Source organism: Ruegeria sp. CDSA241 (genome assembly GCF_059611265.1).
Genome location: NZ_JBXWPF010000006.1, coordinates 56398 through 171153 on the forward strand (window position 1 = coordinate 56398; position 114756 = coordinate 171153).

Here is a 114756-nt window from a genome sequence, read left to right on the forward strand (position 1 = left end):
TTGCTAGCGCAAATTCGAACCCACCCCCAACTCGCAAGTTGAGGGATTTTTGCTCCGCGTCGCATAGAGAACAGACACGCGTTTAGCGACGTTTCTACAAGATGAGATGTCCTCGGCTGATTCCATACCTCAATCTACGGATCGCATTCTTGCAGGAGTTGCACTGATGCTTGGATTTTGCCTCACCGCTCCTTTGCTGGACGTAGCTGCAAAACTCGCGTCGGCTAGCGTACCAGTTGGGCAGATTACGGCTGCTCGCTTTGTAGTGCAGTGCGTGTTGATGGCCCCGTTCGTCTGGATAATGGGGCTGTCGTTGCATGTAGCGCGAGGCAAATTGATCGCACTCGCATTCCGCTCATTACTTTTGCTGTTCGCAACTTTTTGCTTCATTGCTGCCATCCGTGTGATGCCACTCGCCGATGCGTTGGCAATCGTGTTTGTGGCCCCGTTCATTGTCTTGTTGGTTGGTAAGTTTTACCTTGGTGAAGACGTAGGTCCGCGTCGTGTCGGGGCAGCTCTTGTCGGGTTTGTTGGGGTAATGTTCGTCATCCAGCCCAGTTTCGCGGCCTTCGGCGCGGTTGCAATAATTCCGCTTGGTACGGCAGTTGCTTTCGCTTTCTACATTCTTGTGACGCGAGGATTGTCACGTCGGATGCATCCCGTGGCTCTGCAATTCCACACTGGCCTGATTGCCAGCCTGTTTTCCATTCCAATCTTAATATTTGCGCAAGGCTCTGGTCCGGAGCTGTTCGATCCTGTTTGGCCGACAGACATCGCTTTGTTGTGGCTTTTGGGAGCTGGTTTTTTTGCAACGGTGAGCCACATGATGATGACCTATGCGCTTTCGTTCGCGCCTTCAGCCACATTGGCACCTTTGCAGTACTTTGAGCTGCCAGTTGCGACCCTGTTCGGCTATCTTGTCTTCAATGACTTCCCGAACACGCTTAGCCTACTTGGTATTGCAATCATCATCAGTGCAGGGCTGTACATGATTCATCGCGAAAGAGTCGTAGCCAGACAATTGGTCACAGAACGTGCGGCACCTCCAATCTAAAACTACTCTCGCTCTCGGCCAAATTTCAGACATTTGAGCAAAGCAGAATTTCGGATGACCGCTTCCGCCGAGTTAGCCCCGTACATTGAACAACATCGGGCGGCTACGGCCCTTCGCAAACCAGCGGGAAGGCACCGATTTCCGGAATTGTGAGCGTGCCTACAGTGACGGATTCGTCTCCTTCGACAGCGGTTATCAATCGAACAGAGGCAACGATCCGACTGTATTCGGGATCGGCGAAGTCGATTACAGTACGCATATCGACATCGGCCCCCTGTGCCACGATGATTGGTATCGCACCATCGACTTCAGTAAGGCTCCAGTGTTTGCCGTCTGCGTGAATGGTCGCGCTTACGACTGCGAGACCAGGGACAGTTCCCAATCCGACATCAAATACAGCGCCTGATCCATCAGGGGCCTCGCAATACAGCCCAACAGTTGCGAATGCCGAGGTTGCCGAGTGGAGCGCTAAGAGCGCCAGTGCAGTAGTTCTGATCATGAACTTTCCTTTTCGTTCGCAATCCGGTCAAAATATATCTTTGGTTCAAAGTTCTCAATAAGCGCGCCTGAACGCGGGTCAAAGAAGCAGAAACACCAGCACCCTCAGACCACAACGTTGCCCCAAATTAATGGCACCGCACGGCTGGAACTTGGCTGGTTCCAGTGAGATTCTGCGCGTTGACAATGTTGCGACCTGTGTTGCCGTTTGGCCGCTAATCAGTTGCTAGGCCCGACTGATAGAAATCAAAATAGACCCGGACTCTCTGCATTTGATGAGAATCGCGCGCCGGACAAGAGCGGGGAATGCCCCATCACGAAAATCAGCGTCGTAATTTCCTTTAGAACGGCGTGGGGCATAATGAAGCTGCAGGCGTTGTCTTGTGTGTTCCGCTGCATTAGCGTCCGGAATCATGGTCATCCGACGAAACACATTTGCGCTATTGACGAGTCTTCTGGTCATTCTGGCCGGATTTGGTGGCGAGTCTCATGCCTGCGTCGGGCTTCACTGCGGGGACCATATGCAATCGGCGGGACACTCCGCCGCGGTGAAAAGCATCCCTGACATCTCGGCCCAAAGCAGCCATCACGACACGGATAATGCCGGAACCGGAGAGTGTAACCCTTCGCTTTGCCAAGCCGTCGTACTGATCTCGCAGAACAGCCAAGTCGTGTGGAACCAATATCAGCTTGACCGAGAGTTCCAGATTGTATCCCAATCCAAGTTGACTGAACCAGATAGCCCCTACAGACCCCCTGACCTTTGAAGCTGCCAAAATCCGCGCGCGCCTAAGTGACCGGCCCTTGCGGCTGTTTGCGATGTGCCGCAGCACTTCCAGCTTCTACAAAGTCAGGTTCAACCCATGAAGAAAAGTCACGTGTTAATCGGCGCTTGCGTCGTCTCGGCTGTTGCCGCTTTCATAGTTTTTCGTTCAGACCCAATCGAAGAAGCCAGCCCCCAGGCGACAGTTTCAAGAGACGGCCTAGTCGCAATTCAGATGCCGCCTATTGAGGGCAATGCAGCAATCGGCCAGCGGGTCTTTGATGCCTCCTGTGCCACTTGCCACGGTGTCAATGCGGTCGGAATTGACGGCGCAGGACCGCCACTGATCCACAAGATTTACGAACCTAGTCACCACGCTGATGAAGCGTTTCAGAGGGCGGTTTCACAGGGTGTAAGAAGTCACCATTGGCAGTTTGGAGACATGCCACCCGTCGACGGCTTGACGCGAGGTGACGTCGCTATGGTGATCGCCTACATTCGCGATATCCAGCGCGCCAACGGAATAAATTGAGGATAGCCCCATGAAGAAGATTGTAACGCTTATACTCTTGGCCGCGCTCCCCAATTTTGCGCTGGCGCATTCCAAGGCCACAGAAACAACACCTGCAGATGGAACCACAGTAACGATTGTGCCCGCTGAAATTGGCCTCAATTTCTCGAAAGACATCCGGTTGACCCGGATAGAGATGGCACATGAAGAACACGGGGCAGTACGACTGGATCTAGGCGACCAGGCAAGATTTGCTCAGAAGTTCAAAATTCCACTGCCAGGCAATGGCGCGGGCACCTATGTCATCGAGTGGCGCGGTTTAGGTGAGGATGGTCATGCTATGCAGGGCGCGTTTACCTTTACTGTGGAATGAGCATGCCAGACATCTGGGAAATTGCTGCAATCCTCGCAAAGCTAGCACTCTATATCGGCTTTGCGGGGGCCACTGGCCTTGTGGTCGTTAAGTGTCTCTATTCCAGCTTGGTCATACCGATAAGCCTGGCGATGAAACGCCAATCCATGGCCTTGGCGTGGCTTGCTCTCATCGCGACGGCACTGGGATTCATGCTTAGTGGTGCCCTCTTGACGGGCGGAGCGGATGGGCTGGTCGACCCCGAAATGCTTGGATTACTCTGGCAGACTTCCGTAGGCGATGTATTTGTTCTTCGAGTGATAGGCGCAGCAATGATCCTTGTCGGATTGTCTGTTCCGCGCTTTGGTTTAGGGATCGCACTTGTGGGTGGCACGATGGCTCTGTGGTCCTTTGCACAGATCGGGCACCTATCGGATCTAGAGAATTTTGGTACCCAACTCTTGTTACTAGCACACCTGCTCTGTGTAGCCTTCTGGGTAGGCATATTCAGCCCGCTGCGGAGTATGGCTCTTCAACCTGAGCAAATTGCAGACGCTGCTGCACTTGGGCATAGGTTTGGCCAAGCTGCGGCACTGATGGTACCCGCATTGATCGTCGCAGGTTTCTGGATGGCTTGGTTGCTTGTTGGTGATCTCCGAGCGCTCATCTCCACTGGTTATGGGCAGGCCCTGTTGCTCAAAGTACTATTTGTAGGGCTGCTATTGATCCTAGCCGCCGCGAACAAGCTTCGATTTGTTCCGGCAATGCTAGACGGAGATACCAAGGCGGCGCAGCACCTCGCCCGTTCCATCGACGTTGAGGCGCTGATCGTTCTGGCGGTGCTGACAACTACGGCGACACTAACAACCGTTCTGACGCTTCCGAATTGAGGTGGGTGGAGATGACCAGGCACTTATTTATATTGGTCCTATGCAGCGTTTATTCCAGCGTTGCCGCGGATCATACGTTTACAGACAGAGACGTGGCGAATGGACAGAGGCTCTACGTAGATCAATGCGCCGCGTGCCACGGCGTTAACCTGGAAGGCCAACCCAACTGGCAAACACCGGGTGAAGACGGTGTGATGCCTGCGCCACCACATGACGTGACCGGGCACACATGGCACCATGATAGCCTGCTTTTGTTTGACTACACCAAATTCGGCGGTGCAAAGACACTGGCCGCACGCGGCGTCAAGAATTTCAACAGTGGCATGCCGGGTTTCGAAGGCACTTTGACTGATGACGGCATATGGGATGTTCTGGCTTATATCCGTTCCACATGGCCGAAAGATATTCAGCAGGCACAAGCCAGTCGCAACCTCGCACACGACTAGAGGCAGGCCAACACGAATGTCAGAGACATCATCTGTGTGGGATGCCTGAACGTTGGCAAATCGCAATGTTCAGGAGGAACTATTTTCCGGAGCTCGAAATCCCAAAAGCCTTTCGATATTTGGGAATGAAAATATCTTTCCCCTTTATCTTGCGTGTGATCCAGTCACCCACTGTCACAAAAAGCCAGCTGCTGCCGATGACCGGCCCAAGGGGCACCAGAATGGGTGCTTTTTTCCAGGGCGCGTAGGGTTTCTGACTTTCAACGGGTGCGCCCTCGATTACTTTCTTAAGCGTTTTGATCAGCCACGGATTCTGCCGTGCCGTTGCTACGATTGTCATTCCGTCGCCAATGTCGGCAATGTCACCGCCGACGAAGACATTCGGATAGCTTGACGGTCGCAACCATTTGTCGGTTTTGACCCTACCCAATGCATCAGCCGACACGCCCGGAAGGCTTTGAACCAAAGACGATTGGGGTTTCGATCCAACCACCGGAAATATAAGATCTGCCGCAATCACTCTACCGTCGGTCAAGCTCACGGATCCTTCGTAGGGCCGATCCAAATGGCGTAAATCCTGCGCCCTCTGGCCGAGAATGACAGTGACGCCCAGCCGTTCCAACTTACCTTTGAGCTGCGCGCCTAGCTTGGCCGGGTACTTGGGAAACAAGATATCATCCGACGAAACCAGGGTGATGGATTTACCCGGATGTGCCGAGGCGGTTTCGCCCGCAAGCTCTGTCCCGACAGCGCCTGCCCCTACGATCACAACTGAATTCGCTTTGGCCAATAGCGCGCTGACGTCTTTGCTCGCTTGCTGAAAATCCGCAATGCTGTCACCCGACGGCTTGAACGGCGCTGCATAGGATGATCCGGTGGCGATCAGGATATAGTCCGCCGGAAAGACAGCTCCAGATTCCAAAGTGACCTCGGTTTCAGAGACCGAAACGGCGCGCCCGCGCACGACCTTACCCGATTGAAGCAGATTGTCGTATGGCAGGATGAGCTGGTCCAGCAAGGCGGGTTCAACCAGCGCGCGGATCGCTGCAGGCGGATGCACGAACGCTTCGCGTTGCTCAATCAGGGTGACGTCCGCGCAAGCGTCCAGTTCCCGGGCAACTTCAAACCCGACATAGCCCCCGCCAATGATCACAATTTTCTTCTTCGCCATAGGGTCCCCCCGTTGCGGCATAACGTTCTGACCACTATCTAAAATTGCACGTTCACACGAACAAGTACGGTCATATAGGATACTGCCTTGAAACATGATGAGTTAGAGGATCATTGTCAGATCGAAGCATTGATCTCAGCGATCTCAGGTCGATGGAAGCTGTTGATCATCTACTGGCTTTCGCAGGGGGACTGCCGGTTCAACCAGCTTCAGCGAAACCTCGGACGCATCACGCATCGAACGTTGACGCGCCAGCTGACCGAGTTGCAGACGACGGGCTTTGTCTCTCGCAAAGACTTCAAGACCATACCGCCGCATGTCGAATACAGCCTCACACCTCTGGGTCAAAGCCTGCTTCCACTGCTGTATGAGATGCATCAATGGGCGGCGCAGAATGCGGACAAGTTACCGGAACCGAAAGATCTTTCGAAACAACTAGGGCGATGACCTAGCCCATTGAACAGGGGCCAGGCATCTGAAGGGGCAAGACCAAGATCTATGTCAAAGCCCGACCAATATCTCTGGCAACCATGTCGCCACTTCGGGGATCAGGATGATAACCAAAAGAACCAGCATTTGCGCCCCTACAAAGGGCAACACGCCGCGATACATCTGCCCATAGCTCATGTCACGCGGAGCGATTGAGCGAAGATAGAAAATCGACGGTGCCATTGGCGGTGTCAGATACGAAGTCTGAATCACCACTAGAACCATCATGGCAAACCAGATCGGATCGATTCCGGCGGATTTCACGATCGGGGCAAAGATCGGAATGAAAATCAGAACGATCGACACCCAGTCCAGTACAAAGCCCGCGAAAAAGACCACCAACAAAAAGAATGCGATGATACCGGCATTGCCATACCCGATCCCGGCAACGGTATCGCGCACCAGCTGTCCGCCTCCGGTGACCGCAAAGATGCTGGTGAACATCGTGCCTCCGGCCACGATCAACATGATCATAGCGGTGATGCGCAGGGTCACATTCAGTGCCTCGGACATCAGTTTCAGGTTTAGTTCCCGAAACATCAAAGCCAGCAGGATCGTACCGGCGGCCCCGACTGCGGCAGCTTCGGTAGCCGAGGCGACACCGGCCAGAAGCGAGCCCAGCACCAGGACAATCAATGCCAGCGGGGGCAACAATGCCGTCAACGTCACCTTCATCTTACGGCCGGTTGGCATCGCGCGCTCTGCCTGTGGCAACGGAGGAGCGTCAGCAGGTCGGACCATGCTGCGCACCAAGATATAGAGCACGAAGAACACCACCATCAGCAGGCCGGGCAGGATAGATGCGGCAAACAGGTTGCCAATCGACAGCTGCGCAATCGACGCATAGACGACCACAATGACCGAGGGTGGAATTATTGTCCCCAGTGAGCCCCCTGCACAGATTGTTCCCGCGATGAGGTCATTACGATAACCCGCTTTGGTCATGGCTGGGATGGCCATCAACCCCACAACTATCTCGACCGCACCTACAACGCCGGATGCGGCGGCGAAAACCGCGCACATTGCAATCGTCGACAGCGCCAATCCACCGGGCAAGCCGCCCAGCCACAACTGCAGTGCAAAGAACAGACGTTTCGCGATCCCCGAACGCTCAAGTATCGCCCCCATGAAAATGAACAGAGGGATTGCTGCCAGTACGAAATTCGAAGCCGTATGAAGCAGCGGACCATAAAGCTGCAAAAAGATCAGCTCGCCGAACATCATGTAGCCAAAGGCGACGGAGATGATGATGAGCGAAAAGGCCACCGGCACTCCGGCAAAGACCAGCACAAAAAGGGCTGCAAACATCAGTAATGGTGTCATTGGTTTTCTTCCATGCCGTCCAGTTCGCCCGGTGCCTCACCAGGGTTCTTGCGCCCCGAAAGCAACTTGATCGCCTCAGCCAGGAATTGCAGCGCCAAGGCCGCCAGACCAACGGCGATGACCGTGTAAAACGGCCAGACAACCGGCGCCCAGGGGCTGACACTTTCGACCTCTCCGGTGATCAGTGCTTTCCCGGCTTTTTTGCTTGCAACCCAGGCAAAAATGGTCGTGATCGGTGTCATGACCAACAGAAAGACAGCACCGTTCAACAGCTGCTGCGCCCGCATTGGCATACGCTGCGACAGAAAGTCGATCCTGACATGCACGTCACAGCGCAGGGCATAAGCCGCCCCAAGCAGAAAAACCGAACCGTTCAGCATGTACGAGATATCAAACGCCCAAAGCGTCGGCGCACCAAACGCATAGCGAGCAACAACCTCGTACAGCATTGCCACGATCAGGGCAAAAATTACGCATCGACCCAGCAGGGCCAGCGCCCCAGCAATCGCGTCGATGACTCTGAGAATAGTGGTCATGTATGTCCCCGGAAACGGATGACCGGCACGAATATCCAGTCATCCAACCAATGTCAGGGCAGAGCTTATTCGGCGCTGTCGCGAACCAAATAACCCGAATTCTCGGCCCAGTTCGCTTGATAGGTGAGGTAGCTGTCCAGAACCTCTTGCATCCGGGCGCTTCCGTCTTCGGCTTTTTTGGCAGCCTGGCTACGGGCCCAATCGCGCCCGGCGGCGCGGATCTTTTCGGATTCCGCTGGTACCATGTTGATGATTTCAACTTTGGTGTCGCGGAAGGCAGCCATGGCTTGAATGTCCGCGTGACCGAAATGTGTGAAGCTTTCGTATGTTGTCAGCTTGGCCGCTGCGGTAACCTGAAGCTTGATATCCCCGGGCAGAGCATCCCAGGTTTCCTGTTTGACGAAGACTTCCCACAGAAAGGACGGCTGATGCACGCCGGGCATGATCATATAGGGCGCAACCTCGTGGAAACCTTCAGAGATATTGCCTCCTGGTGTCGACCATTCGACCGCGTCCACACCCTTACGCTGCAGCAAAGTGTAGATTTCATTTCCCGGGACAACCGTCGGAACGCCGCCAAAGCTTTCCTGTAGAACAGCGGCCCATGCGCCCGAGGTCCGGTATTTGACGCCCTTCAGATCGTTGGTTGTTTCGATCTTGACGTTCGAATGCGCCATAACTTCGGACGTACCGACCCCAACGACCAGCGTGTGCAGACCCATTTCTTCGCGGCGGAAATCCTGCAGCATCTGCTCACCGCCGCCTTCATAGATCCAGTGCAGGGTCGCCTCGCCGGACATTCCACCGGGGAAGCTGGCGAAAACGGCATTGGTCGGGTCCTGGTTTACCAGATAAGACGGCGTGGAATGTCCGGCTTCGACGATGCCGTCCTGAACTACTTCATACGCCTTGAAGGCCGGGGCCAGAACGCCCGCGCCAAAAGGTTGGACATGCATGCGCCCCGCGGTCAGTGTGTCCACATTAGCCGCAAATCGTTCCATGAAGTTCTGGTAAAAGAATGAACCTTCACCAATCGCTGCGGTCATCTTCCATTCAATTTCTGCGGCGCTTGCGGGCATTGCAAGCGTGGTTGTTACCGCCAGGGCGGCAAAGTTCGAGAAGAGTTTCATCTTGTCCTCCTGTTATGGGCCAAAGCCCGATTTTGCACGTCGAATGACGCGGAATTTCCGGTGATCTGCTTCTATGGCAGAGTGTTGCGGATGATACGGAACAGCCGATCTGGGTGTCCCTGCCCGGCCCCGTTCACCGGGGCCAAAGCCTTTGATATGGCCGAAGGAATTTCTTGCCTCAGCCCTGTGGTTCACCGCTTATTGCGTCGAGCCTTCCAGATCTTCGGGGCTGAGTGCGGCGGGCATGTTCTGATATGCTACGGGTCGCAGCCAACGGCGGATGGCCATTGTGCCGACGCTTGTCGCGCCGAAATTCGTGCTGGCAGGATAAGGCCCCCCGTGGACCATGGACCCCACCACCTCGACCCCGGTTGGGAAGCCGTTGAACAGCAACCGCCCGGCCTTGCGCTCCAGAATCGGGAAGAGTTGCTGCGCCAGCGCAGTGTCGCTGTCATCCATCTGGATCGTGGCCGTAAGTTGCCCGTCCAGCTGGGCTGACAAGGCAACCATCTCTTTTTCCGAGCCCACGCGCACAATCAGCGATGCGGGCCCAAACACTTCTTCGCTGAGGCTGGGATCAGCCAGAAACGCTTCGGCATCGGTTTCGAATAGCGCCGGTTCAGCTGAACGGCCTGAAGTGGAACCTTGATGGATCGTGCGCACGGCGGGATGTTCGGCCAAATGCGATTGGCCGGATCGAAATGCCTCGGCAATCCCATCGGTCAGCATGGTCTGTGACGGCACTGTACTCAGGGCACTCGCAGCAGCATCGATAAATTGGTCAGCATCATCGCCTGTGATCATCACGGCAACACCCGGATTGGTGCAAAACTGCCCTGCCCCCATGGTCATTGACCCCGCCCAGGCTTTGCCGATCTCTTCACCTCTGGCGGCCATAGCGTTTGGAAGAACAAACATCGGATTGACCGAGCCCAATTCACCAAAGAACGGGATCGGGTCTGGGCGCGTTGTGCAGAGGTCAAACAGCGCCCTGCCTCCGGCCAGCCCACCGGTAAAGCCCACGGCACGGATTGCTGGATGCATTACCAATGCTTCTCCGATGCTGCGGTCCCCACCTTGCACCAATGAGAATACGCCGTCGGGCATACCGGTCGCCTTGGCCGCCGCTTGAATGGCATCAGCGACGATTTCGCCGGTGCCTGGATGGGCGGGGTGGCCTTTGACCACGACCGGGCAACCTGCGGCCAGTGCCGATGCGGTGTCACCTCCGGCAACCGAAAATGCCAAGGGGAAGTTCGAAGCGCCAAAAACAGCCACCGGGCCAACCGGGCGCTGCATCATCTTGATGTCAGGACGTGGGGCGGGTTGGCGATCCGGCATCGCCAGATCATGGCGGCGCTCTAGATACGCACCATCCTGGACGAATTCGGCAAACATGCGCAACTGACCAACCGTGCGTCCCCGCTCGCCTTGAAGACGCATCTCAGGCAGACCGGTTTCTGCACTGCCAATGCTGGTGATGGCCTCGGCACGGGCCTCGATCTCATCCGCGATAGCATTCAGGAACTTGGCCCGATCCGCTCGGCTGCGATTGGCGTAATCTCCAAAGGCGGCCTCGGCCAGGGTACAGGCCTGATCAACCAACTCAGGCGTACCCGCAGCAAAGTTGCTCCCCTCACCCGAGACGGGGCTGGAGGCAAAGCTTTCATCAGCTCCAACCCACTGACCGCCAATCAAGTGCTGACCGCGAAAAACATATCCATTATTCAACGACATACCCAATCCTCACGCTGCATTTTGCGCCGAAGAATCGGCCTGACTAGTCCAGTTCTCGTACCAGGTACGGAACAGTCTGAACTGTTGTTCAACATAGCCGCGCTGGCTGTCAGTAAGGGCATCTGTTTCGTTGAAATGATGCGTGTATTCGGGATGACCCGTCATAACCATCAAGTGTTTGTAGTAGAGCACAAGATCGGTGCCTTCGTCGAACGACGACAAAACGCCCAAAGCCGCCTCAAGCTCCAACGCTCGAGCACGCGCGTTGGCATCGCCCTTGGCCGCCGCCTGACACAAATCCACCAGATGCAGAATCTCATCGGGCAGCACATTCCCGATCCCAGTGATGGCGCCGGTTGCGCCACAATTCACGATCCCCTGGAACACCGCGGTATCCACGCCGACCATCAGGGAAACATTGTCATCACCGCTGGTGATGTTTTCGGACGCATAGCGCAGATCTTCGGCGCCGCCGAATTCCTTGTAACCGATCAGGTTCGGGTGGTCCTTGCGCAGATCAAAGAACAGGTCCGCACGGGTGGTAAATCCGTAATAAGGGCTGTTGTAGATCACTGCGGGAAGATCCGGTGCCGCGGCCAGAATGCCTTTGAAGTGGTGCCGCTGCGCAGTCATGGACGCGCCGCGTGACAGTACACGCGGAATGACCATCAAACCGCTGGCGCCCACTTTCTGCGCGTGTGCGGCATGCTGGACTGCCATGGCCGAATTGATCGCGCCTGTTCCCACGATCACCGGGATACCAGCCCCGACCAACGCCTCGACGCCCTGCATACGCTGTGCATCGGTCAAAAGGGGCCAATCACCCATCGAGCCACAATAGACAACCGCGGACATGCCCGTCTCGATCAGCTCATGACCTTTACGCACAAGCGCCTCAAAGTCAGGACTGCGATCCGAGCGACAGGGCGTCATCAGGGCCGGGATACATCCGGAAAAGACATTCGGGTTCACGATTTGGGTCTCCGTAATTTTTTTCCCGGGCCGGTGGATTGCCCCACCGGGTTAGGGATTCGCGTAATCTTGCCGTCAGTCTACTTTAAATATTTTATTTGTCGACAAATTTTCGACAATAAGAAATAAGGCCCTAAAATATGTGAAAAACAACTGGTTTTTGGCTGGGATTAACACTCGACTTAGCACCGGTACGTGTGGCAAAATTGATGTGCGAACGCAGATGGACCGCGATCCAGCGGCTAGGGAATGCTCTGACATGGAAAAACGAAAGCCGGTCGAAGCCGGCCGCAAACGTGGATCAGGCGTTCAGTTCGTCTATGAAACCCTGCGGGACGAAATCATCGACCTCGCCCTTGCGCCCGGCAGCGCCATAGACGAGGCCAAGCTGAGCGAGCGGTTCTCGATGTCGCGCACCCCGATCCGTGAAGCCCTTGTCAGGCTGACGTCGGAAGGGCTCGTGGCGACACTGCCGAACCGCGCGAGCATAGTGGCGCCCATAGACTTTTTGAATCTTCACACATTCTTTGATGCGATGACCCTGATGTATCGCGTTACAACCCGGCTGGCCGCCGAATACCGAAAGGACCAGGATCTGTGCGACATTCGCATGCGGCAGCAGGAATTTTCGGATGCAGCTGCCAAAAATGACGTTCTGACCATGATCGCAAAAAATGCAGAGCTTCATAATGCAATCGCCAAAGCAGGGCGCAACCCATATTACGAAAGCCTGACGCGCAGATTGCTGAACGAAGGGCAACGGATCATGCGGCCCTATTATTCGTCCTTTGGGGATCGGTTGCCGGATCGGTATTCCCTGGAGCATGACGACATAATCGCAGCTATAGCGGCGCAGGACATCACCGAGGCCGACCGATTGGCGAGCGCCCATGCGGAACAAATCGTCCAGAACATCCGCGACATGATCTCGGCGGATCGGCGTCACTCAATCAAACTCTGATTCTGTTTCGCTAGATATTAAGCCGTTGGAAAAATTGAGGGGTTTGAAGGTTTATATCCAGATCTTCCCAAAAAAATTTACCCATGCTAAAAAAAATTTTGATATTTCCTCTGCGATCCGGTTGAATGCGCGGCAACCCACGATTCCGGGAGACAGGGAATGAACGCAGCAAACGCGCGCGACAAATCAAAGCCGAAGGGCACGCCGACCGAACTGGGGCAGGCAATTCGCAGGCGGCGCAAGGCGATGGGCCTGACTTTGGACAAGGTCGCACAGACCTCTGATCTGACAACGGGCTTTCTGTCTCAGGTCGAGCGCGGCCTGAGCTCACCCTCGCTGACCTCGCTGATGGCGATTGCCGCGGCACTTCAAACCAGCATCGAAAAGCTGCTCAGCGTACCCGAGGTGTTCAGCGAATATGTGGCAAAGGACAACCGCCAGACATATTCCTTGGGTATGCGGGGCAGGTTTTATGAGAAGCTGGGCCCTGGTTTTACCGGTGCATTGTTCAACCCACAGATCGTTCATCGCCCCCCGGGGCACGTTTCCGAAAAGATGCGGCATGAGGGCGAGGCGTTTTGCTATTTGATCTCGGGACGGCTTGAATATCACCTTGGTGACAAGGTTTTCATTATGTCGCCAGGTGACGTCGTTCACCACGACACATCTACCCGTCATTTCTCAGTCGTATTGGGGGACGTAGAAGCCGTAGAGCTTTGGGTAACAACCTCTCCGATCAATGATTCCGGCTTTGTGGCAAGTTAAATTGACCAACCGAACAGAGGTCAGCCTAAATACATTTGGCCAATTTTCACCCACCACTAAAAAAAGCTTTAGTATTGTTAAGAATCGGATATGGTCGCCCCGAGCATGAATTCATTCTGCGGGAGGACTGATTATGAAATTGAAGACGGTTTTGGGACTAACCGTTGCCGCTACCCTGGCCATGCCTGCTTTGGCACAGGAAAGAGGCGGCACACTCAACTTTGCACGCTATGACGGGTCGCGCCTGATTGATCCGATCTATGCGGATCGCAACCCTGATATCTGGATGGTCGGCAGCCTGTTCGACACCCTGCTGCGGAGCAGTGCCGACGGCAATTCCGTCGAACCCGGCCTTGCTGAGACCTATACAGTCTCTGACGATGGTAAAACGGTTTCGCTGACCCTGCGCGAGGGGATCAAATTCGCAAACGGTTCGCCCATGTCAGGTGACGACGTAGTCTTTTCCCTCGACCGAGCGCGCAATCCCGACCTGAGCCCCTGGGCTGGCTTGCTGGGTTCGATCGACGCGGTTACCGCAGATGGAAACGCGATCACGGTTGCCCTTGGCAGCCCGGATCCAACCATCCTGTCCATGCTGGCCACATTCAACACGGCAATCGTGTCCAAAGCGGCCTTTGAGGCCGCAGAAGGTGCAACAGATCAGGAAAAATCCGCTGCGATATTTGCCGCCACAGCCGCCGGAGTAGGCTCTGGCCCCTTCTATCTGTGTGGCTTTGAACAAGGTGCATCGATGGATTTCTGCGCCAATGAAAACTATTGGCGCATGGGCGCAGACGGCAAAGCTCTGCCGTATCTGGATGCCGTACATTTTGAGATCATCCCGGATGACGCTACCCGCATTCTGAGTTTGCAGGCCGGAGAAGTTGATGCCGCAGAATTCATCCCGTTCAGCCGTGTGGCCGAGCTGGAGCAGGATTCAAACATCAACATGAACCTCTATCCGTCCACGCGGATCATCTATTCGCCAATCAATACGCGCGATAACCGAGCCGATGGTTCTGCCAACCCACTGGCCGACGCCCGCGTCCGGCAGGCGCTGAACTATGGCACCAACAAAGAAGCGTTGATCGGGCTGGTACTGCATGGCGCGGGTCAACCGATGAGCTCGCCGTTGATGGCCAAGGCTACCCAATATGCCGCCGACATGACCCCGCTCTATGGCTATGACGTGGACAAGGCCAAGGCATTGTTGGCCGAGGCCGGGTTTGCCGATGGAACCGAAATCACCTTTACCACGCTGGCAGGTTCTGCGGACGATGCAACCATCTTTGCGGCGCTTCAGCAGATGTGGGCTCCTCTGGGCGTCGATCTTGTGGTCGAGCAAGTGGACGGCGCAACACGCGGCGCTAAGAACCGATCAGGTGAGTTTGACATTCACACCTATGGCTGGGTCAACGATGTAAATGATCCCAGTCAGGTGGTGGGCTGGCTGGGCCACACACCCACGGCCAAGGCAGTAGGAACCGGCTGGGAAAACGCCGAGTTTAACACCCTGTTCGACGAAGCCGCCGGTGAAATGGACGCCGAGGCGCGCAAAGCGAAATTCGCCCGAATGCAAGAGCTCTATGCCGAAGCAGCCCCCCTGCTGTTCATGTATGAGACCCCCTTTGCCGTTGCAGTTGGCTCGGCTGTCGAAGGCTATGTCCAGACCCCTCTGGGCAACAATATCTTCGATCAAGCAACCGTCAGCCGCTAAGGTAAGACCCCTGGTCCCGCCGCTTTCAGGCGGCGGGACAAATTTGCGGAGCTCGCTTTGTCCAGCCTGTCCTATATCTTCAAACGACTCCTGATGATGATCCCGACCTTTTTTCTGGTCATGATCATTATTTTTCTTCTTGTTCGATTGCTACCGGGAGACCCTGCCATTGCGATGGCCGGTGATCGTGCCTCGGACGCCGACATCCAGGCCATCCGTGAACGGCTTGGGTTGACCGAACCTATGCTGGTGCAATTCTGGCTGTTCCTTACCAATACCGTGCAGGGCGATCTGGGTCGGTCTATCCTGATGCGCTCGGATGTGATCAATGTGATTTCTGACCGTCTTCCTATCACTGTCTTCCTGACCGTGTATTCGGTGGTTTTGTCGCTGCTGATTGCCGGTCCGCTGGCCTTTGTTGCTGCGCTCAATCGGGGCCGCTGGCCTGATGCGGTGATCCGCACCGTTTTTCAGATCGGGCTGTCGATGCCGGTGTTCTATATTGGCCTCGTTCTGTTGACCTTTCTGGCAGCACAGCTGCGCCTGTTTCCGGTCGGAGGATATGGCGACACCTTTACCGAGCGGCTCTATCACCTGTTCCTGCCTTCAGTGACCGTAGCGCTTTACACCTCGGCCATCATCATGCGGAACCTGCGCAGCGCGATTATCGAGGTTCTGGACGCCGAATATGTTCAGTTCGCGCGTGCCAAAGGCCTGCCGCCTCGTTTGGTTCTGGGTCGCCACGTCCTGCGCAATGCGCTGATTTCCACGGTAACCCTGCTGGGCCTGTCCATCGGCAATCTGATGAGCGGGACATTGGTCACCGAAACCGTATTCGCCGTGCCCGGAATGGGGCGCCTGATGCTCGAGGCTATCTTTGCCCGCGACTACCCCCTGATTCAAGGGCTGACCCTGACATTTGCTGTTCTGGTTTCCGTGGTTTTCCTGATGACCGACCTGTTTCAGAGTCGCCTTGACCCAAGGATGCGCCTGCAATGAGTGACGCGACCTTCAACAGCACCTCGCAGCGCCCCACCTTCATGCAGCGGGCCTTGCGCAAGCCTGGGTTTGTGGCCGGGTGCATCATCATCGGGTTTTCGGTGCTGCTTGCCCTGTTTCCCGGCGTATTCGCGCCCTATGACCCAAGCGCAATCGACTATCAGGCCCTGCGCCAACCACCATCATGGGCACATCCGTTCGGCACAGATCTGTTAGGGCGCGACAGCCTATCCCGCGTCATCTGGGCCTATCAGGTCAACATGCAGATGGCAATTTTCGGGACTGTATTCGCGTTGGTCACCGGTATAACGGTTGGCGCGCTGGTCGGGTATTATCGCGGCATCGCGGACATGATCTTTGGCCGCATCGTTGACGCTGTAATAACCTTTCCTTTCCTGGTTCTTGTCATTGCCGTGGTTGCGGTTCTAGGGCCGGGCCTGATCAACATGTATATCGCGATTTCAGTTGTTTACTGGGTCTATTATGCGCGCCTGATGCGGGCCGAGGTAATCGCTCAAATGGGGAATGACTATGCCTCGGCCGGGGTGGTGATGGGATTTTCCGACAGCCGCATCATCTTCCGCCACCTGCTGCCAAACGCGATAACACCGGTTATTGTCTATTGGATGACTGACATGGCGCTGGTGATCTTGCTGGGGTCATCCCTTGGCTATCTGGGGTTGGGGGCGCAACCACCGCAGGCCGAATGGGGCGTGCTGATCGCCGAAGGGCGCAACTTTATCTCGACCGCCTGGTGGCTGAGCCTGATGCCCGGCATCGCCATCGTTCTGACCGGCCTTGGCTTTTCGCTTTTGGGCGATGGGCTTGCCGATCTGCTGAGACCGCGAGGATAGCGATGCAGGACCAAACGAAACTTCTAGAAGTAACCGGGCTATGCACAACCTTTCACAAGAACGGTCGCGCGCTGCCTGCGCTGCGCGATGTCAGTTTCGGCGTGAACCGGGGTGAAGTTTTGGGGCTGGTCGGCGAAAGCGGGTCGGGCAAGAGCGTCACGTTGCGCTCGATCATGGGGCTGGCGCGCCGCTATGGCGACGTGACCGGCCAGGTGCGCTGGAATGGAAGTGATCTGATATCCATGTCAGACAGGGCTCTTCGTCGGTTTCAGGGTCGCGAAATCGCGATGATTTTTCAGGAACCGATGACCTCGCTGAATCCACTGCTGACAGTCGGACTGCAACTGGAAGAGACCCTGCGCGCCCATACCGACCTGCCCCGCGCCGCGCGCTTGGATCGGGCAATCGAAATGCTGGACCTTGTCGGCATCCCCTCGGCAGCGCAACGCTTGAAGGATTATCCTCACCAATTTTCCGGCGGAATGCGCCAGCGGGTCATGATCGCAATAGCGCTTGCCGCAGAACCCAAACTGTTGCTGGCGGATGAACCCACCACAGCACTGGACGTGACCATACAGGCGCAGATCCTCGATCTGATCCTGCGACTGGCGCAGGATATGGATATGGGGGTTGTGCTGGTCACCCATGATCTTGGCGTGGTTGCCCAGACTTGCGACAACGTGGCCGTTATGTATGCGGGGCGGATCGTCGAACAAGGGCCGGTCCGCGATGTGCTGCGGGCACCGCATCACCCCTACACTGTGGGTCTGATGCGGTCTGTGCCCGAAAACATCGCTCCTCGCACGCCGCTATATTCTATTCCCGGAGTGCCGCCAGCACTGGATGCCCTGCCTGCTGGATGCGCGTTTGCACTGCGCTGTGCCGCCTGCATAGACGCCTGCACGCAAGAGCGCCCAGCGATGACCCTGATCACCGATCATAGACAGGTCGCCTGTTTCAACCCGATAACCAAAACCCAAGGGAACGCCGCATGACCGCCCTGATGCAAATCCGTGACCTGCATCTGCGGTTCCCAATGGGCCGTAGCATCGGCGATGTCATTTCGCGGCGTCCTGGTCGCGAAGTACGGGCGCTGAATGGTGTCAGCCTAGATCTGACCCGGGGCGAAACTCTGGGCGTCGTCGGAGAGTCCGGGTGTGGAAAGTCCACACTAGCCCGGTGTATCGTGCGCCTTCATAAGCCCAGCGACGGTTCAATCCACTTTGAAGGTCAGGACATATTCGACGGCGAAATCAAAGCTGACCGCACCTATAACCGCCGGGTTCAGATGATGTTCCAGGACCCCTATTCATCGCTCAATCCCCGGATGACGACAGGGCAAATTCTGGCCGAAGCCCTGAGCGTTCACAACATGCGCCCAGAAGCAGAAATTCCCGACCGTGTGGCCGAGTTGCTTGATCTGGTCCGCCTTCCGAAGGACGCGCAAGACAAGCTGCCGCACGAATTCTCCGGAGGTCAGCGTCAGCGGATCGCCATTGCGCGCGCATTGGCGGTCGAACCCGAAGTTCTGATTGCGGACGAACTGGTCTCGGCACTAGATGTTTCGGTTCAGGCGCAGGTGGTAAACCTGTTGCTGGACCTGCAGCGGGAACTTGATCTGACAATCCTGTTTGTGGCCCATGACCTGCGGCTTGTCCGTCATGTTTCAAACCGGGTCGCGGTAATCTACCTTGGGCGGATCGTTGAAATCGGCGACAGCGAAACCTTGTTTTCCGCCCCCTCCCACCCTTACAGCCAAGCTCTGCTTTCAGCCGCCCCTTCGCTGGACCCCGACAACCGCGGTGCCGTCAAGCGGCTTGAGGGAGAGCTGCCTTCACCACTGAACATGCCCTCAGGGTGTCCGTTCCATGTCCGGTGCCCTCACGCCAGCAACATATGCGAAACCAAAGTGCCTGCCCTGATGCCTTTTGAAAATCGTGGCGAGGTCGCCTGTCACCATGTTGAAGAGATAAATGCCGATGCTTGATGCCCCCGGAACCGACCGATCCGCGATTGTTTCGGCCTTGCGCGCAGAGCTTAAAGCACAAGGTCTGGATGCCTTTATCGTGCCCCGCTACGACGCACATCAGGGCGAATATGTTGCCCCTCATGATGAACGCCTCGCCTTTGTAACTGGCTTCAGCGGCTCGGCAGGCATGGCCATCGTCACACCCGAAACTGTCGCTTTATTTGTCGATGGCCGCTATGTGGTGCAGGCTGCAAACCAGTGTGCCGAGGCTGTTTTCTCGCACCATCATCTGTTTAACGAGCCGCCCGAATACTGGCTGGCCGCCGTTGCACAGAAAGGATGGAAAATCGGCTTTGACTCGATGCACCTACCGCCGGTCTGGTTTGACCGATTTGAGCACGGGCTGGAAGGCAGCGGTGCCGCGATGGTAGCGACGGCTTCAAATCCGGTCGATGCAGTCTGGACCGACCAACCCGCTGCCCCCCAAGGACAGATCGAGCCATTTCCACTTCAGTTTTCGGGCCGGGCGGCGGGTGATAAGATCTCGGATCTGGCCACTGAGCTAACACGCCGAGAGGCCGGCTTGCTGGTGGAAACTCAGCCCGACAACATCGCCTGGCTGCTTAATGTGCGTGGCTCAGACGTGGCTTTCAACCCTGTTCCCAACTCTTTCCTTCTGTTGCAAAGCTCGGGCCAGGTTCACTGGTTCGTGTCTGACCAAAAACTGGATGCCGATGTCACTGACCACATGCCGGAAAATGTTTCGGTTCAGGCGCCGGATGGTTTTCTGTCTACACTCAGTGATCTCACAGCGCCCGGCCAGGCTGTGATTTTCGACCCCGATTTTTCGCCGACGGCGGTCAAACAAGTGCTGGAGCGTACCGGAGCAAAGGGCGTGCCGGTCAACGGATTGTTAAGCAAAACCAAAGCCCGCAAGAATACAACGGAACTGGAAGGGTTGCGCGCTTGCCATATCCGGGACGGGATCGCCTGGACCGAATTCTGCGCCTGGCTGGCGGCTCAGGTACAGAAACAGGCTGAACCGGTGACCGAGCGTGAAGCAGAACAGCGGGTATTGGCCTTCCGCCGCGCTCAGGATGGGTTCATCCACGAAAGCTTCAACACAATCTCGGCCGCCGATGGCAATGCCGCGATGTGCCATTACGCTACCGAGGCCGACAATACCGTTCCGATCCAACCGCGGGGCACATACCTGCTGGATTCCGGGGGGCAGTACGACACCGGCACAACGGATGCCACGCGCAGCTTTTCGTTCGGGCCTCAGCGGCCTGATGGATATGACCGGGCCTATACCGCAGTGTTCAAGGCCTTTCACGCTCTGGCCACGCTGCGCTTTCCTGCAGGCACACAGGGCCATCACATTGATGCAATCTGTCGCCGCCCGCTGTGGGATCTGGGATTGGATTATGACCACGGTACGGGTCATGGAATTGGCCACCGCTTGTCTGTCCATGAACATCCGCAGCGCATTGGCAAACCTTACAACCCGGTCGACCTGATGCCTGGCATGGTTATGTCGATCGAGCCGGGATATTACGAGGCCGGCAGGTTCGGCATTCGCATCGAAAACCTGTTCGAAATTGTCGAGGCAGATGACGGATTTCTGGAGTTCTCGAACATGACCTGGATCCCGATCCAGACGGATATGTTGATGCCAGATATGCTGAATCAGTTAGAAATTGACTGGATCAATGACTATCATGCCAAGGTTCTCAGACAGGTCGGGCCGCATCTTTCGCCTCTGGCCCTTAGATGGGCCCAGACGGCCTGTGCAACGCTGACCAAATAAACCAGAGTTTTGCCATCAGACCACCGTTCGAGGCGTCTTTCCTGCAAATACCGGCTGGACCCGGGCACCCTGATATTCGCAGGCGTTATCCAACCAGGCCAGAAACAGACGCGTGTTTCCAACAATGTGAGGGACAAAGCCGAAATCCGGTCGATTACCGGCCAGCTTTTGAACCAAAGAACCCGTTTGCAACACGAAGATCGCGCCCCCTACCACAACGGCGGCGCTGATTGTGGGCGAGGCTGCGATCTCATGGCTTTGGGTTCCGGCCACCCAAAGAGCAAATGCCAGACGCGTCATCGCCACCGTATCCGTGACGCGGCGCAAGCCAGGAAGGAAATAGGTGGATAGAGCCGTCGCGCATACAATGACAGCCATATAGATCAGGCCGATAACAACCGGGACGGGTAATCCGAAACGCGTTGCCTCTATATGTGAGTAAAGAGTGAAACCTGAGGCAAAAGCCAGAGCCGCAATCAGCGACAACCGCCGTCTTTCGAGACTTAGATGCCTTGTGACTCTTTTCACTGCGTCGACCCTCATGTTTTGTTGAGGATCTGTTTGAGATATGAATTTGTGATTGATCTGACGAAATAGCGGCGGAAGTTTGTTTTTGTCTCCCCTCACCATTCAATCGGTCGCCCAAATGACTTGGTTACGCCCTGCACGTTGGCCTTTTCACTCTGGTACGAGCGCAAAATCCAGCCCGGTTTAGGCCGCTGCAACCCGCTTCGGCGGCCCTGTGATTTCAGAAAAGAGGTTTGGCAGAATTCTCACCTCCTATGGTGAAAATCGCTCAAATTCATTCCGCTGGGCCCGTTTCAATGTCGCTTGCCTTCAGGATAAATGTGCTGTCGCTTCAATTTCCAACAAGGCCTCGTCTTCGACCAAACCCGCCACGATGATCATTGACATCGCAGGAAAATGCCTGCCGAAAACCTCACGATAGGCGGCCCCAACTTCGGCTTGCAGAGACAGATATTCGCGTTTGTCTGTTACGAACCAGGTCAGGCGGGTCACATCGCGGGCCGAGCCACCAGCGGCCTCGACAATATCAACGATATTCTGCAGCGCCTGTTTCATCTGTCCGATGAACCCGCCGCTGACAAATTTCTTGTTCGCGTCCCATCCTATTTGCCCGCCGATATGTAACGTTCCATCTTTGGTCAAAACGCCATTGGCATATCCTTTGGCAGGCAACCAGCCATCGGGGTGAATTGTCTTGTGGCTCATAGCGCGTCGTCCCTGAATGCCTCGAGTTTTTTACGGATGTCTGCGGGCCAGGCCGTTGGACCGCCCTTTGAATCTACATGAACAAGCGTTGCTACGCATGTCAGTCGCTCCTCTTGCGCACAACTGGCCACGACCGAGTATTCGGCTGAACTGCGTCCGATCTTTGTGATCTTCATCCGGAATATCAAATGGTCACCGTGACGGCTGGGCGCTGAAAATCGGGTTTGTATCTGTGCGGTAGGCACTGCGCCAACAGGATGAATCTCTTCAAACGGTTTGCATAGCACCTGATCGAAATAGGTCTCAACGCAATCATTGATCATCTCGAAATAGCGCGGGAAAAAGACAATCCCCGCCGGGTCGCAATGTTTGAACAGAACCTTTTGGTGGAATTCAAAAGTCATCAGACCCCCACATATTTTTCTGTGATGTCATGACTGAGATCCACCATCGCGCCAGACCAGACTGTTTTACCGCGCTCAAGAATGACCGCGCGATCAGACACCAGCGCCAACTCTTTCAGAGACTTGTCGATCAACAGGATCGAAACATTGGTTTCCTGTTTCAGGCGATGCAAGACCGACCAGATTTCCTGTCGCACGATCGGAGCCAGCCCTTCGGTTGCTTCATCGAGGATCAAGAGCTGCGGATTTGTCATCAGGGCGCGCCCAATAGCCAGCATCTGCTGTTCGCCGCCAGATAGTGAGGCTGCCCTTTGGCCCTGACGTTCCTCTAGCCGTGGGAACAGTTCAGCCACCTTCTGCAATGTCCACTCGCCGGGTCTGGCAGCGGCGATCAGATTCTCGCGCACCGTCAGGTCGGCAAAGCACCGGCGCCCCTCGGGTACCAGCCCGACACCAAGACGCGCGACCTTATAGCTGGGCAAAGCGTGCAGATTCTGATTGTTCAGCGACAGGGTGCCCTCGGACCGGATCATCCGGCAAATGGCTTTGACAGTCGTGGTCTTGCCCATCCCATTGCGCCCCATAAGGGCTGTAACCTCGCCCTGCGCCAGAGAAAGATCGACACCAAATAAAGCCTGACTGACGCCATATGTCGCGGTCAGGTTTTCTACCCGCAACAAAGTCATGCCTCATCCCCCAGATAGGCATCGCGCACCTCACGGCTTGCGCGGATTTCATCTGCCGTCCCGGTTGCAATCACCTTGCCATAGACCAATACGCTGATCCGATCAGCCAGCGCAAAAACGGCGTCCATATCATGTTCAACAAGCAAGATGGGCGCCTCTTCCCGCAGACCGTCAAGAAACCCGGTCAACCGTTTGGACCCTCCAGCGCCAAGCCCGGCCATCGGTTCATCCATAACAAAGACCCGAGGTGACAAAGTCAAAGCCACGGCGACTTCAAGCTGGCGGCGTTGACCATGGCTGAGATTTGCGCAACGCGTTTCGCGTTCATCGCCCAGGCCCACCCTTTCCAGCGCAGCCTCGGCCCTTTCGAGCAGCTCTGGCCGTTTCAAGGCAGGTTTCCAGAACCGCCATACGAGGTTTTCCGCCCCCATGGCGCTCAACACGACATTTTCCAGAACCGTATCTTCCATGCACAGTTCCGATATCTGGAACGTCCGCCCCATCCCTGCCCTTGCCCGCTTTTGCGTGCCAAGGTCCGACACATCCTGTCCGCACAGCAAAACACGCCCCGAATCCGGTTGCAAACCTCCGCAAATCTGCTGGATCAACGTGGATTTTCCCGCTCCATTCGGACCAATGATGGCGTGGATCTCTCCTGGCCTGAGATCAATCGAGACGTTATCCGTAGCCTTTAACGCACCAAAGCTTTTGTTCAGACTCTCGGTGGCAAGGACGGGATCAGACATGTGCCCCCTCTTTCCCGGTTAGCAGCCCAATCAGGCCACCGCGACCAAACAGAACGATGCACAGCAGAATAATACCCAAATATACATGCCAGAAATCGGTTAGTTCACCCAGAAAATGCTCGAGCGCGACAAACACGCAAGCCCCAATTACCGGACCCATCAGGCGTCCGACACCTCCGATGATTATCAGCACAATCAATTCGCCCGAAAGCTGCCAACTGAACATAGACGGCGAAACGAACCGGTTGAGATCGGCAAACAGCGCCCCGGCCAGACCAGTGACAGCGCCGGACAGAACAAAGGCCAGAAGTTTCAGACGCATGGGGTTCAATCCCACGGTCTCGACCCGCGCCGTAGATTGCCGCGTCGCATTAAGAGCCAGCCCGAATGGCGCGGCTTGCATGCGCGCAAACAGGAACAGGACGAGACATAGCAGCGCGAAACAGATGCCGTAAAACTGGATCGGATCCAATGTGTTGAGGCCGGGAAAACCGTTGCGAACATAGATGGATAATCCGTCTTCGCCCCCGTATTGCGCCCAAGAAATCGCGAAGTAGTAAAACATCTGTCCGAAGGCCAGCGTAATCATGATGAAATAAACGCCTGACGTTCTTAGGGACAGAAGGCCGACGAAAAAGGCAGCAATGCCCGAAGTAAGCATCGCAACTATCCAGATCACGGGCATGGATTTACTGCCTTCGATAGAAATCAAGCCCAGATCCAGTGCAGTGTAGGTCTGCGCGTGATAGGTCAGAATGCCCATCGCATAGCCGCCGATCCCGAAGAAAACAGCATGGCCAAAGCTGACCAACCCCCCAATTCCCAGGATGACATTCAGACCAACCGCTGCAAGCGCCAAGATCACCGCCCGCGTCACAAGCGTGATTGTGAAGGGCTGGTCCGCGGCCAGCGCCCAAAGGGGCAGCGCCAGCAGGCCGGCGATCATCAGGCCATTGATGTATCTTTCATTCATTCTCATGCGCGGGCTCCGAACAGACCTGTTGGGCGCCAGATCAGGACCAGTCCCATCAGGACATAGATTCCCATTGATGCCAGAGCCGAGCCGCTTTTCTGAGCGGCTCCCGGTTCCATGAACAGTTTGAACAGCTCGGGCAGGAAAACCCCGCCCAGCGTGTCGGTTAGCCCAACCAACAGCGCCCCGATGAACGCCCCCCGAACCGAGCCTATGCCACCGATTACGATAACCACGAAGGCCAGGATCAGAACAGGTTCACCCATGCCCACCTGTACCGACTGAATTGCCCCAACCAAAGCACCGGCAAGCCCCGCCAGCCCCGCCCCTAGTGCAAAGACCAACGTGTAAAGTTTCGAGATGTCGACGCCCAGTGCGGCAATCATTTCCCGGTCGTTCTTACCGGCCCGTATCTGCACACCCAAACGCGTGCGTTCGATCAGGGCCCACAAACCTACAGCAACAGCAAGACCAATCCCGATCAGGGTTAGGCGATAGAGGGGATATTCAATCCCGCCCTGCAGCGTGATCGGACCCGAAAGTGCAGCTGGAATATCCAGGAACAATGGGAAAGACCCAAAGACCCACCTTGTCCCTTCGGAAAAGATCAGGATCAGTGCAAAGGTGGCCAGAACCTGATCCAAATGTGGTGCCTGATAAAGCCGCCGGATAACGAGCATTTCTACGATCACCCCTGCCAGTGCGGCCGCAGCCAGAGCAGCAATCAAAGCAAGCAGAAATGACCCGGTCGCCCCTGCAACTGCTGCAGCGGCAAATGCACCCACCATGTACAAAGAGCCATGGGCCAGGTTGATCAGGCCCATCACCCCGAAGATCAGCGTCAGGCCAGCAGCCATCAAAAACAACATGACGCCGAACTGCAGCCCGTTCAGGATCTGCTCGATAATCAGGATCGAGGACATGGAAACTCCGGTGATCTGCCCGCCCACTTTTAGGGGCAGGCAGAAATTCAGTTACATTTTGCACTCGGCCGCGTAGGCATCAGAGTGGTTTTCAAGAGCTACGCCAAGGATCTTATTGGTAAATACATCACCTTCTTTGATCACTTCGCGCGCATAGATGGTCTGAACCGGATGATGGTTCGGGCCAAAGCTGAAATCCCCTCGTGTGCTGTTGAAATCCGCCGCCCTCAGCGCTTCGCGGAAGGCATCCACATCTGACGGGTCAGCCTTGTTAAGCGCGGCAAGCAACAGGTTGGCGGTATCGAATCCCTGACTGGCGTAAAGCGAGGGAAGACGTCCGTATTTTGCCTGAAAGCTTTCAACAAAGGCAGCGTTGGTCGGGTTGTCGATATCCTTGTTCCACTGCGAAGTGTTCACCACGCCCAGCGCCGCATCGCCTACCGCCTGCAGAATGCCCTGATCAAAGCTGAAGGCTGGGCCAACAACTGGAAGATCGATCCCGCTGTCGGCATATTGCTTCAGAAACGAAATCCCCATCCCGCCGGGCAGGAAGAAAAATACGCTATCCGCATCGCTTGCGCGGATTTGCGCGATTTCAGCTGCATAATCAGTCTGGCCAAGCTCGGTATAGATCTCACCGGCCAGATCACCTTCGAAAAAGCGTTTATAGCCAGTCAGCGCGTCGACGCCCGCCGGGTAATTCGGAGCAAGTATGAAGCTGCTCTTGTAACCCGCACCATTGGCGTATGCGCCCGCGGCCTCGTGCAGGTTGTCGTTCTGCCAGGCGACGTTGAAATAGTTCTGGTGACAGCCCTTCCCCGCCAGAGGTGACGGGCCCGCATTGGGTGACAGATAGAAAACGTCCTGGTTCACGGCGGCTGGCACAACCGCCATCGCCAGGTTTGACCAGATGATACCGGTCATCACATCTACACGTTCGGATTGGATCATCTTGTCTGACAGCTGTACCGCGATATCCGGTTTGCGCTGGTCGTCTTCGATCACCACCTCGATATCATCCCGCCCCGATTGAGTAATCGCAAGCATGAACCCATCCCGTACGTCGATGCCCAAACCGGCCCCGCCGCCTGAAAGCGTTGTGATCATCCCCACCTTAACTTCCGCTGTAACACCCGTCGCGCACAGCGCGGTGATCGCTGCAGCCGCCAATAGTCTCTTCATCGTCTTCTCCCTTCGTTGGCCCTATGAACGCGATTTATGTCATTATTCTCAACGTTCGGTCTATGCCTTTGGCAATTCGGTCTTTTTCTTACATTCTTTCTGTCCGCTATATTCTAGATACATTGATCATGATTTCAGGCGGAAACGCTGGATTTTTCCGGTCGCGGTTTTGGGCAAACCATCGCAGAACCGGATCGAGCGCGGGTATTTATACGGGGCAATCATAGATTTCACATGAGCCTGAAGGGCTTCGCGCATAGCGTCATCAGCCGTACCTGAAGCCAGAACAACATGTGCTTGGACAATATGACCCCTCTCAGCATCTGGGACGCCGATCACCGCGCATTCCGCAACTGCCTCATGCGCCAGAAGTGCGGCTTCGACTTCGGGTCCGGCGATGTTGTATCCGGCCGAGATAATCATGTCGTCATTGCGCGCAGAAAAATGAAAATACCCCTCCGCGTCCCGATAAAAGCTGTCACCAGTGATATTCCATCCATCTGTTACATAACCCGCCTGCCGCTTATCATTCAGATACCGGCACCCTGTCGGACCACGTACAGCCAGGCGTCCGATATCCCCAACTGCAGCTTCGGTACCGTCTGGGTTTAACACTTTGGCCTCATATCCGGTAACCGGCCTGCCGGTACTGGCCGGGCGGTGATCGTCAAACCGGTTTGAAATAAAGATGTGCAACATCTCGGTCGCGCCGATCCCGTCGAGCATTGGTTTGCCTGTCTTGGAAATCCACTCGTCATAGATTGGCTGCGGTAAGGTCTCGCCCGCCGACACGGCCGCACGCAGACTAGACAGATCAACACCGTCATCCATCGCCTGCAGCATGACCCGATAGGCGGTTGGCGCAGTGAAACAGACAGTCGCTTTGTATTTTTCGATTATCTCGATCATGCCCGCAGGCGAGGCTTGTTCTAACAGGGTTGCAGTCGCGCCGAACCGCAACGGAAACACCGCCAAACCACCCAACCCGAATGTGAAGGCCAAAGGTGGAGAACCAACAAAAACGTCCTCTGGAACGACCTGCAACACCTCACGCGCATAGCTGTCGGCAATGATCAGAATATCTCTGTGAAAATGCATGGTGGCCTTGGGTTCACCTGTCGAGCCGGAGGTGAAACCCAACAAGGCCACGTCGTCGCGCCCGGTTTTAACGCAATCGAACTGTACCGGCTTTTCAAGTGCAAGACGATCAAGCTCGGCATCGTGGTTTGAAGTTCCGTCGAACCCGACGACCCGCTGCAGGAACCGGCTATCACTGGCGCAGGACTGCATTTCGTCGATCAGCCGGGTATCACATAATGCAAACTGGATTTCCGCCTTATCGACAGTTTTCGTCAGTTCTGCAGCGCGCAACATCGGCATAGTATTGACGACGACCGCACCCACCTTGGTTGCGGCAAGCCAGCACGCAACCATTGCCGGATTGTTAGCCGATCGGATCAGCACCCGGTTTCCCGGCTCGACCCCCAAGTCATCGACCAATACATGTGCCAGCCTGTTGGTCCAGTCGCTGAGCTCTTTATATGTTCGTTGCCGACCATTGCCGATCAAAGCGGTATGATCACCAAAGCCCTTGGCAACCATGGCATCGGTCAGCTCACATGCTGCATTCACATGATCGGAATATGCAAAACCCGCCAACAGGAAGTCGGGCCACTGATCCTGGGGGGGCAGGTTATCGCGGCTGAACGTGTCGGTATGTGCAGACGGTCCAAGCATCACCTTCCCTCCATGTGCTCGGCCATCGTCTGACGTGCAATGATTACTTTTTGAACGTCCGAGGCGCCCTCGTAGATGCGCAAGGCACGGATTTCTCGGTACAGAGATTCAACCGCCATCCCAGAACGCACCCCATCGCCACCAAACAACTGAACCGCCTTGTCGATAATCAACTGCGCCTGATCGGTAGCAAACAGCTTGGCCATCGCCGCCTCACGTGTAATGCGCGCCGCTCCGCTGTCCTTGGCCCACGCTGCCCGATAGATCAAAAGCGCCGAAGCATCGACATCTAATGCCATCTCGGCGATGTGCCCCTGCACCATCTGCAAATCAAACAACGGGGCGCCTTGCACCTGCCGTTCTGATACCCGTGTCAGCGCCTCATCCAGCGCGCGTCGTGCAAATCCCAGCGCAGCGGCGGCCACCGTCGGGCGGAACAGGTCCAGCACAGACATTGCAATACGAAATCCTGCGCCAGCTTGACCGATCATCGCGCTAGCCGGCACACGCACATCATTGAAACGCAAAGTCGCCAATGGGTGTGGCGCGATTGTGTCCAGGCGCCCGACTACTTCGAAACCCTTCAGATCAGGAGTGATGATAAAAGCTGATAACCCTTTGGCCCCGGGTGCCTCGCCAGTACGGGCGAACAGGGTGTAGACATCTGCGATACCCCCGTTCGATATCCATGTCTTTTCACCATTCAGGACAAAGTCGTTGCCATCACGGATAGCCGTCATTGTCGAATTTGCCACATCCGACCCCGATTGAGGTTCAGTCAATGCAAAGGCCGCGATAGCCTGACCAGAGCGCGTTTGCGGCAGCCAATGCGCCTTTTGGCCTTTTGAGCCGAACAACGAGATCGCTCCGGTTCCAAGCCCCTGCATTGCAAAGGCGAAATCGGCCAACCCATCATGGCGGGCAAGTGTTTCACGGCTGAGGCACAGCGTCCTGACATCCAAATGGCCGCTTTCGTCCGAAGTAGGCTGCAGCAGCCCGGCGTCGCCCAGCTGGCGGACCAGATCGCGACAAGCCTGGTCCGGGTCGCCATGGTCAATAGCTAGTCCCCGAGCGACGTCTTGCACCCGATCCGCCCAGCCCCGGTGATGAGGGTCAAAGAATGGCCACGAAAGAAAGCTCTGATCTGCCATCAATCGCCCTCGAATACTGGTTTGTCTTTTGCAACAAAGGCCTTGTAGGCGCGTTCAAAATCTCCGGTTTGCATACAGATCGCCTGGGCCTGCGCCTCTGCTTCGATTGCCTGTTCGATCGACATAGACCACTCCTGCGCCAGCATGGTCTTGGTCATCATATGCGCAAAATTGGGGCCTGCCACGATACGGTCAGCCAGAGATTGCGCGGTAGCGTCAAGCTCGGATGGATCAACCACCGCATTGTAGAACCCCCAGGAAAGCCCCTCATCAGCGGTCATGCTGCGTCCGGTATAGAGCAGTTCGGCCGTACGCCCCTGCCCGATGATACGAGGCAGGATGGCGCAGGCCCCCATATCGCACCCTGCCAGCCCCACCCGCGTGAACAGGAATGCACATTTGGCCTGCGGGGTGGCGATACGCAAATCCGCAGCCATAGCGATGATGGCCCCGGCCCCCACGCAAATACCGTCCACCGCAGCAATCACCGGCTTGCCACAATTCACAATCGCCTTGACGAGATCTCCGGTCATTCGCGTGAAGAGCAACAGGTCCTTCATCTTCATGCGCGTTAGCGGACCGATGATATCGTGCACATCGCCGCCCGAGCTGAAATTGCCACCATTTGAGGCGAACACCACTGCATCTACCTCTTCTGAATAGACCAGATCCCTGAACCAATCACGTAGTTCGGCATAGCTGTCGAAGGTCAAAGGGTTCTTACGCTCTGGTCGGTTCAGTGCAATCGTTGCAACTCGGTTCCGGATTTCGCAGCGAAAATGTTTGACGTCACTGGCCATCGATTTCCTCCGAAATAGTGAGTTCGGTTGTCAGAGTGCGGGCGTCCTCGGCGGAAAACTGGCCAAGCATATCGGATATCCACGCCTCATGCGCCGCGGCCTGACGTGCGAATTCCTCGCATCCTTTTTGTGTCATGCGTACGCGATGGGCACGACGATCCCCAGGCACAGGTACGCGCACTAGCAGGCCGTCATCAGCCAGCCGATCCACGATTCCGGTCACATTCCCGTTCGAAACGCGCAGCGCACCCGAGATTTCGCTCATCTTCAGCCCATCTTCGAACCGCGACAGGGCTGCCATCACGTCAAAACGCGGTAGTGTCGTGTCAAACTCTACCCTGAGGTTCTCTCTTAGTGCTGCCTCGATGCCACGCGTGGTCTTGAGCAGCCGCAGCCATAACCGCAACCTCTCTTTGGATGGATCTTCCAATGGTGCTTGAAGCGGGTTTGGGTTCATATCTCGCCTCCGGACAGGCTAAGCGCGTGGCCGTTGACTGAATTTGCCGCATCCGAGCACAACCACCTCACGGCACCTGCTACGTCTTCGACCTGGATGAAACGACCCTGTGGGTTTATCTTTTTCAGGCTTTTCACCGCATTTTCCGCGCTCATTCCCGTCTTCTCGACGATGTTCGCAATCGAGCGATCCAGCATCGGCGTTTCCACAAACCCCGGGCAAACCGCATTGACGGTGATGCCTGTCGCCGCAAGTTCGCCCGCCAGAGACCGCGTCAGCCCGACCACCGCATGTTTTGTCGCACAATAGCCGGAAACATAAGGATAGCCCTTCAATCCGGCGGTGGACGCGATGGCAATCAGACGGCCCGTTCCAGCGGCTTGCATGTCAGGCAAAACCGCCTGCCATAAATTGAAAACACCCACCAGATTCACATCCGTCAGGGTCCGCAGATCATCGGCTGTCATCCGATGAAACGGAAGCGAATGGGCCGCGCCGGCATTCGCAATCGCTATTGAAATCGGGCCGCGTTCTGCCCGTGCTGTTTCAATAGCAGCTAGGACCTGCTTGTCATCGGTCACATCACAAAGGACATACGGCAAGGCTTGCTGCTGCAGCTTGGCCTCTGTACGGCCCAAAATGGTAACGGCTGCTCCGCCATTCGCGAAATCTTGGGCTATAGCCGCACCAACGCCGGTGCCGCCGCCGGTTATGACGACATGTTTCATACTTCACCCGCCGTTTCCGCCTTGCGATCTGCCAGGCGCCAAGCCTGATCCCGCCCGGCTTCATAGGGGCGGGGCCAAGTTTCCTGCCGATCCCCCAACGCCGTAGCCGCGTGCAAGGTCCAGTACGGATCGTCCAGATGAGGCCGGGCAAGGCACACCAGATCTGCACGACCGGCCATGAGAATCGAATTTACGTGATCGGCTTCATAGATGTTCCCCACCGCCATAGTACTGATGCCGCATTCGTTTCTAATGCGGTCCGCGAAAGGGGTCTGGAACATACGGCCGTAAACCGGGTTAGCATCGGTCGAAGTCTGCCCGGCGGAAACGTCCACGATATCTGCACCCGCCGCATCGAACATCGCCGCTATATCCACAGCTTGTTGCGGCGTCACGCCAGTAGGTCCGACCCAGTCATTGGCAGAAATGCGCACCGCCATCGGCTTATCTTTGGGCCAGGTCGTCCGCATAGCTGAAAAAACTTCAAGCGGATAACGCATACGGTTTTCAAGACTGCCCCCATACATGTCGTCGCGCGTGTTCGACAAAGGAGAGATAAAGGACGAGATGAGGTAGCCATGCGCCGCATGCAGCTCGATCATGTCAAACCCAGCACGATCTGCCATCCGGGCTGCTGTCACAAATTGGGACGTGACCCTATCCATATCTGCACGATCCATCGCGCTGGGCACAGCGTTACCGTCGGACCAAGGGATGGCCGAAGCTGATATCAAAGGCCAGTTTCCTTCCTTCAGCGGCTGGTCCATTCCTTCCCACCCGATGCAGGTTGAACCTTTGCGGCCCGAATGGCCGATTTGACAGCATATTTTGGCGTCGGTTTCCGCATGGACAAATTCGGTGAGTCGAGCCCATGCGGCCTCGTGTTCGGGCTCATAAAGCCCCGGGCATCCTGGGGTGATCCGGCCTTCGGCGCTGACACAGGTCATTTCGGTGTATACCAGCCCGGCGCCACCTTTGGCCCTTTCACCGTAATGGATCAGGTGCCAGTCAACCGGGCACCCATGAACCGCCTTGTACTGTGCCATGGGTGACACTACGATCCGGTTCTTCAACTGCATCCCCCGCAGGCGAAATGGCGCAAACATCGGGGGCCGGGCCATACCATCAACAGCGCCCCCAGACTGCTGCATGAACCAGGCCTCGGCATGCCCCAGCCAGTTGGCATCGCGTTGGCGCAGGTTCTCGTGGCTGATCCGCTGAGACCGTGTCAGCATCGCGTAATTCAACTGAACCGAATCCTGATCGAGGTAACGTTCGACATTCTCGAACCATTCGACCGAGTTCCGCGCTGCCGATTGCAGGCGCAACACTTCAAGACGACGCTCGTCCTCATACCGCGCGAAAGCCGCTTCAGGCGTATCTTCTTTATGGACGAAGTCAGCCAGCGCTATAGCGCTTTCCAGTGCCAGCTTTGTTCCCGAGCCAATGGAAAAATGTGCGGTCGCTGCGGCATCTCCCAGCAATACCAGGTTTTTGTAACTCCATTTTTCGCACAAGACCCTAGGAAACCGCAGCCAGGCCGAGCCGCGGATATGACTGGCATTGCTCATCAAGGGATGGCCGCCCAAATGATCTTTGAAAATGTCTTCGCACAAAGCGATGGACTCTTGCTTGGTCATCTCACCAAACCCAAAAGCATCGAAGGTCTGTTGCGAGCATTCCACGATGAAAGTCGCCGTATCCCGGTCGAACTGATAGGCATGTGCCCAGACCCAGCCCTTTGGCGTTTCCTCAAAAATAAAGGTGAAGGCGTCGTCAAACTTCTGATGCGTACCCAGCCAGACGAACTGACACCGTCGTTGGTCTATATCGGGTCGAAAAACATCTGCGAACTCGGCCCGTGACTTGGAGTTCAGCCCGTCCGAAGCCACAACGACGTCGTAGTTCATCATATAGTCCGAGGCTGATGCCGCCTCGGTCTCAAAGCGCATCTCGACACCAAGCTCGCGCGCTCGGTCTTGCAAAATGAGCAGCAGTTGCTTGCGTCCGATCCCGCAAAATCCGTGGCCGCTGGACACGGTGCGCTGACCTTTATGCACAAGTGCTACGTCATCCCAATAGGCAAAGTGTTTACGTATCACCGTCGCGCTGGCTGCGTCATTGGCGGCAAGATTATCCAGCGTCTCATCAGACAACACGACGCCCCAGCCAAAGGTGTCATCCGGGCGGTTTCGCTCGATAACAACCACTTCGGCATCCGGATCGCGGAGCTTCATTGAAATCCCGAAATAGAGGCCAGCCGGCCCGCCGCCGAGACATGCAACACGCATCGTTACCTTCCCCCATTCGCAGCTTTACCTGAAACGCTAGACCAGGTGGCGCATCCCTTCAAGTAAAAATATTTTATACTTGAAGTTTATATATTCTGAATAACCAACCACAAATTCGCGACGGGTTGGTATTTTCCTGAGCCAAGCCAGCACCGGTTTGCCTGCGACAAAGCAATCAATCTCTGTAAGCGGTTACATTTCGCTTTCACCTGAACGGCGCAGAGCTTACACATATTTGCAAAATCAAATTTCAGGTTTGACAATGCCAAAGGCAAAAACTGCACCGACCCTGGAGGATGTTGCGAAACTCGCGGGCGTATCGACCGCCACGGTTTCACGTTGCCTCAATTCTCCGAACCTGGTGGTGCAGGCTACGCGTGATCGGGTTCAGTCTGCCGTTGACGCTTTGGGATACACGCCGAATTTTGCCGCGCGTGTTATGGCTGCCAGACGGTCGCACACCATCGGCGCCATCATTCCCACCATGGAAAACGCGATCTTTGCGCGTGGACTTCAGGCCTTTCAGGAAGAGCTGCGCCAGCATGGCTATACCCTGCTTGTCTCTAGTTCGGCCTATCAGCCTGAGATCGAAGAAGAGCAGATACGCAACTTGGTCGCACGGGGGGCGGATGGGTTGCTGCTGATCGGGCATGATCGAGACTCGCGGATCTATGACTATCTCGCAAAACGCAGGATTCCGGTTCTGATAGCGTGGTCGTTTCAGGCAGACGCACCAGTCCCTTCGGTCGGATTTGACAACCGTGCGGCCATGGCCGAACTGGCAAATCAAGTGATCAAGCTGGGTCACCGGACCCTGGGTATGATTTCTGGTGTCAGCACCGGAAACGACCGTGCCCGCCTGAGGATCGAAGGGGTGCAAGAAGCAATGCGCCGCAACAATATCCCAAATGACCGGCTGACGATCGTAGAAACGCCATATGAAATCGAAAACGGGGCAGAGGCGTTTTCCCGTCTGATGTCTCGGCAAGATCGACCAACAGCGGTGCTGTGCGGGAACGATGTTCTGGCTATCGGTGCGTCGCGCCGGGCCAAGGAGATGGGGCTTAGAGTTCCTCAAGACGTATCCGTCACAGGGTTTGACGATATCGAACTGGCGCAGATCACCGATCCAGGTTTGACGACCGTGCATGTCCCACATCGCGAGATGGGTCGACGGGCTGCGCTGGAACTGGTTGGGTTGATCGAAAAGCCCACCGAAAGTTGCAATGTACAGTTGCGAACCAATTTGGTCGAACGCCAATCGCTGGGGCGCCCCGGCTGACTTCAGGCGGCCTCGTTTTCCATGGTGCGAAACTCACCTTTCAACCAGGCGTGACTTGCGCACATCGGGTCGGTAAAATGTTGACGGATGAGCTTTCCCATCGCTCTTTGGATTAGCTTCGAAGTGGTCTCGGGGTATACGTCGGTCGTGAATAAAGACACTGTTCTTACAAAGTTTCGGCCGGGAAATGGCACCACCCGAACTTGGTCGTGAAATCTGTGGGCCCTATGAAAACTTGCGGCCGTGGTAATGGTCCAACCGGTGCCTTCAGCGACCAATCCTATGATCGACTGATTGCATTCCAGTTCGAACCTGTTGGGCAGATCAAATTTACCTCGCCTGAGCTGTATCTCAATTTGCTTGCCGATCACGTAATCACGCGAATAGCGCAGCAACGGCAATTCTGCGTTTGATGAAAACATCTCCTCGGGCATGCCACTGAACCCTCCGGGCAAAACAACGATAAAAGGGTCGCGCATCAACGGGTATTCGATCAGGCCCTCGGTCCGTTCGAACGGTCGGGTCGCCACCCCTGCATCCAGCTTGTGTTCCTGTAACTTGGCAATGATCTCATGGCTGGGGCGTGTGAAATGCCGAAAACTGCAGCGCGGCAAAGCATGCGCAAGAAACCGAAACAAGTCTGGCGAGATTTGATTGTCGAAATCATCAATCAGTGCCAGCCTCAAATCCGTCGCATGGCGCCAGTTACCCGACCGGATCTCCGCCTCGGCCTTTTTCAAAACGATCAGCCCATCGCGGACATGGCGCGCATAGACTTCACCGGCAGGTGTCAGACCCATTGGACGACGCCCGTGATCCACCAAATCAATGCCCAACGCGGTCTCAAGGCTTCGTAGGTGATTGGAAACTGTGCTGATAGACAAACCGGTTTCCGATGCGACCTGTTGGATCGATCCTGACTTTGCGACCAACTGAAAAACTTCCAGCCAGCGGAGGCTTAGCGACTTTGGCACATTTACAGTCCGTTGTTTCGATTACATCAAAACTAGCGAAACAAAGAACGCCCCTCATTGCAATGATGAACTTGCAACCCGTTCTGCGTCAAGCCCGGAGCCTGCTATGGTCCGGGTCATAGGGCGAAGGTGCGATCACGGTTGCGTTGACCCGTTTTCCACAGTGATCCAACTCTATCTTGCACCCGATTTCTGCAAGTGACGGATCGACAAATCCATGGGCAAGATTGAGGCCGGTGCGGTGCCCCCACTCGCCCGAGGTGATTGTTCCGACAACCGTGTCACCCAGCATCAGCGAAGCTCCGGCATGGGCAGATCCCTGTTCGGTTTCCAACCGGAGCGGCACGAGTTTTCTCCGCGGCCCATAAGCATCACGGTTCAGCAGGGCATCGCGCCCGATGAAGTCGCCCTTTTCCAACCTCACAAACCGATTCAGACCTGTTTCAAAAGGATCAAACTCGGTGATCAAATCAGCCTTCCAGTGCAGGAACGTCTTTTCCATCCGCATGGAGTCGATCGCCCGAGCGCCAAACAGCTTGAGGCCGAAGTGCTCTCCAGCCCGCCGCAGCGCCAGATATGCGCTATAAAGCGAAGGGTTGGGAACGTGGATTTCATATGCCAGTTCGCCAGAAAAACTTACCGCCATCACCGTTGCCTGAGCGAACCCAACAAAGCACTCCCTGACGCTCAGCCATGGAAAAGCCAGCGGGGACCAATCACCGCGCGCGCAGGACGCCAGCACATCACGTGATTTCGGGCCGGCAAGGATCAGAATGGTGTAGTCGTTGGTCAGACTGCGTAAATGCACGTCTTCATCGGGGTGGCGGTTCTGCTTTAGCCAATCCATATCGTGGAATTCACTTGCCGCCGCGGAGCCATACCAGACCCGGGCAGGGCCGCGATCGCTGGCGGGCAGGTTCGCCACAGTCGCTTCGGCTTTGACCATCCCGTGATGGTTCAAAAGATAGCCCAGCCCAATCCTGCCGTCGCGGCGCGTGACAGCACCGCAAAACAGACGATCCAGAAAGGCATGCCGATCCGCGCCGGTAATCTCGATACGGTTGAAACCATTCACCTCGGACAACCCGACATTGGACTGAACATTTGCCACCTCGGCCCCGACCAGATCATAGGTTTCGTCAAAATCGAAACTGAGGGTCGGTTCAAAGCTGGGGTCAGGCTTGATGTAATCCACCCTTTCCCATCCATTGACGACAGTGAATTCGGCGCCCTCGGCCGCTAGAACCGGGGTCAAAGCAGTGGTCTTGGCGGGCCTTCCTGCAGGGCGGTGTTCATGCGGGAGGTGAAAGCGAAATTCGTTTTGATAATCCTCAACCGCCTTCAATGCCGTCAGTTCGACATTCGCATGGTCGGTGAACCTGCGCGGGTCCAGGCACCAGGTGTCATAACAGGCCTCTCCATGCACAATCTGCTGGGCCAACAGCCAACCATGGCCACCGCCCTCACCCAATCCAGCCCGCAGGCCGATAATACAGAAGGCGTTGCGCTTGCCCGGGATCGGCCCGACAAGTGGTGCACCATCAATCGTATAGGTTATCGGCCCGTTGACGACCGTGTGAATCCCGGCCTCTAACAGCGCAGGCATCCGAGCAAAAGCGCCTTCCAGTACGTCCGACACGCGGTCCAGATCGTCCGGGCAAAGCGCATTTACAAAATTTGGATCGATCCCGTCCATGCCCCAGGTCTTGCAGTCCTGTTCATAGAACCCCAGCAAGAGGCCGTTCTTTTCTTGTCGACAGTAGAAATCGCTGATCGGACATCGCAGCAAAGGCATTCGGTGGCCGGCATCGCGGATTGCAGGAATTTCTTCCGTCAGAAAATACTGATGCTCCATCGAGGCCACGGGGTGGTGCACTCCCATCAAGGCGCCCACTTCGTTCACACGATATCCGCAGGCATTCACCACGATGTCACAGTCGATATCACCGTGTTCGGTCTGTACCGTCCAGGTGTCATCCTTGTGCTGGATCAACCCGACAACCGGGGTATTCCGGTACACTTCGGCCCCGGCCAAACGTGCAGCCCGGGCCAACGCCTGACACAGCTGAGCCGGATCAATATCCCCGTCCAAAGGATCCCACAGCCCGCCAATTAGGTTTTCGGTCGAGATCAGAGGGTGCCGCCGAGCGCATTCTTCGGCATCAATAACCTCGAAATGGACATCCATCCCCCGGGCCATCGAAGCGAAATGACGGTATCCCTGCATTTGTGCTTGGGTGTTCGCCAACCTGATTCCGCCGTCACCATGGTGGTAATTGATGGGATAGTCGGGATTCGCAGACAGGTCTTGGTACAGTTTGATCGAATGGGATTTCAGTCCAACCATGGTCTGGTTTGTTCCAAAATTCGTCACCTGCGCGGCTGAATGCCAGGTGGTACCAGAGGTCAACTCGTTTCGTTCGACCAGGACGACATCTGCCCATCCTTCTTGCGTCAGGTGATACAGAGTTGAGCACCCTGCGATCCCGCCACCAATTACCACTACTTTTGTCCGCGACTTCATTGGCTTTGCTCCTCTGAACCCCAATAGGTTTTGCTGAAAACGGGTCTTCGCAACAGCTTACGAATGGCTTGTGCTGAAAAATCGAAACTACGATTGAGGATTCTGAAAGGCGCATTTCCCTTTTGCAGAGACCCCGCATCGCCCTTTACGGTTCCGGGAATTCTGACATGAAAAGGATTGGGCGTTGTCAAAGGGCAGTAAAAGAAGCGGTCGAAATGCGCGTCTTGCGCAACGCGCAGCAGAGCCCGCCATAGATCCGTGCCCCCCCGGGCAAGCCGGTGGTCGCTTTCAACCTTTGACACAGTCCGAAGTCAAACAAATATACAATACCGCCTTAAGGCTTCTGGAAACTCTGGGCATGGGCGAGGTCCCGGACAGGCTGGCCAACGACCTGCGGTCAGCCGGTGCACAAACCGGACAGCAAGGGCGGCTGCTATTTCCTCGAAACTTGATTGAAGACGCTATTGGGTCCGCTGCCAAGACTTTCTCCTTTCATGGCCGGGACGAAGCGCGCTCGATCGAAGTGGGCGGAAATCGTGTGTTCTTTGGCACCGGCGGTGCGGCGGTGCAGACGCTGGATCTGGAGAGCGGCCACTATCGCCCATCCACGCTGGCCGATCTGCATGATTTCACGCGGCTTCAGGATACGCTGGCCAATGTCAGCTGGTTTACGCGCTGCTGTGTCGCGACTGATCTGCCAGATGTTTTCGATCTGGACGTGAACACAGTTTACGCTCTGGTTCGCAATACCACCAAACCGATTGCCACGTCGTTTACCCTTGCCGAACATGTGGCCCCGATCGTCGAAATGCTCGACATCGTTGCAGGCGGGCCGGGTGAGTTCGCTAAGCGGCCGTTTCTGAAAGCCCACATAAGTCCGGTGATTTCACCACTGCGTTATGGCGAAGATGCGGTGGACGTTGTCTATGAATGTATCGCCCATAATATCCCGATGTCCTGCATTACCGCTGCACAGGCAGGCGCCACCGCCCCTGCAACACTTGCCGGGTTTCTGGCGCAATCTTTGGCCGAGACACTGGCCAGCCTTGTTATGGTCAATGCGATCAAACCCGGCTTTCCGATGGTGTTTTCCAACTGGCCTTTCATCGTCGATTTGCGCACCGGTTCTTTCGCAGGCGGCAGCGGTGAGACCGCCATCCTGAACGCGGCGTCGGCGCAGATCACCAACGCGCTGGGGCTGCCTTCGGGTGTGGCCGCCTCGATGACTGATGCGAAAGCTGTCGACGCACAGTACGGAGCCGAGAAAGGAATGACCTCGCTCGCTGCGGCGCTGGCTGGCGGCAATCTGATCTATGAAAGCTCGGGCATGACCGCTTCGTTGCTGGGCGTCAGTTTCGAAGGGTTCGTCCTTGACGACGAAATGCACTCTCACACCTATCGCGCTTTGCGCGGCATCGAAGTGACCGACGAAAACCTGGGATTCGACGCCATTTGTCATGCAGTACTGGGCGACGGTCATTTTCTGGGAAGCGCCCACACCTATGCTGCGATGGAACGGGACTACTTCTATCCAGCGCTGGCTGACCGGAACGAACCCCGGACATGGCAGACCGAAGGGGCCGCAGATGCGTGGACGGTTGCCCGCCGGCACGCAAAGGACATCCTGGCACGACATCATCCACAATACCTGACCGAAGAACAGGACGCTGAAATCCGCAGACGGTTTCGCATTCTCTATTAGACTTACGTCGACCGACTCTAGCCAGTAGGCTTGCAGCACATACACTCAGATGAGGCCCTCATGACAAATCCCTTCTTTCAGCCGGTCTCGGCAATGGAGCTTGCGCGTTTCGCAGGTGTCCCCACGTTCATGCGCCTTCCCGAACTGACCCCCAAGGACGACCGGATCAACGAAGTTGATATTGGGATCATCGGGATCCCGTGGGATGGCGGCACCACAAACCGCCCAGGCGCGCGGCATGGGCCTCGGCAGTTGCGCGACTATTCGACCATGATCCGCGCAATGAACCCGGTCACCGGTGTAGCCCCTTTTGCCATGGTGAATTGCGCCGATCTGGGTGATGTCGCGCCGAACCCGGTGGACATCGAAGATACCATGAACCGAGTCACGTCTTTCTATGACGATCTGACCGAACGGGGCATAACGCCGCTAACCGCGGGCGGTGACCACCTGACCACCCTGCCCGTCTTGCGCGCTCTGGCCAAGTCGGAGCCATTGGGCCTTATTCAATTCGACAGCCACACCGACCTGTTCGACAGCTATTTCGGTGGCTACAAATACACCCATGGCACACCGTTTCGTCGTGCCGTTGAAGAGGGCCTTGTGGACCCCAAGCGCTTTGTCCAAGTCGGCATACGCGGTACGGCCTATAACACAGAAGATATCGATTGGGCCGAGGCACAGGGCATCCGCATCATCCGCATCGAAGAACTGTTCGACCGCGGCATTGACGATGTCATGGCGGAGGTGCGGGAGATCGTCGGAACAGGTCAGACCTATTGCACCTATGACATCGACTTTGTGGACCCCACCTATGCCCCCGGCACCGGCACGCCAGAGATCGGCGGGCCGAACAGTTTTCAGGCGCAGCAGGTGATCCGCCAGTTAAGCGGTGTCAATCTGGTTGGTGCTGATCTGGTCGAGGTCGCACCCCCCTTCGATGCCGCTGGGGGCACGGCCTGGCTGGGCATCTCACTGATGTTCGAGCTGTTATGTGTTCTGGCAGAGGCTGTGGACGCCCGCCGCTAACCGGTGTTTTCGGCGATCATCGAGATCATCTCGAACATCACCGCCGCTGCGGTCAGGGCGGTGATATCGTTGGGGCTGTCCTTGGTGGGCATCATGCAAACAACGTCACCGCCGACAATGTTCAAGCCGCGCGCGGCGCGCAGAATGCCCACGGCCTCATCAATGTCGAACCCCTTCTCGCCCGGCTCCAGATTGGACACCGCCGGGGCAATAGTCGGGTCAAGGCAATCCAGATCGAAGGTGATATAGACCGGCCGGTCACCCAGAACCTCTTTGGTCTGCGCCACCACATCGGCCAGCCCGCGCTGACGAAATTCGCGCATGGTGACGATGTTGTACCCGTAGTCGTAGGACGGCTGCAACCAGTCCAGGCTGCGCGGATGGCCTCGCAGGCCGATCTGCATCGAACAGGTAGGATCAACCTGCCCCTGATCGGCCAGATAAGCCCCCCAATGAGCGGCCGACTTCTTTGCCCCCAAAAAGTGATCGACCTTTGTAAACACATCCGTATGGGCATCCAGGTGCAGAAAACTGATCGGCTCTCCTCCGGCCAGCTTCCCACATCCTAGCGCCTGTACGATCCCGCCGGTAATGGAGTGGTCACCGCCAACGGATACCGGGCGCGCACCTGCCGCATCTATGTCCTTGTAAAAGGCGGTAATGCGTTCGATGCAGTCTTCGTTATCGTTGGCGCGCGGGAAGGGTACATCGCCGACATCGGCAATCTTCGCGCGGCTCCAGGGGTCGATCTCAAAAACCGAATGGACCCTGCGCTGTACCGCCGAGACATTCCGCAAGGCGCGCGGGCCCAGATGCTGATCCCTTTCGGTTGTCCCGTTTCCGGTCGAATGCGGCACACCGACAAGTGCAATATCCTGCCCCTCGGGTCCGATATTGGGGCAGCGAAACATCGTCGGTATGCCCCACCAGTACAAATTGTCCATCATGGACTGCTCATAGCGGTCGACCATTTCATCCTCCGGTAAAAAAATGCCCCCGGCCTGAGCAGAGGGCATAGAAGTTCAGATTCTTTCGTCTTCTCGCCGAAATGCGCCCTGAACAATACGGTCCATGACCATAGCAAGGAACAAAATGGCAAAGCCGCCCAACAGGCCGGGCCCCTTGGCTGCATATTGCAACGCCTCAAGGATTTCCTTGCCCAGCCCTCCGCCACCGATCAGCGAAATGATCACCACCATCGATAGGCACATCAGGATAGTCTGGTTCACCCCGGTCATGATCGACGGCAAGGCCAGAGGTATCTCGACATCCTTCAGCAATTGCCATTTCGAGGCCCCAAAAGCCACAGCAGCCTCTTTGATACTGTCGGGCACTCCGCGCATGCCCAGCGCGGTCAGTCGGATGACCGGCGGCATGCCAAAGATGATCGTGGCCAGAATGCCGGGCGGGTTGCCGGTGCCAAAGAAGGCGATAATCGGGATCAGATAGACGAAGGCCGGCAAAGTCTGCATCAAGTCCAGCACGGGCTCTGCCGCGCGGTAGGCACGCCTGGACTTGCCAAACCAAATGCCCAGTGGAATGCCAAAAACAACGCATAACAGCACCGCCGCACCGACCAGCGCCACGGTTTCCATCGCCACATCCCAATATCCCAGCAAGGCGATATAGGCCAATGAAGACGCCGTGAAGATCGCCACTCGGGGGCCTGCAGCCCGCCAAGCCGTCACACATATCACCAGCATCACAACCGGCCAAGGCGACCCGATCAGCGCAATGGTCAGGGCATCCAGAACCGACCGAACCCCAGCGACAATCCCATCGAATACGTCCCCGCCAGCAAGAGCGGCCGCATCTATCTGCGCCTCCATCCAGCTTGCAAGGTTTGAAAACAGGGTCCCGCCGCCCTCACCCAATATCAGTGCGGACACTTCTTTTTCGGGGAATGCATCCAACATGGCCAGCGAAGCATTGACCGTGAATTTGTAGACGATCAACGGCCCAATCGCCGCAACAAGCACAGCCCCCAGCACCATATTTCGCCTGGACTGGCCACTTTCGGTACTGTCCGGATCGGTCCGCCATTTTGAATACTGTTTTTCATAGACGCGGTCGGCATAGAAGCCCTGTGCCAGTTTGAAGACCAGCAGCATCAGCAATCCGGTGATCATGATGCTCAGCGCTTCAGACTGCGCGGCCGCGGCTTTTCCAAAGCTGGCATCGGCGGCTTTCTGTATATTCGCTGCCAGCTTGGTGAAACGGTCAATATCGGCCTTCTCTGTCGCATCGGCCGCCCGCGCCAGCAGCTCGTCGGCGCGTGCCTGCTGACGTTCGGCACGTTCCACCATGTCAGCGCCCGGATTGCCCCAGGCACCACGCCCGATCTGAACCCAAGCGATGATTTCCAGGATCAGAAAGGTCCAGAACATCCCCCAGATGGCTCGTGATGCTGACCACAAAGGCCCCAGAACCCCGGCCCAGAGATTGAACGTATTCGGAACCGCGCTGGTTGCATCATGGATCTTGTGAAACGCCTTGACGTAATAGTCCCCATTCGGACCAGCAAACTCGTGAATGGACCGATCCAGTGCCTCATGGTCGACCTCGATATCCGAGGCGGCGGTGACTTTCACTTCGGTGGTTACATCAGTCATTCTTGCCCCCCTGAATTCCGCGCAGCAGGCGCGGTTTGGTCACGACGCCCACGTCCTGTCCTGCATCGGTGATGATCACCGGCAGGTCCGTGTCGACAGCCAGGTCGATCAACTGATCCAGATCGGCCCCCTCATCCGCGCGCGGCGCGCCGTCGGTCGGGCCGGAATAGCTGTCCAGTGGCTCCATGATTGAATGCGCCTTGACCAGTTTCAGTTTGGATATGCCCTGAACAAACTCGCGCACATAGTCATCGGCCGGATTCATCACGATGTCTTCCGGTGTGCCAATCTGAACGATGACACCATCTTTCATGATCGCAATTCGGTGGCCAATGCGGATAGCTTCGTCCAGATCATGGGTGATGAACAATGTGGTCTTCTGCAACTGGGCGACCAGCGCTTTGAACTGGTCCTGCAGCTGCAACCTGATCAGCGGATCGAGCGCAGAAAAGGGCTCGTCCATTAACAGGATTTCCGGATCAGAGGCCAGCGCGCGGGCAATTCCAACACGCTGCTGCATCCCGCCCGACAATTCTTTGGGCAGGCGATCTTCGTACCCGGTCAGGTCCACCAAACCCAGCGCATGGTCCGAGACGGCCCAGCGCTTGGATTTGGACACTTTTCGAATTTCCAAAGGATAGGCCACATTGTCTCTGACAGATCGGTGCGGCATCAGCGCCATATGCTGGAAAACCATCCCGATCTGCTGCGCGCGGATACGGCGCAGCTCAGCCTCGGATATTTTGGATACGTCCTGGCCCAGAATCTCGATCTTGCCTGAGGTCGGCTCGATCAAGCGGTTCACGTGGCGCACCAGCGTGGATTTCCCGGATCCCGAAAGACCCATAATGCAGAAGATTTCGCCGCGCGGGACTTCGAAAGACGCACCCTGTACGCCGACCACACAATTATACCTTTCAAGAACTTCAGGCTTTCCAATCCCTTCATCCCGTACTGCGGTCATGGCCTCTTCTGCCCGCGCACCGAAAATCTTCCAGACATCTGTCAGCTTAACGACTGTTTCGGTCATACTTGCCCCTTCAATGCAAAACAGGCCGCCAGGCATTCCCGGCGGCCTATCTGTAATTCAGTTCCGAGCGTTACCGATCACTCTGACATCCAGTTCAGAACTGCATCTTCGTTCGCACCGACCCATTCTTCGGCATATGCGAGCGGCTCTTTGCCATCTATGACAAGCGCATAAGTCATGGCCGAGACAGCGGCAGTATCCAGTTTCATGTTGGACAACAGCCGAGCAACTTCGGGGTACTCATCCTCAAGAGATTTGGCATAGTGAAGGTGCAGATAGGCCAAATCCCAGGCGACACCTGCTTCGGATTTCTCCAGCCAATCCGGATCATCCGTGGGCTGCAGGACATTCCATTTTGCCGCGTCATAGGCCGGCTCTTCCAGGATCTGAAGATCATGCAGTTCAAACACGTAATGCGGCGTATAACAGAAACCCACCCAAGGCTCACCCGCTTTGATCGCGTTATCAAGGTTCGCATAGGCGACGGTTTCGTCTATCTCGGTCAGTTCCATGACCTGGTCATAGCCATATGATTTGGCCCGGATTTTCTCGACGTTGGTCGACGCCCAGCCGGGGGCACCGATCCATACTTCGCCCTGCCCGTCGCCATTGCTGTCGAACAGTGCCGCGATGTCGGGATTGGTCAGGTCGTCAATGGACCGAATATCATTGGCATCAGCGGTCGCTTTGTCGACACACATTCCTTGAAACGCCTCAACGCCATTGGAATTGAAGGTAACTGTACCCTTTTCGGTTACATAGGTGTCATGCAGGTTCTGCTGGTTCGGCATCCACACTTCGGGGTGTACGTGCATGGCGCCGGAATCCATCGCCTCGAACACGATCGGGTTGGTGCCATTCTGAAGCTCGACCTCTAGCCCCAGATTTTGTTCGATCGCAACCTTTAGAATGTGCGCTGTTGCATTTACCGATGGCCAGTTCGGCACACCGATCACAATGTCAGCAGCAAAAGCAGGCACAGCGACCATCATCGACGCGCCTCCCAGTAACATAGTGAGTTTGTTCATATTATTTCTCCGTGTTGGGCGTTCGTGGCGCTGTTCTTCTTACCCTATGGGCAGCGGTACGCCTACCAAACGACATCGGGATGACGTTCCATCCCCCTTTCTTAGCCAGTTACCGGGCGCGCCGGTTTGACAGGAAAATTCAAACATGCCGACACATGACCCATCAAGAACAACATGCCACAAATCAATATATGCGTCTTTCTCGAATATTAGTTTCGGTTTATTCTGATCTTGGTCGATATGAGGCCTGAAATAGGTGCAGCCGATTCTTGAGTGGGCTTGTCTGCCATCAATATCCCCTAAGCGGCGCCATCTCAGACAGGGGCACAGATTTTATCCAGTCAGTCCTCAGATCCCAGTACAAGATCCTGCTTCAGGATGAAGTCCCCAAACGCGTCCGTCAGCGTTTGAAAGCGCGAGCGTTGCGAGACATAAAGATACACCTGCCTTTGATCTTCGAGATCAGCGATAGGACGGAAGACGATAGCCTCAGGAAGAGACCGTGCAACGGTTTGCGGCAAAACCGTCACCCATTCCTCGGTGCGCACCAATGCGATCAGTGAATGGGTGTTCTGAATGGTCACACCGGCCTTCGAAATCGCCGCGTGAAACCGCGGGGACTGAACCAAATCGCACAGAGCATTGCGTATGAAGGGGACCGAAGCCACCTGTTCGATGGTTGGCATCTCTGATTGCTGTGCCAGCGGGTGTGCAGCCGTGCAAACCACCCCAAACCTGTCTTCGAACAAGGGCGTGGCTGTGACCCCGTTTAGCGCAAGATACCCGGATGCAATACCGATATCCGCTTTTCCTTGCACAACTGCGTCCAGTACCTGCTGTGTATCGGTATCGCGGAGCTCGATCCTGATATCGGGGAAATGGCTATTCATGTGACTCAGCACCTTGGGAAAGGCAAGAGCCGCCACCGACGGCACAGACACGATCCGCAACAGCCCGTACTCTGCGCTGGCTATTGCCTCGATATCCTGAACTGTTTGATCGAACTGTCTGACCTGCTTCAAAGCCAAATCATGAACCTGCCGACCCACTTCTGACAGTCGGTTTTTGCGCTCTCCCTCGAACAGCTTCTTACCCAGGTGCTCCTCAAGCTGCTTCAGCGTCATCGACACCGCCGATTGCGTTCGCCCAAGACGGTCGGCGGCCTCGGTCAGATTACCAGTCTGCACAACCGTGCAAAAACTGCGCAGTGTTTCAATCTTGATCGCCATACTTCAGTTTTTCTGCAATTTGTTTCATTTAATTGAGTTTGACTGATGTTCGCCAAAAAATCCATCCTAGGTCAAATGAAATCGCACTGGGGCGTAACGTGACACAACTGAATCTGATTGCTGGCGAATGGCTGGCAGGTGAGTCTGAAATCGAAAACCGCAATCCTTCGGACCTGAGCGATCTGGTCGGCATGTTTGCACAGGCCAGCGCTGACCAGCTTGAGGCGACGCTGGATCAAGCCCGTGTTGCACAGGCTGAATGGGCCGCCTATGGCATCGAACGGAAGCAAGCTGTTCTGAACGCTATCGGTAATGAAATGATGGTCCGGGCCGAAGAACTGGGTACGCTCTTGGCGCGCGAAGAAGGCAAGCCGCTGGCCGAAGGCAAAGGCGAAGTGTTCCGCGCCGGGCAGTTCTTTACCTATTACGCAGCTGAATGCCTGCGTCAAATCGGTGAGAACGCGGATTCTGTGCGCCCCGATATCGAAGTAGACGTTCGCCGCGAAGCTGTCGGTGTTGTCGCCATCATCAGCCCATGGAACTTCCCTACCGCGACTGCCTCTTGGAAGATTGCTCCAGCACTGTGCTATGGCAACGCGGTTGTGTGGAAACCCGCCAACATCACCCCAGCATCCGCTGTCGCACTGACCGAAATCATCGAACGTCAGGACATCCCCAAAGGTCTGTTCAGTCTGGTCATGGGTTCGGGGCGCAGCATCGGGCAACGCCTGGTCGAAAGCCCCAAGGTCAATGCAATTTCCTTTACCGGGTCAGTCCCGGTCGGCAAGGGTATCGCAGCAGCCGCCATCCAGAACCTGACCAAAGTTCAGATGGAAATGGGATCAAAAAACGCGCTGGCAGTGATGGACGATGCCGATCTGGATCTGGCCGTTACTCTGGCATTGGGAGGAGCGTTTGGCGGCACCGGACAGAAGTGCACGGCGTCTTCGCGCCTTGTCGTGCATGCGGGTATCCATGACGCGTTTGTCGAAAAGCTGGTGGCCGGTGCGCAAGCGATGAAGGTCGGCCACGCGCTGGAGGAAGGCGTGCAGATGGGTCCCGTCGTCAGCCAACAGCAGCTGAGCGAAAACCTGGCCTATGTTGATCTGGGCAAATCCGAAGGGGCCGAGCTGGCCTGTGGCGGAACCCGGCTGGAGATGCCTCATGACGGGTTCTACATGTCGCCGGGCGTGTTTCTGAACACCAACAACGACATGCGCATCAACCGCGAAGAAATGTTCGCGCCCCTGACCAGTGTCATCAAGGTTGGCAGCTATGACGAAGCGCTGAGCGTCGTCAACGACACCAACTTTGGCCTGACCTCGGGCATCGTGACCAAATCGCTGGCCCGCGCCACGCATTTCCGTCGCAATGCGCGCACTGGTGTTGTGACTGTGAACCTGCCCACTGCAGGCACCGACTACCACGTGCCTTTTGGCGGCCGCGGCGACAGCTCTTACGGGCCGCGCGAACAGGGTAAGGCTGCGGCCGAGTTCTATACCACGGTCAAAACCGCCTATATCAGCGCGGGCCCCGTGTGATGCGGATCGACGGGCTACAATATGCCAACTGGTCGGAAAAGATTTTCCGCCAACTGCGTGACGGGGGCGTGGACGCGATCCACGTCACCATCTCGTACCACGAGAACTTTCGCGAAACGGTTCTGAATTTCGAGAAATGGAACCGCTGGTTCGAACAATACCCGGACCTGATCATGAAAGGGCGCTGGGCCAGCGATATCGATACGGCTCGTAAAACGGGACGGACGGCTGTGTTCTTTGGCTTTCAGAACCCCTCGCCCATCGAAGACGATATCGGGCTAGTCGAAATCCTGCACGATCTTGGCGCCCGTTTCATGCAGCTGACCTATAACAACCAGTCCTTGCTGGCGACCGGCTGTTATGAGGCCGATGACACAGGCATCACCCGTATGGGCAAGCAGGTGATCAAAGAGATGAACCGCGTAGGTCTTGTAGTGGACATGAGCCATTCGGCGGACCGTTCCACCATCGAGGCCGCAGAATGGTCCGAGCGTCCCATAGCCATCACTCACGCGAACCCGTATGATTGGTCGCCCGCGCTGCGTAACAAGCGTGACGATGTCATTCGTGCAGTGACGGAAAATGGCGGGATGCTTGGCTTTTCGGTTTATCCCCACCATCTGAAAGATAAATCCGACTGCACGCTGGACAGTTTTTGCGAGATGATCGCACGCGCCGCCGACAAATACGGCGCGCAGCATCTGGGGATCGGCACAGACCTGTGTCAGGATCAACCCGACAGCATTGTGGAATGGATGCGGGTTGGCCGCTGGACCAAGGAAATCGACTATGGCGAGGGATCCGCTTCGGCACCAGGCTTTCCGCCCATGCCGGGCTGGTTTCAGGACAACCGAGATTTTGGGAACATCGAACAAGGGTTACGCGCGACCGGCCTGAACGATGACGAAGTGGCCGGGATCATGGGCAGGAACTGGTATCAGTTCTTTGCCGAGAACTTCGTCCCACAAGGGTAACACTATGAATACACGCGTGCAGACTGAAAATGTCAGACGTGATCCCGCGATGGTCATGCGGCTGTCGCGGCTGGGCTCGCTGCATCAATGCCGTCTCAGCTTCATGCGGCAACTGACCCGCCGTATGGCGCAGGAAAACTGGAGTTTTTCCCGCCCTGCGTTCGAGATTGACGAACACGGCGTTGGCCATGCGGTCTATACCGCGCAAGGCCCTGATCACGCATATTCTCTGGTGGCGTTTGCCCATGATCTGCCGCCCGAAAAACGCTCGGACCGGGTCATCGCCGAGGCCTGGGATGCCACCTTCGCGCTATTTGACGGCATTCCGACGGCGGATGATATTCACCGCCTGTCGCAAAACGTACCAGTGCAAGAGGCCGGGCGCGTCAGCGAGACAGAACTGTCATTGTCGCGCGCCAACCGGTCAGTCCGCCTGTGGGCACATGTGGTCGACCGTCTGGCCGCTGGTCAACAACCCGATCTGGAACAGATTTATCAGGTTGGCTACCTGATGCGGACAACCGCCGTGTATGGTTCCGGCAAGTTTGGGGCTGCAGATCGCGAGAAAACAGCCAGTCGCCCCGAGGTCAACGGCCCGTTCCAGACCGAGATGTTGTCGGTCTACCTGACCCGGACCTTTGTGCGCGATCTGGTGCAGCATATGGCCCAAGTGAAGGGCGGCGGTCAAACCGCGCAGTTAGATCCGCAGATCGCCAGTTGGCTCGGCATTGGCAATTCCACAGGTCTGGGCATGGCCCCGTTCATCGTCAACCATCCGATCTTGTTCAATAACTGGATCATGGCGCGAGAGGAGGCCATCGCCCGGGTACGGTCGCTCTTGACCGCCTCGGAAGATGAGGCCCGTCAATTCCGTGGCATCTATGATCGTAGCAAACTCTCGATGTCCTGGTGGCAGTCTGAGCATCCGGTCCAGCGCGATAAGCTGGCGGCGCTCAACAACGATCTGCAGGCAATCTCTGGGTATCTGGACAGGGATGATCTGACGCAGAACCAACCCTGGGATCGGTTGATCCTGTGGTCGCAATCCGCGCTGAGCGAGGAGGGCCAGGAACTGCTCGCCTCGCTTATCCTTGAGCCCTATGGCGAATTGGTCGATGGGCTGAGCTGTTGTATGGCCGACAGTAATTCAAGTGCCCATGTGATTGATGGATCAATGTCGGTAGGCGCTGCGCGCGATCTGATCAGTAACAGTTTTGGCTGGGCCTTGGATCTGGATTGGAACGCAGCGGAAAACTGTGCGCGGGCCTGGTATGTCTCCGAGGAGAAGCTGGAGCCGCGACTGGGTGAGCGCTTTGAGGAACCGATATCCGGTTACGAACAGCCCCTTGCCCCGGCCCGTGACGCCGCGATGGCGTATAAGGCGCTTGCCGAATGGGATACTCGCTCCTCCGTTGCAGAGTTTCTGCTGCGCCATCCTGAACATCGCCACACCCTGCGCCGCGCTCAAATGAGCCGAGTAGCCCCCTATGGTGAAATCCACGACAACACGATTAGCGCCACTGTCCTGCCTATCGACATGCTGCGGGCCAAGCTGTCGTTTTTTGGGGCAACCCATTTTGACCCCCGGTCGGACCGCTGGGTGCGGATCTGCATGTATTCCGGCGCACCATATCCTGATGAGCTAACGCCGGAAAATGCCGATCTGTGGGTTTATCCGGAGTTGCCGCAATGACCTATTCACTGAACGAGATCGAAGCCACCTCTAAACGCGCTGCCCGAGGGGCAGGGTATGCCTGGGGTCTGGCAGAAGAGGCCGCCAAAGCCACACGCTGGTTGTGCGGGCATGGGCTGAACGGGACTGCAGAGCTGGCCCACCTGCTGGACTTGGGTTTGGCTGCGGCGCCGGCAGATCACAGACCAGATGCGATGCAGGGCCCATGGCAGGGCAAGGGCGCTTTGTGCCCTCTGGCCACTGGCACCTTGCTGTCGGATTGTGCCGAACAGCTGCGCGCCGGACCGGTTGAGATGGCCAACATTGCAATCCCTGCCCTGTTACTGCCCTTTGCTGCCTATGCGGCACGTGAACTCAAGGGCTGTGTGGTGCTTGATTGTGATGGGCATCTGGCGGCATGTGATGGGTATTCCGTGTCGACCCCAGATACCTTACCCGCCCAGGCGCGCAGGGTGGTGGTTTCGCTGGGGGAACAGCGTACAGGCCCCAGCCCACATCAGACCCGCGCCGCCCCGACTGATCAGGCTTGGGCAACGCTGAATCGCTTTGCCCACCGCACCTATGCCCCCGCAACCGAGGAATCCCGCCTGCTGGGTGCAGGGGCCGGGCTTTCTGATAATGACTGATGAGGTACTGATTTGACCGAGACCCGGACCCTTACTCTGAACGAAATCGAAGACCTGTCGTTTCGCGCGCTTGTTGCTGCGGGGACTTCACCGGAAAACGCCCGCCCGCTGGCGGTTGCGACCGCGGCAACCGAGGCGGACGGCGTGGCAAGCCATGGACTGGCCTATATCCCGATCTATTGTGAGCATGTCCAATGTGGCAAGGTCGACGGGCTTGCCAAACCGGTCATGACACGGCCCAAGCCAGGTGTAGTTACCGTAGATGCCGCAACCGGATTTGCCCATTCAGCCATCGATCTCGGGTATGAGACGCTGATCACCGCTGCGCGCGAACAGGGCGTTGCCGTGCTGAGCATCTGCAACAGCTATAACTGCGGCGTGCTGGGCTATCACACCTATCGTCTGGCACAGGCCGGGCTTGTCGGGCTTGGTTTTACCAACGCGCCAGCCTCGATCGCGCCATCGGGTGGCGCAAAGCCGGTTGTAGGGACCAACCCCTTTTCCGTTGCCGTACCCGGTACAGATGGGCAACCCGCCCTGCTGATCGATCAAAGCGCCAGCACAATCGCCAAGAGCGAGGTCATGAAACATGCCAGAGAAGGAAGGCCGATCCCCGTTGGGTGGGCATTGGACGCCGAGGGCAACCCGACCACTGATCCCAATGTGGGCCTCAAGGGCTCCATGGCACCTTCTGGTGGGTACAAGGGCGTCGGTGTGGCCCTTCTAACCGAAGTTATGGCGGCCGCTCTTACAGGGGCCACTCTGGGCATCAACGCCTCGCCCTTTTCAGGAACCGCTGGCGGCCCGCCCAAGACCGGACAGTTTTTCATTGCGATCGACCCTGTGGCGACATCGTCGTCGGGTGGCTTTGCTCAGGGCATCGAGGAACTCGTCGACGCCATTCGATCGCAAGACGATGCACATTTGCCTGGCGATGGCCGACGCGCAAAACGCGTCGCATCGGCCACACAAGGCGTGGCTGTAAATATTGCGACCCTTGAAAAGATCGAGGCCATCTTGGGATAAGCCGGTTTTCTTAGCCCGCAATCAGATTCTTTCTGGTTCGGGCACCCTTACCCAAACCTTCTGACCCAGCACCAATTTTCAGAACGGCTTCCAAGCCTTTAGCCAAAATTCGACCCGGATGCAGCAGGCTCATTTTTCGTATTTCATGCTTTAGCGCAGAAAAACCGGGTTGACTCAAATCGCACTCCATATTTAGTTCGGTAATAGAACGAATAAATGGAATCGACGTGGCAACGCAGACGAAAATCTCTCGACGAATGTCTCAAAGTGCGGTCGTTCAGGCGATTGCGACCTATGGGCCCATTTCGCGCGCCAGCGTGTCGAAGCTGACCGGTCTTTCGAAACAGACAATCTCGGAAATTGTCGGAAACCTAGAAAGCGATGGCTGGGTGCGGACAGTCGGTCAGACCGAGGGGCATGTCGGACGCCGCGCTGTGGTATATGAGATCGCTCCGGATGCGGCAACGGTCGCCAGCGTCGATCTGGGTGGAACAAAGATCAGGGTCGCACTATGCGATCTGACCGGTCGCGTTCTGGCCGAGCGCGTAGAGCCGACAGAACAAAGCGGCGGCAGACAAGTGGTCGATCAGGTTGCCCGTATGGTTCGCGCAACCGCAGACGACCCCCAATGCCCGTCAGGCGAATTGAAAATAGCTGTCGTCGGTGTCCCAGGCGTGCCGGACAGCAGGACCGGCGCGGTCCTGATGGCGCCTAACATAACCGGGCTGGATCAGATTGATCTTGCTGGCACTTTGAACGAACGGCTTGGGATAGAAATCCTTGTCGAAAATGATGTCAACCTTGCCGCTCTGGGCGAGCATTGGATGGATCATCGAAGCGACCAGGATGATCTGGTCTTCGTTTCCGTCGGAACCGGAATTGGTGCAGGAATCGTCGTCGGAGGTATTTTGCTGCGTGGCGCATCTGGTGCAGCTGGCGAAATAGGTTTTCTTCCCTTTGGTGCCGATCCCATTGCAAAGGAAAGCCACAAAATAGGCGCGCTGGAACGCGTAACCGCCACCGATGCAATCATCGGCGAATACAGGATGCTTACGGGCAAAACTTGCTCAGTTCCTGCGATCTTTGAGGCTGCCAATAACGGCGACAAAGCAGCTGAGCAAACGCTGGACAATGTCGCTTATCAGATCGCGCGGGCTTCGGCGTCGATTGTAGCGGTCCTTGATCCGTCCCTTATCGTGATGGGGGGCTCTATCGGCGCGCGTGACGAGTTGATGCACCGGATCAGACGCTTTGCCGCCCAGTGCTACCCCCGTGAAATAGAGATCCAGCCCTCAAAGCTGGGTCCGCATGCTGCCCTTGCCGGAGGTGTGTCTATAGCCCTGTCGCATTTACATATCTCTCTTTTCGCCGAGGGTCAGAAAGGTGCCGAGATCAACGTACCACCTCCAGCGCTCGATACCTTCAAGGCAAGTATGTCATGACCGCTAAGGCTCTTTCAGAACGCTTGCGTCAAGAACAGGATATTGATGCAGACCTAACTCTGTTGCGCAATGCCCTGTCCATCGAAAGCGTGACGGGCAATGAAACACGTTTTGCGCGTTTTCTGGACCAGCAACTTATGGCCCTGGGGCTGAATACCGGACGGGGCTGTTTCGCGGGTGAACGCGAAAATGTCTGGGGAATTGCTTCTGTGGAGGGTCCCAACCTCATGATTTTGGGCCATACGGATACGGTGCATATCCGGGGCTGGGAGGAATACTGGGAAGACGATGCACGCAAAAATCCATTCGGCGCGGCCCAACAGGACGGGCACATCTGGTCGCGTGGGGCAAGCGACCTCAAGGGTGGGATTTGCGCTGCGATTGCCGGGTATCGCCTGCTGCAAAAACTTGGCGTTATGCCTTCAGCCAGTCTGACCTTTGCCTTCATCGGTGACGAAGAAAGCGGTGAACCTGACAGCGGCGTTAGCGCCGGGGCGAAAGATCTGGTTGGACGTATCAAGTCCGACGAAATCCCCCGTCCTGATTTCGCGATCTATGTCGAGCCAACGAGTTTGGACATTTATTCCGCCCAGATCGGGTTCTTTATCGCCGAGATCACGATAACTGGAAAAACAGCGTATTTCGGCCGACCCGAATTGGGGGTCGATGCATTGAAAGCAACGCATACGCTTCTGTCGAAAATCTGGGATCATGAAAAAGAACTGAACGCGGGCCCGCGTCATGACCTTGTCGGTGCCTCTTCTGTTCTGGTGACGCATATCAATGGCGGCGGGTTTATCGCAGTGCCCGGAGAATGCAGGCTCTCACTGATCCGGAAACTTAGACCTGGCGAAATGCTTGATGATGCAGTGGCAGCATTGGAAACAGCGCTTGGCCTGGATCGCCTACCTACAGGTATAGAGGTGTGCATCGACTACCCAGCCGGTCGTGATCATCCCAAGGGCGGCTCACCAGTTGAAAACGACCCCGATACCGAGGCGGTTCGCCTGTTGCAAAGCTGTGTACAGCAAACTCTGTCCCGAAATGTAGAAATCGGCGGCGCGCCCTACTGGTCTGAGATGCCATTTTTAACAGAACAGATCGGCTGTCCAACCGTTTACTGCGCACCGGGTGATATCGCCGTGGCGCATACTTTTGAAGAACGAATTGAGGTCGAAGAATACCTCGCCGCCGTCCGGGCTTTTGCGCTTTTCATAGCGCAGTTCGGTGCGTCGGACACGCTCGTAATGCATCCAACCTGAGGAGGACAAACATGTCACTTGTTAGAAGCACATTTGCCGCTACCGCGATGTTCGCGCTGGCGGGCAGCTTATACGCCGAAACCATCGGTCCAGCGGGGGAAAGTGCCACCCCTTCATCAATGGTTGTTGTCGCTAATGATGATGTCGAAAAGGTGAAAGAGGCTGGATATTCAGCTGCTTTGCTGTGGCATGACCAATCCGACTTTGTGAATGCGGTAACAGCAGGTGCCAGCGATGAATTTGCGCGTCTGGGGATCGAGGTCGTTGCCGTGACAAGCGCAGGATTTGATGCTGCAAAACAACGTAGCGATATCGAGACGGTCATGGCCAAATCGCCCAATATCATTCTGTCGCTTCCTCTGGACCCGGTGACCTCTGCCGCAGCATTTGCAGAGGCAAAAGAGGCCGGAGTTGCCCTAAGTTTCCTCTCGAACCTGCCGGCCGGCTACAAGCACCCGGACGACTATGCGGCAATCGTGACGGATGACCTGTTTCAGATGGGCAAACAAGCGGCGGATGCGCTTGCGGCTGCCATGGGCAATGAAGGAACAGTTGGATGGATTTATCACGACGCAGATTATTATGTGACCAATCAGCGCGACAACGCTTTCAAGACCACGATTGAGAACGACTATCCGAACATCACAATCGTTGCAGAACAAGGCATTTCTGATCCTGCGCGCGCCGAAGAGATTGCCAATGCTATGCTGCTGAAAAACCCAGACCTGGGTGGAATCTACGTAACCTGGGCTGGTCCAGCAGAGGGTATTCTTGCAGCGCTGCGGACGAACGGAAACACCTCGACCAAGATCGTGACATTGGATCTGTCAGAGCCGATTGCCCTTGATATGGTTCAGGGTGGTAATGTCGCGGCGATTGTTGCCGATGAAGCCTATGAACTGGGGCGTGCAATGGCCGCCAGTGCCGTGCTCGACCTGCTGGGCGAGGACGTACCATCCTTTGTTGTAGCCCCTGCATTGACAGTGACAGCGGACAACGTTGCCGATGGATGGCAAAACTCGCTGAATATTGATGCACCAGCCAGTCTGACATCGAAGTAGAGACCTGATGGGCAGGTCGCCTCTGGCGACCTGCCGCAACCGGATATTCCCAGAGGCATCCATGGAACAGGCTTTTCAACGTATGCGCGACTTGGATCTACAGCGCTGCGTCATTTATTTCGGCTTTCTTGCGATCTTTCTGTTTTTTGGGATCACTCTCTACGATGACGGGTTTCTGACCAGTCGGAATCTGACAAATATCGTCCTTCAGACAGCCCCGGCCACGATCATGGCCATCGGATTGGTCTTTGCCCTGTCAGCCGGAGAGATCGACCTGAGTTTTGGCTCTGTCGTAGCTGTTGCAGCCCTCTCGGCAGCTGTTGCGATGCAGAACGGCCCAATGATCCTGGGTGTCGCAGCGGGGCTTGGCGCAGGCATTCTGATCGGCGCGTTCAATGGTGCATTGGTGGCCTATCTGCGGTTGCCATCATTTCTGGTGACCTTGGCCACCATGGGTTTATTTGCCGGAATTGCGCGTTCGATGACCGATCTGCGATCCATTCCTGTCGTTAACGGGACTTTCACCGGGGTCTTCGGCTCGGGCAAGCTGTTTGGTGTACCTTCACTTGTTATCTGGACCGTGATTGCAGTGCTGATTGGCCATGTCATCTACCGGCACACACGTTTTGGCGCACACGTTCTGGCCGTTGGGGACAATGCCCGCGCAGCCCAAGTCTCTGGCATCAGGGTTCCCCGTATCCGGCTGATGGTTCTGACCTTGTGCGGCGCAACCGCTGGGCTGGCTGGTTTGCTCTATGCCGGGCGCATTCAAGCCGCCAAATATACAATGGGCGAAAGCGATCTGATGACGGTCATTGCCGCTGTCATCGTAGGTGGCACTGCGCTTAATGGCGGCAAGGGATCCATAATAGGTGCGCTTTTGGGCTCGCTCATGATGGGAATGCTGAATAACGGGCTGATCCTGATGGGGCTTCAGGTCTCGGACCAGATGATCGTACGCGGGCTGATCATACTGATCGCCGTAGCAATTTCACTCCGCGAAATCCGCCGATAGACACCGGAGCAACCCAATGTTTCTTGATCTTCTCATACGTCGCAACCCCAAGTTCATCGAGGCCGCCATGGCCTTGCATCAACAAGGGAAGATCCCCGCAAACGCCTATGTGCTTGACCTGGATGCCGTCGAACGCAACGCGCGCATTTTCTCTGATGTGGCCCGTGGGCATGGCCTTACAACTTTTGCCATGACCAAACAGGTGGGTCGCCATTCCGGCTTTTGTCAGGCGGTCATGCGCGGTGGCATCAGCCGGTCCGTCGCCGTGGATATGGCCTGCGCCTTGGCATGTGACCGCGCTGGCTTAAGGACAGGTCATTTGGGTCACCTTGTACAGGTACCCCGCCAAGAAGCTTTCTTCGCCGCAGCCAAACTACGCCCGGACTATTGGACGGTATTCTCGGACAACAAGGCAAAAGAGGCGGCAGACGCCTCGGCTCGGGCCGAGAGAGAACAGGCACTGATGGCGCGCATCCAGACCGAAGGGGATACGTTCTATCGTGGCCACGAGGGAGGATTTGACGCGAATGATATCCTGGCGGTGGCCGACCGTTTGGATGCGCTGCAGGGCGGGCGCTTTGCAGGCATTACAACCTTTCCCGCCCTGCTTTTCGACCAGGATGCCCGCAAGGTTGTGCCGACCCCAAACCTCCACACGCTCAACATGGCTGCAGAAGCTCTGGCGCGTGCTGGGCGTACGGAGATCGAAATCAATGCCCCCGGAACGACATCTTCAGCTGTTCTTCCAGCATTAGCCGAAGCCGGGGCCACGCAGGTTGAACCGGGCAATGGCCTACATGGCACGACGCCTCTCCATGCGGTAGAAGACCTTCCTGAGGATCCCGCCGTACTTTACCTTTCCGAGGTCTCGCACCATCACGGCGGGAAAGCCTATTGCTTTGGCGGCGGGCTCTATATCGATCCGGTTTTCCCGAAATACCAGGTTCGGGCGCTGGTCAGCAGCAGCCCGACAATCAGCCGGTCAGCCCTGCGAAATGTCGAAATTCCTGATTATTCCGCAATAGATTACTACGCCATGATCGACAGCGACAGCGATCAAAACCCCGCACCAGGCGACACGGTTGTCTTCGGTTTCCGTGGGCAGGCCTTTGTGACCCGCGCTTTGGTTGCCGGGATAAAAGGCGTAGACAGCGGAATGCCAGAGCTTACCTCAATCGAAAACGGCTTTGGCGACCACGTCAGCTGGCCGGGAGCCTTTGCGCAATGACTCCGGTTCTTTCCCTCAAGCAAATCCACAAATCTTTTGGCGGAGTGGTCGCGATCCAGAATTTTTCACTGGACCTCTACCCCGGTGAAATCGTGGCTCTGGTCGGTGATAATGGCGCGGGTAAATCCACGCTCGTCAAGATCATCTCTGGCGTGCATCGACCAACCAGCGGTGAGATCGCGCTTGACGGCGAAGAAGTCGGTTTTTCGGATGCAAGCGCGGCTCGATCACATGGTATTGAGGTGGTCTATCAGGACCTCGCATTGGCTGACGAACAGCCGGTTTATATGAACATGTTTCTGGGCCGCGAACTGACGCGCAAACCCTTTGGACTGCTGGATAAAGCACGCATGCGTGCCGAAACCCAAAGCCTTGTTGATCAGCTTGACGTGCGCATCCCCTCTGAGCGCGCAGCCATACGTGATTTGAGCGGAGGCCAAAGACAGGGCATTGCTATCGCGCGAGCAACCCATTGGGCCAGCAAATTGATCCTTCTGGATGAACCAACTGCAGCACTTGGCGTTGCAGAGACTGCGAAGGTTGAGGACCTCGTCGCGTCACTTAAGGATCGCAATCTGGCAATTTTGATAATCAGCCATTCCCTGGATCAGGTTTTTCGTCTTGCCGACCGCATCTGCGTTTTACGCCGGGGTGAACAGATAGGCGTCAGAACAACTGCCGAGACCGACAAGAACGAAATTGTCGCCATGATCACCGGTGTACATAGTTGATGGCGCAAAGCGCAGCCCTGTCCCCATCTTTACACAGGGGCCCTATGGCTCGATGGGATATGGCACTTATTGCTGCCCGATGATTTCGAAAGTATAATCTCGTCTCACCCCTGCCGGAGGTGGCGGGAAGGGTGCAGCCGCTTTTACCTGGGCAAGGGCGATCTGATCCAACCGCTTTGACCCTGAACTGCGTACTATTCCAACCGCCTGTAATGTCCCGTTCTCAGCTATTCGAAAGGCCACCAACGCGGCACCTCGAATATTGGCGCTCTTTCTCCGGGCGCGGATAATCTTGCGTTTAATCTGTCCGGCGTAGTTGCTGGCGTCGGCATTGCCGGATGCGGTCAGCGCTGACGTGGATGTAACAACCTTTGCCGCGCCTTTCGTGGTTTTCCCGGTGGCGTCGCCTTTTTTCCCCGATTGTTTCGCGTTGCCATGCGCGGTGGCAGTTTGATTGCTTGCCTGTTTCTTCGGTTCCGGCGGCTTGGCATCCTCGGTCGGCGACACCGAAGCAGCATCACCCTGTCTGTTCGGTGTTTCAGCGTCCTGAGGCCTGAGAGGGCTTGGCGCAACAGCGGTCGCGGCCGTAGCGCTGCTCACAACCGGGCTGAGAGTTTGCGGCGACGTTGTGCGCTGCTGCTTGACAGGGCGGGCCTTGGGTTGCAACCGATGAGGTGCTGCCGGTTTCTTGCGCGTGCTGGCCGGTGCTGGTGCATTTGTTCCGGCGACGAAGTCCTTGAATACAGATCCCAGCGCGGCGGCGCTCTCCTCTCCGCCACCTTCGACCTGCACCTGTTCGGCGGTCAAATAATCCAAAAGCGCAAGGCCATGTGTCGCTACGGCCAATGCGACAGAAATCACAACCACCGCGCGGGATTTGGTTATCACCGTAATCCCCTTTCGGTCACGACATAAACCTGACTTGCACCCAACCCGCGCAAGTCATCGCTGATCTGTTTGAGCGCAACCGCAGGCAAGGATCGATCCGGCACGATCCGAACCGCATCAAGGGGCAGATCAACAGCCGCCCGCTCTACATAGGCCGCAGCATTGGTCAGCTCTGCCCCGCGATATTCAAGTGTGCCATCCGCACGGATAACCAACGCATCAGGTGGCTCGCGCCCCTCCAGATCCATCGTTTCGACAAGCTGAACTGATCCGTTGAGCGGCGGCGTAAGGGTGCCCGCGATCATGAAGAATATAAGCATCAGGAACACGACATTGATCAGCGCGATGGTTGGCTCTCGGCTTTGTCTGGGCTTCGATTTCAACTGCATCAGCCCAATACCTGAGTGTGCAGGTTTTCGACAGGTGCCAGCACGATGAACAGATCAATCAGCTGCTGAGAGGTTGCCCTCGGACCCAGGCTGATGAGCGCAACTTGGGATTTGGCGTCGAGCAGCATTGGAGCCACCTGCGCCAATGGTACAGGCGCACCATCGACCAGAATTCGGTCTGCATTCAGTTTAATAAACCGGATGGCTTGGTCTGGCTCTGCGCCGCCGACTGAGGCCGTCGAAAACTCAATCTCGGCGAATTTCGAGAATGTGGATGTCAGCATGAAAAACAGCAGCAGCAAAAAGATGACATCTATGAGCGATGTCATTGACAGGCGTTTGCGCCGCTTTCTTTGAACCTCAAGCGCCATGTGCCAGTGCCGTAATCGCGGCCCCTGCCGTTTGCTCGGCCTCCTCGGCATGGCCGGGGGCAAATATTGTTCTGAGCGCACGGTTGGTAAAGACGCGTTCTCGGTTCACGCGGGCCTCAAACCAGGTTAGGATCAGTGACGTCGGCATGGCTACGGCCAGCCCCGCTGCTGTTGTCATCAGCGCCACCCAGATGCCCCCAGCCAGCAGCGACGGGTCAACGGCGTTGCCCGCCCCCTGCAGAGTCTGGAAAGCTTCGATCATGCCCAGCACCGTGCCAAACAATCCGAGCAGGGGCGCAAGTTGCGAGACGATGTCCAGTACATTGAGGCCCTGTTCCAGCTGAGCAAATTGCGTCTCAGCCTCGGCATCGACCCGCTCGGACAAGGTGCGATCATTCCCGGACAATGCCATTGCGATCACCGGCGCCAGGTAACTACGGCTTTTGTTCAGGTATGTTCTGGCGGCCGTGGGGTCTTCTCGGTCCCATGCGTCGATCGCCCTGGACAATTCGACGTGACGGCCGACCCCCGCCGCTTTGTATTGCCAGATTTTGTAAAAGACCAAGGCGAGGGTCGCGATTGAGGCTGCAATCAGGATCGCCACCACCGGGCCCCCTAATTGCAGGATTTCCATCAGTTTTTGCAGCATTTTGGACATGGCTTTATCCTATCATCTCAGTTTCAAGGCGGCTTTTTAGACTGAGGCCATTCATGCAGGCATCTTTGTTACCGCTCTGGGTCATGCATTCCTGCACGCCGTTGAACAGAATCCGGCTGATCTGGTCACAGGCCATGTCGGTGAATTGAAACTGCCTGACCCGTGGGCGGCCTGCGGGCAGTTCTTCGAAATCCAGCAGGGTAATTAACGCGACCGCACCGTTTTTGCCAAACAGGACGGTTTCATAGACCGCACCGTTGATGTCGACCTCATGCATATTTTCGGCGACAAAGCTGAGCAGACAGTTTTGCCCCCTTGCTTCGGCAGAGCTGAGTTCGATTGATACGCCGCCAGTCTTGGGCACGTCTTCGGCGCTGGCGATCCCTGCCCCCAAGACTGAGAGCAGGGTCGACAGGACAGCGCTGGCTTTGTTTGCTGCCGCACTTCGCATAACGGGTCCTTTCCTTGGGATCAGAAGGTTTTGGCCAGGCCGAGCTTGAAGGTCCGGCCCGTCGAATTGCGGGTCGACAGGTTCGGGCGGTAGTCCTTATCAAGGATGTTCTCGATACCGGCGCGCAGCTCAAAGCCTTCAAACACACCCTCTTGCGGCATGTAGGTCGCACGCAGAGAGTTTACTCCGTATCCCGCGGTCGCGTCCCCGCTCGAGTCCGTTCCGGCCCGGGCACCGAAGATTTCCCAGCTGACGTCCAACGTCTGACCGAACCGCTTGCCCAATGTCAGGCGCGCGGAATCCGACGGCTCATTCCGCCAACGCGAGTCATCGCCGGTGACGCTGGTTTCCGTACCCGTCACGATGTTCGAGTTGAAATCGACGTAGAACCCACCCGCATTGGCATAAGAGGCTTCGATCTCGGCGCCTTTTGTTTCCACTTCGGACAGGGGTTGAGACGGGGTGCCAGAGACGTAGGAGGTGATATCCCACAGGGTCGTTTGATAGAAATTGACCTTGGCGCGGATCACGTCGCTCTCGGCAAACACGTCACCGCGATCATAGGAAAAACCAGCTTCCCACGTGCGGGATCTCTCGGGTTGCGTCATGTAAAGCGGCGTGCCCAGATCATCGATGATCGGCAGGCTTTCCGTGTAGGCGGCACCACCAAAGATCGCGAAACCGCTGTTGAACGCGTACCGCGCCGACAACCCGCCCATAAGCGCGTTGTTGTCATAGCTTTCGTTGAACGGGGCCGCGGCGTCATCATCACCGTCGATGTCCTGCGTCTCATATCGCACCGCGGGGGTAATCGTCAGATTGTCACCGATCTGCACATCGTCCACAGCAAACAGGGCAAATCGACGGTCGGTTCCACCCGGGGCCGAGGCCGCGTCCAACCGTTCGCGGTTGATAAACTCGATCCCGGCCCGCAGGTCATGCGAGGCGATGCCGGTCTGGAAATACGACGTGTTCTTGATCGTCAGCTTTGTCGTTTCATAGTTATGTGTGGCATCTGCCAGGGCCTGAATGCCGGGGAAGAATGGCGTGCCTTCAAGGCTGGAAGACCCGGAAACATAGCTGCTTTCGATCGCCTGCTCAGAATAGCTGAGGTTCACATCCAGATCGACCAGATCATTTCCAGTGGGTTGATATTGATACCGCAGGATACCGATCTTTGTTTCGATATCACGGTCTACATTACCAAAGGCATCCGACGTGGTGCCAAACGAGTCATAAGGGACGTCGCGCTCTTCAGATGTGGACTGGTTGTAGGATGCGGTGAACGAATGTTCGAGATCGTTGCCGAAACTGTATTTGCCCTTAGCCAGAAGCGACGGCAGCGTGAACGCGCTGTTGCCGATCGTATTGCCGTTTCCATCCTCCTGATCGTCCTGATCGCGATAGGTGTAGTTGAACAGGAATTCCGTTTGGGTATTCGGCTGCCAAGCCAGGATAGAGGACGAGGCAAAACCGTTGCCGTTCGAATACCCCTCAAAGGTTTGACGGAACCGAAAACCCGGCTCGCCACCGGTGAAATCTGACGCGTCCTTGGTTTCCAGCTGAACGACACCGCCAACAACCCCGGACCCATATTCGAATGACCCGACAGTGCCCCGAATGACCGAGACGCTTTTGTAAAGCTGGGGGTCAGTAAAAAGCTGGTTGCCGATCCGATACAGCTCTTCCGCGCCCGTTGTGGCACCATCGACCAGGATCAGAACCTTCTGGTCGGTTCCGAACGTGCCGTTTGCACCATAGCCGCGAATATTGATGCCCGATCCCTGAGGGGTCGAGCCGTTCACCAGGCTTACCCCCGGAACCGAGTCGATCAGCTCTGCAACCGTATTGGCCTGCCGGTCGTTGATCTCTTCCTGATCAATATTTGTGACCGGCACGGCAGTGTCTGTCTGAATCTCTCGTTTGCTTTCCCCAAGTATCAGGGTGCCCAGGAAACCATCGTCTTGGTCTTGCGCCATAGCGCCAGCCGCAATCATGCTGAGGCACGAAGCCGTTCCCAGCAAAGCTATCTTCCGTATTTGCACACGCATCTCTGTCCCTTCGAAACAGTAGGAGGACCTGAAATGCTTGCGCCATGCTGGCTTTGGTCAGTCTGTTTTATTGTTTTTTGGAGCCGCCTTTTTTTGGCGACTTGTGCTCGTTAATAAAGGTTACTAAAACAGTCAACAATAAATCGTTGTCGCATCGCCGACTCTCGCCAGCGGGCACCCGAACAATTCGGCTGCCGGGCCAGCACCTCTGAAAATCAACTCGAAGATGGGAAAACCCATGACGGAAAAGGTGCCTAACACCCCGGCTCAAATTCGTGCAGCCTATGCGCAAAACAGCGGCAAACGTGACCGCGATCTGGCAGAATCGATTGGACTTACCGAAGGCCAGTTGGTCGCTGCCTTCGCCGGGAACGACGTTACACGGCTGACGGCAAAACTTGATGACCTTTTCCCAATGCTCAACGGGTTGGGAGAGGTTATGGGGTTGACGCGCAATATCTCCTGCGTGATCGAAAAGGTCGGTCAATACGACAACTACCATTCGGGTGCTCATGCCTCGATGGTTCTGACAGATGAGATTGATTTGCGCATGTTTCCCGGCCATTGGGTCCATGCCTTTGCGATCGAACGCAAAACCGACAGCGGTGTGAAACGCTCGCTTCAGGTCTTTGATGCCGCAGGCGATGCGGTGCACAAGATATTCCTGCGCGAAGGATCGGATCTGGACCATTGGGATAAGCTTGTCAGCGCCCTTGCGTCTGAGGACCAATCGCAAACTCTTGATTTAGAACCGCGCCGACCGACCGAAGCGCCCAAGTCCAACCCCGAAAAGACGGAAATCCTACGTGCGGAATGGGCCAAGATGACGGACACCCACCAGTTCATGCGCTTGACCTCAAAGCTCAAGATGAACCGATTGGGGGCCTATCGCATCGCCGGCCAACCGCTCGTCAGGGAACTGACGCCGTCGGTAATATCACCAATGTTCGAACAGGTGTGCGACAAGGAGATTGAGGTGATGATCTTTGTTGGCAATCGTGGATGTATCGAAATTCACGGTGGCCGTATCGGAACGATCAAGCAGATGGGACCCTGGTTCAATGTGCTAGACCCGCGTTTCAATTTGCATCTGAGGACGGACCATATTGCAGAGGTCTGGGCTGTCACCAAACCGACGCAGCGCGGCCCCGCCGTCTCTGTCGAGGCGTTCGATGCCGAAGGTGGGCTGATCTTCCAGATATTCGGTCTGCGCACTGGCGAAACCGACCATCGCCCGGTCTGGGACGCGCTGGTTGCCGAACTTGAACCACAACCCGAGGCCGCGCTGACATGAACAGGATGCGAGTGATCTGGCCTGCCTTGGCTATGCTGCTAAGTACACAGGTCGCGCAGGCTGCGGACGACGAACCAAAGCGGATCATCGCGATCGGCAGTTCCATCACTGAAATCGTCTACGCTCTGGGTCAGCAAGACAGGCTAGTTGGTCGCGACCGAACATCAACCTACCCGACAGAAGCGATGAACCTGCCCGATATCGGATACCGACGCGCGCTGTCGCCCGAAGGCGTTTTGTCGGTAGAACCAGACTTGGTCCTGGCGCTTGAAGGTTCAGGACCACCAGAGGCGATTGCGGTTCTGCAGGAAGCGGGCGTGCAATACGTCACGATCAAGGATGAGTTCTCTCTGGAAGGCGTGGTCGAAAAAATCCAAACCGTTGGGGCCGTGCTGGGCACTGACGTTGCTGCCGAGGGATTGGCAGCGCAAACCATACGCCAGATCAATCAGGCGGAATTGGCGGCTAGTAGTGCCGCAGGATCCAACCCGAAACGGGTTCTGTTTGTTCTGTCGGTGCAGGATAACCGGATCACAGTGGGAGGTGTGGATACCCAAGCAGACAGCATCATTCGATTGGCTGGCGGTGTAAATGCCGCCGCCAAAGTGTCAGGTTACAAGCCAATGACGCCCGAAGCGCTGGTGTCGGCTGCGCCTGATGTCATCCTTATGATGGATCGGCGGGGTGATAATAATACCGAGGATGCCGCGCTCTTTTCACTGCCCGCAGTCAAGCTGACCCCGGCGGGCCAGAACAAGATGCTGATCCGCATGCAGGGTGCATATCTTCTTGGGTTTGGCCCTCGAACCGCCAGTGCCATTTCTGATCTGTCAGCAGCCCTGCAGGATGAAGGTGGCTCATGACGCTGACGTTGGATCATATGAGCGCCGAGGCACCCGGGTACAATCGGCGAGCAACCGCACGGCGGGTTACCTTGGCCTTACTGGTATTGCTTGGCCTGACCAGCGCCGCAAGCATTTCAGTCGGTGCTTCGGATGCGTCGTTAAACATGGCGGTGATCGACCTAATCAATGGGCGGTCCCTGTCTGACCTGAATCGGATTGTCCTTTGGGACATACGCTTGCCCCGGCTTGCCATGGGGATTCTGGTCGGTGCCGCGCTGGCTGTTTCAGGGGTGGTCATGCAAGGGCTTTTCCGAAACCCGTTGGCGGACCCCGGAATTGTCGGCGTCAGCGCGGGCGCAGGTCTGGGCGCAATTTCAGCCATCATCCTTGGCAGCCACTTGCCAGTGTCGGTTTTGGTCTGGACAGGAAACGGGTTAGTGGCCATTGCTGCTTTTCTTGGTGGCTGGGCGTCTGTTCTGATCCTATACCGTGTCTCGACCAGCGGGGGGCAGACTTCGGTCGCAACCATGCTACTGGCCGGCATTGCATTAGGTGCCTTATCCGGCGCCGCATCGGGTGTTCTGGTATACATGGCCGATGATCAGCAATTACGCGACCTGGCGTTCTGGGGAATGGGATCGTTAGCTGGGGCAACCTGGACCAAAATCGCCTCGGCTGCGCCAATCATTTTGGTTGCCCTTGCAAGCACACAATTTCTGGCTCGCGCGCTTAACGGTCTGGCGATGGGAGAGGCTGTGGCCCATCACATGGGCATCCCGGTTCAGCGCAGCAAGAACATCGCCATTCTTGCAGTTTCCGGTGCAACAGGGGCCGCTGTTGCCGTGTCCGGCGGCATCGGATTCATCGGAATTGTGGTCCCCCATTTGCTACGTCTGGCAACCGGGCCGGACCACCACAGGCTTTTGATGAATTCCGCCCTGCTGGGTGCCAGTCTGCTGCTATGCGCCGACATGATCAGCCGGGTCGTGGTGGCCCCGGCGGAACTGCCAATCGGGATCGTCACGGCAATTCTCGGCGCACCGGTCTTTCTTTGGATCCTCCTGCGCCGCCACGGCATTATGGGAATGTAAATCATGCAAGGTAAGAATATCTGCGTCAGTCTGGGCCGAAAGGACATCTTGCACGACGTGAATTTCAAGGCCGATCCCGGTCAGGTCACCGCAATCATCGGGCCCAACGGATCGGGCAAGTCGACCTTACTAAAGGCATTGGCCGGAGAGATTGCCTCGACCGGAACCATCACCCTGAATGGCCACGACATCTCAGAGTTAAAGCCCTGGCAACTGGCCGCAAAACGGGGCGTGCTGCCACAATCGACCAGCGTGGCCTTTCCTTTCAAAGTGCACGAGATTGTCAGACTGGGGCTGGCAAACGGGTTGGCCGCACAAGATGACAGTTCGGTCACTACCGCCCTGGCACATGTCGACTTAGCCGGGTTCGAGCAGAGGTCTTACCAGACCCTGTCCGGGGGTGAGCAGCAGCGTATACAGTTAGCCCGTGTTTTGACGCAGGTCTGGCAGGCACAACGGACCGATCATCCCAGTTGGCTTTTACTGGACGAACCGGTTGCCAGCCTGGATATCGCGCATCAATTTACGGTCCTTGGTATCGCAAGCGATTTTGCCGCCCAAGGTGGAGGTGTGGTGGTGGTGATGCATGATCTGAACCTCACCGCGTTATTTGCAGACTGTGTTTACGTGATGTCACAGGGCACTGTCTGGGGCTCTGGTACACCTTCAAATATCCTCACCGACGACCTGATGCAGCAAGTTTACGGCATCAACCTACCGATCGGCATTGTGCCGACCGGCCCGCTTCCTTTTGTACTGCCTCAGGCAATGCACAAATGCATTGAGGCTTGATGTTGTGCAAACAGATACGTTGCCTCAGACAGCGCGGGTCAATCCCCCATCAACGCGCAAGTTTTGACCCGTCATATAGCCACCGCCTTCAGACGCCAGCCATGAGACAAGCGAAGAGACCTCCGCAGCATGACCGTAACGTCCCATCGGAATCCGGGCTTTGCGGTCTTCTGTTTCGGGCAGGCTGTCGATGAAACCCGGCAGGATGTTATTCATGCGAATATTCTCTGCGGCATATTTATCAGAATAGAGTTTGGCAAAGGCGGCCAATCCTGCCCGGAAGACGCCTGATGTTGGAAACAGCGGATCGGGCTCAAACGCCGCGAAAGTAGAGATGTTGATAATCACCCCCCTGCCCTGTTGCTGCATCAAGGGTGTCACCAGCCGTGTTGGGCGGATCACATTCATCAAATAGACCTCCATCCCTTGATGCCAATCATCGTCACCGATCTCTAATACGGGCCCTTTCGGGCCATGACCGGCGGAATTGACCAAGACATCGACGTGGCCCCAACGCTCCGTCGCGCCCGTGACCAAAGCAGTCAGATCGTCACCACTGAGGTTAGAACCAGTGACGCCAAAACCACCCAGCTCGGCGCCGAGTGCTTCGCCTTTACCCGAAGAAGAGAGGATGCCGACTTTGAAGCCATCTTTGGCAAGCCGGCGCGCCGCGTCAGCCCCCATGCCACTCCCGCCCGCGGTAATCAAAGCTACTTTTTCTACTGCCATCTGACGATTCCCCTTTTGTATTCTGTGAAAATATCCTGTTTCGATGGATCGTTCGATTGAGATTTGATGTTTCATTACAGTAGAAATACTATTGTCTCATGGCTGATCTTCCTCCCCTCAACGGTTTACGGGCATTCGAAGTCGCTGGGCGCCGCCTCAGTTTCCGCGCCGCTGCCGATGAGTTGGGCGTAACACAAGGGGCGGTGGCGCAGCAGGTGCGACTGCTGGAAGCTCACCTAGAAGTCACATTGTTCGAAAGGGTGCCCAAAGGATTGGAGTTCACCTCGGTTGGCCGTAGCTATCACGCACGTATATCGGTTGCCTTTGCGAGCCTTAGATCTGCAACCGCCGAGCTAAAGCCGGAACCGGACAAGGTTATAATAAGCGTTACCCCGACTTTTGCTGCGAGATGGTTGATCCCGAATCTGCCGGACTTTGCAGAGAGCCATCCGGAAATCGACTTGCGGATCATGGCCACTGAAAAAGTCTCCAGCTTTCACAGCGACGGGATCGACCTTGCCGTCCGGCAGGGATCGCCGCCGTTTGGCGCCGCGCTTCGGGCGGCGCTTATTTTCAGACAAGAGGTGATTGCCGTAGCCGCACCCGAGTTTATCAGCGACGCATTCGATTCGTTAACACCAGATGACCTTGCACACCTGCCCAAAATTCATGACACGCATGACCTTTGGCCGCGATACCTTGCAAACCTAGGGGTTCGTGACAAATCGCAACGCGGCCTTCGATTAAGCCAGACAGCGCTTGCGGTCGACGCTGCCATCGCGCGGCAGGGTGTGGCCCTTGTCAGCCGTTTCATGGTTTCCCGAGATCTTGAGGCAGGACGCCTGGTAGAGGTTGGTGCGGCAAGAGACATCGGTGGTAGCGATTTTTACCTCCTCATAGAGCGTTCGGCCGCAAACCAACACGCGGTGATGCAAGTCGTAAACTGGCTAAAATCGCGGTCGGCGAGAGAAACGTGATCGGCTTTCGCTTCCTGCAAAGCGCACGCATGCGCGTCTGAAATGAATGGTTGCTTAGGTTTCCCAACGCTTCCCAATTCAGGGTATTTGCACTCTCGAACCTGCCGGCAAACACCTCGGGCCGCTGGCGTAGTCGAACACAGCGTCCGGGGCAAAATAATTCGTAACGGCATCCGGATCGTGTGCGTTAGAGGCGTTACCGACGGCATTCACAATTGTTCCGTTGCTTCAGGTCAGTTTCGTCCGACCAACCTGAGCAAGTGCACTGGACAACTCTTCGCTGAGAATATTCCACAGTCTATGCAAACCCTCTTCGCCGGCCGCGGCGATGGCAAATTGCAATACGCGGCCAAAGAACACATAATTTGCGCTCTGATCGAGGGCTTTCAGAACGTCTTCGCCAGATCGTAAGCCACTGTCGTAAAATAGCGGAAAATCCGCACCAACGCTATCTCGTATCCGGCCCAGCGCGTGAACGGCTGCGGGTGCGCTTTCAAGTTGCCGTGCGCCATGATTTGACACTTGAATGGCGTCAACGCCTTCGGATTTCAACTGCAGCGCATCCTCGGCGTTGGTCACGCCTTTTACTACCAGGTTGCCCTGCCACAAATCGCGCAGAGCCTTCAATGTTGTCCAAGTCGCCCTCGCGCGGCTTTCGGTGCGGTCGAATTCAAAGCCCGGCATCTCGAAATTTGCCATCTGCGGACGACCTGCGGCAAGTGACATAAGCGACCATTGCGGGTGCAGGGCAAAGTCCAGAAATTGGCGGGGTCCGATACGGAATGGCATGGTAAAACCATGGCGCAACTCACGCGGTCGGCGACCAACCTCGGGCACGTCGACGGTTACGATCAGGGTTTCGTATCCGGCATCTTGCGCCCGCTTTGCCAGCTTGAATGACCCCGTTCCGTCCCCGCTGAAATAAAGCTGGAACCACGCGTGCCCTTCGGCGACCTCGATCATTTTTTCCAGCGGGGTTGAGGCCACGGTCGAGACCCCCAAAGGCACGGATGCGCGCGCGGCCAACCGCGCCAGCATCAGATCTGCACCAGGTCTGGACAAATTACACATCCCCATCGGCGCAATGCCAAAGGGCCGCTTGGCAATCTTGCCAAACAGCGGCATGTCCAAAGACCGATGGCTGACATCTTTCAGTATCCGGGGTTCAAGGCAAATGTCATCCAGAGCAGCGCGGTTACGCGCAGCCCCCGTTTCTGACCCTGCGGCCCCATCGATATAGTCAAACACCATCCAAGGCAGACGTGCCTTGGCCAAACGCCGCGCATCCTCACTGGAATGAATTCGCGCGGCGCGGTTCATCAACCAGCCACCGCTTTCATAAAGCGATCCTTGATGATCACCGGGTCCATCGTGATGACCGGCATCTTGGCATTTCCACTGTCGCACTTCACGATCATGACGGTGCCAACCTGCGCCTCCACCGCCGCTTGCAGTGCTTTGCCGGTATCAACATCCTGCACTTCAACGACATTGTCACATCCGGCCGCGCGCGCCATGCCTGCCAGATCGGTCTTGCGCCCGGTATAAGTCGGCTGATCACCGGTTGATCCATATGATCCGTTGTCGATAACCATCAGGATGAAATTCGGGGGCATATTGTTCCCAATGGTTGGCAAGGTGCCCAGATTGGTCAACACCGATCCGTCCCCATCGATAGAGATCACGGTTTTCGGCTGCGCCAGCGCCAGACCCAAGCCGATAGACGAAGCGAGGCCCATCGTGCCGAGCATGTAGAAATTCGTTGGTTGATCGTCGATGGCATGCAGTTCTTGGCTGGGGATGCCAATGTTGCAGACCACTAGTTGATCACGAAGTTGAGGTGCAATTTCCTTGAGGATTTCAGAACGGATCATTGGTCGCCATAGCCTCCCCAGAAATTGGCATCGGTCAGGATTGCCACGGGTTTGTTGCACATAAAGGTATACTTCAGGATCATATCCAGCTCTTCCACATCCTTCTGGTGATGGAAGTGGTAGGTGGGGATGTTCATCTGCGCCAGCAGCGCCTTGGTATGCACCGCCATTTCCACCTGGCAAGCCACAGGTTCGCGGAGCTCTCCGCGGTAGCTGATCAACATCGGCAGAGGCATCCGGTAATACTGGATCAACGTCGCAAGAGTGTTGATCGTCACCCCAATGGCTGTGTTCTGCATGATGATCGCAGGGCGTTTTCCACCCATCCACGCACCGGCACACAGGCCCATGCCCTCGTCTTCCTTATTCGACGGAATATGGAAGATATCCGGGTGTTGGTCGATTTCTTCGATGACCCCCGCAAGCTGCTTGCAGGGCACCGTCGTCACGAACGAGATATTATTCGCGACAAGATCATCGGTGATCTTCTTGTCTATGTTCATGTTGCAGAAGGGCCTTTCTTGAAAGGAGAGGAGAGCGTCAGCAAGAGGACGCGCGATGCACATGGACGGCACAGCCTGCGTGCCGCACGACGCGAGCAGCTGTGGAGCCCAGGAAATAATCTCTCAGACCAGGTTTGTGGGATCCAAGCACGATGCAGTCGATGCCATGCGCCTCGGAATAGTCGATGATAGTGCGGGCCGAATGTCCTTTTACAATCACAGGCGTGACACCGGGATGTCCAGACAATTTGCCCTCAAGATCAGCACGCGCTTTTTCAAACCCGGCGGCAACCATTTCTTCGTCCAGATACGCACTGACAGAGCCTTGGGGCGCCTCATGAACGTGAAGGGCGAAGATCTGGGCATCTTTTGCACGCAGCGCGTTGGCTATCTCAAGTGTATGAGTCGACACGCCATGGTCCAGCGCCATCGGGACGAGGATTTTATGGTACATGAAGTGTCTCCATTTGGTTGATGATCATAAGTGTCAGGCCCACGGGTCAAGGATGATCTTAGGGGCTGCAACCATTCCCGATCGTAGATCGGCAAATGCCTGCGGTCCATCATTCAGGCTGCGATGTTCTGCCCAGTCTAGCGGGCCAAGCGCGCCATCGAAAAGCGCGGTGCAGGTATCCCGGAAGTCCTCCGGTGTGTAGGTATAGGTTCCGATGAACGTCACCTCTTGCAAGGTCATCCGCCGGATATCGAGGCCACCCGTGTCTTCGCCTAGGCCGATATGGACGATGACGCCCCCCGGTTCAGCCATGGCAGAAGCTGCGGCGCGTGTTGCCGCGTATCCGACGGCGTCGACCACGATGCCATACTGCCCTGCCCCAGTGGGTACGGATTTCACAAGGCATTGATCTTCCAGGAATGTGCGTCGCTTGTTGCTTGGTTCAGCAACAGTTACGTCATCGACCCCCTGCGCCTTGAGGGCAAGGGCCGCGGCAAGACCAATAGCCCCGCCCCCCAGTACAAGCGCGGTGCGGCTGGCACCCGGATCAAGCGCCATCAGCCCCAACCGTATGGAATGCCAACTGACGGCCAGAGGTTCGGCCAGTGCAGCCTTTTGCAACGGAACATGATCCGGCACCACGATAAGATTGCTGCCTTGCATTGCCACATATTGAGCAAAGGCTCCTTCGCGCGGCGGCATGGAAATGATCATACGGTCCGGGCACAGATTATCGCGGCCCGTCTGACACGCGGGACAGGTGCCACAACTGACCAGCGGGTTGATCGTGACCCGTTCGCCGTCACGGGCGCCGCCTTCAATCACACCTGCGGCCTCATGGCCCAGGATGAGGGGCGCAGGACGCCTGTCGTCATGGCCGAGGTAGGCGTGCATGTCCGACCCACAGATGCCCGAGGCCTCGATACGAACCAACGACTGGCCCTGACCGACGGTCGGGTTGGGGACTTCGCGCACACCAAGCGTTTCGACACCTTCATAAACCAACGCTTTCATTTTGCCGTGAACCCTCCGTCGACCATCAGGGTTTGGCCGGTCACGTAACCGGACGCGTCCGAGCAGAGAAACAGCATGGGGCCATCCATATCTTCCAACCGGCCATTGCGCCCGATGCAGGTTTGGGCTGCATTGCGCGTGGCCCGGGTCGGGTCGGCAAACACGGCTTCGGTCAGTTCTGTCGGGAAAAATCCGGGTCCGATCGCATTGGCTGTGATGCCAAATGCAGACCAGGCTTCGGCCATTGCGCGGGTCAGTTGGGCAATGCCCGCCTTGGTCGTCCCATAGGCGATGCCACCGGGAAACGCGCGCGTGGTTTGGAGCGATGCAAAATTCACGATCCGCCCCCACCCCTTGGCCTTCATCGCGGGCACCAGTGCCTGGCTCAGGAAAAACGGGGCCGAGATGTTCAGTGCCACGGTCTGATCCCAGCCTTCTGGTGTCACGTCATCCGCCGTCTGACGGATGTTGATGCCAGCGGCGTGCACAATGATGTCTGGCGCTCCGAACGGTGCGCTGACCGCTTCTACCAAGTGTGGGAGTGCATCACGGTCGGCGACATCCGCTGCAACGTAGTCCACATCTTCGCCGACCTCGTTTTGCAAGCGCTGCAGGGCGTCCTCGCGCCGGGCTACGCCCACCACGCGGGCCCCGGCACTTGCCAGTGCGATGACCGCACGCCGCCCGAGGCCGGAGCTGGCGCCGGTTACACAGGCCACGCGGCCAGTCAGGTCAAACAGTGATCTTGGATCAGCCATTTGCGGTCAGGTCGAATGCTTCATCCGGGAAATACTTGGCCAGACGAACATCCGCAGCACGGGCGTGCCCCTCCATCCCTTCAAGGCGGGAAATGCGCGCTGTGGCTTCGGCAACCTGCTTGGCACCCTCGCGTGTTGCACGCTGCCATGTGACAATCTTCATGTATTTGTGGACTGACAAACCGCCAGTATAGTTGGCGGCCCCTGACGTTGGCAGCACATGATTGGTACCCGTCGCTTTGTCACCATAGGAAACGGTCGTCTCTTCCCCAAGGAACAACGAGCCGTAACATGTGAGCCGCTCAAGCCACCAATCCAGATCTTCGGCCTGCACTGTCAGGTGTTCGGGCGCGTAATCATCGGAGCAAACAGCCATTTCTTCGCGATCTGAGCATACGATCACTTCCGCATAGTCACGCCAAGCGGCAAAGGCGTTGTCGCGGTTCACCTCGGGCAGATCATCAATCAGGGCAGGCACAAGCTCCATCACCTTTTCGGCCAACACCCGGTCATCTGTGACCAGCCAAACAGGCGAGTTGTAGCCATGTTCGGCCTGACTTACCAAATCCGTTGCCACGATATGCGGATCAGCTGTTGCATCTGCAAGGATCAAACTGTCCGTTGGGCCCGCGATCATGTCGATCCCGACACGGCCAAAAAGAATGCGCTTGGCTTCTGCAACAAACTGATTGCCGGGGCCCACGAGGATGTTGGCCTTGGGCAGGCCAAACAGTCCGAACGTCATTGCAGCCACACCCTGAACGCCACCAAGTGCCATAATCTTGTCCGCACCACACAGGTTCGCGGCATAAATGATGGCCGGGGCAACTCCTACACCGGGACGGGGTGGCGAACAGGCGGTAATGTGGCGACAACCTGCAACTTTGGCCGTTGTCACAGTCATGATGGCCGAAGCAATGTGGCTATAGCGACCGCCGGGCACATAACAGCCCGCCGCATCAACAGGGATAGCCTTTTGCCCCGCAATCATGCCCGGTACGATTTCAACCTCGACATCGGATACTGTGGCCTTTTGCGCCTCGGCAAACCGTTTGACGTTGTCATGCGCAAACCGGATGTCCGCTTTCAGCCTCTCCGGCACAAGCGCTCCTGCCGCCTCGATTTCTTCGGCAGTCAAAAGGACATTGCCCTCGTACTGATCGAACTTGGCGGCGTATTCCATAGCCTTTGCATCTCCGCCTGCCTCAATATCAGCCAGAATTGTCCTGACCGTCTCGTGGACTTCGGAAGCATCCGATTTAGCGGTTAGGGTCGCTTTTTTCAGGTATTCACGTTTCATCTTAGCGAGGTCCTACTTGTAGATTTCGGGCAAGAACGTAGTCGAAATCGCTGGCATATAAGCAATCAGCAACACAACCAAGAACATGCAAAGAACAAAGGGAACGGCACGGGCGGCAATCTTGAGGATGGATTCCCCGGTTATGCCAGACACCACGAACAGGTTGAGCCCCAATGGCGGCGTGATGAAGCCTACGCCAAGAGCTGTGATCATCATGATGCAGAACTGTATCTCGTTCATGCCGATGTTGTCCGCGAGTGGTTTCAGGATAGGCGCAAGGATCACGATATTCGGCGTGGTTTCCATAACGCAACCGGCGGCGATCAGGATTCCGATCATCAGCAGGATCAGTAACCATGGTTCATCCGTCAGCCCGGTCACCGATGTCACAAAACCTTGCGGCACGCCCATGATGGCCAGCGCTTCGGCCAGCGGAGCCGAGAAAGCGATTATGGGAAGGATGACGCCGTTCACCTTTGCCGAACTGACCAGCATGGCGGGAAAATCCGCAAGGGACAGCGTCCGCAGAATAAAGCCCATGATGATTGTCACGACGACGGCCGTTGCACCCGCTTCTGTTGGTGTCAGGCGGCCCGAGAATATGCCGTAAAAGATGATGCCCGGCACGATAAACGCATACCAACCGGATTTTAGAGCACGGCCCAGATTACCCAACCATTCGGCCATCGTCATCTGTCCACCACCTTCATAGGCGTAGATGCGGTTAACGATCAGGTTCGTGATCAGGATCGACAACAGGATCGCGATCCCCGGGATCAAGGCCGCAAGGAACAAGGTCGATGCGGATATCCCCAGAACAAGGCCGATGATGATATAGGCGATCGACGGTGGGATCAAAATGCCGGTACAGGCGCCTGCCGCCACCAGAGCGCAGGCATAGGGGCGCGGATAGCCGCTTTCGACCAAGCGTGCGATAGTCATACGTCCGACCGCGGCCGCACCAGCTGCGTCCGATCCCGAAATGGCCGCAAACATGCCACAGACAAGAACCGTGGCAGACCCGAAACCACCCTTGGTGAAACACGTCAATGCCTCGGCAACATCAAGGAATTTTCGACTGAGCCCGGTTCGGACCAGCACGTCCCCTGTCAGGATAAACAGCGGCACCGCCGTCAGCGCGAAGGCGTCAATGCCGGTGAACAGCTTTTCACCAACAAGGCTCAGGGGAAGGTCGCCGGACATGACCAGCATCAGGATCGCCGAAGTCCCGATGGCGGCCCAAACCGGAACCGCCAGTGCAATCAGCGAGACGAATATGATAACGGGGAGATAGAAATCCCAACCCAGCTCGACGGTTTGATCAAAGGTTTGCCAAAGCATTCAATTCATCCCTCAATCAAAGAGTGTGTCGCCCTCAAAAACGGGTTTGCCCGTTCTGAGAGAATGGATGTCGCGCAGTAGGGATTGAATCAGCCGCAATATGATCAGGCCGAACCCCAATGGAACCGCCATCAGGAACCATACTTTGGAAATGCGCAGCCCGTCCGTGACCGACCCGAATTTGGCAGACACATGCACGGCTTCGTAGGACCAATAGAGGGCAATCACAGCAACACCGAACATCACCAGGTCGCCAAAGATATACAGCAAAGCCTTCGGACGCGGCCCAAGGTAGTGCATCAGCACGTCAATGCGGATATGCGCGCGCTCTTTCACTGCAGCCGCAGCACCAATCCATGCGAGATAGATGAAGGAGTACCGCACAATTTCTTCGCCCCAGATCGAGGAAAAAGAGAATATTTCCCGGCGCAGCACCTCGATCGCCATGGTGATGACAAGCATCACGTAGAAGACCAGAAGCAACCAGCGCTCGGCGTCTCTATCAATTCGGCGCAAAAAGCTCATGTGAGAACCTGCTGATTTGCCTAGCAAAACGAACCGCGCTGACGCGTTTGGATTTTACTGAGGCGGGAGAATATTGGTGATCGGGCGCGCGTGGAGGCACGCCCGACCCGACTGTTAAGCGTCATGCACGTAGTACTTGCCTTGGGTACCTGCGGCTTCTTCCATCTTGGCGAAGTTGTCCATGGACCCGGCCAGATCGATCTTGAACTCGTCCCATTCGGACCGTTGGTAGCCACCAGCGGCTTTCCATTCGGCCAGTTGCTCTTCGCTGAGCGAGTGGAATTCGACACCTGCTTTGATCAGTTCGGCCATAGCGTAGGCGCGGGCCGATGGCACTTTGGCAAGGTTCTGGTGCGAGGTCATCTCGGACCCCCACATGATCCCTTCCTGCACGTCGGCGGGCATTGAGTTAAACCATTCCAGGTTGCACGAATAAACTTGGCTGTCTGGCACGGCCTGGGTGAAAGTCACATGGCTCAGGATATCTTTGAAACCAAAGACTTCGAGCGCACCCACGGACGGGTCAAGCGCGTCAGCGACGCCCTGTTTGATCGCAGACGGGGTTTCTCCCCAGGCCACAGGCGTCGGATTTGCACCAACCATGCGGTAGTATTGCTGCAGCATCTTCGAGCCGGGAACGCGGAACTTGACGCCGGACAGGTCGCCAGGTGTCAAGACCGGTCCGGGGCCACCCTTGCGGATGGCAACGACACGGGGGTCGATGTTGATATAAAACAGCGCCTTGAAGCCGTTCTCCTCAACCTTCGGCTCGACCGTGTCCTTCCAGAACTGCGAGTTGACGAGGTTTGTGAAACGCTGGTTTGACCCGCACAGATACGGCATGTTGATCAGGTCAACGGTCGAGGCAAATGGCGCGAAGTTCGAAAGCGAATGCTGTGCTGCCTGAATTGTGCCACCCTGCACCGCCTGCACCAGCGCGCCGCCTGCACCCAGCTGCCCGCCAGGCGCGAGTTTGACATAGACCTTGCCGTTGGTCGCGTTCTGGATGTTTTCCTTCAGGTCCAGCTGCATGATTGGATAACCACGCGACGCACCGACCGGATAGGCAGTTGCCAGAACCATGATATGGTCCGCTGCAGCCTCGCGGTCGCGCTCTTCGCTGGCGCTTTGCGCTGCAGCTTCAGTTGACCACAACGTCCCCGCAGCACCAGCTACCATGGCCGCCGTGAAGCCGCCTGTTGCCGTCAATTTCAGAAAATTTCGGCGTGCTGCCGACGCAAGGTCCTTGCGATCTTTGTCCATTATGTTTCCTCCCAGAAATCCTTAGCTGCCGTTCTTTTTGTTTCGGTCAGCCTCTTTTTGAAGAATGGCGACGACAAACAATATCGACGCGGCAAACAGAACCAGCATTTCGCCCACGTCCCCAAGGAATGCGCTTGCTGCAAAGGCCCCCAGAGCGACGTTGGCGAAGTAGATGACAAAGACGATCAGCGAGGCGGTAAGGAACATAAAACAGGATCCGAAAAGGTTGCAGTTCTGAGCGACACTGTAAGCGCTTACATTTGATTCGTGCAAGCGCTTACATTCGAGGCACATTTTTTGGCGCTCTCGGCGATTGCGGACAGGAAGACCCCAAGCAGCGACCAAAGTAATACTATTATGGTCGGATACATTCTGAAAATTCATCATGTTAGCCAAGTCGCCGTACAACAAGAACGGTGGGCCGGGTCCCACACCGCTGCATCAGCCGATGCGCGGGATGTCAAAACCCCCGACCGTGAACTTATGGAGAAATTCAATGAATGAGATGACCAATCTGCAGGCGGTAACGAGTATCTCGCCCTTTGCATCCCGCTATGGCAATTTGATCGGAGGCGACTTTTGCAAGCCAAAGGCAGGCAGGTATCTTGAGAATCTAAGTCCGATCACCGGCTAGCCCATTGACCAGATCGCACGGTCTGATGCTTCAGACGTTGAGGCCGCTCTGGACGCAGCGCATTCGGCTGCCGATGCCTGAGGTTCGACCAGCGTGGCCGAGCGTGCGAATGTTCTGACGCGGATAGTGCAAAAGCTGGCAGACAATCTGGAGCTGCCGGCTATTGCGTGGCCCTGAATCCGGCCAAGCAACGCCAGCGACAATAATGGTTTTCAGTGAACTGATCGCGGATATCCTGCCTGCTGGCGTGTTGAATATGGTTAACGGATTTGGCCTTGAGGCGGGTACAAGGCCGTGCGGCGTTCATTTCGAATATAATACGTTTTCTTCAATTCTGATTGAATTCTCTCAAGACACGGAAGCCTGACAGTTTTGACCGCCAGTCAATGCCTAACCACGTTACGAACCATGACGAACTCAAAGCCAAACTATATGGCAGAGCGGTTGGAGAAGGCTCTTGCCATCGTCGAATTCACTGACCTGTATATGACAGAAATTGCATTGGCCTGTGGATTTGTTTCCTGTACGACGCTTTCGCAGCGATACAAGCAAAGATTTAGTAGAACGCCAGTCGATCAGCGCATGAAGCAGAGCGCATAGAGGTGCAAAATCATATGTGTCTACAAGGCGTTTTCGCTGATTGCGACGAGCAATGACAGTACATGCGATCCTCATCGTACTGTTTGCGGCTTTCCTTCATGCGCTGTGGAATGCGGTCGTAAAGGGCGCGCCTGACAAGGCCATTATGTTGGGATTAATCTCGATCGGGCATGCCATACCTGCGCTTGCCGTGCTTCCTTTTACGGGCTTTCCAGTAATGGCTGCAATTCCATACATTATTGGTTCCACCTTGATTCATTGGGGATACTACTGGTTTCTCAACACGGCCTACCGTTACGGCGATTTATCGGTGGTGTACCCCATATCGCGCGGGATAACGCCCATATTAGTGGCGTTGGGAGCGGTCTTTCTTGCCGGTGAATTCCTTCCTCCGGGCGCGTGGATCGGTATTGTCTGCATTTCGGCCGGCATCGGTTGCCTGTCTTTTGGCGGACTTGGAAAGGGCACGAACTGGGTAGGCATCGCGGCGGCATTCGGAACAGGTTTGATGATTGCTTCCTACTCTTTAGTCGACGGTATTGGCGTGAGACTGTCAGGGAATACGCTTGGATATATCACGGTATTGTTCGTGGCTGAGATCTTAGTGGCGGGGTTCATCTTCTCGACCCGATGGGAGCGCCTCATCGCACTTCCAAAGAGATATGTCTGGTCAGGCTTAGCAGGAGGACTCATTTCCGGCTTAGCCTATGGTCTGGTGCTCTATGTTAAGAGTTTCGCACCGTTGGGTGTCGTATCGGCGCTCCGAGAAAGTTCGGTCATCTTCGCTTCAATAATTGGTGTGATGTGGTTTGGAGAGGGTCCAAAATCCAACAGGCTTCTGGCGGCGATAATCGTGGCAGTTGGAATTGTGGTTCTGGCCCTAACAAGATGACGTACAAGTTGGACTAAGGAGAAGGAAGTTGCGGGATAACGAGTCCAAGGCGCAGGTCTTTAACTTCGGATAAGGTCGCCGCACGTATCTTATAGCCCGCGAGGCGTTTCTTGCCAGCTTCAAGGAGTTCTTTGGACCAGCTATAGTACAGACTCTGAGCGATGCCTGCCCGGCAGCACAGCTCCGCAATGCTGTCTTCACCCTAGAGCCTGTCCAGAACGATCCTGATCTTCTCTTCCGCTGAATAGTGCTTGCGGGTAGCAGTATGTAGCCTCGGATTTCGTAGCCCACCGCCCGTTCGATGGGCCAATGCCGAAGCGTACTGATTTGAACGGAACTCTTGGGTGACTGGTGCAGGGAGAGTTCCTATCTCATATCAATGGGGTATGACACTCAATTCCGAGCGCTAGGGCGGATTGCCTTACATAGGTTTTACTTATGATGTGGAAGGTATAATCGATTTTTCTTGATCTATTTATCTGTCACACTGCCGGGGCATGGAACTGCAAATAAGCGCTGCTCAAGAATGGCGTTCCCGAGAATAATCAACCGACAGAGGATCACGATGAAACATAAGACCAAATTTCTTGCAGCCCTGGCCGTAAGCTCCTTGACTGCTACAGTTGCGTTATCTGAAACCGAATTGACAGTTTACACAGCCGTCGAAGCTGAAGACCTGGCGCGCTACGCTGAGACGTTCAATGCGAGCAATCCGGACATCAAAATCAACTGGGTGCGGGATTCGACCGGGATCATCACCGCCAAACTGTTGGCCGAGAGGGACAACCCTCAGGCAGACGTCGTGTGGGGTCTCGCAGCCACTTCGCTGTTGTTGCTCAAGTCCGAAGGTATGCTGGAGCCTTACGCGCCTGCGGGTGTTGGCGACCTAGACGCGAAATTTGTCGATGGCGACAATCCTCCGGCGTGGGTTGGCATGGACGCTTGGGTTGCGGCAGTTTGCTACAATACCGTCGAGGCCGAGAAGGCGGGACTGAAGCCACCAACTTCGTGGAAGGATCTTACAGACCCCATGTATAAGGATCAGGTGATCATGCCAAATCCGAACTCGTCGGGCACTGGTTTCCTTGATGTTTCAAGTTGGCTGCAGATGTTCGGCGAAGAAGGCGGCTGGGAGTACATGGACGGATTGCACGAGAACATCGCGCGATATACCCACTCTGGTTCAAAGCCGTGCAAACTGGCTGCTGCAGGTGAGATCCCGATTGGCATCTCTTTTGCTTTCCGTGGTGCTAAGTCGAAAGCTGATGGTGCGCCGCTTGAGATCATTGTCCCGTCAGAAGGTGTCGGCTGGGACATGGAAGCGACCGCTATTGTTGCCGGTACTGCAAATCTCGAAGCCGCGCAGAAACTGGTTGATTTCACCGTCACCAAGGAAGCCAACGAGATGTACAACACAGGGTACGCCGTTGTCGCCTATCCTGGCGTCGCAAAACCGGTCGAGCACTTCCCTGAAGGTCTTCTGGATGCGATGATCGACAACGACTTTGAATTTGCCGCCAACAACCGCGCGGCGATACTGAAAGAATGGCAGTCTCGCTATGACGGGAAGTCTGAAGCGAAGTAAACCAACCTGCAGAAGAGGTGTAAGCACCTCTTCTGCACACCACTCTATTTTTCCAAACAACGCGACCAGCGCGCCCGGCTTCAACCGGCCCAGATCGGCCGTTCCCGAGGTGCAGATATGAGGACCGCTCCCGTGCTTCAGAAAACCCCACCCGGTGAACTGTATCTAAGCATCCAGAATTTGTGGAAGGCGTTCGGCAGCTTTCTTGCACTCAAGGACATATCCCTGGAAATCAATGAAGGCGAATTTGTCTGCTTTCTGGGGCCGTCGGGTTGCGGCAAAACAACCTTGCTCCGGGCGATTGCGGGTCTCGATCTGCAAACCAAGGGCACCGTCATGCAAGACGGCAAGGATGTGTCAAATCTGCCGCCGTCAGAGCGTGATTTCGGGATTGTGTTTCAGTCCTACGCCTTGTTCCCGAACCTGACGATCGAAAAGAACATTGCTTTCGGCTTGGAAAACACTGGTCGCAGCAAATCGGATATTGCCGTTCGTGTCAGCGAACTGCTTCATTTGGTTGGGTTGCCTGAACAAGGCAAAAAGTATCCTGCGCAATTGTCCGGTGGCCAGCAGCAGCGGATTGCGTTGGCCCGCGCCATTGCGACCAACCCCGGTCTCTTGTTGCTGGATGAGCCGCTTTCGGCATTGGACGCAAAGGTGCGCGTCCATCTACGTCACGAAATCAAAGAGCTGCAGCGCAAACTGGGTGTGACTACTGTGATGGTTACGCATGATCAGGAAGAAGCACTGGCGATGGCGGACCGGATCGTGGTCATGAATCATGGGGTTATCGAGCAGGTGGGGTCACCTACAGAAATTTACCGAGAACCCGCAAACTTGTTCGTGGCAGACTTCATCGGAGAAATGAACCAGATCCAGTCTCAGGTCACCAAGGGTGGTCGACTGAGCGTCGGCGAAAAGACCTTTGCGTGCCTCAGCCACACGTTCAACGACGGAATGCCAGCGATTGCGGCGATCCGACCGGAGGATATCATCCCGCATGAGGCTGGTTATCTCGATACCGGCGGCAACAGGAATTGCATCGACGTCACTCTCGATGAAATGGAATTCCTCGGTTCATTCTGGCGATGCCGCTTGAGCAACGAGCGATTTGGATCTTCGGAACTGATCGCAGATTTTTCGATCAATGCCGTGCGCCGCCTAGAACTGGAAGAGGGTAGGACCATGGTGATTGAACTGCCCGAAAACCGGCTAATGGCCTTTGATGTTCCGGAGACGGCAGCATGAGCGAGATTTCAACCAACCCGGGGACTCTTCCAGCCGGGCCTGACATCAAACCCAAGCTCAGCAGGGATGACATCCTGATGCGCGGTAGCATGATCGTGATCGCACTCTATCTGGTCGCGACGTTGGTCCTGCCGCTTTACACGATGCTTTCCAAGTCATTCTCCACCTATCGGATGGAGTTGTCGCAATACGAGTTTCAGGTCAGTGACGAGGCGGGGCAATTTGACGGAACCATCCTGTCAGCCGACACACTGAACGAACAAATCGGGGCTTTTTCAGGCACCGATCTGTCTACCGGCTCAGACGGGCGGCTATCAGTAACCGAGCTTTTTCCCGATTTCAGCTTTCGCAGTCCGGTCATGTACCAAATCCGTAACACGAGCGACACCGGGCGGTTTCTTGTCGGTTCTACGCTGCAAGACAATACGGATTGGGTCACGCTCGATTCCAATCAGTTCCGGCGGGTTCAGCTGAGGCCAGTTCAATCGCGAGGCTTGGAAAATTTCGTCAACTACTTCTCAACCCCGGCACTGTTCAATTCTATCAAGAACTCCCTTTGGATTTCTGTAATTAGCACCATTGTCACAGTAACTTTGGCGTTCTGGTTCGCTTATGCGCTGAACCGGAGTTGCATGCGGTTCAAGGGTGTGTTTCGTCTGATTGCGATGGCTCCGATCCTGGTGCCTTCGCTGTTGCCCGGGATCGCGCTGGTCTATCTGTTCGGCAATCAGGGCATGATAAATGAGTTGCTGTTCGGCGCCAGTATCTATGGTCCGATTGGCATCGTGATAGGCTCGGTGTTCTTCACCTTCCCGCACGCCTTCCTGATCATTTCAACGGCGCTGGCGATCTCTGATGCACGACTATACGAAGCTGCAGTCAGCCTGCGTTCAACGCCGTGGCGTACTTTTTGGACGGTCACCGTTCCCGGCGCGCGATATGGTCTGATCTCGGCCGCTTTCGTTGTATTTAATCTGGTCATAACTGATTTTGGTCTGCCAAAAGTGATTGGAGGTCAGTTCAACGTTCTGGCGGTTGATATCTACAAGCAGGTGATCGGCCAGCAGAACTTTGAAATGGGTGCCGTAGTCTCGGTCGTTCTGGTGATCCCGGCAATCCTGGCGTTCGCGATCGACCGCATGGTGCAATCAAAGCAGGTTGCCTTATTGTCGGCCCGGTCGGTCCCTTACCAGCCAACCCCAAATCGAAAGGCAGATCGGTTCTTTCTAGTCTATTGCTGTCTGATCGGTTTGTTCATCGTTGGGCTGCTGGCTGTGTGCCAATTCGCAGCGCTAATCAAGTTTTGGCCCTACGACCTGAGCCTGAGCCTGAAGAACTACGATTTCAACAAGATGGATGGTGGCGGTTGGGGCTCTTACATTAACTCGATCAAGCTGGCGCTTTTGACAGCGGTGATCGGTACTTCAGTCGTCTTCTTTGGTGCATATCTGGTTGAAAAGTCGAACGGGTTCAGAACAGGTCGATCGATCTTTCAGATGTTCGCGATGCTGCCAATGGCGATCCCGGGCATGGTACTGGGCCTGTCCTACATCTTCTTCTTCAATAGCCCGTCTAATCCGCTGAACGGTATCTACGGAACAATGGCAATTTTGGTGATCTGTACGGTGACACACTTCTATACTGTGTCGCACCTGACGGCAGTGACAGCGCTCAAGCAGATGGACAGAGAATTCGAGTCGGTATCAGCCTCGCTCAAGCAACCGACGATGAAGTTGTTTGCCCGTGTCACGGTCCCTGTTTGCCTGCCAGCCGTGCTGGACATATCAATCTATCTGTTCGTAAACGCAATGACGACGGTATCTGCGGTTGTGTTCCTATACTCGCCCAAAACCACGTTGGCATCTATTGCAGTGCTAAACATGGACGATGCGGGCGATATTGCGCCAGCTGCCGCAATGGGGATGATGATCTTCTACACAAACGCCGCAGCGCGGATCATCCACCTGATTGCTTCCAAAGGCGTCCTCGGTCGCACGCAAGCCTGGCGAACCCGCTAACAAGAAAACCCATTTAGGCATCTCCCCACCGATCACTGATTGGTGGGGTTTTGTTTTTCTTCTAGAACAGAATTGGCGAATTTCATGAAGGCGCGAATGGTCTTCACCTCACGCCGTTGGGAGAGATAGATCATACTTTCTCCCATTTGCAGGTCGACGTCTTGCAGCTTGATTTGTCTGAGACGGTCGTCGTGACCGTATTCTGCCTGGGACACGAACCCGATACCTGCACCTGATGCCACCAACTCTCTGACGGCCTCTCTTCCTTCGGCCACAATCGCCGGTTTCAGCGGCACCCCCCGTTTACTGGCTTCATCTTCGAGCTTTTGACGTGTTTTTGATCCCTGTTCCCTGAAGATGAGAGGCAACTCCGCCAACTCTGCGAGGGACAATGTAGGTTTTGAGGCGAGAAGCAAACTGCGGGCCGTGAATGCCACGATCTCGGTCGAACCGAGGCTAAGAACGCTCATGTCCTTGCCGGGAGACACGCTGCCAACAACACCAATTTCCGCATTGTAAGATCTGAGCTCCTCCAAAATATCCTCGGTGTTGCCAGCGCGGACGGTAATCGTAATGTTCGAATATTTTTCTCGGAACGGTCCCAGAAAGTCGGTCAAGTGGTGCGCGGAATCGGCAAGGATCCGCAGCTCGCCGTCGATCGCGGCCCTCGTTTCTGACAGATAGTCCTCAATCTGATCCTCGATCTCAAAATACTGCTTGGTGTACCGGTAAAGCTGCGTCCCCTCCGGGGTTAGGTTCACTCTTTTTCGCTCACGCTTGAACAACAACAAATCATGATCCTGCTCAAGTTTGCGAACCTGCTCTGAGATTGCTGGCTGCGTCAAAAAAAGCGCCTCTGCAGCACGCGAAAACCCACCATATTTGGCCACGAAATGAAAGGCTTTGAGCTGGCTATGTCGCATTTCAAACTCCTGAAGGTTCGAGCATAGGCTGAGCTTATAATTAGATTGATATTTGCAATTTCACATATAGCTGCGGTTGCTGCAACTGTGTCTTTGAAACGTTGATCTGGAGCTTGGTTATGACGTCTTCTTTTCCTCAAATTGAACAACCGCGTCTCGGCGAGCCCTATCTACTAACTCCTGGCCCCTTGACCACGTCATACGCCGTGAAAGAAGCCATGTTGAGGGATTGGGGAAGCTGGGATGATGACTTTCGGGGTATGACCCAGGAGTTGCGCTCCAGTCTTTTGGCATTGCTTGGCGAGGGCGCCGATGAGTTTGACTGTGTACCGATGCAGGGGAGCGGATCGTTTTCAGTAGAGGCAATGCTGGCTTCGTTCATTCCGCGCGATGGCAAGGCATTGGTGCTGGCCAATGGCGCTTACGGTCAGCGCTCGGCGCAAACGCTCGAGTATCTGGAACGCGATCATGTTGTTTTGGACAAGGGCGACTATCTGCCGCCGCGTGGCTCTGAAGTTGCCGAGATTCTGGCGAATGATTCCGCGATCACCCATGTCGTTGCTATCCACTGCGAAACAAGCTCGGGCATTCTGAATCCGGTAGAGGAAATATCGGAGGCGGTTTACGCCGCTGGTCGCAAGCTTCTTGTCGACTCGATGTCAGCCTTTGGTGCGATCGAGCTGAAGCCTACGGAAGTCCGCTATGAGGCAATGGTTTCGTCCGCCAACAAGTGTATTGAGGGTGTTCCGGGGTTTGGGTTCATAATCGCGCGCAAGAACGAGCTTGAGGATGCCAAGGGCAACAGTCATTCGCTGTCTCTGGACGTTCACGCGCAGTGGGCGCATATGAACAAAACCGGTCAATGGCGATTTACGCCGCCCACCCATGTGGTTGCCGCTTTCATCGAAGCCCTCAGGGCACATGCGGCTGAGGGCGGCGTTTCCGGTCGCGGAGCCCGATACACCAGCAACAGGGATGTTGTGGTCGCCGGCATGCGTGAGCTGGGTTTCGAAACTCTGCTCGACAATCGCTGGCTGAGCCCAATCATCGTAACATTCTTCTGCCCGGCCGATGAAAACTTTGTCTTTGATCAGTTCTACAATCTGATGAAAGAAAAAGGCTTCATCATTTACCCCGGCAAGTTGACCGTCGTCGACAGCTTCCGCGTTGGGTGCATCGGTCAGATGGACGACAAGGTTATGCGGAAAGTTGTAATTGCCGCAAAGGAAACTTTGGAAAAAATGGGTGTGTCGAGTGCCACACCTCCTCTCCAAGCTTTAGAAGAACGCGCCAAACTGGCCGCTTAAGGATCAAGGAACAAACCAAATGACCATCCACACCCCTGTTGAAGCCAACGAGCGTGTCTACCCGATGCCCAAAGTGCCCGCCATTGCCATCTGCCTTGACGGTTGTGAGCCAGAATACCTGGACAAAGCTATTGCTGACGGTCTGATGCCGACGCTCAAGCGAATGCGCGAAACCGGCACTGACCGGCTGGCCCATTCGGTGATCCCGTCGTTTACCAACCCTAACAACCTCAGCATTGCGACTGGCCGTCCGCCTATCGTGCACGGCATCTGTGGAAACTATCTGATTGATCCGGACAGTGGTGAAGAAGTGATGATGAACGATGTGCGCTTTTTGCGTGCACCGACCGTGTTCAAGCAGTTCTATGACGCTGGCGCCAAGGTGGCCATAGTCACTGCGAAGGACAAGCTGCGCGCGTTGTTGGGGGCGGGTCTAAAGTTCGACGACGACCGGGCCAAATGCTTCTCTGCGGAAAAGTCCGACACGTCGACCCAGGCTGAGCATGGTCAGGAGAAAGCAAGCGCATGGTTGGGCATGGCCCAACCCGAGGTCTATTCGGCAGAGTTGTCCGAGTTTGTCTTTGCTGCGGGTGTCAAATTGCTGAAAGAGTGGAAACCAGATGTGATGTATCTGACCACCACCGACTACGTGCAGCACAAATACGCACCCGATCAAGCCGAGGCCAAGGCATTCTATGAGATGTTTGACAAATATCTGACCGAACTGGACGCCATGGGCGCTGCCATCGTGGTCACCGCCGACCACGGCATGAAGCCCAAGCACCACGCCGATGGCTCGCCCAGCGTGGTATATGTGCAGGATCTGGTGGATGAATGGCTGGGCAAGGACGCGGCCCGTGTCATCTTGCCGATCACGGACCCCTATGTGGTGCACCACGGCGCACTTGGGTCGTTTGCCACCTGCTATCTGCCCGAAGACGCGGATCGCAACGACATCATCGGCAAACTGAAAGCTACACCCGGCATCACCCACGTGTTGACCAAGGAAGAAGCGATCAAGCGTTTTGAACTGCCCGGTGATCGCATTGGTGATATCGTGATGGTCTCGGGTGAAAACATCTGTATCGGTACCTCTGAAGACCGCCACGATCTGGCCGCTCTCAACGAGCCGCTGCGCAGCCACGGTGGACTGACCGAGCAGGAAGTTCCATTCATCGTAAACCGGGTTATCGACTTGGGGACTGCGCCCGAGTTGCGCAATTTTGATGCGTTTTTCTATGCAACTACAGCGGCGGCGCAGTAATCCATGAAAGATCAAACCATGTCTAAAATCGAAATCCGCAATGAAGGAATGCGCATCGGGGGCGAGATCGTCTTTACCGACGAAACGGTGCCGGTTCTGTACCCATACACAAACGAGATTGTCGGGCATGTACCCGCCGGCAAGGCAGAACATGCGCGCAAAGCGTTCGAAGTCGCGGCGAATTACACTCCAAAGCTCACACGGTATGAGCGCAGCCAGATCCTGCAGCGTGCGGGCGAGTTGATTGGTGAACGTCGTGAATACCTTGCCAAATGGCTGACGTTGGAACTGGGTATCTGTCACCAGCATGCGATTTATGAGACCAAGCGTGCGCAAGATGTCTATCAGTTCGCCGCCGCTGAGGCGATGAAGGATGATGGCGAGATCTTTTCATGCGACCTGACCCATAATGGCAAAGATCGAAAAATATTCACCATGCGCGAGCCGGTGAATGCGATTTCGGCAATCACACCATTCAATCATCCACTTAACATGGTCAGCCACAAGATCGCGCCATCAATCGCGACCAACAACTGCATGGTGTGTAAGCCGACGGAACTGACGCCGCTGACGGCGCTGACATTAGCTGACATCCTCTACGACGCGGGTCTACCACCCGAGATGTTCCAAGTGGTTACCGGCTGGCCAGGTGACATTGGCGACGAGATGATCACCAATGAAAACATCGACATCATCACATTCACCGGCGGCGTGCCGGTGGGTAAGATGATCGCCGAAAAAGGTGTTTACAAGCGGCAAGCTCTGGAACTGGGGGGCAATGACCCTCTGATCGTTTTGAACGATCTTTCTGACGCGGACCTTGAGAAGGCCGCGACCATTGCTGTGGCAGGCGCCACCGGCAATTCGGGTCAGCGCTGCACTGCGATCAAACGTATTCTGGTGCAAGAAAGCGTGGCCAACAAGTTTGTGCCATTTGTTCTGGAAAAGGCGAAGAAGATCAAGTTCGGCGACCCACAAGACCCCGAGACCGAACTGGGCTGTGTCATCCATGACAAGGCAGCTGAACTGTTCGAAAAACGCGTTTACATGGCCGAGGCCGACGGCGCAGAAATCCTCTATCATCCGGGCCGTCAGGGTGCACTACTGCCGCCCATCGTGGTCGATAAGGTCCCCCATGACAGCGAGCTGGTGATGGAAGAAACCTTTGGCCCCATTGTGCCCATCGTTCGGGTTCCGGACAATGACGACGAGGTGATGCGTATTTCGAACGGTACCGAATTCGGCCTCAGCTCAGGCGTCTGTACGAACGACTTGAACCGTGCGATTGCCTTTATCAACGGTCTGAACGTGGGCACCTGCAACATTTGGGAACAACCCGGATACCGTATCGAAATGTCCCCCTTCGGAGGCATCAAGGACAGCGGTAATGGGGTTAAAGAAGGTGTCATCGAGGCAATGAAGTTTTTTACTAACGTAAAAACTTACTCGCTGCCCTGGCCACGCTAGTTTTTGTGCCCCGTCCCGACCCGGGTCGGGGCACCACAAGTTCCTCCCTGGTACTGGCGGACTTTGCGAGGTCCGCATTTTTTCACAAGCGGCGTTGAGGAAAAAGCATGTCACAAATCGTCCACACGGAAGGCGAATCCAATACTTCCAGCGCGCGAAAAGCATGGATGAAGGAATCTATAGGGCCTAAATCTTCACCCTTGCTGAAACGCGACGCTAACGCGTTTCTCCACCAGTCACTGTCCTCGCCATGCGTTAGCACCATTGCCAAAGCTGAGGGGATTTGGGTCGAAGACCTGGACGGCCGCCGTTACATGGATTTCCATGGCAATTCAGTGCATCATATCGGTTACGGACATCCCCGTTTGATCACCGCGATCAAGGCGCAACTGGATGACCTGTCTTTCGCACCCCGTCGCTTCACTAATGATCCCGCGGTTGAATTGGCCGAAAAGCTCGCCGAAATCGCGCCAGACGACCTTGGGAAAATGCTGTTTACGACCGGCGGCTCTGATGCAAACGAGGTCGCTCTCAAGATAGCGCGCGCTGCCACCGGTCGGTTCAAAACAATTAGCTTCTGGGATGCCTTCCACGGTGCCGGTTTTGGCGCCGCAAGCGTCGGAGGCGAGGCGACATTTCGCAGCCATATAGCCGGCCCGCTTCTCCCGGGTGCAGAGCACGTGGCACCTTTTGCCTGTTACCGATGCCCGTACAATCACGCCGGCCCAGATACCTGTGGGTTGGCTTGTGCAAAAATGGTCGAGTTCGTTCTAGAACGCGAGGGAGACGTAGCTGCGGTCATCGCTGAGCCTATGCGCGCGGTGCCTTATGTGCCGCCACCGGGCTTCTGGAAAGCTGTGCGGGAGGCGTGTAATCGTCACGGGGCTCTCTTGATCATGGACGAGATTCCCACGGGGCTTGGAAAGACCGGCAAGATGTTTGCCTTTGAGCATGACGAGATTATCCCTGACATCGTCACCTTGGGTAAAGCACTTGGCGGAGGCATCCTGCCGATTGCAGCTTGTATCGCGCGAACCAAACTGGACGTCTGCGGAGACTTTGCCATTGGACATTATACACACGAAAAAAACCCGGTGACTGCACGCGCCGCGCTTACCACAATACAAATCATCGAAGATGAGGGGTTGGTTGACCGGGCGGCTGAGTTGGGCGAGCACGCTATGGATCGTCTGATGGGTGAGCTTCAGAATATCCCGATCGTCGGTGACATTCGCGGCCGTGGTCTGATGTTTGGTGTCGAAATTGTCGATGACCGTGCCGACAAGACACCTGGAAATGCACGAGCCGAGCGGATCTATTATGCTTGTTTGGAAGCTGGCCTAAGCTACAAAATCAGTCAGGGGTGCGTGCTTACATTGTCACCGCCGCTAACGATCACGCGCAAGGATCTCGACTGTGCAATCGACATTGTTGTCAACGCGATTAAGGACGAATGTTAATCTTTGTGGCCATACCTTTAGAGCAAAACACGCCGTTGCTCTCTCTGCTTCCAGGAAAACAGTGGTCAATGGACGTGGAGATCAATTCTCAATTATGGCGCCAAGGGCCACTGCCTACCACCAAGAAAGTGAATGCGTTTTCCCGGTGGAACAGGCGCGTCCGATTTTTTTCAGCAAACTCGGGCGCTGAGCGTTTTATCGAAATTACTCGTCCGCAAAATCACCGGGTCGGTCTCCGGTCGTTGGTTGGCAGGATTGCAGCGCACCCTGTTATTCCAAGCAAACCGTGGGAGTGAGGTAGAGCATGGCGATAGTCAGCTTTTTAATCAGCCTTGCTGGCGCGACGATGTTGCTGCTTTTTGCAGTTCGAATGGTACGCACTGGAATTGAGCGCAGCTATGGAGCGTCGTTCCAGCGCGTTTTGACGCGACAGCACAGTTACCTGCAGGCCTCATTTGTGGGTCTGATGATGGCGGTTGTACTGCAAAGTTCGGCGGCAGTGGCGCTGTTGACCTCTGGGTTTGCTGCCAGTGGAATGTTGAGTTTTCCTGCCGGTCTGGCGATTGTGCTCGGAGGCGATCTAGGTTCAGCACTGATCATCCAGATTCTTACGTTCCGGTTGGACTGGCTTATTCCAATGCTGCTGGCGATTGGAGGCTATCTATTCGTCAAGACCGAAGCCAAAAAAGCCCGACAACTAGGGCGCATTCTGATGGGCGTTGCCTTTATCCTGATCTCACTTCGGTTCCTTCGTGAGGCGATGGACCCGATTCGGGACAGTGCATTTTTACCCACAGTCGCGGATTACTTGTCGCGCGACTATATCACTGCATTTCTTGTCGGGAGTGCCTTAGCCTTCGTCATGCATTCCTCGGTTGCGGCCATCCTTATGTGTGTGACACTTGTGCAAATTGGAGCGATCCCATTTGCCGCCGGAATGTCTTTGGTTTTTGGCGCGAACTTTGGCTCGGCCTTCATTCCGGTATGGCTAACCCGAGGAATGCCAGTGACTGCCCGACGAATACCCTATGCAAATTTGGCGCTGCGAGGCAGTTGGGCGTTGGCTAGTTTGTTTGCAGCAAATTTTGCCCTACGAACCGGGCTTTTGGGCGACCCGCAAGGGGGGCAAATGCTAGTCAACGTGCATCTTGCTTTCAACCTGTCGCTTTTGGTTTTAGCCCTTCCGTTTTGTGGACACTGGCAGAACTTGCTCGAAAGGCTCTTGCCAGACCAGCAGAAAGTACAGAAGTCGCAACCCGCACAACCGGTCAGCGCATTGGACATGGAAGACGTGGCAAATCCCAATCAGGCCTTGCCGAGCCTCAAGCGTGAGCTGCTGCGGATGAGCGATCTTCTCGAAACCATGTTCCGTCCTGCTCTTGAACTTTACCGCAGCGGAGACAAAGAACAGATCCGGTCAGTTCAGGCCATTGACGAGGACGTAAACCGGTGCCTCTCGGGTATTCGAGCCTTCGTCGCCGCGATACCCCCTGAGCTATATGAAAAACACGATGCTAAAACCGCACGCGACCTTATGGAGTTTGCGATCAGGCTTGAAACGGCGGGTGACGTTGTTGCCAAACGCCTGACTGTATTGGCCGGTGAAATGCGGGCCAAAGGCTCAAGCTTTTCGCAAGATGGCTGGTCCGAACTTGTTCAGATGCATGAAGGTATTCTTGCAAACATGAAACTGGCATCAAATGTACTTGTTTCAGACGATCTGGAAAGCGCCCGGCTTCTCAGCCTTGAGAAAACCGAAATCAAACGCGTGGAACGTGAAAGCCGCAAGCGTCACCTGCGCCGGTTGCAGCATGGAACAACGGAAAGCTTCGAAACCAGTGATATTCATCTAGAGACATTGCGGGCTTTCCGGGAGTTCAACAGTCATATTGCATCGATTGCTTACCCGGTCCTATACCAGAACGGACAACTTCTCGAGACACGATTGATCAACGAAATTGCTGAATAGGCCCGAGCCGGTCTCAATGCGAAGACAAGAAAAGAGCGAGAACAAAGGCGACTGGAAACACCGAAGTGAGTTCGTTCTCGAAATCAAATTTTGAAATTGTTCAGTGTCTTCCAAAACCTGAGCCCAGCACTGCGCAGTGCACAAGGGTCTAAGTAACCGGATTGAAGGATCCCACCAATCAACCCGAAAACGCGAAAAGATCATCGGTCCCGACAAGTCACTCTGGCAGACTCAGAGATTTCTGGTTGCCCATGACCAGATCACCATCAGCTCCCGTCTCCCCGCTATCAACCGACTTCAGCTTTATACCACCATGCCCGATCAGATGCCTTCCAGTTTTGGATCAGCTATGCCCGCGAAATGTCCTCCTGACGACATAGGCGCCGACGTTCTTCAATCTTGCTCAAGCAAGTTGGCAATCCCGGCAGAGTTCTTAGGTATTGGGTATTCCGTTCTAGTACCATTCATCCGGCATTCGCGCTTTGCGTTCTGACACGAAGTCTTCAAGCGCGGCTTGTATGCCGGGTTTCATTTCAGGACGCTGGTAATCGTTCAACATCTGATGCCACCGCGCGGTGGCGCGTTGATCTGACGTGAGAGCACCATTTTCAGACCAGGTCTCGAATGGCCCTGCGTCAGAAATTTGTGGCTCATAATTTGCTGCCGCATAGTGGCGCAGCGTGTGTTTGGTCGACAGGAAATTTTCGCCCGGGCCCGTTTCAAAATAGGCATCACGGCCAAATGCCTCCTCATTCGTTTGGAAGCCCTGCAGCAGTTTCAGCATCGCGCCACAGTGGTCGAGATCCATGATGAATTTCTCGTAGGACATCACAAGCCCACCTTCGAGCCAGCCCGCCGCATGCCAAACCTGATGGGCCCCGGACAAAAGCGTGGACCACATTGCACCGGTGCTATCCTGCAACGCTTGCCCGTCGGGCGCATTGGAGGCGGTGATCTGTCCGCCGCCGGACCGCACAGGCACGCCAAGCCTTCGTCCCAATTGAGTAAGCGCCATCGTGGTCATGTTCGCCTCGGGCGATCCAAAGGTCAGAGCGCCCGTGCGCAAGTTCATTGTGGAGTGGAACGAGCCGAAGACCACCGGACAACCAGGGCGCACCAGTTGCGCAAGCGCAATGCCAACCATCGCTTCTGCCAGAGTTTGCGCCGCTACCGCCGCCGGCGAAAGCGGCCCCATGGCACCCGCGAAAATCGCAGGGGAGACGCAGACACATTGGCCGGCCTCCGCATAGATACGCAGAGCCGACGACATGGTATCATCATAAACCAGCGGCGAATTGACATTGATATTTGCCTGCATCACCGCGTGACACTTCATGAAGTCGCGCCCAAAAACCAAGCGTGCCATCTCGATACTATCCCGCGCACGCTCGGGTGCTGTGACAGATCCCATAAAGGGTTTGGTCGACAGCGTCAGATGCGCCAGCATCATGTCCAGATGTCGTTTGTTCACCGGTACATCTGTCGGCTCGACCACCGTGCCGCCGGAATGGTGCAAGGCAGGCGCAGTGTAGGCCAGTTTGACGAAGTTGCGGAAGTCCTCCAGCGTCGCATAGCGGCGGCCATTCGCCAGATCGCTGACAAAGGGAGAGCCATATCCCGGCATCAGCACAACGTTGTCGCCGCCAAGTGTCACGGTTTTGGCCGGGTCTCGGCCATGCAACTGAAATTCACTAGGAGCGGTAGCGCAAAGCGCGCGGACGTGACCCGGTTCAAACCGTACACGTTCGCCATCGATGCGTGCACCGATTTGGGCGAAGTGATCCAGCGCGGTACGATCCCCCCGGAACTCGACACCAATATTGCTTAGAATCCAATCGGCTTGATCTTCGACCCGGGTCAGTGCCGTTTCGCTCAGAAGATTGTATGCAGGTATCTTGCGCCCTGTGAACGTCGTGCTTTCAGAGGGCTCATTGTCACGGGCCAAGCGGCGTCGGCGCACGCGTCTACGGTGCCCCGCCGGTGTTGATGTGTCTGCTACAGCGTTCAAAGGGTTCAACGTCATCTTTTTGTTTCACGCAACTAGATGCAAATTTTGGGCTTAAAAAATTGCCTTGAAAATCGAAAATTTCTTTTCTCAGCGTTCAAAAAAATTGTACGCTGTGCTCATGACTGCCCGCTTTCATCACCACGACTTGCTTAGGCTATTTGCCGAGATCGCCCGCTATTCCAGCTTTTCGACGGCGGCGTCGGCGCTGAATATGACAAAGGGCGCGATCAGTTATCAGATCAAAACGCTTGAGGCCGATCTGGGGATGGCTTTGTTTCAGCGCACAACGCGCGGTGTTACACTCACCGGTGAAGGACTGAAACTGCTCGCAATCTGCCAGACCCGATACGAAGAAATCGAAACCGAAATTCAGGCGTTGAAAGGGATTTCATCGCGCTCTTTGACTGTTGGTGTCTCGACCTACTTCGCTGCGCGCTGGCTGTCGCCGCGCCTGATGTCATTCATGCAAAGCCACCCGGACGTGCAGCTTCGCATTCAACCGATGGTCGAGTTTTCGCAGACAGAGATGCAGGAAGTGGACCTGGCAATCAGGTGGGGCAACGGGAATTGGAGCGACGGCACCGTTACACCGTTCATGCACTTACGGCCCTATCCTGTAGGTAATCGGTTGGCGGCAGACCTGGTGAATGAGTTGGGAATAGAAGGCGCAATGTCGCAACTTACGTTGCTGAGAGATCGTGATGACAGCAACGCCTGGTCTGATTGGCTGAACGTCGCAAAGCTTCCCCGACAATCAAGGAGAGATGCGCTAATCGTTCCTGACCCAAATGTCCGGGCGCAAGCAGTCATCGACGGACAGGGAATAGCTTTGATGGATGATCTGGTTCGGGACGATCTAAATGCTGAAAGACTGTTTCGGTTGTCGGAAACCGATCTGCCCGACTATGGGTATTTTTTGGTTCAACCGCATAGCTCCGCTCCAACCGGCGCAGTACAGTCCTTCTCGGACTGGATTCTGGGTCAATCGTAGCAGTCATTCCCCTTGAGTATCCTCAGAGCCGTTATTATACAGCATATAAATAAATCACAGGGACCCAGAAGATGCCGACAGGACATATCATGATGGCAATGAGCCTAGACGGTTTTGTCGCAAGGCCAGATCACAGGCTGGATTGGTTGGAAAAGCAACCCACTGCCGACGAAGATCACGGGTTCGCCGCGTTTCAGAGTAGCGTCGACGTGATCGTGATGGGGTCCGGATCGTACCGGACAGTTCTGGGATTTGGGGAGTGGCCTTACACGAAACCGGTGGTGGTTCTCAGTCGCTCAATGAAACCCTCAGGCATTCCAGATGAACTGCGCGATAGAGTTGAAGTTTCAGACAAAACACCCACTGATTTGATGGAGGATTTTGGCGCGCGTGGTTACAATCGAGTTTATGTGGATGGCGGTGCAATCATCCAATCCTTCCTCAAAGCCGGGCTGATTGAGGACATGCAGATTACCTTGGTTCCCATTCTGATCGGTGAAGGCATTCGGATCTTTGGTAAAACAGAAGGTGACGTTGATCTGGAATTGGTTTCGGTTAGCAGCTTTTCCTCCGGTCTGGTAGATCTCGATTACAGACTGAAAACCAGGTGACGAAAGCTTCTCCACCAGGGCGACCGTCAAAGGCTGCACAGCGCCTTTCGAAGCAAGTGATCCTGCAGGCCGCATTGCCGATTGCCCAAAGCAAAGGTGTTGATGCGCTATCGTTTCGCATACTTGCCGATCAGCTTGACGTCACTCCGATGGCCGTGACCTATCACGCAGGTAGCAAGAAGCAACTATTGTCCGATCTGGTGGAACTTGCCTTTGCAGGCGTCTTGGATGGAGTGAATGGTGGCAACCCGGTCAAACGCGCACGCTGCATTATGGCGACTTACTATGGTTGCGCTTTGAAGAACGCCAATCTACTCCGTGCAATCCTAGACGATGTAACGCTCATGAGCGCGGACCTCATGAACGTGGCCGAGGAATTAAAAGTCAGCACGGACCAACTCGAAAACAGCGATGGCGGTGATGTTCTTGTTCACGTGCTGATCGACTATGCACATGGGTTTGTGCTCTCAGCCTCGAGCGGAGAAGACAGCCCCCTGACAATAGACGATTTTCTGCGTGGGGTTGACTGGATTCTTGCTCAAGCGGCGGGTGACCTCGCCGCGACGTGATATGAGAAACATGCCCATCAGAGGGTGTCCTCAAGCAATGAGCAGTTTGCGTCATTCAATTCTGACCCTAACGTCAAGTAGTTCTGCCCCAAGGCTACTAACTTTCATCGAAGCTAAGGCTTATGTCTCAATTGAGTTCGGTTTGCCAAAGGATTGATATTTGGCGGCTGGCTGCTTTCGTATTCTCGATTGTTTTCGGTTCGAGGAAGGTGCGTTATCGCCAACCACGGCTTAAATGCTTCATAGAATGCCTCAGGCACCTAGTCTCGCCGATGTATCCTCTATGGCGTTGCCTTCCGCCATTCGGCAGAACGCTTGTCGCCAACTTTGAGCCAGTTCTTTCATCTGAGACAACACCTCGGCATCTTCTGGCAGAATGCGACGAGTCAACCTTGCACGTGTGACGGCCAATACAGACCAATTGGGATTTAACCTTTCAACCAAGGTAATCCGATCACCGGAACCAACTTCGCCAGGTTCGAGCACACGATAGTACCATCCGGTTCGGCCCGTCTTCTGAAACTGGTAAGGCATTTCCTTGTGCCCCGTATGTAGCCCGAGTTTCCAGCACGGTTGCCGCCCCTGACTGATTTGAACAACCGCCGTACCCAGTGACAGGATGTCGCCAATGCAGAGGTTTTCCTCGGTCAGCCCCGTTGTTGAAATGTTCTCACCGAACGCCACTGGCAGTGTGCCGGGTGCTATTAGGCCCTCTGCTTGCCAAGCCGAGTAGTGATCAAAAGCATAATGATGGATGGCTTTGTCTTCGCCTCCATGCACGGTCAAATCTGCCTGTGCATCCTCGGAAAATCCGAGCGAGGTAATCAACTGCCGCCCGTCCACCCTGTCTTTTTGAATGGCCGATGGAGGTTTGCCTTCCCAACAATCTTTGACCGCTCCGACAAATATGCCGTCGATGTTCGCCGATAAATCAAAATGGTTCATCTGGCTTCCTCGTGCTCGATACAGATCTTGTCTTTTTCACCGACGTCCAATGATACACCCAACAGTTTGCAGAAACCGTTTTCCGTCGTGGTATCATGGTATGTGCAGGATTTGCATTGGCCGAATGATCGGCCTCCATTTGCGGCCAGAGCCAGACTGAGGCTTTGCATCAGACCCTGTTCAAGCATGACTTGGTTTTCTACGGGCATATCTCCAATTGCCTGTGCAACAGGGTTCGGCTGACGTACAATTTTGACCCCTTCCTTGGTCAGGTCATAAGAGATCGACCGTTGATCAAGCTCTTTGCGATGCTCTTCTACATAGCCCTTGCGCGTCAAAGCCTTGAGCGTTTGTGACATCGTTCCACGGGTTGTTCCGATATACTCTGCAACTTGCGACGGCGAGCGCGAAAACATGTTCGCCTCTGCGAGGTACTCGAGCGCCATCCTCTGAGTCGGGTTCAAATCTCCCGCCCATCCTTCGGAAGCATCAATACGGGCCAAACGGTTGATTAGCGTGCGTATGCGGTGGTCTGTGTTCATAACACTTTTAGTAGCGAGTCGAAATTATAGTTGCAATGCATTTCTCGCTATAGTAGCGACTCGATATTATTTGATTGGAGACACTCATGAAACTCTCAATGCTCACTTCCACTTTGGCGCTGGTCATCGGAGGCACGGCTCTTGCAGATGGGAAGAGCGCGGACCATCATCAGCTGTCACTCCGCCCAAGACGCAGCACAAAGCGCAGAACAAAGAGCAACGTTCCCAACACAACAAGCACGCTGAACAAAGTGCCAATGCGGTCATGGGTCAGCCATTCTTCGTAGTGCACCGCCCAACGGCGGGGAATCGAAGCCGCGCCAGAGAACAGAAACACTGTCACAAACCCTGCGGCACCCGCGAGGTAGGTCACAAAGGCGACACGGTCCAACCCGCTCATCTGGGCGATCGTTTTGCCACGTACCAGCCAGGCCATGAAACCAAAGGCCATCGCCACCTCGCCCAGCAGCAGGTAGGTATGGAAATGCCCCGGGACCCACATAGTGTTGTGCATCACCTTGTTCACGCTGATCATTCCATCGATCGACGCGGGGATTGAGCCAACCGCCCAGCCTGCCACGGACAGAACCAGCAGCGAGGACGTCAGATCCCAGGTCATTTTTGAGCCGCGCACGTAGAGGAATGTGGAAAACGCCGTGACCGCGATAAGGGGAATGCCGCTGAAGTACGAAACCAGTTGCCCGATCACCAGCATCCAAGGTGGCATGACAACATCTTGCAGCAGATGGTGCCAGTAAACAGCCATCACGAATATCAGTACGGCATTCCAGGCTATCGCAAACAGTCGGTTCGATTTCCAAGGCTTGCCGGTGTATTCCGGCAGGATTTCATAAACCGCAGTCACCGCCATATAGATCGAGGCATTGATGAAAACGTGGCCAAAGAAATAGATCAGGTTCTTGGCCAGCAGCGCATATACTTCAAATCCCGGTACCAGCAGATGGACAAGGCTTGCCACCAAAACCGCTGCGCCCAGGATGATCCCGATCGAATTGAATATGGTCACCGCCGCCGCTGCAACGATGGTTGGTGGTGGAGGATTGTCGTCCTCACGTCCGAGGATCAGATTCCAACCTAGCGCCCGGACAAGATTGCCATAGCGGGCATGGATCTGTCGGCCAAGCTCGAGGTAATAAAGCAGAAAACCAATGCCAATTGAAACATAACCCAGCATAAAAGTTGCAGCTGCACCCGCTTCCCACGCTCCGCCGGACATCGCGGGCAACGGAAACAGGAATGTCCATGCGCCTCCATATCCGCCAATAAAGATCGAGCCTAGGATCAGGACAACACCCAACAGGAACAGGGCAAGGAAAGCCCAGAAAATTGCAGCTGTCAGGACAATGTGACGTCCGCAAAAATACCACATGATCGCGGCGCCAGACAGCGCCGCTGTACCGACCATTCCGGCACCATGGGCCGTCAGGAGCTGATAGAACAATGCCGGATCCACTTCGATCCATTGACCCTGCGCGGCGCGCATGATCAAGCCAAAGACCATCATCAAGGCAAAGACCGCGCCAGAAAGGATCATGGTCAGCTTAACTGCCCCGACCTGGGGTTCGGTGGCGTTTGATTTTTCCACGACAAGTTCAGATACAGCGCTCATTTATTCCTCCACCGTGACGACTTCGAATTCGTTGACCATGTCCTGATGTGCCACTCCGCAGAACTCCATGCACAGGATTTGGTAGGAGCCTGGATCATCGAACGTATACGTGACTTCGGTTGTGTAGCCCGGGATCACCTGGACCTGCGTCAGAAGGCGAAGGTCTGAGGTGTAAATGCCCAATCCGTGGGTAACGTCTTCGGTCGTGGCGCTAAAATTTATGGGTATTCCAGCGGGGATCTCGACGGTGTCGATATCCCACCACCACTGTCCGCTGGTGATAGAGACGGTCAAGGCGTCGTCTGTGCTGGCTACGGCATGTGGCCACGGTCGCAATGTGCCAACCGCAACAATTACGCCGACAATCGTCATTGCCCAGATCAAGCCCGAACGTTTCGAGTTGGCCTTGGGTCCGGGTTCCGGCCCATCAGAAGCCCGCACGGCCAACCAGAAGACAAGTGACAGCACTGCCATCAGGATCAGCGAGATCAATAACACAACGGGCTGCATGAGCCACCCCATCTATTAGGTATTCTAAATGCCCATTATAAGGGTAAAAAAAAGATGTCGATAAAATAGGCATTTTCAAAGCCTATTATTTATGGGAAGAATAACTATGCAAATTACCAAGTTCTCCGACTATGCCCTGCGCATCCTGATCCATCTTGCCACCCACGAAGATGGGTTGATGTCGACGCGTGAAATCGCGGCTATGCAAAACTTGCCCTTCAATCACCTAGCCAAGATCTCTCAGTGGCTTACACACGAGGGCTATGTGGAATCTGTGCGTGGACGAAACGGGGGTATGCGTATGGCTCTACCTCCCAATGCGATCTCGATTGGCGGCCTGCTACGTAAATCCGAACGCGGCACACCTTTGGTGGAATGCATGAAGGAAGACGGCGGCTGTTGCGTTATGACGCCCGCTTGTGGATTGTTGCCAATTCTGAACGAAGCTCAGGAGGCGTTTTTTGCTGCCTTGGACACCAAGACTTTACAGGACGTATTGGAAGGAAACCGTGGCATGAAAAACCTGATCCGAGCGTTGGAAGTCAGTCATGCGCTGGCATCAAGCGATTAATACGCAAACTGTAGTCCTATAATAATTTGATTGTTACTTGGCCGCGCCAGGCACAGCCTTTTCAATCGCCTGCCCTTCCCATGCCTCGAAAGCCATGGAAAGGTGCCATGCCTTGAACCCGATGTAGCCGACCAGAAGGACCAGTATCATCAGATACATTGCCCTTCGGAATCGTGGATTTTCTTCAACTTGGTGCATCTTCTGCATTCCACAGTAGATACAACGTGAGCATTCGAATCTGGGCGTCGCTCAGACGTCCTTCCCACGCAGGCATCACACCTTGCCGACCGTGATAAATGCTATGGTAAATCTCATCCCGGTCGCCTCCATAGATCCAGCGTTCATCACCCAGATCGGGCGCGCCGATTTCATAGCCCCCGCGCCCGTCATCGCCATGACAGGCCGCACAGTTTTCTTCGAAGATCAATCTACCGGTGCCAGCCGCCGTCGCATCATGCTGCTTTCCAGAGAGGGCCAAGACAAATTCTGTAACCTCTTCAACCTGCTGCTTTTCGATCATGCCGTCTGCGCCAAACGCCAGCATCTGTGCAATCCGTGTATCGTCATGCTGCGCATTGATCCCATAGCGTATGGTCGCCTCAACCTCTTCCGGTGCGCCTGACCACAGCCAATGTCCGTCTACCAGATTGGGAAAACCAGGCTGCCCTTTCAGATCATTCCGGTGACAAGCGGCACAATTGTCAGCGTAAAGCTTGGAAATCGACGCTCTATACCTTGCCTCCAGTGTTGGGTCTGCGGCCAGTTCTTCGATATCCTGTGACGCAAAAGGCGCAAATGTCATTTCACGATCAGCATTCGCTTGCTGAAGTTCTGCAACAACCTCTGATCGGGATGAATACCCCAACAGCCCTTTTGCATAGTCGCGCGCACCTGGGAAGGATGGGTAGAACACCCAAAACAGTGCTGCGATGATGATACTGATCCACAAAGCCCATCGGGCCGCCCAGGGAACAGGTGTGTCCAACTCTTTGATACCGTCCCACTCGTGGCCGGTCAGATCAGTACCGGAAACCGGATCCTTTCCCTTTAGCGCCACGGCTGATCCTCCTGATGGTCCAGCGGAGATTGCGCAGCGTCATCGTAGACTTTTCGCCGTGAGGGCCAGTAGGTCCAGACAACTGCGGCAAGGAAGACGACCAGCAGGTAGATTGCACCCCAGGTCTTGGAGAAGACAAGAACGGTATCATGTGTCATCGATTAATCTCCTCGTGATCTACCGAATCCAGATCGGCCAATGTGCCAAGAACCTGCAGATAGGCCACAAGGGCATCCATTTCCGTCAACTCACTCGGGTGCCCGTCGTAATCCCTGACCTGAACGTTTTCACCGTAACTTTCTTGCAGTTCACCTTCATAATATTGCTCGGCATCTGCTTGCCATGCAGCATCCTTTTCCGCATTTTCGATCTGAGCATCTGTGTAAGGCACCCCGGCGCGGCTAAGGGCTCTTAAAGAGGCAGGCAGGTGGCCTGTTTCCAGCCGCGCGTCAGACAAAAACGCATAACCAGGCATGATCGAGCCTTCCACCAGCTCTCGTGGCGCTTCCAGATGCGCCACATGCCATGCGTCTGAGTATTTACCGCCAACTCGCGCCAAGTCCGGCCCTGTACGTTTCGAGCCCCATTGGAACGGGTGGTCATACATGCTTTCGGCGGCGAGGCTGTAGTGCCCATAGCGTTCGATATCCGACCGTAGGGTGCGGATCATTTGACTGTGGCAGGCATAGCAGCCCTCGCGCACATAAATATCGCGCCCGGCCAGTTCCAGCGGAGTGTAGGGCCGCATACCGTCGACTTCTTCCACCGTGTTTTCGATGGTGAACAAAGGGGCGATTTCAACAATGCCACCGATTGATGCAACCAGCAGGATGGCCATGGCAAAGCCAAGTGAGTGGCGTTCGAGCTTTTGGTGTTGTGTACTCATGGGCTGCTACTCCGCCGGCTGGACCAAAGGTCCGGATTGCCTGGTCTCGGTTTGCCGCGGCCCACTGACCGTCATGTAGATGTTGTATGCACCGATGCACGCTCCGATCAGATACAGCAGCCCCCCGATCGCACGGGCGACATAGTAAGGATGCATTGCGATCACACTGTCGAGGAAGGAATAAAGAAACGCACCATCCGCATCATAGGTCTGCCACATCAGCGATTGTGTGATGCCACTGTTCCACATTGCGCCGACGTAAATCAGCGTCCCGCTCAGGGCGAGCCAGAAGTGCCATGCCTCCAGCCGCAATGAATACACGCCATCTCGTTTCCAAATCCAGGGCACCATTTTATACATGGCACCAAAGGTGATGAAGGCGACCCAGCCCAACGCGCCGGCATGTACGTGGCCGACGGTCCAATCCGTGTAGTGGCTCAGCGAATTGACCGGACGGATCGCCATGAACGACCCTTCGAATGTCGACAGTCCGTAGAACAGAATCGCGACCATCATAAACCGGACCGCCGGATCCGTCCGGACCTTATCCCAAGCCCCGTTGATCGTAAGGATTCCGTTGAACACAGAGGCCCAGCTGGGGACCAGCAGGATGATCGACATGGTCATGCCAAGGTACTGAACCCAGTCCGGTAGCGCCGTGTAGTGAAGGTGATGTGAGCCAGCCCAAAGATACAGAAAGGTGATCCCCCAGAAGCCAACAATTGACATTCGGTAAGAGTAGATTGGCCGGTTCACAGCTTTGGGCAAGAAGTAATACAGCATCCCTAGGAACCCGGCGGTCAGCAGGAAGCCAACAGCATTGTGCCCATACCACCATTGCGTCATTGCATCCTGTGTGCCGGAAAACAGCGAGTAGCTTTTGGGATAGGCAATGGAAACCGGAACCGAGAGGTTGTTCACCGTATGCAGCATCGCGATGACGACGATGAAGGCCAGGTAGTACCAGTTAGCCACATATATATGCGGTTCGGACCGGCGAGAGAGCGTCTTTAGGTACAGACCTAGATAACCAACCCAGACGATCAGCAAAACCAGATCCATATACCATTCCGGTTCGGCATATTCCTTCGATTGGGTGATCCCCAAGGGGTAGCCGGTCGCCGCAAGGACCATGAACAGATTGTACCCCCAGAACACCATCCAGGGCAGCGATTCACTGGCCAATCTGGCGCGCGAGGTACGTTGGACCACATAAAACGACGTCGCGATTAACGCGTTGCCACCAAAACCAAAAATCACGGCAGATGTATGAACCGGGCGCAACCGGCCGAAGTTCGACCAGAACATATCACCGTTCAGTGCTGGAAACGCCAACTGCCAGGCGAGGATATCGCCAACCGTGAACCCTATGATTGCCCAAATCAGCGCGGCGATGACACCAAACCGAATGACCTTGTCATTGTATTCTAAAGGGATGTCCTTTGGGGCCTCGCTCAAACGGTTGATCATCCACATCAACCCCCAACCAGCGGCTATTGCGATCAACCAACCGTGCAGCACGTAGGCGGTAGGAACCCCCCAGCCAAGTATGGCTACGCCACCGACAAAGATCAAAGCAAGGGCACACAGGACGGCAGCATCCTCAAGAAAACTCTCACGCTGCATCGGGCGCCTCCTGCCGGTGGAAGCGTACTTCAAACTCAACTTCGCCAATCGGGTTCACCGAATGAGTTTCCTGTGGCGCGAACACAGCAGTGGCCCCAACGCCCAGAACCAGATCACCCTTGTCATCCCGGCTCAGTAGAAGTTGCCCATTTTGCACAGCCAATTGACCCCAAACACCCGCTTTGGTGCTGTGATCTTTGCGCAGCTTTTCTGGCAATGTCTCATGCGTGAACCGCGAGGTCGCATAGTGCACCAAGCCTTTTGGAAGCGCTTCGGTCATTTATGCATCTCCATGAAAAAGCTCGGCATAAGCATGCCAGGTCGCGTACCCGAGCAATGGGAACACCACGACCAAACCCAGTAGCCCGGACAGTATTCCAACCAAAGTCAAAAGAGTGATGATGGCTCCCCAGCACAAGCAAAGCTTGAAGTTGTGAGTGGTGGCGTTGAAACTGAGCCCCATAGCCGAGAAGCCATCGATCTTGCGGTCGATCAGCATTGGCAATGAAAACGCTGACACCGCAAACCCTAATGCCGCAAACAGCCCGCCAACCAATGATCCTGCGATTAACAGCGCCCATCCTGATGGCGTAGTAATCAGCAAAAGCAGCGTATCTGCGAAGCTTGAGAATGGGCGCAGCCCGTAGATTATGGCGAACATAACTGTGGCCGCGCGAATCCAGATGAGAGCAAAAACCATCAGTATGACGCCCACCAACGTAATCTGACCCGTGGCCGCTCTGAGCCCTGTTTTACCGCTTGCTACGGAATAAAGACCAATCGTTGCAAGTGGTCCGACCAAAACGCCGCCAGCTAGCAAAGGCAACAAAACCCAACCGAGATCGTTGAGCATCAGGGCCGCAACGCAAATCCACCCCAGAACTACGAGTGAACCACCGTAAAGCAAGGAATATCCCGGGTTGCGTTTCACGTCGCCCCAGCCCGCCTGCAGCCAACGTTTGACAACGCGTGCCGGAGGATCAGAGATGACCTGAGCTTTGGTATAGACAGAGACCGTCATGACAACACCGGTGGAGTGTCAGCCTCACGACGAAAGTTCTCAATTCCGAATGACAAGCCCTTACCGATCCTGCTGGCCAAATGAGAGAACGCTTCGGCGGTTGCAGGTTTAAGGGCTTTTTTTGCGGTGTCTTCGAACAGGTCGAGCCACAGGCGAAAATGTTCTGGCAGGATTTCAGAGTTCGCCAGGTGAACCTGCATCGGGTTACCCGAATAGCCTGCCTCTCGTAGAATGGCGCCGCGCCAAAAGGCTGCGATCTTTTCTTCGTGTTCCGGCCAATCTTCGATTGCCCTGTCAAATACCGGCCCCAGATCAGGATGCACTCTGATGCGCGCATAGAACTGGTTGACCAAAGTCGCGATTTCATCCGCTGTGATGTCAAACATATGTGGCCGAATTGGCATGGTACGAGTCATCGGATCTACCTTAACGATACGCCTCACTATCTGTGTGCTATAATAGGCATTGTCAATACCTATTATAACGTGAATGGTGTGATCAACATCAAGGGGAAAGGCGCGTGGGTCTATCTTTACCCAGCCGTCGACAACCACGGCAAAACGCTCGACGGAATAGAAGTGGTGCACATAATCCGCAAAGGGCAAATCACGCCCGGTGTCTGTCCGTTTCGGCAATTTACGGAGCTGGCGGCTTAGTCCGCCGGTACAAAGATATCACTGTGGCAAGTTAAAACTTCGCAACAGATCCCGTCCGGTTTATTGCGCCGATGATAATGTGATCTGCCGACGGAAGCCGGCAGGTGAGAGGCCAATTTCCCTCTTGAAAACGCGTGCAAAAGCAGAATCCGATGCGTATCCAGCGCGTTCTGCCGCATCCGAAACAGAACTTGATGGGTCAGTAAGACAGCGTTTCGCGATCTCCAGCCGCCAAGCTGTTACGTATTGCATTGGCGACATCGCCATCTTTTTCTGAAACTGAACCGCAAAGTTTGTTCGTGACATGCCTGCAATGCGCGCCATTGTTTCTATCGTCCAGGATGCGCTTGGATCCTTGTGAAACGCGTCAAGAGCCCGAGCCAGATGGTGATCAGAGAATCCGTTCAAGCCCCACCTCGAGGATTCGTCACTTTCCACAAACGAACGTATTGCCTGCGCAAGAATGGCTTCTGACATCTTCAAAGCAATGAGATCGCCACCGAGGCGAAGACCCCCGGCCTCATCTCCGATCATGCGCAGTGTCGCCTCCATCCATTTTCCAGCGGATTCCCCGTAATTCCTTAGGTGAATGATCGGTGGAAGGCGTTCCAACAGTATGTGTTTTGCATGAGGGTCGAATGAAAAATGGCCGCAGATAAGTTGCGTGTCACGTTCATCGCCGTCGCCGCCGTAAACCAGAACCCCAGTTCCAGTGTATCCCGACCGCTCGATTACCGTGTCCAGCGGCAAAACTGCATCTCTTGTTTCAGCCGCGCAGTACAACTTGTGTGACGCGCCATGCGGAACAATCAACAGATCGCCCTGCTCCAGCGCCACCACTTTTTCATATCCTTCAACTTCGATCAGGCAATTGCCCCTATGAGCAAAATGAAATCGGGCGACGTTATTGAACTTGGGAACTTCAATCCCCCAAGGGGTGGTCAACGAAGTTCGAAAATAGAGCGCGCCTTGAACAGACAGTTTCGTAAGGATATCGCTAAGCAAATCAAGCATGCATTTTCATGGCAGTATTTGGCGTTTTTGTACAGTATCTTGAACGATCTGCACAGAAAATCGAACGTTCCCGCATGTATCTCACTTCCCGGGTCGGATTACTCCTATTGCCATCGTAACACTCAGTGGAGTCTCCAAAATGAAGAAACTGATTTCCCCATTTGCTGTGGCACTTGCCATGACTGGCGCTCAAGCCTCTGCGCAAGACGTCGCCGAGATGAGCGATCTCGAATACGCTCACATTGCCTATACGGCCGACAACATCGACATTCGGTATGCCTATCTGGCGCTGGCTTTGTCGTCGAACCCCGACATCCATGAATTCGCAAACACAATGATCCGCGACCATACTGCCGTGAACGAAGCGGCCTTGGGCTTGCTCGACAAACTGGGCGCGTCAGCGCAGGACAACGCGTTCAGCCAGACGCTGAATGCCAATGCCGAAGAGATCATCGATGGCTTCGTCAAGCTGCGTGGCGCAGAGTTTGATGCCGCTTATGCAGCCAATGAATTGGCCTATCATCAGGCGGTGAATGATCTGGTGGAGAACACAATGATCCCCAATATCGACAATGCCGAGGTGAAGGCCTTGTTCGAGCAGGGTCTTGAAATCTTTAAAGCCCATGAAGGTCACGCCGAAATGATGGTCGAGGCGCTTCAGTGATGGGAAAAACTCAGTCACGCCGTTGCGTGATGGTTGGAGCGGTCGCATCGGCGGCCGCTCTCGCTTTAACCCGAACGCGGGCCCGAGCCGCAGAACCCGTAATCCATGAAGTCAGGATCAAGGCATTCGCATTCACGCCAAAGCTTCTGAACGTGTCTGTTGGTGACACCATTCTATGGACGAATGAGGATCTGGCGCCACATACCGCGACAGCCGATGACTTCGGGTGGGACACTGGGGAGATGGTAAACGGTGTCAGCGCCAAAGTTGAGGTTACCAAAGGTATGGAAACAAAATATTTCTGTGCGTTTCATCCACATATGAAGGGAACAATTGTGATTATGTGATTTGGCTCATTGGATCGACTGAACGAAAGCGGACTATGATGCAGGTCGCAGGATATGGAATTTGGGCTTCGCGCCTTCCAGCTTCTGTTGGGGCACACAAAGATGGACAGCACGGTCACGTATCTTGGTGTTGAACTTGAAGATGCCTTGGCTATCTCCGAAGCCATTGAAATATAATATCTCTGGGCCGCTCTCGCAGGCAGCCCGAAGCGGACCGTCATCGCAACTTCAAGTGCTGCGATGCAGCGTTCTCAAAATCCGGCAATGGTCACGAGCAATAGGCGACTTCACTGCACGGAAGTGAATGAGTGCTTTGATTGGCATATTCTTTCGACAGAAACTCGGGCGACTCGAAGAAAGTGGATTTCTGTCTGGCAAACACTGTTTTGTGTTCTGACACCCCATCCACTAGGGATGGTTTTGCATTTAGCAGGAAGTGAGCCGACCTATGCATAACATCATTGCACGAAGAAACTTCGCCGTTGCGGTAGCAGAAGAGGCAGGCGCGCTTGCACTAGAGTATTTTGCTTCCAGAGATACCTTGGTCATTGATCAAAAAGGCGCGCAAGACTGGGTCAGCGAGGCGGATCGCAACGTCGAGACCTTCATTCGCCAAAAGATTGTGAACTCTTTTCCCGATGATGGGATTTATGGCGAAGAACACGCGGAAAAAGCTGGCTCCAGCGGTTTTGACTGGGTGATCGATCCGATTGATGGGACAACGAACTTCGTCAATGGCATTCCGGCCTGGACGATTGTCTTAGCGTGCGTTTCGGACAGTCAGACGCAGGTCGGTGTGATTTTCGAGCCAAACGTTGGTGAAACTTACGTGGCGGTCCGAGGCGAAGGTGCCACTTTGAATGGACACGCCATGCAGGTTGCCTCAAGCGTGGAGCTGGCAAGTGGAACCGTCTCAATAGGTTATTCGAACCGGGTCGAGGCATCAAAAGTCATACCGGTGATTGCGGCCCTTATCGAACGTGGCGCTCTCTATCATCGCAATGCAAGCGGTGCGCTTTCGCTGGCCTATGTCGCGGCGGGACGTCTATTGGGGTACACTGAAGAGCACATGAACGCCTGGGATTGCCTCGCCGGTCAGTTGATGATTGCCGAAGCAGGTGGCGAGATCGAGGATCAAGACGCCGACGGGATGATCCGGGACGGTGGTCGCGTAATCGCTGGCACACCGGCCGTGTTCGGGACCTTGAAAATGATCTGCGACGACGCTTGGAACGAATGACGTCCTTCAGGCAATCGGGCTCGACCCGAATTCAGGTTGAAGAGTTTTAATATCCGCACGCCAGAAGTGGCCCAGACCAGGTTGAACAATCCGACGATCGATTTTCTGCCCTGCAAGATGGCACCAAAGCAGTGTTCCGACCGCGCCTTGGGTTACAATGGCCAAGTCTTTTCCGTCTTGGTTTATGACGATTGACAGGACTGTTCGAACGATACGCAGTTGCGCGGCATGGGCTGTTTCCCAACTGCAGAAGCTGGACATAGGTGCCTTGAAAAAGGTGTCAGCGGCGGACCTTGAATATCGAGGGAGGAAGGAACCCGGTAGTGTTTCGGTCGTTCTCACTCAATCCAGGCTCGGAATTCGCGACCAGCCCCAAAGGCTTTGCAAGGATAGCGTCTGTATCGGACGCTTTTCGCTCGGTACTGGACCAGATATCTGTCACGCTAGACATGGTCTTACTTTGTGAAAATGTGTCGGCTCGGGCGCGGCCAATTTCACTCAAACCCTATTCGGTGACTGGTTTCTCTGGCTCAAGGACGACCTCCGGGTGAGAGACGACTAAAAGTTTACCCACGTCACCCTTCCGGCAACAGAACGGGGCCACGTTCGGCAAAAGACATTTTGACTTCCGAGCCGATTTCCAGTGGCTCGTCCACGTCGTCCTGCACAGCAAATACCTGCCCGAAGGCACCGGCCAGAGTGTACTCCATCCGCACGCCAACATAGGTCGCCTTGGCAACTTTGGCCGGGATGCCGATATCAGATCCAATCAATATCCGTGACGGGCGCACGGCCAGTGTTGCGGGACCAGGCGTTAGGCCACGAGAGGGGAGTGTGTGTTGATAGCCCTCGATTTCGATCGTGGCTAAATCGCCTTTGACGGAATAAATAGTGCAGCTGATCAGGTTAGCCTCACCAATGAAATCGGCCACAAACCGGTCAACCGGCGCATCATAGAGTTTACGCGGCGTGCCGATCTGTGCGATGGCAGCGTTGCGCATGACGACAATCTCATCTGAAACGGCAAGGGCTTCTTCCTGATCGTGAGTCACATAGACGACGGTCAAACCGAGATCTTGCTGAATGGCGCGGATATCTTCGCGCACCTGGCGGCGCAGTTTTGCATCGAGGTTTGAGAGAGGTTCGTCAAAGAGCAAAACCTGCGGTTCCAAAACCAACGCACGAGCGACGGCAACGCGCTGTTGCTGCCCCCCGGAGAGTTCACTTGGCAAACGGTTGTCGAAGCCCTTCAGGCCAACCAAGTCTAACCCATGCAGCGCGCGCGATCGGGACTCGCGCTTGTCGAAGCCGGAAAAGGTCAACCCATACATGACGTTTTCCAGCACGCTCATATGAGGAAAAAGCGCGTAGGATTGGAATACCATCGACACGTCACGGTCGGTAGCGGGTAATTTGGTCACGTCTCGGTCGCCGATCAGAATTCGGCCCGAGGTCGCCATTTCCAGACCTGCGATCATGCGCAACGTCGTCGTTTTGCCGCAACCAGAAGGGCCCAAAAGCGTCACCAACTTGCCGGCCTGGACGTGTAGATCGATGCTGTCGACAGCCACCACATCCCCGCCGAACACTTTCGAAACCCCCTCGAAACGAACAGGCGCGGCTTTACTTGCTATAGTCGTTTCGGTCATGTCGTTTTCTCTGTCCCGAGTTGTGTACGTCGCCCGATCTGAACACGGCCCACGAGGATTTGTAACATCCCGACTGCCGCCAACATCACGAAGATCAGCGTTGTGGAATATGCGATTGCAAGACCGTAATCGTTGTTTTCGACCCGACCGATAATGTAGCTGGTAGCCATGTCATACTCTGCTGAAACAAGGAATATCACCGCCGAAATCGCCGTCATGGCCCGGACAAAACTGTAAACCAGCGCAGCTAGGATAGCGGGCCGTAAAAGAGGAAGAATTACCCGCCTGAAAGTCTGCCAGGAATTTGCACCGAGCGTCAGCGAAGACTCGTCAAGCGACTTGTCTAATTGTGACATAGACGCAATACCCGCGCGAACCCCAACCGGCATATTGCGGAAGATAAAGCTGACGACAAGGATAACGCCTGTGCCAGTGATCTCGATCGGGGGCACGTTGAATGCCAGGATATAGCTTACGCCAATAACCGTGCCGGGAATGGCGAAAGAGAGCATCGTACCAAACTCAAACGCATTCTTTCCCGCAAAACTTTGCCGTGTCAGCAGATAGGCAGTGACCAACCCTACGGCGGCCGTCAACGGTGCGGCAATGGCAGCAATGGTGATTGTGGTCCAGAAGCTATCCCAGGCGGCTCCGGTCCAGCGAATACCTTCTTCTTCGAAGCGAACCGAAAAGGCTGTGACGTAGTGCTTGAACGTCAGCGAGTTATCAACGCCCCACAGTTCGACGATACTTCCATAGATGATCATCCCGTAAACCACGGCAGTGAAAACCGCCCAGGCAATTGCAATGCCCAGAACCGGTATGGCAAGGCCGCGCGGCATCAAGGGGTGCACACCCGCGTCGCCCTTGCCGGAAACTGTGGTATAACTCTTTTTCCCCAGCCACGCGCGCTGCGCATAGAAGGCGGAAAGTGTGAAGAACAGCAGCACCATGGCCAGAACAGCAGCCCGGCCCTGATCGTATTGCGCACCGACGATGGCAAAAAATATCTCAGTC

At 55.6% G+C, this 114756-nt stretch carries 112 protein-coding genes and 3 pseudogenes (1 of these 115 only partly in view); 51 read left to right on the forward strand and 64 right to left on the reverse strand.

Annotation, left to right across the window (positions count from 1 at the left end):
* Nucleotides 1-106 precede the first annotated feature (106 nt).
* A complete protein-coding gene (locus tag AC2FJV_RS07155) occupies nt 107-1054 on the forward strand; it encodes a DMT family transporter (protein WP_496713213.1) in 948 nt (315 codons plus the stop codon).
* Between the two features lie 103 nt (nt 1055-1157).
* On the opposite strand, the gene AC2FJV_RS07160 is transcribed toward AC2FJV_RS07155, so the two are convergent.
* On the reverse strand, nt 1158-1553 hold the full coding sequence (locus AC2FJV_RS07160; protein WP_496694003.1) for a hypothetical protein: 396 nt from the start codon (nt 1551-1553) through the stop codon (nt 1158-1160).
* An 862-nt stretch (nt 1554-2415) separates the two neighbouring features.
* Between AC2FJV_RS07160 and AC2FJV_RS07165 the strand changes: the two genes are divergently transcribed.
* From AC2FJV_RS07165 to AC2FJV_RS07180, 4 genes are all read left to right on the forward strand, one after another.
* Nucleotides 2416-2847, forward strand: coding sequence for a c-type cytochrome (locus tag AC2FJV_RS07165; RefSeq protein ID WP_496694004.1), 432 nt, complete (start codon nt 2416-2418; stop codon nt 2845-2847).
* 10 nt (nt 2848-2857) lie between these two features.
* Nucleotides 2858-3199, forward strand: coding sequence for a copper resistance CopC family protein (locus tag AC2FJV_RS07170; protein WP_142637842.1), 342 nt, complete (start codon nt 2858-2860; stop codon nt 3197-3199).
* Nucleotides 3196-4068 carry a CopD family protein gene (locus AC2FJV_RS07175; RefSeq protein ID WP_496713215.1) on the forward strand — a complete coding sequence of 291 codons (873 nt, stop codon included), beginning with the start codon at nt 3196-3198 and terminating at the stop codon, nt 4066-4068. The genes AC2FJV_RS07170 and AC2FJV_RS07175 overlap by 4 nt, the downstream gene beginning before the upstream one ends.
* Before the next feature lie 92 nt (nt 4069-4160).
* The gene (locus AC2FJV_RS07180; RefSeq protein ID WP_425472001.1) at nt 4161-4514 is read left to right on the forward strand and encodes a c-type cytochrome; all 354 of its coding nucleotides are present in this window, start codon (nt 4161-4163) and stop codon (nt 4512-4514) included.
* 79 nt (nt 4515-4593) lie between these two features.
* Here the strand turns inward: AC2FJV_RS07180 and AC2FJV_RS07185 are convergent, their stop codons facing one another.
* On the reverse strand, nt 4594-5685 hold the full coding sequence (locus AC2FJV_RS07185) for an NAD(P)/FAD-dependent oxidoreductase (protein WP_496694006.1): 1092 nt from the start codon (nt 5683-5685) through the stop codon (nt 4594-4596).
* Nucleotides 5686-5772: 87 nt separating this feature from the next.
* On the opposite strand from AC2FJV_RS07185, the gene AC2FJV_RS07190 reads away from it, so the two are divergent.
* Complete coding sequence (locus AC2FJV_RS07190) at nt 5773-6132, forward strand: winged helix-turn-helix transcriptional regulator (RefSeq protein WP_142637835.1); 360 nt, start codon at nt 5773-5775, stop codon at nt 6130-6132.
* Nucleotides 6133-6186: 54 nt separating this feature from the next.
* On the opposite strand, the gene AC2FJV_RS07195 is transcribed toward AC2FJV_RS07190, so the two are convergent.
* The 5 genes from AC2FJV_RS07195 to AC2FJV_RS07215 form a co-directional block, all read right to left on the reverse strand.
* A complete protein-coding gene (locus AC2FJV_RS07195; protein ID WP_496713217.1) occupies nt 6187-7497 on the reverse strand; it encodes a TRAP transporter large permease in 1311 nt (436 codons plus the stop codon).
* On the reverse strand, nt 7494-8033 hold the full coding sequence (locus AC2FJV_RS07200) for a TRAP transporter small permease subunit (protein ID WP_281973154.1): 540 nt from the start codon (nt 8031-8033) through the stop codon (nt 7494-7496). Before AC2FJV_RS07200 ends, AC2FJV_RS07195 begins: the two co-directional genes overlap by 4 nt.
* 65 nt (nt 8034-8098) lie before the next feature.
* Complete coding sequence (dctP, locus tag AC2FJV_RS07205; protein ID WP_496713219.1) at nt 8099-9163, reverse strand: TRAP transporter substrate-binding protein DctP; 1065 nt, start codon at nt 9161-9163, stop codon at nt 8099-8101.
* A gap of 198 nt (nt 9164-9361) precedes the next feature.
* Nucleotides 9362-10900 (reverse strand): aldehyde dehydrogenase (NADP(+)), encoded by a 1539-nt coding sequence (locus AC2FJV_RS07210; protein ID WP_496713221.1) that lies wholly within the window; start codon nt 10898-10900, stop codon nt 9362-9364.
* A gap of 9 nt (nt 10901-10909) precedes the next feature.
* On the reverse strand, nt 10910-11875 hold the full coding sequence (locus AC2FJV_RS07215) for a dihydrodipicolinate synthase family protein (RefSeq protein WP_496713299.1): 966 nt from the start codon (nt 11873-11875) through the stop codon (nt 10910-10912).
* Nucleotides 11876-12131: 256 nt separating this feature from the next.
* Here AC2FJV_RS07215 and AC2FJV_RS07220 point away from each other — a divergent pair, with 256 nt between their 5' ends.
* The 8 genes from AC2FJV_RS07220 (at nt 12132) to AC2FJV_RS07255 (ending at nt 20947) form a co-directional block, all read left to right on the forward strand.
* Nucleotides 12132-12833: a GntR family transcriptional regulator gene (locus tag AC2FJV_RS07220; RefSeq protein WP_496690004.1), complete on the forward strand. Its 702-nt coding sequence runs from the start codon at nt 12132-12134 to the stop codon at nt 12831-12833.
* Nucleotides 12834-12992: 159 nt separating this feature from the next.
* Nucleotides 12993-13598 (forward strand): helix-turn-helix domain-containing protein, encoded by a 606-nt coding sequence (locus AC2FJV_RS07225; RefSeq protein ID WP_281973159.1) that lies wholly within the window; start codon nt 12993-12995, stop codon nt 13596-13598.
* A 133-nt stretch (nt 13599-13731) separates the two neighbouring features.
* Complete coding sequence (locus AC2FJV_RS07230; protein WP_496713223.1) at nt 13732-15315, forward strand: ABC transporter substrate-binding protein; 1584 nt, start codon at nt 13732-13734, stop codon at nt 15313-15315.
* 57 nt (nt 15316-15372) lie between these two features.
* The gene (locus AC2FJV_RS07235) at nt 15373-16314 is read left to right on the forward strand and encodes an ABC transporter permease (protein ID WP_142637818.1); all 942 of its coding nucleotides are present in this window, start codon (nt 15373-15375) and stop codon (nt 16312-16314) included.
* A complete protein-coding gene (locus tag AC2FJV_RS07240) occupies nt 16311-17168 on the forward strand; it encodes an ABC transporter permease (RefSeq protein ID WP_496713225.1) in 858 nt (285 codons plus the stop codon). The genes AC2FJV_RS07235 and AC2FJV_RS07240 overlap by 4 nt, the downstream gene beginning before the upstream one ends.
* 2 nt (nt 17169-17170) lie before the next feature.
* Nucleotides 17171-18163: an ABC transporter ATP-binding protein gene (locus AC2FJV_RS07245; protein ID WP_496713227.1), complete on the forward strand. Its 993-nt coding sequence runs from the start codon at nt 17171-17173 to the stop codon at nt 18161-18163.
* Entirely contained in the window at nt 18160-19155 is a 996-nt protein-coding gene (locus tag AC2FJV_RS07250) for an ABC transporter ATP-binding protein (protein ID WP_496694012.1), read from the forward strand. Before AC2FJV_RS07245 ends, AC2FJV_RS07250 begins: the two co-directional genes overlap by 4 nt.
* Nucleotides 19148-20947, forward strand: a complete 1800-nt coding sequence (locus AC2FJV_RS07255) for an aminopeptidase P family protein (RefSeq protein ID WP_185956703.1) — start codon at nt 19148-19150, stop codon at nt 20945-20947. The genes AC2FJV_RS07250 and AC2FJV_RS07255 overlap by 8 nt, the downstream gene beginning before the upstream one ends.
* Nucleotides 20948-20962: 15 nt before the next feature.
* On the opposite strand, the gene AC2FJV_RS07260 is transcribed toward AC2FJV_RS07255, so the two are convergent.
* From AC2FJV_RS07260 to AC2FJV_RS07325, 14 genes are all read right to left on the reverse strand, one after another.
* Nucleotides 20963-21433 carry a hypothetical protein gene (locus AC2FJV_RS07260; protein ID WP_496713229.1) on the reverse strand — a complete coding sequence of 157 codons (471 nt, stop codon included), beginning with the start codon at nt 21431-21433 and terminating at the stop codon, nt 20963-20965.
* 351 nt (nt 21434-21784) lie between these two features.
* Nucleotides 21785-22180 (reverse strand): RidA family protein, encoded by a 396-nt coding sequence (locus AC2FJV_RS07265; RefSeq protein ID WP_142637805.1) that lies wholly within the window; start codon nt 22178-22180, stop codon nt 21785-21787.
* Nucleotides 22177-22584: an acyl-CoA thioesterase gene (locus AC2FJV_RS07270; protein WP_496713231.1), complete on the reverse strand. Its 408-nt coding sequence runs from the start codon at nt 22582-22584 to the stop codon at nt 22177-22179. Before AC2FJV_RS07270 ends, AC2FJV_RS07265 begins: the two co-directional genes overlap by 4 nt.
* On the reverse strand, nt 22584-23270 hold the full coding sequence (locus AC2FJV_RS07275) for an ABC transporter ATP-binding protein (protein ID WP_496690008.1): 687 nt from the start codon (nt 23268-23270) through the stop codon (nt 22584-22586). Before AC2FJV_RS07275 ends, AC2FJV_RS07270 begins: the two co-directional genes overlap by 1 nt.
* Nucleotides 23267-24016, reverse strand: a complete 750-nt coding sequence (locus tag AC2FJV_RS07280; protein WP_282027717.1) for an ABC transporter ATP-binding protein — start codon at nt 24014-24016, stop codon at nt 23267-23269. Before AC2FJV_RS07280 ends, AC2FJV_RS07275 begins: the two co-directional genes overlap by 4 nt.
* Nucleotides 24009-24989 carry a branched-chain amino acid ABC transporter permease gene (locus AC2FJV_RS07285; RefSeq protein WP_496713301.1) on the reverse strand — a complete coding sequence of 327 codons (981 nt, stop codon included), beginning with the start codon at nt 24987-24989 and terminating at the stop codon, nt 24009-24011. The genes AC2FJV_RS07280 and AC2FJV_RS07285 overlap by 8 nt, the downstream gene beginning before the upstream one ends.
* 2 nt (nt 24990-24991) lie before the next feature.
* Nucleotides 24992-25912: a branched-chain amino acid ABC transporter permease gene (locus tag AC2FJV_RS07290; protein ID WP_281995512.1), complete on the reverse strand. Its 921-nt coding sequence runs from the start codon at nt 25910-25912 to the stop codon at nt 24992-24994.
* Nucleotides 25913-25963: 51 nt separating this feature from the next.
* On the reverse strand, nt 25964-27094 hold the full coding sequence (locus AC2FJV_RS07295; protein WP_496713233.1) for an ABC transporter substrate-binding protein: 1131 nt from the start codon (nt 27092-27094) through the stop codon (nt 25964-25966).
* 126 nt (nt 27095-27220) lie between these two features.
* The gene (locus tag AC2FJV_RS07300) at nt 27221-28831 is read right to left on the reverse strand and encodes an AMP-binding protein (protein WP_496713235.1); all 1611 of its coding nucleotides are present in this window, start codon (nt 28829-28831) and stop codon (nt 27221-27223) included.
* Nucleotides 28831-29982 carry an acyl-CoA dehydrogenase family protein gene (locus AC2FJV_RS07305; RefSeq protein WP_496713236.1) on the reverse strand — a complete coding sequence of 384 codons (1152 nt, stop codon included), beginning with the start codon at nt 29980-29982 and terminating at the stop codon, nt 28831-28833. Before AC2FJV_RS07305 ends, AC2FJV_RS07300 begins: the two co-directional genes overlap by 1 nt.
* Nucleotides 29982-30782 carry an enoyl-CoA hydratase family protein gene (locus tag AC2FJV_RS07310; protein WP_271949998.1) on the reverse strand — a complete coding sequence of 267 codons (801 nt, stop codon included), beginning with the start codon at nt 30780-30782 and terminating at the stop codon, nt 29982-29984. The genes AC2FJV_RS07305 and AC2FJV_RS07310 overlap by 1 nt, the downstream gene beginning before the upstream one ends.
* Nucleotides 30772-31239, reverse strand: coding sequence for a MarR family winged helix-turn-helix transcriptional regulator (locus AC2FJV_RS07315; protein ID WP_142637787.1), 468 nt, complete (start codon nt 31237-31239; stop codon nt 30772-30774). Before AC2FJV_RS07315 ends, AC2FJV_RS07310 begins: the two co-directional genes overlap by 11 nt.
* A complete protein-coding gene (locus AC2FJV_RS07320) occupies nt 31236-31967 on the reverse strand; it encodes an SDR family NAD(P)-dependent oxidoreductase (RefSeq protein ID WP_496713238.1) in 732 nt (243 codons plus the stop codon). Before AC2FJV_RS07320 ends, AC2FJV_RS07315 begins: the two co-directional genes overlap by 4 nt.
* Nucleotides 31964-34258 carry a bifunctional salicylyl-CoA 5-hydroxylase/oxidoreductase gene (locus tag AC2FJV_RS07325; protein ID WP_496694019.1) on the reverse strand — a complete coding sequence of 765 codons (2295 nt, stop codon included), beginning with the start codon at nt 34256-34258 and terminating at the stop codon, nt 31964-31966. Before AC2FJV_RS07325 ends, AC2FJV_RS07320 begins: the two co-directional genes overlap by 4 nt.
* Nucleotides 34259-34520: 262 nt before the next feature.
* On the opposite strand from AC2FJV_RS07325, the gene AC2FJV_RS07330 reads away from it, so the two are divergent.
* A complete protein-coding gene (locus AC2FJV_RS07330; RefSeq protein WP_281973175.1) occupies nt 34521-35540 on the forward strand; it encodes a LacI family DNA-binding transcriptional regulator in 1020 nt (339 codons plus the stop codon).
* A 2-nt stretch (nt 35541-35542) separates the two neighbouring features.
* Here the strand turns inward: AC2FJV_RS07330 and AC2FJV_RS07335 are convergent, their stop codons facing one another.
* Nucleotides 35543-36514, reverse strand: coding sequence for a LysR family transcriptional regulator (locus tag AC2FJV_RS07335; protein WP_142637779.1), 972 nt, complete (start codon nt 36512-36514; stop codon nt 35543-35545).
* A gap of 88 nt (nt 36515-36602) precedes the next feature.
* Nucleotides 36603-39038, reverse strand: a complete 2436-nt coding sequence (locus AC2FJV_RS07340) for a GcvT family protein (RefSeq protein ID WP_496713240.1) — start codon at nt 39036-39038, stop codon at nt 36603-36605.
* Between the two features lie 184 nt (nt 39039-39222).
* Between AC2FJV_RS07340 and AC2FJV_RS07345 the strand changes: the two genes are divergently transcribed.
* Entirely contained in the window at nt 39223-40740 is a 1518-nt protein-coding gene (locus AC2FJV_RS07345) for a trimethylamine methyltransferase family protein (RefSeq protein ID WP_496713242.1), read from the forward strand.
* 60 nt (nt 40741-40800) lie between these two features.
* A complete protein-coding gene (speB, locus tag AC2FJV_RS07350; RefSeq protein ID WP_496690018.1) occupies nt 40801-41769 on the forward strand; it encodes an agmatinase in 969 nt (322 codons plus the stop codon).
* Here the strand turns inward: speB and AC2FJV_RS07355 are convergent.
* From AC2FJV_RS07355 to AC2FJV_RS07375, 5 genes are all read right to left on the reverse strand, one after another.
* Nucleotides 41766-42740 carry an arginase family protein gene (locus AC2FJV_RS07355; protein WP_496690019.1) on the reverse strand — a complete coding sequence of 325 codons (975 nt, stop codon included), beginning with the start codon at nt 42738-42740 and terminating at the stop codon, nt 41766-41768. The two genes, speB and AC2FJV_RS07355, sit on opposite strands and share 4 nt — an antisense overlap.
* Nucleotides 42741-42791: 51 nt before the next feature.
* Nucleotides 42792-44381: an ABC transporter permease gene (locus AC2FJV_RS07360; protein ID WP_271949986.1), complete on the reverse strand. Its 1590-nt coding sequence runs from the start codon at nt 44379-44381 to the stop codon at nt 42792-42794.
* Entirely contained in the window at nt 44374-45411 is a 1038-nt protein-coding gene (locus AC2FJV_RS07365; protein ID WP_142637767.1) for a quaternary amine ABC transporter ATP-binding protein, read from the reverse strand. The genes AC2FJV_RS07360 and AC2FJV_RS07365 overlap by 8 nt, the downstream gene beginning before the upstream one ends.
* Nucleotides 45412-45488: 77 nt before the next feature.
* A complete protein-coding gene (locus AC2FJV_RS07370) occupies nt 45489-46439 on the reverse strand; it encodes an ABC transporter substrate-binding protein (protein ID WP_142637765.1) in 951 nt (316 codons plus the stop codon).
* A gap of 341 nt (nt 46440-46780) precedes the next feature.
* Nucleotides 46781-47668 carry a LysR family transcriptional regulator gene (locus tag AC2FJV_RS07375; RefSeq protein WP_142637763.1) on the reverse strand — a complete coding sequence of 296 codons (888 nt, stop codon included), beginning with the start codon at nt 47666-47668 and terminating at the stop codon, nt 46781-46783.
* Between the two features lie 98 nt (nt 47669-47766).
* On the opposite strand from AC2FJV_RS07375, the gene AC2FJV_RS07380 reads away from it, so the two are divergent.
* The 11 genes from AC2FJV_RS07380 (at nt 47767) to AC2FJV_RS07430 (ending at nt 60267) form a co-directional block, all read left to right on the forward strand.
* The gene (locus tag AC2FJV_RS07380; RefSeq protein ID WP_271949981.1) at nt 47767-49209 is read left to right on the forward strand and encodes an aldehyde dehydrogenase family protein; all 1443 of its coding nucleotides are present in this window, start codon (nt 47767-47769) and stop codon (nt 49207-49209) included.
* Complete coding sequence (locus AC2FJV_RS07385; protein ID WP_496690020.1) at nt 49209-50183, forward strand: membrane dipeptidase; 975 nt, start codon at nt 49209-49211, stop codon at nt 50181-50183. The genes AC2FJV_RS07380 and AC2FJV_RS07385 overlap by 1 nt, the downstream gene beginning before the upstream one ends.
* A 4-nt stretch (nt 50184-50187) precedes the next feature.
* Nucleotides 50188-51876 (forward strand): hypothetical protein, encoded by a 1689-nt coding sequence (locus tag AC2FJV_RS07390; protein ID WP_496690021.1) that lies wholly within the window; start codon nt 50188-50190, stop codon nt 51874-51876.
* Complete coding sequence (locus AC2FJV_RS07395; protein ID WP_496690022.1) at nt 51873-52502, forward strand: DUF3726 domain-containing protein; 630 nt, start codon at nt 51873-51875, stop codon at nt 52500-52502. The genes AC2FJV_RS07390 and AC2FJV_RS07395 overlap by 4 nt, the downstream gene beginning before the upstream one ends.
* Before the next feature lie 12 nt (nt 52503-52514).
* Nucleotides 52515-53528, forward strand: coding sequence for an Ldh family oxidoreductase (locus AC2FJV_RS07400; RefSeq protein WP_281973183.1), 1014 nt, complete (start codon nt 52515-52517; stop codon nt 53526-53528).
* A 257-nt stretch (nt 53529-53785) separates the two neighbouring features.
* A complete protein-coding gene (locus AC2FJV_RS07405) occupies nt 53786-54970 on the forward strand; it encodes an ROK family transcriptional regulator (protein WP_281995501.1) in 1185 nt (394 codons plus the stop codon).
* Complete coding sequence (locus AC2FJV_RS07410; RefSeq protein WP_496713244.1) at nt 54967-56232, forward strand: M20 family metallopeptidase; 1266 nt, start codon at nt 54967-54969, stop codon at nt 56230-56232. The genes AC2FJV_RS07405 and AC2FJV_RS07410 overlap by 4 nt, the downstream gene beginning before the upstream one ends.
* Nucleotides 56233-56243: 11 nt before the next feature.
* The gene (locus tag AC2FJV_RS07415; protein WP_496713246.1) at nt 56244-57293 is read left to right on the forward strand and encodes a substrate-binding domain-containing protein; all 1050 of its coding nucleotides are present in this window, start codon (nt 56244-56246) and stop codon (nt 57291-57293) included.
* A gap of 61 nt (nt 57294-57354) precedes the next feature.
* A complete protein-coding gene (locus tag AC2FJV_RS07420) occupies nt 57355-58308 on the forward strand; it encodes an ABC transporter permease (protein WP_282022025.1) in 954 nt (317 codons plus the stop codon).
* Nucleotides 58309-58324: 16 nt separating this feature from the next.
* On the forward strand, nt 58325-59536 hold the full coding sequence (locus tag AC2FJV_RS07425; protein WP_496713248.1) for an alanine racemase: 1212 nt from the start codon (nt 58325-58327) through the stop codon (nt 59534-59536).
* On the forward strand, nt 59533-60267 hold the full coding sequence (locus AC2FJV_RS07430; RefSeq protein ID WP_496692973.1) for an ATP-binding cassette domain-containing protein: 735 nt from the start codon (nt 59533-59535) through the stop codon (nt 60265-60267). Before AC2FJV_RS07425 ends, AC2FJV_RS07430 begins: the two co-directional genes overlap by 4 nt.
* A gap of 66 nt (nt 60268-60333) precedes the next feature.
* Here AC2FJV_RS07430 and AC2FJV_RS07435 read toward each other — a convergent pair whose 3' ends face one another.
* Genes AC2FJV_RS07435 through AC2FJV_RS07460 form a run of 6 tightly spaced genes read right to left on the reverse strand, consistent with a single transcriptional unit; the run spans nt 60334 to nt 65075 of the window.
* A complete protein-coding gene (locus AC2FJV_RS07435) occupies nt 60334-61155 on the reverse strand; it encodes an energy transducer TonB (protein WP_496694027.1) in 822 nt (273 codons plus the stop codon).
* On the reverse strand, nt 61152-61544 hold the full coding sequence (locus AC2FJV_RS07440) for an ExbD/TolR family protein (protein ID WP_142637739.1): 393 nt from the start codon (nt 61542-61544) through the stop codon (nt 61152-61154). The genes AC2FJV_RS07435 and AC2FJV_RS07440 overlap by 4 nt, the downstream gene beginning before the upstream one ends.
* Nucleotides 61544-61873: a biopolymer transporter ExbD gene (locus tag AC2FJV_RS07445; protein ID WP_496713250.1), complete on the reverse strand. Its 330-nt coding sequence runs from the start codon at nt 61871-61873 to the stop codon at nt 61544-61546. The genes AC2FJV_RS07440 and AC2FJV_RS07445 overlap by 1 nt, the downstream gene beginning before the upstream one ends.
* Nucleotides 61874-61904: 31 nt before the next feature.
* Nucleotides 61905-62573 (reverse strand): MotA/TolQ/ExbB proton channel family protein, encoded by a 669-nt coding sequence (locus AC2FJV_RS07450; protein ID WP_496690030.1) that lies wholly within the window; start codon nt 62571-62573, stop codon nt 61905-61907.
* A gap of 4 nt (nt 62574-62577) precedes the next feature.
* Nucleotides 62578-63024, reverse strand: a complete 447-nt coding sequence (locus tag AC2FJV_RS07455) for a hypothetical protein (protein ID WP_496690031.1) — start codon at nt 63022-63024, stop codon at nt 62578-62580.
* A 20-nt stretch (nt 63025-63044) separates the two neighbouring features.
* Nucleotides 63045-65075 carry a TonB-dependent receptor domain-containing protein gene (locus tag AC2FJV_RS07460; protein WP_496713252.1) on the reverse strand — a complete coding sequence of 677 codons (2031 nt, stop codon included), beginning with the start codon at nt 65073-65075 and terminating at the stop codon, nt 63045-63047.
* 238 nt (nt 65076-65313) lie between these two features.
* Here AC2FJV_RS07460 and AC2FJV_RS07465 point away from each other — a divergent pair, with 238 nt between their 5' ends.
* Genes AC2FJV_RS07465 through AC2FJV_RS07480 form a run of 4 tightly spaced genes read left to right on the forward strand, consistent with a single transcriptional unit; the run spans nt 65314 to nt 69097 of the window.
* A complete protein-coding gene (locus AC2FJV_RS07465; RefSeq protein WP_496690068.1) occupies nt 65314-66369 on the forward strand; it encodes a hemin-degrading factor in 1056 nt (351 codons plus the stop codon).
* Nucleotides 66366-67232: a heme/hemin ABC transporter substrate-binding protein gene (locus tag AC2FJV_RS07470; RefSeq protein WP_496694028.1), complete on the forward strand. Its 867-nt coding sequence runs from the start codon at nt 66366-66368 to the stop codon at nt 67230-67232. Before AC2FJV_RS07465 ends, AC2FJV_RS07470 begins: the two co-directional genes overlap by 4 nt.
* Entirely contained in the window at nt 67229-68305 is a 1077-nt protein-coding gene (locus AC2FJV_RS07475; protein ID WP_496713254.1) for a FecCD family ABC transporter permease, read from the forward strand. Before AC2FJV_RS07470 ends, AC2FJV_RS07475 begins: the two co-directional genes overlap by 4 nt.
* A 3-nt stretch (nt 68306-68308) precedes the next feature.
* Nucleotides 68309-69097 carry a heme ABC transporter ATP-binding protein gene (locus AC2FJV_RS07480; protein WP_496713256.1) on the forward strand — a complete coding sequence of 263 codons (789 nt, stop codon included), beginning with the start codon at nt 68309-68311 and terminating at the stop codon, nt 69095-69097.
* Between the two features lie 24 nt (nt 69098-69121).
* Here the strand turns inward: AC2FJV_RS07480 and AC2FJV_RS07485 are convergent, their stop codons facing one another.
* Nucleotides 69122-69826, reverse strand: coding sequence for an SDR family oxidoreductase (locus tag AC2FJV_RS07485; protein ID WP_496694064.1), 705 nt, complete (start codon nt 69824-69826; stop codon nt 69122-69124).
* 98 nt (nt 69827-69924) lie between these two features.
* Here AC2FJV_RS07485 and AC2FJV_RS07490 point away from each other — a divergent pair, with 98 nt between their 5' ends.
* Entirely contained in the window at nt 69925-70803 is an 879-nt protein-coding gene (locus AC2FJV_RS07490; RefSeq protein ID WP_496694030.1) for a LysR substrate-binding domain-containing protein, read from the forward strand.
* A gap of 228 nt (nt 70804-71031) precedes the next feature.
* Here AC2FJV_RS07490 and AC2FJV_RS07495 read toward each other — a convergent pair whose 3' ends face one another.
* The 11 genes from AC2FJV_RS07495 to AC2FJV_RS07545 all read right to left on the reverse strand — a co-directional run bounded on the left by AC2FJV_RS07495 (nt 71032) and on the right by AC2FJV_RS07545 (nt 80042).
* Nucleotides 71032-72123, reverse strand: a complete 1092-nt coding sequence (locus AC2FJV_RS07495) for an alpha-hydroxy acid oxidase (protein WP_496690038.1) — start codon at nt 72121-72123, stop codon at nt 71032-71034.
* Nucleotides 72123-72677: a sulfopyruvate decarboxylase subunit beta gene (gene comE / locus AC2FJV_RS07500; RefSeq protein WP_496713258.1), complete on the reverse strand. Its 555-nt coding sequence runs from the start codon at nt 72675-72677 to the stop codon at nt 72123-72125. The genes AC2FJV_RS07495 and comE overlap by 1 nt, the downstream gene beginning before the upstream one ends.
* Complete coding sequence (comD, locus tag AC2FJV_RS07505; protein WP_282022016.1) at nt 72674-73180, reverse strand: sulfopyruvate decarboxylase subunit alpha; 507 nt, start codon at nt 73178-73180, stop codon at nt 72674-72676. The genes comE and comD overlap by 4 nt, the downstream gene beginning before the upstream one ends.
* 37 nt (nt 73181-73217) lie before the next feature.
* Entirely contained in the window at nt 73218-73634 is a 417-nt protein-coding gene (locus AC2FJV_RS07510; protein ID WP_496713260.1) for a universal stress protein, read from the reverse strand.
* A gap of 33 nt (nt 73635-73667) precedes the next feature.
* Nucleotides 73668-74648, reverse strand: a complete 981-nt coding sequence (locus tag AC2FJV_RS07515) for an alcohol dehydrogenase catalytic domain-containing protein (RefSeq protein ID WP_496713262.1) — start codon at nt 74646-74648, stop codon at nt 73668-73670.
* Nucleotides 74645-75406 carry an SDR family NAD(P)-dependent oxidoreductase gene (locus AC2FJV_RS07520; RefSeq protein ID WP_496713264.1) on the reverse strand — a complete coding sequence of 254 codons (762 nt, stop codon included), beginning with the start codon at nt 75404-75406 and terminating at the stop codon, nt 74645-74647. Before AC2FJV_RS07520 ends, AC2FJV_RS07515 begins: the two co-directional genes overlap by 4 nt.
* Complete coding sequence (gene hisD / locus AC2FJV_RS07525; RefSeq protein WP_142637705.1) at nt 75399-76706, reverse strand: histidinol dehydrogenase; 1308 nt, start codon at nt 76704-76706, stop codon at nt 75399-75401. The genes AC2FJV_RS07520 and hisD overlap by 8 nt, the downstream gene beginning before the upstream one ends.
* A 12-nt stretch (nt 76707-76718) precedes the next feature.
* Entirely contained in the window at nt 76719-78047 is a 1329-nt protein-coding gene (locus AC2FJV_RS07530) for a TRAP transporter large permease (protein WP_142637703.1), read from the reverse strand.
* A 12-nt stretch (nt 78048-78059) separates the two neighbouring features.
* Nucleotides 78060-78572, reverse strand: coding sequence for a TRAP transporter small permease (locus AC2FJV_RS07535; protein ID WP_281973202.1), 513 nt, complete (start codon nt 78570-78572; stop codon nt 78060-78062).
* Nucleotides 78573-78686: 114 nt separating this feature from the next.
* Nucleotides 78687-79835, reverse strand: coding sequence for a TRAP transporter substrate-binding protein (locus tag AC2FJV_RS07540; RefSeq protein ID WP_142637699.1), 1149 nt, complete (start codon nt 79833-79835; stop codon nt 78687-78689).
* A 21-nt stretch (nt 79836-79856) separates the two neighbouring features.
* Complete coding sequence (locus AC2FJV_RS07545) at nt 79857-80042, reverse strand: hypothetical protein (protein ID WP_142637697.1); 186 nt, start codon at nt 80040-80042, stop codon at nt 79857-79859.
* 1079 nt (nt 80043-81121) lie between these two features.
* On the opposite strand from AC2FJV_RS07545, the gene AC2FJV_RS07550 reads away from it, so the two are divergent.
* A complete protein-coding gene (locus tag AC2FJV_RS07550; RefSeq protein WP_496713265.1) occupies nt 81122-81961 on the forward strand; it encodes a DMT family transporter in 840 nt (279 codons plus the stop codon).
* Between the two features lie 49 nt (nt 81962-82010).
* On the opposite strand, the pseudogene AC2FJV_RS07555 reads toward AC2FJV_RS07550, so the two are convergent.
* Nucleotides 82011-82271 (reverse strand): annotated as a pseudogene (locus AC2FJV_RS07555) (transposase); the annotation flags it as partial.
* A gap of 156 nt (nt 82272-82427) precedes the next feature.
* Between AC2FJV_RS07555 and AC2FJV_RS07560 the strand changes: the two are divergent.
* The 3 genes from AC2FJV_RS07560 to AC2FJV_RS07570 all read left to right on the forward strand — a co-directional run bounded on the left by AC2FJV_RS07560 (nt 82428) and on the right by AC2FJV_RS07570 (nt 86812).
* The gene (locus tag AC2FJV_RS07560) at nt 82428-83546 is read left to right on the forward strand and encodes a putative 2-aminoethylphosphonate ABC transporter substrate-binding protein (RefSeq protein ID WP_496710130.1); all 1119 of its coding nucleotides are present in this window, start codon (nt 82428-82430) and stop codon (nt 83544-83546) included.
* Nucleotides 83547-83678: 132 nt separating this feature from the next.
* On the forward strand, nt 83679-84794 hold the full coding sequence (locus AC2FJV_RS07565) for a putative 2-aminoethylphosphonate ABC transporter ATP-binding protein (protein ID WP_281973207.1): 1116 nt from the start codon (nt 83679-83681) through the stop codon (nt 84792-84794).
* Nucleotides 84791-86812: a putative 2-aminoethylphosphonate ABC transporter permease subunit gene (locus AC2FJV_RS07570; RefSeq protein ID WP_496713267.1), complete on the forward strand. Its 2022-nt coding sequence runs from the start codon at nt 84791-84793 to the stop codon at nt 86810-86812. Before AC2FJV_RS07565 ends, AC2FJV_RS07570 begins: the two co-directional genes overlap by 4 nt.
* Before the next feature lie 32 nt (nt 86813-86844).
* Here the strand turns inward: AC2FJV_RS07570 and AC2FJV_RS07575 are convergent, their stop codons facing one another.
* Nucleotides 86845-87735, reverse strand: coding sequence for a LysR substrate-binding domain-containing protein (locus AC2FJV_RS07575; protein WP_142637687.1), 891 nt, complete (start codon nt 87733-87735; stop codon nt 86845-86847).
* Between the two features lie 119 nt (nt 87736-87854).
* Between AC2FJV_RS07575 and AC2FJV_RS07580 the strand changes: the two genes are divergently transcribed.
* The 5 genes from AC2FJV_RS07580 to AC2FJV_RS07600 all read left to right on the forward strand — a co-directional run bounded on the left by AC2FJV_RS07580 (nt 87855) and on the right by AC2FJV_RS07600 (nt 95202).
* Nucleotides 87855-89042, forward strand: coding sequence for a 2-aminoethylphosphonate--pyruvate transaminase (locus AC2FJV_RS07580; RefSeq protein WP_281995490.1), 1188 nt, complete (start codon nt 87855-87857; stop codon nt 89040-89042).
* Nucleotides 89043-89061: 19 nt separating this feature from the next.
* The gene (gene phnA / locus AC2FJV_RS07585) at nt 89062-90306 is read left to right on the forward strand and encodes a phosphonoacetate hydrolase (protein WP_271949911.1); all 1245 of its coding nucleotides are present in this window, start codon (nt 89062-89064) and stop codon (nt 90304-90306) included.
* Nucleotides 90307-90309: 3 nt separating this feature from the next.
* Nucleotides 90310-91773: a phosphonoacetaldehyde dehydrogenase gene (gene phnY / locus AC2FJV_RS07590; protein WP_496713269.1), complete on the forward strand. Its 1464-nt coding sequence runs from the start codon at nt 90310-90312 to the stop codon at nt 91771-91773.
* Nucleotides 91774-91880: 107 nt separating this feature from the next.
* Nucleotides 91881-93233, forward strand: coding sequence for a (R)-1-hydroxy-2-aminoethylphosphonate ammonia-lyase (gene pbfA, locus AC2FJV_RS07595; RefSeq protein WP_281973209.1), 1353 nt, complete (start codon nt 91881-91883; stop codon nt 93231-93233).
* Between the two features lie 304 nt (nt 93234-93537).
* Nucleotides 93538-95202 carry a Na/Pi cotransporter family protein gene (locus AC2FJV_RS07600; protein WP_496713271.1) on the forward strand — a complete coding sequence of 555 codons (1665 nt, stop codon included), beginning with the start codon at nt 93538-93540 and terminating at the stop codon, nt 95200-95202.
* Between the two features lie 454 nt (nt 95203-95656).
* Here AC2FJV_RS07600 and AC2FJV_RS07605 read toward each other — a convergent pair whose 3' ends face one another.
* Nucleotides 95657-97225 (reverse strand): trimethylamine methyltransferase family protein, encoded by a 1569-nt coding sequence (locus tag AC2FJV_RS07605; RefSeq protein ID WP_496713273.1) that lies wholly within the window; start codon nt 97223-97225, stop codon nt 95657-95659.
* Nucleotides 97226-97328: 103 nt separating this feature from the next.
* Between AC2FJV_RS07605 and AC2FJV_RS07610 the strand changes: the two genes are divergently transcribed.
* From AC2FJV_RS07610 to AC2FJV_RS07620, 3 genes are all read left to right on the forward strand, one after another.
* Nucleotides 97329-98201, forward strand: coding sequence for a LysR substrate-binding domain-containing protein (locus tag AC2FJV_RS07610; RefSeq protein ID WP_496713275.1), 873 nt, complete (start codon nt 97329-97331; stop codon nt 98199-98201).
* 92 nt (nt 98202-98293) lie between these two features.
* A complete protein-coding gene (locus tag AC2FJV_RS07615) occupies nt 98294-98812 on the forward strand; it encodes a dihydrofolate reductase family protein (RefSeq protein ID WP_496690049.1) in 519 nt (172 codons plus the stop codon).
* A complete protein-coding gene (locus AC2FJV_RS07620; protein ID WP_496690050.1) occupies nt 98809-99381 on the forward strand; it encodes a TetR/AcrR family transcriptional regulator in 573 nt (190 codons plus the stop codon). Before AC2FJV_RS07615 ends, AC2FJV_RS07620 begins: the two co-directional genes overlap by 4 nt.
* 252 nt (nt 99382-99633) lie before the next feature.
* Here AC2FJV_RS07620 and AC2FJV_RS07625 read toward each other — a convergent pair whose 3' ends face one another.
* From AC2FJV_RS07625 to AC2FJV_RS07640, 4 genes are all read right to left on the reverse strand, one after another.
* Nucleotides 99634-100326, reverse strand: coding sequence for an MOSC domain-containing protein (locus AC2FJV_RS07625; RefSeq protein WP_281973215.1), 693 nt, complete (start codon nt 100324-100326; stop codon nt 99634-99636).
* Nucleotides 100323-100868: a MarR family winged helix-turn-helix transcriptional regulator gene (locus AC2FJV_RS07630; protein ID WP_281995484.1), complete on the reverse strand. Its 546-nt coding sequence runs from the start codon at nt 100866-100868 to the stop codon at nt 100323-100325. Before AC2FJV_RS07630 ends, AC2FJV_RS07625 begins: the two co-directional genes overlap by 4 nt.
* Nucleotides 100869-101037: 169 nt before the next feature.
* Nucleotides 101038-102498: a cbb3-type cytochrome c oxidase subunit I gene (locus AC2FJV_RS07635; protein WP_496694039.1), complete on the reverse strand. Its 1461-nt coding sequence runs from the start codon at nt 102496-102498 to the stop codon at nt 101038-101040.
* Nucleotides 102499-103008, reverse strand: a complete 510-nt coding sequence (locus tag AC2FJV_RS07640; RefSeq protein ID WP_281995482.1) for a cytochrome C oxidase subunit I — start codon at nt 103006-103008, stop codon at nt 102499-102501. It abuts the gene before it with no gap.
* A gap of 106 nt (nt 103009-103114) precedes the next feature.
* On the opposite strand from AC2FJV_RS07640, the gene AC2FJV_RS07645 reads away from it, so the two are divergent.
* On the forward strand, nt 103115-103579 hold the full coding sequence (locus AC2FJV_RS07645; protein ID WP_271949894.1) for an RrF2 family transcriptional regulator: 465 nt from the start codon (nt 103115-103117) through the stop codon (nt 103577-103579).
* Between the two features lie 33 nt (nt 103580-103612).
* On the opposite strand, the gene AC2FJV_RS07650 is transcribed toward AC2FJV_RS07645, so the two are convergent.
* From AC2FJV_RS07650 to AC2FJV_RS07685, 8 genes are read right to left on the reverse strand one after another with little or no spacing between them, the layout of a single operon-like run.
* Nucleotides 103613-103738 (reverse strand): hypothetical protein, encoded by a 126-nt coding sequence (locus tag AC2FJV_RS07650; protein ID WP_271949891.1) that lies wholly within the window; start codon nt 103736-103738, stop codon nt 103613-103615.
* A gap of 25 nt (nt 103739-103763) precedes the next feature.
* Nucleotides 103764-104636, reverse strand: a complete 873-nt coding sequence (gene ccoP / locus AC2FJV_RS07655) for a cytochrome-c oxidase, cbb3-type subunit III (protein WP_496713278.1) — start codon at nt 104634-104636, stop codon at nt 103764-103766.
* Nucleotides 104627-104794, reverse strand: coding sequence for a cbb3-type cytochrome c oxidase subunit 3 (locus AC2FJV_RS07660; protein WP_281973918.1), 168 nt, complete (start codon nt 104792-104794; stop codon nt 104627-104629). The genes ccoP and AC2FJV_RS07660 overlap by 10 nt, the downstream gene beginning before the upstream one ends.
* Nucleotides 104791-105522: a cytochrome-c oxidase, cbb3-type subunit II gene (ccoO, locus tag AC2FJV_RS07665; RefSeq protein ID WP_496690057.1), complete on the reverse strand. Its 732-nt coding sequence runs from the start codon at nt 105520-105522 to the stop codon at nt 104791-104793. Before ccoO ends, AC2FJV_RS07660 begins: the two co-directional genes overlap by 4 nt.
* A gap of 6 nt (nt 105523-105528) precedes the next feature.
* On the reverse strand, nt 105529-107148 hold the full coding sequence (gene ccoN, locus AC2FJV_RS07670) for a cytochrome-c oxidase, cbb3-type subunit I (protein ID WP_496713280.1): 1620 nt from the start codon (nt 107146-107148) through the stop codon (nt 105529-105531).
* Nucleotides 107138-107428 (reverse strand): TehB-like domain-containing protein, encoded by a 291-nt coding sequence (locus tag AC2FJV_RS07675; protein ID WP_496713282.1) that lies wholly within the window; start codon nt 107426-107428, stop codon nt 107138-107140. The genes ccoN and AC2FJV_RS07675 overlap by 11 nt, the downstream gene beginning before the upstream one ends.
* Nucleotides 107429-108169 carry a DUF2189 domain-containing protein gene (locus tag AC2FJV_RS07680; RefSeq protein WP_496713284.1) on the reverse strand — a complete coding sequence of 247 codons (741 nt, stop codon included), beginning with the start codon at nt 108167-108169 and terminating at the stop codon, nt 107429-107431.
* On the reverse strand, nt 108166-108585 hold the full coding sequence (locus AC2FJV_RS07685) for a group III truncated hemoglobin (protein WP_142637645.1): 420 nt from the start codon (nt 108583-108585) through the stop codon (nt 108166-108168). Before AC2FJV_RS07685 ends, AC2FJV_RS07680 begins: the two co-directional genes overlap by 4 nt.
* 141 nt (nt 108586-108726) lie before the next feature.
* On the opposite strand from AC2FJV_RS07685, the pseudogene AC2FJV_RS07690 reads away from it, so the two are divergent.
* Nucleotides 108727-108825: pseudogene (locus AC2FJV_RS07690) on the forward strand (IS6 family transposase); the annotation flags it as partial.
* Between the two features lie 60 nt (nt 108826-108885).
* On the opposite strand, the gene AC2FJV_RS07695 reads toward AC2FJV_RS07690, so the two are convergent.
* Nucleotides 108886-109839: an AraC family transcriptional regulator gene (locus tag AC2FJV_RS07695; RefSeq protein ID WP_496694047.1), complete on the reverse strand. Its 954-nt coding sequence runs from the start codon at nt 109837-109839 to the stop codon at nt 108886-108888.
* 139 nt (nt 109840-109978) lie between these two features.
* Between AC2FJV_RS07695 and AC2FJV_RS07700 the strand changes: the two genes are divergently transcribed.
* The 4 genes and pseudogenes from AC2FJV_RS07700 (at nt 109979) to AC2FJV_RS07715 (ending at nt 112090) form a co-directional block, all read left to right on the forward strand.
* Nucleotides 109979-110503, forward strand: coding sequence for a DUF4142 domain-containing protein (locus tag AC2FJV_RS07700; protein WP_496690059.1), 525 nt, complete (start codon nt 109979-109981; stop codon nt 110501-110503).
* A 29-nt stretch (nt 110504-110532) separates the two neighbouring features.
* Entirely contained in the window at nt 110533-110850 is a 318-nt protein-coding gene (locus AC2FJV_RS07705; RefSeq protein ID WP_496713303.1) for a cupredoxin domain-containing protein, read from the forward strand.
* A 66-nt stretch (nt 110851-110916) separates the two neighbouring features.
* Nucleotides 110917-111027 (forward strand): annotated as a pseudogene (locus tag AC2FJV_RS07710) (integrase); the annotation flags it as partial.
* A 271-nt stretch (nt 111028-111298) separates the two neighbouring features.
* Nucleotides 111299-112090 carry an inositol monophosphatase family protein gene (locus AC2FJV_RS07715; protein WP_496690061.1) on the forward strand — a complete coding sequence of 264 codons (792 nt, stop codon included), beginning with the start codon at nt 111299-111301 and terminating at the stop codon, nt 112088-112090.
* 575 nt (nt 112091-112665) lie between these two features.
* On the opposite strand, the gene AC2FJV_RS07720 is transcribed toward AC2FJV_RS07715, so the two are convergent.
* A complete protein-coding gene (locus AC2FJV_RS07720) occupies nt 112666-113739 on the reverse strand; it encodes an ABC transporter ATP-binding protein (protein ID WP_496713286.1) in 1074 nt (357 codons plus the stop codon).
* Nucleotides 113736-114756 carry the 3' end of an ABC transporter permease gene (locus AC2FJV_RS07725; protein WP_496690063.1) on the reverse strand. 1196 nt of this gene lie beyond the right edge of the window, so the window shows 1021 of its 2217 coding nt (coding positions 1197-2217); its start codon lies off the right edge, out of view; it ends in the stop codon at nt 113736-113738. Before AC2FJV_RS07725 ends, AC2FJV_RS07720 begins: the two co-directional genes overlap by 4 nt.

Bases quoted from the DNA above. Each gene is read 5' to 3' on its own strand.
- AC2FJV_RS07445 (WP_496713250.1), bottom strand. From the start codon at position 61,873: ATGACATCGCTCATAGATGTCATCTTTTTGCTGCTGCTGTTTTTCATG.
- AC2FJV_RS07160 (WP_496694003.1), bottom strand. From the start codon at position 1,553: ATGATCAGAACTACTGCACTGGCGCTCTTAGCGCTCCACTCGGCAACC.
- ccoO (WP_496690057.1), bottom strand. From the start codon at position 105,522: ATGAGTACACAACACCAAAAGCTCGAACGCCACTCACTTGGCTTTGCC.
- speB (WP_496690018.1), top strand. From the start codon at position 40,801: ATGACAAATCCCTTCTTTCAGCCGGTCTCGGCAATGGAGCTTGCGCGT.
- AC2FJV_RS07285 (WP_496713301.1), bottom strand. From the start codon at position 24,989: ATGAATGAAAGATACATCAATGGCCTGATGATCGCCGGCCTGCTGGCG.
- AC2FJV_RS07490 (WP_496694030.1), top strand. From the start codon at position 69,925: ATGGCTGATCTTCCTCCCCTCAACGGTTTACGGGCATTCGAAGTCGCT.
- AC2FJV_RS07465 (WP_496690068.1), top strand. From the start codon at position 65,314: ATGACGGAAAAGGTGCCTAACACCCCGGCTCAAATTCGTGCAGCCTAT.
- AC2FJV_RS07175 (WP_496713215.1), top strand. From the start codon at position 3,196: ATGAGCATGCCAGACATCTGGGAAATTGCTGCAATCCTCGCAAAGCTA.
- AC2FJV_RS07195 (WP_496713217.1), bottom strand. From the start codon at position 7,497: ATGACACCATTACTGATGTTTGCAGCCCTTTTTGTGCTGGTCTTTGCC.
- comE (WP_496713258.1), bottom strand. From the start codon at position 72,677: ATGATCCGTTCTGAAATCCTCAAGGAAATTGCACCTCAACTTCGTGAT.
- AC2FJV_RS07240 (WP_496713225.1), top strand. From the start codon at position 16,311: ATGAGTGACGCGACCTTCAACAGCACCTCGCAGCGCCCCACCTTCATG.
- AC2FJV_RS07480 (WP_496713256.1), top strand. From the start codon at position 68,309: ATGCAAGGTAAGAATATCTGCGTCAGTCTGGGCCGAAAGGACATCTTG.
- AC2FJV_RS07570 (WP_496713267.1), top strand. From the start codon at position 84,791: ATGAGCGAGATTTCAACCAACCCGGGGACTCTTCCAGCCGGGCCTGAC.
- AC2FJV_RS07420 (WP_282022025.1), top strand. From the start codon at position 57,355: ATGGAACAGGCTTTTCAACGTATGCGCGACTTGGATCTACAGCGCTGC.
- AC2FJV_RS07575 (WP_142637687.1), bottom strand. From the start codon at position 87,735: ATGCGACATAGCCAGCTCAAAGCCTTTCATTTCGTGGCCAAATATGGT.
- hisD (WP_142637705.1), bottom strand. From the start codon at position 76,706: ATGAAACGTGAATACCTGAAAAAAGCGACCCTAACCGCTAAATCGGAT.
- AC2FJV_RS07320 (WP_496713238.1), bottom strand. From the start codon at position 31,967: ATGAAACATGTCGTCATAACCGGCGGCGGCACCGGCGTTGGTGCGGCT.
- AC2FJV_RS07185 (WP_496694006.1), bottom strand. From the start codon at position 5,685: ATGGCGAAGAAGAAAATTGTGATCATTGGCGGGGGCTATGTCGGGTTT.
- AC2FJV_RS07470 (WP_496694028.1), top strand. From the start codon at position 66,366: ATGAACAGGATGCGAGTGATCTGGCCTGCCTTGGCTATGCTGCTAAGT.
- AC2FJV_RS07405 (WP_281995501.1), top strand. From the start codon at position 53,786: ATGTCTCAAAGTGCGGTCGTTCAGGCGATTGCGACCTATGGGCCCATT.
- AC2FJV_RS07440 (WP_142637739.1), bottom strand. From the start codon at position 61,544: ATGCAGTTGAAATCGAAGCCCAGACAAAGCCGAGAGCCAACCATCGCG.
- AC2FJV_RS07330 (WP_281973175.1), top strand. From the start codon at position 34,521: ATGCCAAAGGCAAAAACTGCACCGACCCTGGAGGATGTTGCGAAACTC.
- AC2FJV_RS07410 (WP_496713244.1), top strand. From the start codon at position 54,967: ATGACCGCTAAGGCTCTTTCAGAACGCTTGCGTCAAGAACAGGATATT.
- AC2FJV_RS07295 (WP_496713233.1), bottom strand. From the start codon at position 27,094: ATGAAGAGACTATTGGCGGCTGCAGCGATCACCGCGCTGTGCGCGACG.
- AC2FJV_RS07720 (WP_496713286.1), bottom strand. From the start codon at position 113,739: ATGACCGAAACGACTATAGCAAGTAAAGCCGCGCCTGTTCGTTTCGAG.
- AC2FJV_RS07605 (WP_496713273.1), bottom strand. From the start codon at position 97,225: ATGACGTTGAACCCTTTGAACGCTGTAGCAGACACATCAACACCGGCG.
- AC2FJV_RS07545 (WP_142637697.1), bottom strand. From the start codon at position 80,042: ATGTTCCTTACCGCCTCGCTGATCGTCTTTGTCATCTACTTCGCCAAC.
- AC2FJV_RS07635 (WP_496694039.1), bottom strand. From the start codon at position 102,498: ATGAGCGCTGTATCTGAACTTGTCGTGGAAAAATCAAACGCCACCGAA.
- AC2FJV_RS07675 (WP_496713282.1), bottom strand. From the start codon at position 107,428: ATGACCGAAGCGCTTCCAAAAGGCTTGGTGCACTATGCGACCTCGCGG.
- AC2FJV_RS07460 (WP_496713252.1), bottom strand. From the start codon at position 65,075: ATGCGTGTGCAAATACGGAAGATAGCTTTGCTGGGAACGGCTTCGTGC.
- AC2FJV_RS07715 (WP_496690061.1), top strand. From the start codon at position 111,299: ATGCATAACATCATTGCACGAAGAAACTTCGCCGTTGCGGTAGCAGAA.
- AC2FJV_RS07455 (WP_496690031.1), bottom strand. From the start codon at position 63,024: ATGCGAAGTGCGGCAGCAAACAAAGCCAGCGCTGTCCTGTCGACCCTG.
- AC2FJV_RS07520 (WP_496713264.1), bottom strand. From the start codon at position 75,406: ATGGCTGATCCAAGATCACTGTTTGACCTGACTGGCCGCGTGGCCTGT.
- AC2FJV_RS07310 (WP_271949998.1), bottom strand. From the start codon at position 30,782: ATGGCCAGTGACGTCAAACATTTTCGCTGCGAAATCCGGAACCGAGTT.
- AC2FJV_RS07300 (WP_496713235.1), bottom strand. From the start codon at position 28,831: ATGCTTGGACCGTCTGCACATACCGACACGTTCAGCCGCGATAACCTG.
- AC2FJV_RS07580 (WP_281995490.1), top strand. From the start codon at position 87,855: ATGACGTCTTCTTTTCCTCAAATTGAACAACCGCGTCTCGGCGAGCCC.
- AC2FJV_RS07325 (WP_496694019.1), bottom strand. From the start codon at position 34,258: ATGCGTGTTGCATGTCTCGGCGGCGGGCCGGCTGGCCTCTATTTCGGG.
- AC2FJV_RS07360 (WP_271949986.1), bottom strand. From the start codon at position 44,381: ATGACTGATGTAACCACCGAAGTGAAAGTCACCGCCGCCTCGGATATC.
- AC2FJV_RS07510 (WP_496713260.1), bottom strand. From the start codon at position 73,634: ATGTACCATAAAATCCTCGTCCCGATGGCGCTGGACCATGGCGTGTCG.
- AC2FJV_RS07255 (WP_185956703.1), top strand. From the start codon at position 19,148: ATGCTTGATGCCCCCGGAACCGACCGATCCGCGATTGTTTCGGCCTTG.
- AC2FJV_RS07540 (WP_142637699.1), bottom strand. From the start codon at position 79,835: ATGGACAAAGATCGCAAGGACCTTGCGTCGGCAGCACGCCGAAATTTT.
- AC2FJV_RS07170 (WP_142637842.1), top strand. From the start codon at position 2,858: ATGAAGAAGATTGTAACGCTTATACTCTTGGCCGCGCTCCCCAATTTT.
- AC2FJV_RS07425 (WP_496713248.1), top strand. From the start codon at position 58,325: ATGTTTCTTGATCTTCTCATACGTCGCAACCCCAAGTTCATCGAGGCC.
- AC2FJV_RS07645 (WP_271949894.1), top strand. From the start codon at position 103,115: ATGCAAATTACCAAGTTCTCCGACTATGCCCTGCGCATCCTGATCCAT.
- AC2FJV_RS07515 (WP_496713262.1), bottom strand. From the start codon at position 74,648: ATGAAAGCGTTGGTTTATGAAGGTGTCGAAACGCTTGGTGTGCGCGAA.
- AC2FJV_RS07315 (WP_142637787.1), bottom strand. From the start codon at position 31,239: ATGAACCCAAACCCGCTTCAAGCACCATTGGAAGATCCATCCAAAGAG.
- AC2FJV_RS07155 (WP_496713213.1), top strand. From the start codon at position 107: ATGTCCTCGGCTGATTCCATACCTCAATCTACGGATCGCATTCTTGCA.
- AC2FJV_RS07475 (WP_496713254.1), top strand. From the start codon at position 67,229: ATGACGCTGACGTTGGATCATATGAGCGCCGAGGCACCCGGGTACAAT.
- AC2FJV_RS07495 (WP_496690038.1), bottom strand. From the start codon at position 72,123: ATGAACCGCGCCGCGCGAATTCATTCCAGTGAGGATGCGCGGCGTTTG.
- AC2FJV_RS07290 (WP_281995512.1), bottom strand. From the start codon at position 25,912: ATGTCCTCGATCCTGATTATCGAGCAGATCCTGAACGGGCTGCAGTTC.
- AC2FJV_RS07270 (WP_496713231.1), bottom strand. From the start codon at position 22,584: ATGACTTTTGAATTCCACCAAAAGGTTCTGTTCAAACATTGCGACCCG.
- AC2FJV_RS07165 (WP_496694004.1), top strand. From the start codon at position 2,416: ATGAAGAAAAGTCACGTGTTAATCGGCGCTTGCGTCGTCTCGGCTGTT.
- AC2FJV_RS07695 (WP_496694047.1), bottom strand. From the start codon at position 109,839: ATGCTTGATTTGCTTAGCGATATCCTTACGAAACTGTCTGTTCAAGGC.
- AC2FJV_RS07395 (WP_496690022.1), top strand. From the start codon at position 51,873: ATGACCTATTCACTGAACGAGATCGAAGCCACCTCTAAACGCGCTGCC.
- AC2FJV_RS07680 (WP_496713284.1), bottom strand. From the start codon at position 108,169: ATGACGGTCTCTGTCTATACCAAAGCTCAGGTCATCTCTGATCCTCCG.
- AC2FJV_RS07265 (WP_142637805.1), bottom strand. From the start codon at position 22,180: ATGAGCCACAAGACAATTCACCCCGATGGCTGGTTGCCTGCCAAAGGA.
- AC2FJV_RS07385 (WP_496690020.1), top strand. From the start codon at position 49,209: ATGCGGATCGACGGGCTACAATATGCCAACTGGTCGGAAAAGATTTTC.
- pbfA (WP_281973209.1), top strand. From the start codon at position 91,881: ATGTCACAAATCGTCCACACGGAAGGCGAATCCAATACTTCCAGCGCG.
- AC2FJV_RS07485 (WP_496694064.1), bottom strand. From the start codon at position 69,826: ATGGCAGTAGAAAAAGTAGCTTTGATTACCGCGGGCGGGAGTGGCATG.
- AC2FJV_RS07220 (WP_496690004.1), top strand. From the start codon at position 12,132: ATGGAAAAACGAAAGCCGGTCGAAGCCGGCCGCAAACGTGGATCAGGC.
- AC2FJV_RS07365 (WP_142637767.1), bottom strand. From the start codon at position 45,411: ATGACCGAAACAGTCGTTAAGCTGACAGATGTCTGGAAGATTTTCGGT.
- AC2FJV_RS07705 (WP_496713303.1), top strand. From the start codon at position 110,533: ATGGTTGGAGCGGTCGCATCGGCGGCCGCTCTCGCTTTAACCCGAACG.
- AC2FJV_RS07340 (WP_496713240.1), bottom strand. From the start codon at position 39,038: ATGAAGTCGCGGACAAAAGTAGTGGTAATTGGTGGCGGGATCGCAGGG.
- AC2FJV_RS07650 (WP_271949891.1), bottom strand. From the start codon at position 103,738: ATGTATCTGATGATACTGGTCCTTCTGGTCGGCTACATCGGGTTCAAG.
- AC2FJV_RS07700 (WP_496690059.1), top strand. From the start codon at position 109,979: ATGAAGAAACTGATTTCCCCATTTGCTGTGGCACTTGCCATGACTGGC.
- AC2FJV_RS07390 (WP_496690021.1), top strand. From the start codon at position 50,188: ATGAATACACGCGTGCAGACTGAAAATGTCAGACGTGATCCCGCGATG.
- ccoN (WP_496713280.1), bottom strand. From the start codon at position 107,148: ATGCAGCGTGAGAGTTTTCTTGAGGATGCTGCCGTCCTGTGTGCCCTT.
- AC2FJV_RS07225 (WP_281973159.1), top strand. From the start codon at position 12,993: ATGAACGCAGCAAACGCGCGCGACAAATCAAAGCCGAAGGGCACGCCG.
- phnA (WP_271949911.1), top strand. From the start codon at position 89,062: ATGACCATCCACACCCCTGTTGAAGCCAACGAGCGTGTCTACCCGATG.
- AC2FJV_RS07375 (WP_142637763.1), bottom strand. From the start codon at position 47,668: ATGGCGATCAAGATTGAAACACTGCGCAGTTTTTGCACGGTTGTGCAG.
- AC2FJV_RS07305 (WP_496713236.1), bottom strand. From the start codon at position 29,982: ATGGCAGATCAGAGCTTTCTTTCGTGGCCATTCTTTGACCCTCATCAC.
- AC2FJV_RS07200 (WP_281973154.1), bottom strand. From the start codon at position 8,033: ATGACCACTATTCTCAGAGTCATCGACGCGATTGCTGGGGCGCTGGCC.
- AC2FJV_RS07355 (WP_496690019.1), bottom strand. From the start codon at position 42,740: ATGGTCGACCGCTATGAGCAGTCCATGATGGACAATTTGTACTGGTGG.
- AC2FJV_RS07535 (WP_281973202.1), bottom strand. From the start codon at position 78,572: ATGAGCTTTTTGCGCCGAATTGATAGAGACGCCGAGCGCTGGTTGCTT.
- dctP (WP_496713219.1), bottom strand. From the start codon at position 9,163: ATGAAACTCTTCTCGAACTTTGCCGCCCTGGCGGTAACAACCACGCTT.
- AC2FJV_RS07415 (WP_496713246.1), top strand. From the start codon at position 56,244: ATGTCACTTGTTAGAAGCACATTTGCCGCTACCGCGATGTTCGCGCTG.
- AC2FJV_RS07450 (WP_496690030.1), bottom strand. From the start codon at position 62,573: ATGTCCAAAATGCTGCAAAAACTGATGGAAATCCTGCAATTAGGGGGC.
- AC2FJV_RS07275 (WP_496690008.1), bottom strand. From the start codon at position 23,270: ATGACTTTGTTGCGGGTAGAAAACCTGACCGCGACATATGGCGTCAGT.
- AC2FJV_RS07600 (WP_496713271.1), top strand. From the start codon at position 93,538: ATGGCGATAGTCAGCTTTTTAATCAGCCTTGCTGGCGCGACGATGTTG.
- comD (WP_282022016.1), bottom strand. From the start codon at position 73,180: ATGAACATAGACAAGAAGATCACCGATGATCTTGTCGCGAATAATATC.
- AC2FJV_RS07630 (WP_281995484.1), bottom strand. From the start codon at position 100,868: ATGAACACAGACCACCGCATACGCACGCTAATCAACCGTTTGGCCCGT.
- AC2FJV_RS07530 (WP_142637703.1), bottom strand. From the start codon at position 78,047: ATGCTTTGGCAAACCTTTGATCAAACCGTCGAGCTGGGTTGGGATTTC.
- AC2FJV_RS07430 (WP_496692973.1), top strand. From the start codon at position 59,533: ATGACTCCGGTTCTTTCCCTCAAGCAAATCCACAAATCTTTTGGCGGA.
- AC2FJV_RS07685 (WP_142637645.1), bottom strand. From the start codon at position 108,585: ATGACTCGTACCATGCCAATTCGGCCACATATGTTTGACATCACAGCG.
- AC2FJV_RS07625 (WP_281973215.1), bottom strand. From the start codon at position 100,326: ATGAACCATTTTGATTTATCGGCGAACATCGACGGCATATTTGTCGGA.
- AC2FJV_RS07280 (WP_282027717.1), bottom strand. From the start codon at position 24,016: ATGTCTGATCCCGTCCTTGCCACCGAGAGTCTGAACAAAAGCTTTGGT.
- AC2FJV_RS07230 (WP_496713223.1), top strand. From the start codon at position 13,732: ATGAAATTGAAGACGGTTTTGGGACTAACCGTTGCCGCTACCCTGGCC.
- AC2FJV_RS07245 (WP_496713227.1), top strand. From the start codon at position 17,171: ATGCAGGACCAAACGAAACTTCTAGAAGTAACCGGGCTATGCACAACC.
- AC2FJV_RS07615 (WP_496690049.1), top strand. From the start codon at position 98,294: ATGGCAATGAGCCTAGACGGTTTTGTCGCAAGGCCAGATCACAGGCTG.
- AC2FJV_RS07550 (WP_496713265.1), top strand. From the start codon at position 81,122: ATGACAGTACATGCGATCCTCATCGTACTGTTTGCGGCTTTCCTTCAT.
- AC2FJV_RS07660 (WP_281973918.1), bottom strand. From the start codon at position 104,794: ATGACACATGATACCGTTCTTGTCTTCTCCAAGACCTGGGGTGCAATC.
- AC2FJV_RS07210 (WP_496713221.1), bottom strand. From the start codon at position 10,900: ATGTCGTTGAATAATGGATATGTTTTTCGCGGTCAGCACTTGATTGGC.
- AC2FJV_RS07370 (WP_142637765.1), bottom strand. From the start codon at position 46,439: ATGAACAAACTCACTATGTTACTGGGAGGCGCGTCGATGATGGTCGCT.
- phnY (WP_496713269.1), top strand. From the start codon at position 90,310: ATGAAAGATCAAACCATGTCTAAAATCGAAATCCGCAATGAAGGAATG.
- AC2FJV_RS07610 (WP_496713275.1), top strand. From the start codon at position 97,329: ATGACTGCCCGCTTTCATCACCACGACTTGCTTAGGCTATTTGCCGAG.
- AC2FJV_RS07640 (WP_281995482.1), bottom strand. From the start codon at position 103,008: ATGCAGCCCGTTGTGTTATTGATCTCGCTGATCCTGATGGCAGTGCTG.
- AC2FJV_RS07250 (WP_496694012.1), top strand. From the start codon at position 18,160: ATGACCGCCCTGATGCAAATCCGTGACCTGCATCTGCGGTTCCCAATG.